Below are 114844 nucleotides of genomic sequence, written 5' to 3'. Positions count from 1 at the left end.
CTGGGTGTCGCCCACGCCGCCGCCGGCGACGAACATCACCCGCTGTTCCTGGGCCGGCGGCAGCAGCACCGTTCCCGCGGTCTCGTTGATCTCCGGCTGGGGCAGACCCGGAACTGCCTGGAACGTACCGTCGGTGAGGCTCCAGAATCCGGGCTGGCGGGCTTCCAACGAGGCCGGCCCGTAACCGGCGTTCGCGCCGGAGAAGAACAACCGCCCGTCCCCGGCGAGCAGCAGCGACGGGTACGTCGGGAACTCCTTGACCAGCCCCTCGTTGTGGATCCACGTGCGGTTCGCCTGGTCGAACCACTCCGTGTTGCCCGGGTCGATGTCGCCCTTGTCGTTCAGGCCGGAGACCGCGACCACCTGGCCACTGGCCAGAGTGACCAGCGTCGGGTACCACCTGGCGAAGTTCAGGTCGCCGGTCTTCTCGTACCGCTCCGTCTGCGGATTGAACGTGTAGCTGTCCTTGAGCCCCTGGTACTCCTGCTTCTTGCCGTCCGGCGAGTCCTGGGGGAGGACCTCGTACTTCTTCGTACCGCCGGCGATGAGCAGGTCACCGCTCGGGAGAAACGCCTGGCCGGCGCAGAAGACGTCCCACGGGGTGTAGATCTGCTTGAAGGTGTTGGCGACCGGATCCCACAGGATGGTCTCGAAGCGCTTCGCGTCGAAGTTGGCCTGGTTGTTTCCCGAGCCGGCCAGCAGCAGAATCTTCCCGGTGCGCAGCATAGCCGCGTGGATGGAGCGTGAACCGGGGTCGGCGACGATGTCCCAGCGGCCGTACTCGCTCATGTAGTCCGGCTGGTGCGAGCGCCAGGTGTCGTACTTGTCAGTCGCCCAGGCGTTCAGGAACGGGCCGTTCCCGGCCACGATGACAATGGCGAGGCAGCAGACCTGGACCACTCGCCACCGACGCGGCCCGCTGATTATTTTCATCGTCCCATCAGATTCTCGTCATGGCCATCAGCCGATCTCTTCCAACAGGCCGTCGAGTGACACCCGCCGGCGGCGGGGATGCAGGGTCATCGTGACGTCCTCGGTGTAGTGCGGAACACCGGCGGGGGAGCGGCCCTCCCGGGCGAGCGCGGCCCGCCGGGCGGCGAGGACCTCCTCCGGCGACCCCTGCCGGGAACGGAGAGTCACGATGGTGTCCTGATCGACATCGTCGGGGTTCGCCGAGTCGCGCCGCAGCCCGGCTGCGGCCAGAACGGCGCCGACGACCGGCCGGGAGGTTCGGACCGTGTCCTCAGGCGCGCCCGTGCCGGCACCGGCGCCGGGGCTGTTCGCGTCGGCGGCGGCGACGATGGCCGCGATCCTCGGCTTCGCCGTGCGCACGGTGTCGTCGCTGAACCGGTCCGGGGCCGGTGGCTGCTCGGCATCCCCGGGGTCCCCCGCGGCGCCGCGGGCACCGACGGACTCGAGGCCGGTCAGCGTCGGATCGTCGCGTTCCCACTCCGCCCGACCGGTGCCCGCGTGCTCCGGGGAGTGCGCCGGCCTGGACCGCCGCCGTCCGGGCGCGGCGGGACGTCCCGGCTGCGCCCGGCGCGGCTGGGCGGGCCGGGGCTGGTTCGGGCGCGCCGGTCGGATCGGGTGCGGCTGGGTGAGCGGCGGCGCCGGCGGGGGGACGGGGGGAACCGTCCGCTCGGTGCCGGGCGCCTCCGGGAGCGGCGTGCCGACGGTCGCCGGGTCGACGTCGGCCGGCCTGGTCCCGAAGCCCTTCCCACCGGATCCCGTTCCGCCGGGCCCTCTCCCACCGGCACCGCCGCCGATCGCCCCCATGACGGTCGTGTCCGCCGCGCTCGGGTCGAGGGTGGACGTCTCGATCGTGGCCGGGTCGACGGGCCCGCGGTCGCCGGTGCGTTGCGGCGGGATGTGGGCGGCCGGCAGCGGATTGGGAGCCACCGCCCGCCGCGGGGCCAGGATCGGCTCGATCAGCCACAACCCGATGGGAATCAGGCAGGTGATGATCGACAGTGAGGCCCAGACCATGTTCGCCGGGTACAGATGACCGAAGACGGCGGCGCCGGCCACGGACCCGCCGGAAACCGCCGCCCAGAACAGGTGCTTGCGGAAGGTCACCAGGCGGTCCGGGCTGGCCGCGTTCCCCTTGGGGGTGACGACGAAGCCGAGCTTGCGGCGGGTCAGCGCGCCGACGAGCGCCGTCGAGTAGAACGGCGTGCACAGCACGGACACGAAGATCCCGCTCATGCCCGCGCTGCCCTTCTCCTCGTGCGGGCTGATGTTGAACCGCCGCAGCCAGAAGTAGAGCAGCATCCGGGCCACGAACACGTCGACGTAGAGCGCCAGCCAGGCCGAGACGTGCACGACGACGCCGGTCGAGCCGAGCGCCATGTACAGCACGGTGAGCAGGTTGCCGATGATCCAGGTGATCGCGACGGTGGGGTAGTGCACCATCAGCGTCAGGTAGTGCAGGCGCGGGCCCCAGCTCAGCGCCTTGAGCCGCCGCGGCGCCTCGGTGACCATCACCTCGTTGGCGCCCCGGGCCCACCGCAGCTGCTGGCTGAAGAAGTCCGTCCAGTTCGCCGGGCCCTCGCCGACGGCGACCACGTCCGGGGTGTAGACGGACGTCCAGCGGTGGCCGGTGACCTTGTTGCGGGCGCCGTGCACGGCGAAGGACGTCGCCAGGTCCTCGGTGATGGAGTCCTGGAATCCGCCGATCTGCTCCCAGGTGGCCACCCGGTAGGCGTGGTTGGTGCCGACGAACATGCCGGCCGCGAAACGGTTCGCGGCCCGCTGGATCACCGAGTGGAACATGTAGTTCTGGGCCTCGGCGCCCCGGGTCAGGTAGTGCCGGAAGTTCCCGTAGACCTGCGGGCCGACCACGAAGGCGACGTTAGGGTCGCGGAAGTACCCGAGCATCCGGTCGGCGAAGTTCGGCAGCGGGATGTGGTCCGGGTCGACGGAGAGCACGACGTCGTACTTGTGGCCGTGCGCGTCAAGCCACGAGTTGTGGTTGCCGTGCTTGGTCTTGGCCCGGAACCGTCCTTTCTGCGTGTTCCACTTGTCCACGCCCTTGCGGGAGAAGTGGTGCACACCGGTCTCCCGGCACATCGCCTTCACGGCCGGGTCGTTGCCCTCGTCGAGCAGCCAGACGTCGATCTGCTCGCTGTACTGGATGTTGCGGGCGGCGATCAGGGTGTCCCGGACGATGTCGACCGGTTCCTTGGACGGCACGATCGTCGTGGTGAACGCCACCCGCAGCCCCGGCGGCGGCAGCACCGGCACCGGGTCGCGCATGATCATCGAGGACCAGCACAGGATGATGGAGCTCAGCAGCCGAATACCCTCGGTGACCACGATCAGCCAGAACATGATGTGGTTCCCGATCGCCACGGACGTCGGGAGGTATTTCGTGTTCGGATAGTGGTCCGGCTGGAGAAGCCAGACGAAGAACAATGACGACAGGCCCAGTGTCGCGATGAGCAGCGGCATGACCTGCCAGAGGACACGACCCGCCATAAGGCGCCGGTACTCGACGTGGTGCACAGCACCCTCGGCCGGACGCGTCAACGGCCCGGCGAGCGTCGAGAAGGTCGCGTAGTCGTATGCCACTGCTGTCCCAAACGGTCGTCGCGGAGATGGTGCCGAACGGATCCTGGGTGAACCTGTGGAATTCGGCGCGGGACTCCGCGGTCAGGTCAGGATGTGTCGCGGTCGGGGCTGCGGTCGGGGTCGCCCTCACGTTCCGTGCTCAGATCACGGTCGGAGGTGTGGTCGCCCGCGGGTGAAGCCTCTCCCACGGGCCGGGACATGTCGCCGCCGGGTCGGGTGCCGCGCTCTAACACCAGCCGGGCGCCACCGGCGGCCAGGATGACGACTCCGGCCGCCAGAATCACCCAGAGACCGAACGCGGTTCCGTGGGTCGCCGTCGGATTCACGGTCTGGAAGGTTCCGATTCGGAGCCGTTCGAGCTTGCGGGCCACCGGTTCAGCGGTCTGCAGCGCGGTGAGCGGAATGATGACCATCACCAGTCCGGCGACCGGGATCAGGCGGCGCAGCCAGGTGTTCTCCTCGGCCGGTGGGATCAGGAGGAGCAGCGCGACGGCCACCCCCAGCGCGAAGACGAGCTGCCCCGCCGGCGCGAGCCCCCAACCCGTCTGGTTCACGACGAGAAGATCGGCGCCCCGGTCTGAGAGGGTCGCGTGCGTCCAGGGGCGGAACGACGCGAGGGCGGCGATCACACCGGCGAGTGAGCACACCGGTCCGGTTACGGTGACGAGTCGGAAGCGGAGAGTTCTCGCCTCTGCCCCGCTCGGCCGCGGCCTTGCCGGTGAATCCGCCTCCATTGATGTATCCCGCCCTCGAGGAACACGAAGTGCTTGCCGCCAATCGGCCGTCATCGTACATACCGTCGCTGAGGGCCCTGGCTCGCGGTGCTTTACGGGCCATGATTACGTGCCTCTCACGTAACGGTTCGCCGTGCCGTGCGCGTCAGCACCTCATTACAGTGACGTGAGTGTCGGGCGGGCGAGTTTTCGCTGCTACGAAGGCCCGAAGGTGGCGGACGGTCGCCCATCGGCCACACTTCCCACTCACGCCGGAGCGTCAATTATCCGGCCGGTGTTGTCGGCGCGCGTATCACCTGGGCCGCCTGGAGTGTGACGGCGTCTGTGCGTGACCATGGCACCCCTGCCGCACATCGCGCGGGATCAACGCGCGGCTCCCGGTGAATCTCGACACCAACGAGGGTGCCCATGCGGGGGTGACCACCTGCCCGCCGCCGCTGCCGCCACCGACGCGCACAGCCGACGCGCACAGCGGAGCCCCGGCGTCTGCTCTTGTGCCACTCGTCACGGTGGTCCCCGGAACGCGTCGGGCGGCAGGGACGTCAAGGCACGAACTGTGGCACCGTTGGGCGCAGGGACGAGAGAAGAGGGACTGCCGTGCGAGAAGCAGTGATCGTGGAGGCGGTGCGCACGCCGATCGGGAAGCGCAACGGCTCCCTGGCGGGCGTGCACCCGGTGGAGCTGGGCGCGCTGGTGCTCAACGAGCTCGTCAACCGGACCGGGATCGACCCCGCGCTCGTCGACGATGTCCAGTGGGGCTGCGTGACCCAGCTCGGTGACCAGTCGAGCAACGTCGGCCGGTACACCGTCCTCGCCGCCGGCTGGCCCGAGAGCGTCCCCGCGGTCACCGTGAACCGGGCGTGCGGATCGAGCCAGCAGGCGCTCGACCACGCCGCGTTCGCCGTCATGTCCGGCCAGCAGGATCTCGTCGTGGCCGGCGGTGTCGAGTCGATGAGCCGCATCCCGATGGGCGCCACCCGGCAGATGGGCGAGCCCTACGGGCCGAGCGCCAAGGCACGCTACGACGGCTCCGACTTCAACCAGATCGTCGGCGCCGAGCGGATCGCGCGCCGCTGGGGCTTCTCCCGCCGGCAGCTGGACGAGTTCTCCTCGCTGAGCCACGAGCGCGCCGCCGCCGCGGTCGACGCCGGTGCCTTCGAGCAGCAGATCGTCGCCGTCCCGACCGAGTCCGGCCCGTTCACCGTCGACGAGGGCCTGCGGCGCGGCACGACACCGGAGAAGCTCGCCGGGCTCAAGCCCATCACCGGCGAGGACGGTCTACTGCACGCCGGGAGCTCCTCGCAGATCTCCGACGGCGCCGCCGCGCTGCTCGTGACCACCCCCGAGAAGGCGCGCGAGCTGGGCCTGCGGCCGATCGTGCGCTACCACAGCGGCGCGGTAGTCGGCTCCGACCCGCTGCTCATCCTGAGCGGGCCGATCCCCGCCACGGAGAAGGTCCTCGCCCGGGCCGGGCTCTCCATCGGTGACATCGGCGCGTTCGAGGTCAACGAGGCCTTCGCCTCCGTCCCGCTGGCCTGGCTGGCGGACACCGGCGCCGACCCGAAGGTCCTCAACCCGCTGGGCGGCGCCATCGCGGTCGGGCATCCCCTCGGCGCCTCGGGCGCGATCCTGATGACCCGCCTCGCCCACCACATGCGCGACAACGGCATCCGGTACGGGCTGCAGACCATGTGCGAGGGCGGCGGCACCGCCAACGCCGCGATCGTGGAACTCGTCGCTGACTGACCAGCCGCTCCCGGATCCCCGGCCTCGATCCACCGGAGTGAATCCCGTCGCCGAGGCGCTCTACCAGACCATCCGGCGGCGACGGGACGTCCGCGGGCAGTTCACCGGGGAGCCGCTCGGGCCCGACGTGCTGCGCCGGGTGCTGGCCGCCGCGCACGCGGCGCCCAGCGTCGGCCTCAGCCAGCCGTGGGACTTCATCGTCGTGACGGGCGCCGCGACGAAGGCGGCGCTGCACGCCCACGTCCAGCACGAACGGCAGGTGTTCGCCGCCACGCTCAGCGGTGAGCGGGCCGAGCGTTTCGCGGCGATCAAGATCGACGGCGTGCTGGAGTCGACGCTCTCGCTGGCCGTCACCTATGACGCGGCCCGCGGCGCACCGGCCGTCCTCGGCCGGCACGCCATCGCCGACGCCGGCCTGTACTCGGTGTGCCTGGCGATCGAGAACCTGTGGCTGGCGGCGACGGCCGAGGGGCTCGGCGTCGGCTGGGTGTCCTTCTACCGGGAGGATTTCGTCCGCGAGCTGCTCGGCCTGCCGGCGGGCCTGCGCCCGGTGGCCTGGCTGTGTCTCGGACCGGTGAGCCACCTCGAGTCCACCCCCGACCTCGAACGCCACGGCTGGGCCCAGCGCCGTCCCCTCGAAGCCGCCGTCCACCACGAACGGTGGACGTCCGTCCCCTCCCCCGTCTCCGCCCTCGTTCCGGACCCACCCACCCACCAGACCGCTCCGGGCGGGTAGGGCCAGTGGGCGGGCCGGCCGGCGGGACTAGCCGGTGATCTCGGCCGGGGCCGTGCTGGGCCCGGGAACCGGCGGGTACGGGGGACGGTAGGCGGGGTCGATCTGCGTGGTCAGGTCGACGCCGGCCGCCCGGTTCGCCCAGGCACGGGCGTTACGGCGGTGGATCTCGTGCATCTGGGCCACGAATCGTCCGGGATCGCGCACGGTGCCGTCGACCAGGTCCTGCAATGTGGCCAGGGCGGACCTCGTCGCCGGGTCGAGGTCGTCGAGGTGGAACGGCCGGCCCTGCTCCAGCGCGCGGACGGGCGGACAGTGCCGGAAGCAGGCACGCAGGTCCGCGCCGAGGTGCTCACGCAGGAACGCGACATCGGAGTCGTCGGAGATCTTGTTGCCCACGGCCGACACGGTGATCTCGTACTGTGCCGCGTACTCCCGGTACTGGTCGTGGACGGCGATCGCCTTCCGCGTCGGCTCGCAGACCAGGAAGGTGTGGTCGAAGCGGGTGAACAGTCCGGACGCGAACGCGTCGGCCCCCGCCGTCATGTCGACGACGACGTAGTCGCCGGCGCCGTCCACCAGATGGTTCAGCAGCAGCTCGACCGCGCCGAGCTTCGAGTGGAAGCAGGCGACGCCGAGATCGTCCTCGGTGAACGCGCCGGTCGCGAGCAGCCGGACACCGCCGACGTCCACACCGAAACGCGCCCACAGCGGGTTGGCGTCATCCGTTCGCAGCAGCCGCGACCCGGGGCCGGGCGGTGTCGTCTTGACCATCAGCACGGCCGACGGGATGCGCGGGTTGCTGCCGCGCAGGTAGTCCTTGATCACGTCGAGGTGCTCACCCATCGGCGGTGCCGTGGCCCCGGTGCCGTCCGCTCCGCCGAGAGCCGCACCCAGGTGCTGGTTGATGTCGGCGTCGATGGCGAGGACAGGATGGCCGAGGGCGGCGAGGTGACGGCACAGCAGGGCGGAGAGCGTCGTCTTCCCGCTCCCGCCCTTGCCGACGAAGGCGATCTTCATGGTGGCTGTCTCCGAGGTCGTGGCGGCGTTGCCGCGATCAGAGCGGCATCATAACCGTTATCGTTTTCGATAGTCTGGAGGTGGGTCGCCGGGTCGCCGGGTCGCGCCGGTCCGAGGGCGGCCGCGCGGCGGGGGCGCGGCGGCCGCGCGGCGGGTGCCCGTCGGGTGTGGCCGCCCCGGCGGGACGGGCCGCCCGGGGTGGGGTGGGGGGCGGGCTGGCCCGCCGGGTGCGGGATACCGCGGAAGAAAGAGTCATCCTCGGGAATATCCCGCGATCTTTCGGCGCCTCGCACCTGTTCGATTTCTTTTTCGGTAAACGGAAAGATTTCTTCGTTACCTGTCGTTTACCGGGCGAAGCGTCGCTGTGACATGCGCCCGCCAATAATCTATGCGGGTTCGCCGGAATTCGGCCTACTCCGGTCGGCGCGCGGCCGAGAAAAGCGGGCCGTCGACGCGGGTGTACCGCGGTCGGCGGCCGCCGTCCTGTTCGGCTGATTGGAGAGGATATCATCATGCCATTCGTGATCACCTCCGCGTGCATCGATGTCAAGGACGGCGCGTGCCTGGGTGGCGGATGCCCGGCCGACTGCATCTACGAGGGAAACCGCAAGATGTACATCAACCCCGACGAATGCACCGAGTGCGGGGCGTGCGCGGTCGCCTGCCCGGTCGGGGCGGCGATGATCGACGAGATGGTCCCGGACGAGGAACAGGAATTCATCAAGAGCGAGGAGCTCTTCTTCTCCGAGGTCCTGCCCGGCCGGGAGGAGGCGCTCGGCGAGCCGGGCGGCGCGGCCGGTGTCGGTAAGATCAACGCCGACTCGGAATTCGTCGCCGCGTTCAAGAAGTAGGCGTATCGGCGAGCCCGGGCTGCCCCATCTCCCGAACGTCCACCACGTCGCGGACGCCGAGCGCCGGCCGCTCCGCGTCCCGAACGTCCACCACGTCGCGGACGCCGAGCGCCGGCCGCTCCGCGTCCCGAACGTCCACCACGTCGCGGACGCCGGACATCGGACGCCGGCTGCTCCGCTTCTCGACGACGGGCGCCCGGGCCAAGGGCCGAGACCTGCTCCGCGACCCCCGAGCCGGGCCGCACGCGCCCGGCGGGGATTTCTTCGACTCCACCGTCACGGAGGGCGCGGTTACGCTGGCCATCCCGAACGCACTGGCTGACGAGGCCACGGACGAGCCGCACACCGCGCACTCGACCGGCGGCGGGTCGGGGAGGCGCGGGGAAGTGGAGGAACGTCGGTGGACGACTTCGCGGTGAACAGGGACGTCGAGGCCATCAAGCAGCTGAAGGCCCGCTACTTCCGTCTGCTCGACACGAAGGACTGGGCCGGCCTGCGCGGCCTGTTCACCGACGACCTGGTGGTCGACACCACCGGGTCGGGTGGCGGTGTGGTCGCCGGTGCCGACGCGTTCGTCGGATTCGTCAGCTCCCACCTCGCGGAGGCGGTCACCGTCCACCACGGTCACACCCCGGAGATCACGCTGACCTCGCCGTCGGAGGCCACCGGAATCTGGGCCATGGAGGACCGGATCTGGTTCGCGAACGGCACCGCGGTAACCGGGTTCGGTCATTACCACGAGACCTATGTGAAGATCGACGACGCCTGGCGGATCTCCTCCTCGACCCTGACCCGCCTCCGCGTCGAACTGACCGGATCCACCACCACCTGACGGGAAATCGAGACGCCCGTGAATGCGGTTCCTGGTATTGCCGTAGGCGAGGCCGGGAATATAGTGGGGCCGGGAACACGGCGGGGTCGGGGATATGGCGGGGTCGGGGATATAGAGAGAAGGGCGCCTGCGGCGCCGGCCGCTGAGCCGCCTCGGACCAGCCCCGGTCGCGCAACGTCTCGGGCCGCTCCTCGGCCCGGGGTTATCATTGGCCCGGGGTGATCTTCGGGCGGTGGTCGCGATGACTCTCGACCTCTGTGGCCGCGGGGATCTTCGATCTCGGCGGGCGGAGCGGATCGCCATTCATCGGATAAAAAGCCCGAAGCTTCGGGTGGCCTGCTCGCCGTTTCGTTTCCTTCTTGCCCTTTCGGGAAGAAATACGCCCAGATCGACCTCTAAAACGGCGAGAAAGAAACCAAACGGCGAGCGGGCCAGAGCTGGACGGGCACCTGAACGGAGCGAGCCGTGCCCGCTCGGGATCACCGTGCCCGAGGCGCACCAGGTGGGAGGGCCGCCAATGCGTGTTGCCTCAGCCGGTCCATGCGCTGCTGACACAACTCGTTTCCGCTCGGTGCCGGCGGGCTGCCGCCCCGGCCTGCCCCGGCCTGCCCCGCCCCGGCCCGGCCCGGCCAGGTTGGGTCGAGGTCGGGTCAGGTCGGGTTGGTGTGGCGGGTGAGGAGGGCGCGGGCCTCGCGAGCTACGCCGATCATGCCCCGGCGGGCGGCGCGGTCGGCGACGTCGCGCAGGTCGTCGAGGTCCACCGGATCGCCGGCGAGCGTGGCGAGCTCCGCGGCGAACAGACGGCAGCGCAGCAGCGCACCGACGCCCCGCGCGCGGGTGGCGACGTCCACCGCGGTGCGAAGGTGTTCCCGCGCGCCTGGGAGGTCGTCGTCCAGAGCGGCCAGTCGGGCGAGGGCCAGCGCGACCGTGCCGACGTAGCCGCACTGGCCGATGTTCGCGACGCAGTGCGCGACCGGCGTCAGCCGTGCGGTCAACGTGGCGACCTGCGAGCGCAGGCCGAGGTCGGCGGCCGCGTGGGCGAGCATCGTCAGCCGCGCGTGGGTGGTCCAGGTGATCGGCTCGACCTGCGCGATCTCCGCGGCCAGCAGCTTGTCGGCGCCGGGGTCGCGGCGGGCGACCGCGGTCAGCGCCGGCGCCCACGGGACGAACGGGCTGCTCGGCACCGGCTCGTCCGGCTCGTCCGGCTCGTCCGGCTCGTCCAGCCGGCCCTGCTCCCAGGACAGCGCGAGCAGCGCGAGGTGGTACGCGCCGCTCTCGTAGAGCTCGGTCTCCCGGTGCAGGGCGAAGGCGTGGTGGTAGATCTCCGCCGCCGTGGCCAGGTCGTCGTCCCGCCACAGCGCCAGTGAGCCCTGCGCCCAGCGGAACTGCACCCGGCTGGCCGGCAGTCGCAGCAGGTCGCTGCCGAGCGCGCCGAGCCGGACGTGCTCGGCGGACCCCGGATCGCCCAGCGCCGTCTTCGCCAGGTAGAGCAGCCCGTGTGCGATCACCTCGTCGATCTGCGCGCTGGCGTGCGGGACGGCGGCCAGCCGGCTGAGCAGCTCGACGGACTCCACGGCCCGTTCGGCGATCCCGGAGAACGCCACCGCCCGGGCGAGCAGCGCGTCGGCCAGCGCCTCGTCGTCACCGATGCGTTCGGCCAGCTCGATCGCCCGATGACTGAGCAGGTCGGGAACCGAGCCGTCCGGGTCGTAGGCGCTGCCGACGGCGAGCGCGGCCAGTACCCGCACATGCGCGGCGGGGTCGGCGGCGACGAGGGTCTCCAGACCGGCGAGGCGCGCCAACAGCGGGGCCGGGTCGTCGCCGTAGACGGCCCAGGGCCAGGATCCGCTGGTCCGCAGCAGGGTGGCGGCGAGCCGGCCGGCCGAGTCGAGCCGCCCGCGGCGTACCGCGTCGAGCAGTCCGGCGTCGACGACGTCGAGCACCGTCTGGCCGCGCCCGGCGCGGGCGAGCGCGCTGACCCGCGCGACGAGCACCTCGTCCCGGTCGATGTCGAGATCGCCGGCGCTCCGGTCGAGGACGTCCAGGGCCTGGCCCCACCAGTGCGCGGCGGCTTCCGACTGCCAGCGGCGCTCCGCGTCGAGGGCGGCGGCGCGGCAGGCGTCGAACACGTCGGCGGACTCGGCCAGCGGCCAGGCGGCGGCGAGATGCGCGGCCCGGCGGGAGAGCGCCTCGCCCCCGCCGGGGCCGCCCCCGGCGGGGCCGCCACTGCCGGGGCCGCCGTTGACCGGGCCGCCGTCCACTGGGCCGATGGCCTCGGCGACCCGCAGGTGCAGCCGCTGGCGGCGCAGGCTGGAGATCCCGGCGACGACCTCGTCGCGCAGCAGCGCGTGCGCGAACATGTACCGCCCGGTGCCGGCGGCCTGGATGATCACGTGCTCGTCGGAGGCCTCGTCCAGCAGGTCGGCGAGCTCGTCGCGGTCGAGCCGGGTCACCTTGCCGAGCAGGTCGATGTCCAGGACGTCACCGATGACGGCGGCGGCCCGCAGCACCTGCAACACCGCCGGGTCGAGGACGGCGAGCCGCTGCCCGAGCACCGAGCGCACGGCGACGGGTACCTTTCCGCCGGCGCGGTCCTCGGCGGGCAGCCGGGCGTACTCGCAGACGAAGAACGGGTTCCCACTGGTCCGGTCGGCCAGCTCGGCGGCCTCGGCGGCGTCGATGGCCTGACCGCTGATCCGGTTGACCAGCTCCGACACCTCGCCCTCGGTCAGCGGTGGGACGGCCAGCCGCCGTGATCCGTGCCGGCGGGCCGCGGCGGCGAGCAGCCGGTCCAGCTCGGGGCGGCCGGTGACATCCCGGGCGGTGACGACGAGGGCCAGCCCGGGGCACGCCCCGGCGTCGGCGAGGTGGGTGAGCAGCCGCAGGCTCGCGGTGTCCGCCCAGTGGACGTCCTCGGCCACCACCAGTAGCGGGCGGGACCGCGCGGCCTCGGTGAGTGCGTCGAGCACCCGGCCGTAGACGACGAAGCGGGCCGCGTCCGCGTCGGCGCCGCTCGGCGGGGTCAGCAGGTCGTCGGGGTCGGCGCCGAGGTCACGCAGCAGTTGACGCACCGGCCACCAGGGCGGGACGGCGTCGTCGTCAGGGCACCCCGTCCGTGAGACCGCCCCACCGGCCCGGTGCCAGCCGGCGGCGGCCTCCTCGGCGAGCCGGCTCTTGCCGATGCCCGCGGGGCCGGTGAGAACCACCCAGCGGACGGGGCCGGCCATCGCCTCGGACAGCACCGAGTCGAGCACGGCGATCTCGCGCACCCGGCCGACGAGCTCCCCGTACCGGACTTCCGGCGTTCCCTCGCCTTCGGACGTCCTGCCGCCGGCCATGGTGGTCGGGGCGGCGGGGCGGGCCGCGCCGGCGGTGATCGGGTTGGCGGTGATCGGATCGGCGGCGTGGGCCGCGGCGGCACTGGTGGCTGGGCCGGTGGAGGCGTTGGCCGGACGAGTGGAAGCGTCGGCCGGATCGGTGGGAGCCGTCGAGCCGGTGGGAGTGGCTCGGCCGGTGGTGCGGGGGGAGGCCGGCCAGGACTCCAGCGCCGGGTCCTGGCGCAGGATGGCGCCCTGCAGGTCGCGCAGCGCCGGGCTGGCCTCCAGACCGAGCTCGTCGGCCAGCCGCCGGGCGTGGTCGCGGAAGGCGTCGAGCGCCTCGGCCGCGCGCCCGGCCCGGTAGAGAGCGATCATGTGCAGGTGGCAGGCGCGTTCCGCGAGCGGGGCGTCGTGCACCAGCTGCCGGGAGCGCAGCACCGCGGCGGTGATCCGCCCGGAGCCGAGCAGGCCGACGACCGCGCTCCGCTCGCACTGCGCCCACCGCTCGTCGACCGCGTTCGCCACGCCGCGTACCCACGGTTCGTCGCCGAACTCGGCGAGCAGCGGGCCCTGGCGCAGCGCCGCCGCCCGGTCGGCGGCCGCGACCGCGCCCGGCCAGTCCGCGGCGTCGGCGGCGGTCTGCGCCCGGTCGCACTCCCGCTCGAACAGCCGCAGGTCCAGGTCGTCCGGGGGGACGTCCGCCAGATAGCCCGGGGTGCGACGGACGATCGGCGAGGTGGCCCGCTCGTCGTCGCGCAGCAGCCGCCGCAGGTTGGAGATGTGCGCGTGCAGGCTGGAGAGCATGCTCGGCGGATGCTCGTCGCCCCACACGGCGCCGGCCAGGCGGTCGACGGAGACGACCCGGCCGGCGTCGAGGAGCAGGGCGGCCAGCACCGCCCGCTGTTTGGGGCCGCCGAGCTGGATCGGCCGGCCGTCCCGGACGACCTCGATCGACCCGAACAGGCGGTAGTACGGCACGCCCTCATGATGCCGTCTTTACGGCACCGTCTCGCGGGACGCGGGATCAGAACCGCACCCGCGACCGCGACGGTGACTGCGACTGCATCAGACCGGCGGCGGCCCGCACCGGGTGCGAGGCGGCCATCCGTGCGTTCGGGTCGTAGCTGGCGGTGAGTGTGGCGAGACGGGTGAGCGCGGCCATGTCGTACTTGAGCGCGACGATCGCCGGGTCCGTGGTCGTGCCGAAGTTCGGCCCCGAGATACCACCGGACCACGGCCGCAGCGCCTCCAGCACCGCGGCGGCGTGCCCGGCGGTGGCCTCGACGATCGGCGGGGCGGCGATGCCGATGGTCAGCAGGGAGTAGGTCGCCTCCCGGTGGCAGACGGCGCTCGACTCGCGCGGCTCGCGGGCCAGCGCGCCACCGAGCAGCCGCAGTTCGACGATCACCTGCGGGCAGTCGGCGGCGGGCCCGGTCAGGGCGAGCAGGGCGCGTACCGCGCTGTCCGGCAGCTCCCGCAGCAGCAGCGACCGCTCGTGGACGGGCATCGGGTCGACCGGGTCGGCGTGGATCATCCCGAGCGCGGTGAACGGCAGGACACCGAGCCCGCCGAAGATCGCCGGCGCGAGGCCGCGGATCGGGTCGATCACCCGCTCGCCGTCGGCCGGGTCGCCGACCCAGGCGAAGCGGACCGCGACGGTGCATCGGTCCGCCAGCGGCGGGGGCACCGCCGGCATCGCCGGCAGCCGCAGGATCGCGATGGACGTCGACGCCTGCTCCGGCAGCGTCGCCGACCACGTCTTCCACGCCGACAGGACCCGGTCGGCGTCCGCGCCGTCGAAGTAGAGGCAGCCGCCGTAGACGTGGTCGAGGTCCAGCAGCTCGAACTCGACGGCGGTGACCACGCCGAGCGCGCCCTTGCCGCCGCGCAGCGCCCAGAACAGCCCCGCGTTCTCGGTGGCGGTGGCCCGGCGCAGCTCGCCGTCGCCGGTGACGACGTCGAAGGCGGTGACGAGATCGCTGCCGTAGCCGTAGGTCCGCGAGACCGGCGACAGGCCGCCGCCGGTCAGGTAGCCGACGACGCCCACGTGCGGCGCGGAGCCGGCGAGCGCGCCGAGGCCGTGCTCGGCGGCGGCGTCGAGCACCCGCTGCCAGCGCACCCCGGCGCCGACGCGGGCCCGGCGGGCGGCCGGGTCGATGGTGACCTCGTCGAGGCGACCGGTGTGGACGAGCAGGCTCGGCCGGGTGTGGGCGAGGGCGCCGTGGCCGGTGGCCTGCACGGTGACGTCCAGGTCGTGGGTGTCGGCGAAGCGCACGGCGGTGACGACGTCGGCCGCGTCGGCGACCGCGACGACGGCCACCGGGGTGACGGCGACGGCGACGTTCCACGGGGTGGCGGCCGCGGCGTAGGCGGCGGTTCCGGGCAGCAGCACCTCGCCGCTGATCTTGCCGGCCAGGTCGGCCAGCGGCAGCCGCAGGGCCGCGGCGTCGGGCGTGGTCGCGGCGTCAGGAGTGGCCGCGGAGTCAGGAGTGGTCGGGGCGTCGAGCGTGGCCGGGGCATCGGGCGTGAAGGACATGACGGCTCCGTCTGGTCGAGCGGTGTCGAACGGGACGGGATGAGCGTGCGATCCGCCACTTGGACCTCACTTGTGGTTCCCTGCCACCCGCTTGCGCCCCGCCTCCTTCCCGCTTGGCCCCGATCCCCGGGCCTACGATGGGCCGGTGAGCCCGACCGCCGCGCGAGATGTCGTCGTCGACCGTGCCGCCCTGCTGGACTTCGTCCGTCCCCGTCACCACGGCATCCTCATGACCACCCGCCGGGGCGGCCGACCGCAGGCGTCGCCGGTGACCATGGGCGTGTCCGGCTCCGGGGACATCGTGGTCGCCACCTACCCGGAGCGGGCCAAGACCCGCAACGCCCGCCGCGACCAGCGGGCCTCCGTGCTCGTGCTGTCCGACGAGTTCAACGGGGAGTGGGCGCAGGTGGACGGCACGATCACGGTTGTCGACCAGCCGGCGGCCGTCGAGGAACTCGTCGACTACTACCGCTGCATCAGCGGCGAGCATCCCGACTGGGACGAGTACCGCCAGGCGATGGTCCGCCAGGGCAAGGTGCTGCTGCGGCTGCGCGTCGACGGCTGGAGCCCGATCAGCCGCGGCGGTTTCCCGGCCCACCTGCTCTAGGGCGCCGACCAGTCGAGCCCCGCGAGCCCTTCGGGTACCTCTGGTTCCTGTGATCCGTCGAATGGTCCGTCGGGCCCGAGCGGAACCCGACCACGACCGCGCGTCCCGGCGATTCCCGCCGCTGGGACTTCTCGCCCGGCCCCGCTGGCCGCGCGCTCTTGGAACGCTCCGGCCCGGTCCCCGGCCGACCACGGCCCGTGCCACCGGCGCGTCGTCGTTCCCGGCTGCCCACGGGCGGTCACGTTCCGGCTGCCCGCTGAGATGCCGATCGTCTTCGGGTCGCCATCCAGGCAATATTGACGTCGATATCAATAAGTGGTAATTTCCCCTCAGGTCAGTGATGACGTAAGGGGGTAGTCGCGCGTCCCGGCCCCATGCCGTGTCGGGGTAGTCGCGCGGCTGTCTCGTGGCATTCGGCTGGAGTGGTTCGGCCAGCCAGTACGGAGGAATACGTGCCCGCGACCAAAGTCGACTTTCCCGTCTTCGACGCCGACAACCACATGTACGAGACACCCGACGCGTTCACGAAGTTCCTCCCCGAGGAATACGCCGGCCTGATCAAGTATGTGCAGGTCAACGGGCGTGACAAGATCGCGGTCAGGGGTGTGATCTCCGAGTACATCCCGAACCCGACGTTCAGCGTCGTCGCGCGGCCGGGTGCCTGGGAGGACTACTTCAAGAACGGCAACCCGGACGGGAAGTCGACCCGGGAGCTGATGGGCAAGCCGATCCGCTCCCCGGAGGCGTTCTTCGCCCCGGAGCCCCGCCTCGCCCTCATGAACGAGCTGAACATCGACCGCGCGCTCATGTGGCCGACGCTGGCCAGCCTGCTCGAGGACCGGCTCCGCATGGACCCGAAGGCCACGCACATCGTCGTCCACGCGCTGAACCAGTGGATGCACGAGCACTGGAGCTTCAACTACGAGGACCGCATCTTCGCCACGCCGGTGATCACGCTGCCGATCGTGAGCGAGGCCATCAAGGAACTCGAGTGGGTTCTCGAGCGCGGCGCGAAGATCATCCTCATCCGGCCGGCGCCCGTGCCCGGCTACGAGGGCTTCCGGTCGTTCGCGCTGCCCGAGTTCGACCCGTTCTGGCAGAAGGTCGTCGAGGCGGACGTCACCGTCGGCCTGCACTCCTCCGACGACGGCCTGACCCGCTACTACAACATGTGGGAGGGCCGGCAGGACGGTGAGCACCTGCCGTTCGCCTCGCCGTCGGCGTTCCTCGACATCATGCACCTGCAGGGCCGTGGCATCTTCGACACCGTCGCCTCGCTGATCGGGCACGGGCTGCTCACGCGGTTCCCGAGCCTGCGGATCCTGCCCGTCGAGAACGGCTCCGGGTGGGTGCGCCCCTTCGTCGAGGCCATCGGCACCTCGTACGCGCACAGCCCGAAGCTGTACGACGAGGACCCGCTGAAGGTGCTCAAGCGCAACGTCTGGATCCACCCGTTCCACGAGGAGAGCCCGCGCGGCCTCATCGATCTGCTGGGCGTCGACCGGGTCGTGTTCGGCTCCGACTACCCGCACGCCGAGGGGATGTCCGACCCGGTGTCCTACGTGCACGAGCTCGAGGGCCTGCCCAAGGAGGACATCGCCCGCGTGATGGGCGGCAACCTCGCCGAGGCGCTGAAGCTGCCCCTCACGGTCTGAGTTCGTCCGCCTTTCGCGGGACGCGGATCGCGCCCCGAAAAACCGGCCTGGCCGGCACCGCACGGACCATTCCGCGGTGCCGGCCAGGCCGTTTTCGCCAAGCGGGCGGTGAGCGTCGACCGGGCCGGCGGCGGGCGGCTCACTCTCGGCGGCGCGGCGACGGGATGCTGCCCGAGCTGCCTGAGCAGGCCGAGCTGCCCGTCGGCTGGTCTAGGCCGCGGATCGGGGGCCGTCTGTCGTCCAGCCCAGGCGGTTTAGCACCGTCTGGGCGGTGGCCGTGACCGGCGGCTGGACGGTGAACTCGCCGTAGAGCGCGACGAATCTCGGCCAGTAGAAGTCGATCACCTGTTTCCCCCGCTCGAACGGGTGGACGTACATCCACCTCAGCTCCCACACCCCGTCCATGAGCTTGAAGGCCACGGCGCCGGCGGCCACGAAGCTGACCGCGTTCACCCGGGGGGCGGAGAGCAGCCACACCCGCTGTTCCCCGAAGTTCAACGCCCGGGCGAGCGGAAAATCGTAACCGCATTCCCGCTTGGCCGCGTTGCCGAACATCTCAGCGGCCTGCCGAAGGTCGAGCGGTGAATCCCGTGAAACCTCGATACAGTCCGGACCTTCACTCGCACGACGCTGGTAGGGAAGGATCGGCATGTCGATCCGGTAGCGGGGTGAAAGCCGTTCCTCCTCGCTGCGCCATGTTTCTTGGTCAACCGGCGTGAGGTCGGTCATCGGTCCCCTTAACTGCGTGGCTCGGTCGTTCGCCGCTGAATCGGATCCGGGTGGATGACGTCCGTGGGGTCGTTCCGGGTGGTGCCCGGGGCGGCGAACGACGTCGGTCACCCGACGGGGATGCCACCAAGCCTGACCGGCCCGCCCGCTCCACGAAAGATGCTGGATGGCCCCAGAACCCCCGGGTGGCACCTCCGTGCGGGCCTCGCCCGTCCACAGCCCGGTCGATCGCCACCCGGTCGTCCACAGCCCGGGGCCGTGCCGTCCTCGGGCGGCCTGATCCGAGGACACTGGGCGCATGTTGCCCGACCTCGCGGTCGCCGGGGCGGATCTGCCCGTTCGCGCCGCCCTGCCAGCGCTCGCCGCCGCGCTGACCAGCGGCGGCGAGCGTGAACCGGGCGGCGGCGGTGGGGCCGCGGTGCTGGTGGCCCCGCCTGGCACCGGCAAGACGACGCTCGTCCCGCTCGCCCTCGCCGACCGTGTCCCCGGCCGGGTACTGGTCGTCGAGCCGCGGCGGATCGCCGTGCGCGCCGCGGCACGCCGGATGGCCACCCTCGCCGCCGGTGCCGGTGGCGGTGGCACGGTGGGTGGCGCGGTCGGCTACACGATCCGCGGCGAGCGCCGGGTGGGGCCGTCCACCAGGGTCGAGGTGGTCACGACGGGAGTCCTCGTCCGGCGCCTGCAACGCGACCCGGAGCTGCCCGGCACCGACGCGGTGATCCTCGACGAGTGCCACGAGCGCCACCTCGACGCCGACCTGGCGCTCGCCTTCCTGCTCGACGTCCGGGCGGCGCTGCGCCCCGACCTGCTCCTGCTCGCCGCCTCCGCGACAGCCGACACCCGGCGGCTGGCCGAGATGCTCGGCGCGCCCGGCCGGCCGGCGCCGGTCGTCGGGACGGACGCCGCGATGTTCGACGTCGAGGTGGTCTGGGCGCCCCCGCCCGGGGTGATCACCCCGGCGCGCGGCCTGCGAGTCGACCCGAAGCTGCTCGACCACGTCGCGGCGACCGTCGGGCGCGCGCTGCGGGAGACGTCCGGGGACGTCCTCGTCTTCCTGCCCGGGGCCGGTGAGATCACCGCGATCGTCGGCCGGCTCGCCGGGCACCGGGATTCGGTCGACGTGCTCACCCTGCACGGCCGGCAGACCGGCGGGGCGCAGGACGCGGTGCTGCGGCCCGGCCCGCGCCGTCGGGTCGTCCTGGCGACCGCGGTCGCGGAGAGCAGCCTCACCGTGCCCGGCGTGCGGGTCGTCGTCGACGCCGGCCTGGCCCGCTCCCCGCGGATGGACCACGCCCGTGGGCTGGGCTCACTGGTCACGGTGCGGGTCTCGAAATCCTCCGCCGGGCAGCGCGCGGGCCGGGCCGGCCGGGAGGCGGTGGGCCGGGTGTACCGCTGCTGGTCCGCCGCCGAGCACGACCGGCTGCCCGCCCAGCCGGAACCGGAGATCGCCGTCGCCGACCTGACCGGCTTCGCGCTGGAGCTGGCGGTCTGGGGCAATCCCGGCGGAGCCGGCCTGCCACTGCCCAGCGAGCCTCCCGCTGGCGCGATGGAGGCGGCCGGGGCCTCGCTGCGGGCCCTCGGCGCCGTCGACGAGACCGGCCGGGTCACCCCACGGGGGCGTTCGATCGCCCAGGTCGGGGCGCATCCGCGGCTCGCGCGGGCACTGCTGGACGGCACCCGGGCCGTCGGCGCCCGCCGGGCGGCGGAGGTCGTGGCGATGCTCTCCGCGGACGGCCCGGTGGGCGGCCCCTCCGACGACCTCGTCGCCGCGTGGCGCCGGCTGCGCGACGGCGTCGACCGGGCCGCGTCCGCCCGCTGGCGGGAGGAGTCCCGCCGGCTGCGCTCGGCCGTGGACGCCGCCCCCGCCGGGCCTGCCGGGCCTGCCGCCCCCGCCGGGGCCGCCGGACCGCCCGCGGCGGGGGGGACGGATGGGATGACCGACGATCTCGCGGCGGGGCTGGTGGTCGGTCTCGCCTTCCCCGAGCGGCTCGCGCGGGCCCGCGACCCGGGTGGGGCGAGCTACCTGATGGCCGGCGGGACAGGCGCCGAGCTCGCCGCCGGCTCGGCGCTGACCGGGGCGCGCTGGCTCGCCGTCGCGGTCGCCGACCGCGGGCCCGGCCGGACGTCCGCCCGCGTGCGCCTGGCCGTCACCCTGGACGCGGCCACCGCGCGGGAGGCGGGCGCGGCGCTGCTGCGCACCGAGGACGAGGTCGCCTGGTCCGGCGGCGACATCGTCGCCCGCGGGCTGGAGCGCCTCGGCGCGATCACCCTGACCGAGCGCCCGGTGACCAGGCCCGACCCGTCCCGGCTGCGGGCCGCCGTGCTCGACGGGCTGCGCGACGCCGGGCTCCCCGTGCTGCGCTGGAACGCCGACGCGCTCGCCCTGCGGGACCGGCTCGCGTTCTGCCACCGGGTGCTCGGCGCCCCCTGGCCCGACGTCACCGACACCGCCCTGCTGGCCCGCGCCCCCGACTGGCTCGGCCCGGACCTCGACGGTGTGCGGCGCCGCGCCGACCTCGAGCGGATCGACGCCGGCCATGNGCTGCGCCGCCTGCTGCCCTGGCCGCAGGCCGCCCGACTGGACGAACTGGCACCCGAACGGGTGGCGGTGCCGAGCGGCTCCCGAGTGCGCCTCGACTACAGCGGCACCAGCGGCGCGGTCGGCCCCGTGCTGGCCGTGAGGATCGCCGAGGTGTTCGGCTGGGAACGGCTGCCGGTCATCGCCGACGGCCGCGCCGCGCCGGTGCTGCACCTGCTGTCACCGGCGGGGCGCCCGGTGGCGGTGACCAGCGACCTCGCGTCGTTCTGGCGGACGGGCTACCCGCGGGTCCGCTCGGAGCTGCGCGGCCGTTACCCCCGCCACCCCTGGCCGGACGACCCGACCACCGCCCCGCCGACCCGCCGCGTGGCGCCCCGCGACCAGAGTCAGCGCAGGTAGGGCACCGGTCAGAGCTTGCGGACGCGGGTCACGCGGTAGCTGTAGCCGTCCTGTTCGCCCTGTTCGTAGTCGAACTCGACGCGGTCGCCGGCCTCCAGCGCGCGGTATCCGTCCATCTCGATCGAGCTGAAGTGAACCCAAGCGTCGAGACCCGGTGGCAGGTCGGGGGAGGAGACCACTCCCCAGCCCTGTTCGGCGTCGAAGAACTTCACGGTTCCGGTGGCCATTGCGGAAGGATGACCTGATCCGTCCCGCGTGGCGATCGAGTTTCGGGGGGCCGGTCGTTGCGGCGTGCCGCCGCTCCCGTCCGGGGTACCGGATGTGACCTGACCGGTCGGGGGCCACAGGTCCGCGCAGCCGGACTCGCCCGGCAGCAGCGGGCGGAAACCGACGTTCCAATGCCTGCCGTTGGACGTCCACCGCGTGTTGGTCACCGCCGTACGCGCCGCCGCCAGCAGTTTCGTCGCGTCGTCGCCGCTGGCCGTCACGCAGCTCAGATCGACGCCTCCGCCGACCGGCTCGCCCGGCAGCGCCGGTCCGGGCCAGGCACGCTCCACCTCCGCCGGACCGCCGCCGCACGGGCCGTCCACAACGACGCCGTCGGTCGGAGCGATGCGAGCGGTGCCGTCGGCGGGGGCGATGCTGTCGGCAGGGGCGGGACAGTCGCCGGCCCAGGGAGCGACGATCGCGGCCACCGCGGCCGGGGTGTACGGCTCAGCCCCGCTGACCGCACCCGAGCCCAGCGCGGCGGGCAGGTCGGTGAGCGCGGTGAACAACTCCTGGGCGGCCCGCCGCGCGGACTGCTGCCGCGCTGTCAGCCCGTGGCCGTCCGCCTCGAAAAGCGCTTCCACCTGCATCGTCTCGACGCCGTCCGCGGTTCGGACGGTGAATCGGGTCGAGGGGACGTCCGCGACCGGTGGCTGGCCGAAGTCCGGTTCGGCGCCGACGCCGGCCGCGACCGCGCGGTCGACGAGCTCGCGTACGTCGGCGGCCGAGATCCGCCGCAGCTGCAGGTTGGGCAGCGCCGGCCCGGGATAGATCGCCGCTTGCGGGCCCTCGCCCAGCACCCGGCCGTCGGGGTAGACGGCCACCGTCGGCAGCCGGGTGGCCAGCATCTTCGGTGTCACGAAGCCACCGACCAGGTCCACCCGCAGAGCGGCGGTGTCAGCGCTGTCACCCACGGGGCCGCCGCCGACGATGCTGTCCCGCGCGTCGGTGGCAGCTCCGGCGCAGGCCGCGGCCGTGAGAACCAGGGGTACGACGGCGGCCACCAGGCGGGCGCCGCGGAGCATCATCATCGCCATGGCCCTTGGACGCAGCGGGCCCCGGTCCGGTTCCCCTCAGGAAGGGATGAACCCGCAGTCCGCTGTCATGCCTTCCTGATGGCCTTCAGTGCGTACAGCAGCGGCACACGTGGATCCGTCTCCGGCAGCCGCCACCAGCCGTCCTCCCCGCGGACCATACGTTTCCACCGTGGCCACGGCAGCGCGTCGGTCTCCCTCAGCCCGGTCACGGTCAGGTCCACCCCGACCAGCGCGTCGATCACCTCGCCGAGACCGTGCGTCCATTCATAGGCGACCGTCGCGCTCCCCAGCGCGGGGCCGTCGGTGTACGTGTAGGTCGCGTCGCGCTCGATCGGGCCCCGACCCGCCAGGTAGTCATGGCGCAGCAGCAGTTCCTCGCCGACGCCCGGCGGGGGCTTGGGACCCAGCGCATTGAACAGCGGATGAAACTCCACCAGATACAGCCGGCCACCGGGACGCAGCAGACACGCGACCTCGGCGGCCCACCGGGGCAGATTGGGTAGATAACACAGCGCACCCTTGCCGGTGTAGACGACATCGAAACAACCTTGGCCCAGCACGCCCGCGTCGTATACGTCAGACCGCACGTACCGTAGGTCGGCGCCGGCCCGCGACGCGATCTCCCGCGCCCGTGCGACGGATTCTCCGGAAAAATCCAGTCCCACCGCGCGGGCGCCTCGGCGTGCGAACGCAATGGTTTCCGTGCCGAGATGACACTGCAGATGGACGACATCCCGGCCCGCCAGGTCGCCGAGGTCCTCCCATTCGAACGGCGCAAACCAGTCGAATGGTTTCCTGCTGCCGTCGAGGCCGTAGAACGCGCTCGCCACGTGCACCGGGGTGCGGGCGTCCCAGTTCGCCTCGTTCGCCCGCATCATCCGCCGGACCTCGGCATCGAACTCCTGCGCCATGAGCCACAGAATAGGCGAGGCGCGCTCCGCGGTCTGTCGAGCGCGGAACGAGTCTCAGTGGCCTTGGCGGGCCAGCCACGCCAGGGTGTCGTTGGTGAGTTGGCGCCGACCACGGTCGAACGGGGCGGTGTGGGATATCGGGAGATCCCTGGCCTCGAGGGCGTGGTCACCGACGCCGGACTGACATGCTGGAGGCCCCTGTCTGTCAGCATGATGTGAGACGGTGACAGCAGACATCGAGAATTCTCTCGTTGCGGCCAGCCGTCTGGGACACTGCTGAGGTGAGTACCGGCTCGGCGCCGCCACCCCTGAATATTCGATGCCTCACCGAGACGCCGAAGGACTACGGCGACTACGGAAAATTACTTTCTCCGCATCCCGTCGACGGCGAGATTGCCGCGTTGCTGCGTGAGGTTGAGGCGTTTGATCGGTTCCCCGAGCTGATTGGTGCCCTGACGCCGCGGGTGGGCTGGGAGGCGCTGTGGGTCTTCGCGCGGCGCGCGGCCACGTTCGCGGTCCGGCGGCTTGACCCGGAGCTGCTCCGTGCCGGCCTGGTAGCGATCGGCGTGGCCAGCCGCAACAGCCTCGACTACCGGGACGAGCCGGTAGCGCTGGCGATGTTGTGGAACAGCGCTGGACTTCTCGGCCTGGACGCGGAGGAGGAGGTCCGCGCGGCCGCGGCCAAGCTCCCGCTCTTCGTCGGCACGGCGAGGCACGCTCCGCCGTCGGAAGCCGAGGCAGACCGGCTGACGTGCTGGCTCGAACGGTCGCCACGCAATCAGTCGTTGGCCGTGATGGGGCTGCGTGAAGGAAAAGCCAAAAATGGCTTTCGCTATGTTCGGCATCTTTGACCGCGGCGCTCCGCCGACGACCGGCAGCTCGAGCTGCGCAAGCTGCCGTCGGTCCGGACTCATCGGCCGATGTCATGGTCGCCGGCTTCGACCAGTCCACTTTCGTACGCGAAGACCACAACCTGGGTACGGTCGCGCAATCCGAGCTTGGTGAGGATGCTCGACACGTGCGACTTGACGGTCGCGGGTCCGATGAAGAGTTCCTGGGCGATCTCCGAGTTGCTGGACCCCCGGGCGACGGCGACCACCACATCACGCTCCCGGTCGGTGAGGCGCTCCACGCGGCGGGAGGGGGCGGAGCCGACAGCCCGGCGCTCGGTGAACCGCCCGATGAGACGCCGGGTGATCGACGGTGCCAGCAGCGCGCCGCCGTCTGCCACCGTGCGGACGGCGCCGGCGAGCTGGTCGGCGGGGATGTCCTTGAGCACGAAGGCGCTGGCGCCGGCGCGTAGTGCCTGGTAGACGTACTCGTCCGGATCGAACGTGGTCAGGATGAGCACCCGCACGTCCCAGTCGGCCTCGGCGAGGATTCTCGAGGTCGCTTCGAGTCCGTCCATCGCCGGCATCCGGATGTCCATGAGGATCACATCAGGACGATGCTGTCGCGCCGCCTCGATCGCCTCGAGCCCGGTCCCGGCCTCGGCCACGACCTCGATGTCGCCGTGTACCCGCAGGACCATGGCCAGGCCTCCGCGGACCAGCGCCTGGTCGTCGACGATGAGGACGCGGATGCTCATGCGGGACTCCCTCCGATCGGCAGGCGGGCGACCACCCGGAACCCGCCGCCCGCGCACGGTCCCGCGTCGAGGCTCCCGCCCAGCAGCAGCGCTCGCTCCCGCATGCCGATGATGCCGTGGCCGCCCGGGCCCTCGCGGACGGCACCCGGCTCGAGCACGGCGGCGCCGCGCCCGTCGTCACGGACCTCGATGACGAGGCCGTTCTGTTCGGTGCCCAGGCTGACCGTGGCGGGTGCGCCGGGACCGGCGTGCTTGAGCACGTTGGTGAGCGCCTCCTGGATGATGCGGTAGGCGAACAGGTCCAGGCGGGCCGGAAGCCCGGCCGGCAGTCCGTCCGTGGTCAGTGTGACGTCCGCGCCCGCCCGGCGGATCTGCTCGATGAGCCGGGGCAGCTCCGCGAGGCTGGGCTGGGGCCCGAGGTCGTCAAGGCTGCTCTCCGGCCGCAGCACACCGAGCAGATGGCGCAGCTCGTCAAGCGCCTGACGCCCCGCCTCCTCCACCGCTTCCATCGCCCGCAGGGCGGCCGGCAGGTCCTCGGCCGCGACGGCCCTGGCCCCGCTGGCCTGCACCGTCATGAGGCTCACCCGGTGGGCGACGACGTCGTGCAGCTCCCGCGCGATACGGGTCCGCTCGTCGGTGACGATCCGGCGGGTCTCGGCGGCCTGTTCCCGCCGGAACTGGGCGGCGCGCTCCTGACGGAGCTGGAGACGGCGTCCGACATACCAGGCCCCGAACATCACGAGGCTGCCGAAGACAGGCACCTGCCACCAGGGGCCCGGATCGTCGAGACCGTCGACGCTGGCCAGTGTGGTGGCCACGGCGGCTCCCGCGGGCCCCCGCCAGTCCACAGCGGCGTAGCGGCCCGCCGCGTACAGGCTGATGATCGTCGGCCAGCCGAGGTGGGTGGTGCCGCTGCCGAGCAGCACGGCCCAGTCGGTCAGCGCCACACCCAGCACGAGCAGGGGCGCTCGTCGGCGCCAGTACAGCGCTGGGTTGACCACGGCGCAGACCACGAGGACGAGGATCGGGACGTCCTCGATCGGACGAAACAACAGCGTGTCGCCGGGGCCGTCCACCACGAACACCGTCATGACGAAGGACGCGAGGGCGAGGACGGAGTCCGCGGCACGCGGCCAGCGGGCGAAAGGACCTCGAAACCGCCCCGGAGCGTTTTCTGGCGGCGTCCGGAAGGGCGACGCCGTGCGGTTCGTCACCACTTCTCAGCGCGGTTCACGGCGGCCGGCCGCGGTTTCGTCAATGGGCACCGCCTCACGGTAGGCGAGGCCGGAAGAGTAGTCGCCAGCCTCCAGGCGTAATGCGGCCTCCCCCGTGAGGCGGAGAGGAACCCCGAATCCGCGCCGTGCGACCCGCCTTCCGGCGGGGCACCGAACCCCTCCGTGGGCGGGCGACGACCCGGGACACCGACAAGCACAGTGGAGCGGCGCAGGAACGGAACGCGACGCCGCTCTCAGGAGAACCAGCCATGAAACAGTTCACCCGCCGCGTCGGGGACGCGGCCGCGCGCAGGCCAAAGCTCACGATCGCCGTCTGGGGGGTCGTCGCCGCTCTTCTGTTGGCTCTGGCCGGTACGGTCGGCGGCCCTTTCGCCGACGACCTCGTCGCTCCGGGAAGCCAGAGCGAGAACGCGATGGAGCTGCTCGAGGAACGTTTTCCCGAGGCGGCCGGCGGCAGCGCCCTGGCGGTGTTCGCCGTGGCGGAAGGACAGCGACTCGAGCGTCACCGCGACGCCGTCTCCGCGGCGGTCGCCCGCATCGAGGGCGTGGAGCACGTCGCCACCGTGACCGATCCGTTCACCGCCGGCACCGTGTCGCCCGGGGGACGCATCGGCTTCGCCGAGATCACCTTCGACGTGCCGGCGACGGAGGTCGGCCCGGAAGCCCTCGCCGCGATCACCGACCAGCTGCGGCCGGCGCGGGACGCCGGTCTCGTGGCGGAGCTCGGCGGCGACGCCGCGTTCATCAACGCCGAGGCGGCGACTTCGGGCACGGAAATGGTGGGCCTGCTGGCGGCGCTGGTCGTGCTGGTCGTCGCGTTCGGCACGATCGTGGCCGCACTCGTCCCGATCGTGCTCGCCCTGGTGACCGTCGCCGCCGGGGTGGGTGGCGTCGTGCTGCTGGCCAACGCCATGGACGTGTCCTCGGCGGCTCCCACGATCGGGGCGATGATCGGTCTGGGTGTGGGCATCGACTACGCCATGTTCGTCGTGGCCCGCTACCGCGAGAACCGCGCGGTCGGCCAGGACGATCCCACCGCGCTCTCGAACGCGATGGGATCGTCGGGCACCGCGGTCCTGCTCGCCGGGGGCACCGTCGTCGTCGCGATGCTCGCCCTCGTGCTGACCGGCCTGGGCTTCCTGGCCTCGATCGGTCTCAGTACGTCCCTGGTAGTGCTGTTCGCCGTGGCGAGCGCCCTGACACTTCTGCCGGCGCTGCTCACGCTGCTCGGCGGCCGCATCGACGCGGGGCGGGTCCTGGGGCGCAGGCGCGCCGCCCGGCCTCCCCGGGACACGGCCTGGTGGCGCCTCGCCCACCGCGTCTCCGGCCGGCCGTGGCCGTACCTGCTCGTCGCCGCGGCGGTGCTGCTCGTGCTGGCCGCGCCGGCGCTGTGGATGCGCACGGGCTTCCCGGACGCCGGCGACGACTCGACCAGCACCACGCACCGCCGTGCCTACGACCTGCTGGCGGAGGGCTTCGGCCCCGGGGTGAACGCTCCCCTGCTGCTCGTCGCCGACCTGCGCCGGCCGGGCGCGGACCTCGACACCGTCCGCGCGCTGGCCGGGCGCGTCGCCGCGGACACCGGCATCGCCACGGTCGGCGACCCACAGATATCCCCCGCGGGGGACACAGCCGTACTGCACGCGCTTCCCACCACGGCCCCCGCGGACACCGCGACGTCGGAGACCCTCGCGCGCATCCGTGACCTCGTCCCCGGCAACGTCGCGGTGTCGGGGACGACCGCGCTGACCGACGATCTCACCAGACAGCTCAGCGACACCCTGCCGATCTTCATCGCCGCCATCCTGGCCGCGTCGTTCCTGCTGCTGATGGTGGTGTTCCGGTCCGTCGTGCTGCCGTTGAAGGCCGCCCTGCTGAACCTGTTGTCGATTGGCGGCGCGTACGGCGTCGTCGTCGCCGTGTTCCAGTGGGGGTGGCTCGGGAGCCTGTTCCGTCTGGACGGGACCTACCTGATCGCGTCGCCGCTGCCGACGATCTTCTTCGCGGTCCTCTTCGGCCTGTCCATCGACTACGAGGTGTTCCTGCTCTCACGGATCCGTGAGGAGTACGACGCCACCGGGGACAACGCCGAATCGGTGGCCCGCGGCATGGCGGGAACGGGTCGCGTGATCACTTCCGCGGCGCTGATCATGACGGTGGTGTTCCTCAGCTTCGTCGCCAACCCCTCTCCGCTGGTCAGGATGATGGGTCTCGGGCTGGCGGCGGCGATTGTGCTCGACGCGACGATCGTCCGCATGGTGCTGGTTCCCGCCACGATGGCGCTGCTGGGCCGGGCGAACTGGTGGCTACCCCGCTGGCTTGACCGCCGGCTGCCCCGGCTGGGCTCAGGCGGTGCCGGCCTCCCACGGCAGTGCGAGCAGCCCGTGCTCGCCGTGCCTGTCGACCTGGCGAAGTGCGACTGACCACGGCATCGAGCCCGGACAGAGTCCGCTGAGCCAGCTCCACCCGTGGGGCGAGGCCGGTCAGGACTCCGACAGCGACCATGATTGTTGTCCGGCGAGTGGCGCTTGGCCGCGGACACAGTCGTCAGCCGGCCACCGTCGCCGGTCAATGAAAGGGATATCCGCAGGGCGACTCCTGGGCGTGCCGCTGGCAAGCAAGCCGCGGGAGGATCTGCCGTATGATATCAGACAGGCAGCTTTTTCTGGATGTCGCGGCCTCGGCTGCCGTGCTGCTGCGCGATCCGGCGGTCGCCGCGTCGTGGGAGACCGACAGCGCGTTGACCGAACTCCGCGTCGGCGTGCTGGCCGCGCACGCGGTGCACCGGCACGGGCCCACGGCCGTCCTGCGCGCGTTCAGCCGGGCCGAGCGCGCCCCCGCCACGATCACGGCGATCTGAGGCNGGACCGGTGGCCCGAGCGAATATCGTCATGCGCCATGCGGAACTCGTTCTGTTCGTCCTGCGGCACGAGGTATCAGCCCGACGCGGCGTGGCCGCGGGTGTGCGCCGGCTGCGGCGAGACGACGTGGCTCAATCCGCTTCCGGTGGCGGTGGCGTTGCTGCCTGTCGTGGAACCTGACGGCGGACGCGGTCTGGTGGTGGTGCGCCGTGACATCGACCCGGGCCGTGGCGAGCTGGGGCTGCCCGGCGGTTTCATGGAGCTCGACGAGGCCTGGCGCGACGCTGTCGTGCGGGAGCTGCGCGAGGAGACGGGAATCGTCGAGCAGGCGGCGGACGTCCACCTGTTCGACGTGCACAGCGGGAACGAGGGCCGGTTCCTGCTGGTGTTCGGCCTGCTGCCGCAACGACGCCGGGCCGAGCTGCCACCGGTGATCGCGACGGACGAGACGACCGAGTGGCTGGTCGTCACCGAGCCTCGGCAGCTTGTGTTCCCGACCCACACCGACGCGATGGCTTCCTACTTCGCCCGGATCCAGGGGCAGGTACCGGCCACCGCCTCCTGAAGCTCGTTCAGGGCCGTCCTGGCGGGGTCCCGGGCCAGGGATCATTCTGGGACGAGCTGTGCGGCCGGGGGTGTGGTGCTGGCGGTCAGTGTCCGGGCGGTGCGGGCGACACGCCGGCTGATGCGCCAGCCCTCCGTGGTTCGGATGAAGATGTCCTCGTAGCTACCGATCACATCGACCCAGTTCGCCGGATCGTCGGGAGTTACCAGGAGGACGCCGTGGACGTAGGACCGGACGGTCGCCCGGTCCCCGTCGATCCTGATGGCGATGTTCGATATGCGGTGGAACGTCGGGCCCATGTTCTCGTGGGTTCGCGCCATGACCTCGGTGAGCGCGTCGGCGCCGGTGAACTGTCCGAAGGAGCCGTAGTCGGCCTGGACGTCGGGCGTCCAGCAGGTTCGTAACAGTTCCCAGTCTCGTTGGTCGATTCCCGTGGCGTAGCGGATGACCACGTCGCTGATCTGCGCGTGGTCTTCCTGGAAGTTGGACACGGCTACCTTCCTGTCTTTCCCGGAGCGGCAGGCTGTCCCCGGCCGGCGGTGCCGTGGTTGGTCTGCGTCTGGGTGTACGGGCTGGCCTGGTCGGCGGCGTGGCCGGTTCGGGGCTGCAGCAATCTGATGATCATTTCGACGGTGCGTTCCACGGGACGGCTCCGTGCCGTGGCCGCGGACAGGAGGGTACGGGCCAGGATGGCGCCGAGCAGCATGTCGAAGACGTCGTCGGGATCGACGTCCGGGTCGATGCTGCCGGGCGGTGCGGCGCGGAGGATGTCCTGGAACTGTGGCCGCGCGGAGACCCGTAGGTAGAGATCCGGCGGGCGAGGCCGGCTGGACGCCTGGTGGTGGGCGAGGAGACCGGCCGCGGCCGCGCGGGACGCGGGGGCGCTGAAAGCTGCCAGGTAGGCGCGGACGAACCGGCGGATGTCTCGACGGAGGTCTCCGGTCGGCTGCACGCTCGGCGGGCTGAGCCCGGGGAAGGTCGCTTCTTCGATCAGCTCGATCCGTGACCCCCAGCGACGGTAGATGGCCGAGGCGTGCACGCCGGAGTGTGCCGCGACGGCCTGGATCGTGGTCGCGTCGAAGCCGCGTTCCACGAGGAGCTCGCGGGTCGCCGCCAGCGCGCGCTCGTCGATGCTCGCGTCACGTGGGCGTCCTGGGCGGCGAGCAGGCTCTGCCATGCCCGCGATCGTATGGTCCCGGCGCTACAGCCGGCACCGCTCCCGCGACTTCCAGGACATGATCTCCCGGAAAATTTCAGGACGATGTCTTCTATAACTGGCTGGATGTCACTACAGTCCCGTGACGGGATCGTGTCCTGGTCGCTGACGAGGGAGAGCCGATGAGAGCAGCCGTACTGCGAGAGGGAGCCGTCGAGGCCCGGGTCATCGACGACCCGGTTCCGGGTCCGGGCCAGTTGCTGGCGCGGTCGCTCGCGTGCGGCATCTGCGCGTCCGACATCCACTTCATGGATCACCTGGAAGCGGGCGTCGACGACGACAGCGGGATGTCGACCTACGACCGCGATGTCGACATCGTCATGGGCCACGAGTACTGCGCGGAGGTCGTCGACTACGGCCCCGGAACCGAGCGGCGGATCCCCGTCGGCGCCCGGGTGAGCTCGCTGCCGGTGCTGTCCACGCCCACCGGGCGGAAGATCATCGGCCAGAATCCGGAGTCACCCGGCGGGTTCGGCGAGTATCTCCTGCTCGACGAGGCCATGACCCGGGTCGCGGTCTCCGAGCTGCCGAACGAGATCGTCTGCATCGCCGACGCGGTCTCGGTCGGCCTGTCGGCCGCGTCCCGAGCGCAGGTGACGACGAAGGAGGTGCCGCTGGTCATCGGCTGCGGGGCGATCGCCCTGTCCGTGATCGCGCAGCTGAAGCGGCTGGGGGTCGGGCCGATCCTGGCGGTGGACTTCGTCGCCTCGCGTCGCGAGATCGCGCTGGCCATGGGAGCGGACGTGGTCATCGACCCCGCCGAGGTGTCCCCGTACCAGGCCTGGCGTGACGTGGCCTACGGGACGCCCGAGGCGATGCGGGAACTGATGGCGGTCGCCGGCCTGCCGGGATGCGTCGTGTTCGAGTGCGTCGGCATTCCCGGCGTTCTGGATTCGATCATCAAGGGCTGTGAGCGCAACACCCGGATCTTCTCGGTGGGAGGGCCGCCGGAAGGCGATCACCTGCACACCCTCACCGCCAAGCGGAAAGGCATCAACATCCAGTTCGGGGGCGGCCCGTCGATGCAGCACTGGGACGAGGCATTCGCGGCGGTCGGCTCGGGCGACCTCGACGTCACACCGATGCTCGGCCGGACCGTCGGGCTCGACGACGTCGCCGAGGCGCTCAACGCCTCCCGCGACGCCAACGGACCCGTCCGCATCGTCGTCGTCCCCTGAACCAGAGCCGTGCGCTGAGCCGCCCCCGCTCGGCCGGCACCCGCGTCCGGCGTCCGACGTCCGACGTCCGACGTCCGACGCACGCAGATAGCGCACCCCTTCGGAAGGGCTGTCATGGATGAGTGAGATTGAGGAGCTGCGCGCCGCTGTCGAGATGCTGGCGGCGAGGGTCCGGCTGCTGGAGGACCAGGTCGAGATCATGCAGCTCGTCGCCCAGTACGGGCCCGCCGTCGACAGCGGGTCGGCGACCGCCACGGCGGAGCTGTGGACCGAAGAAGGCACCTTCGACGCCGTTCCCCACCTGCGGATGCGCGGCCGGGACGCCATTGTCGACATGGTCAACGGCGGCCACCAGCGCCTGATCCAGGGCGGCTGCGGTCACGTCCTGACCGTCCCGCACATCGTGATCGACGGGGACCAGGCGACCGGCCGCAGCTACGCGCTCAACATCCGCTGGGATGCCGACGCCGACCGGTTCTGGGTCGCCCGCGTCTCCGCGAACACCTGGCGCTGGACGCGCACACCGCATGGCTGGCGTATCAGTGAGCGGGTCAATGCCAACCTCGACGGCACCCCCGAACACCGCGCCATGCTTGCCCCACGCCCGCCTGCCGGCGGCGACTGACCCGCCCTCGGTGACCGGCCTGTCGGCGGCGACCCGCCGGCCGAGCGCCAGTACGCACGCCGTCTGGAGGATCAATGAAGATCGGATTTGTCGGGCCGGGCCGGATGGGCCGGCCGATAATCGACAGGCTGACAGCCGCCGGCCACGACGTCACGGTGCTGGTGCGCCGCCCGGAGGCCAGGCCAGCGGCCGAGGCCGACGGGCTGCGCTGGGCGGCGACCGTGGCGGAGACCGTCCATGACGCGGATGCGGTGTTCATCGTCGTGCTCCGGGACGACCAGGTCAGGCAGGTGTGCCTCGGCCCCGACGGGGCCATCGCCGCCATGAGGCCGGGAGCGACGCTCGTCCAGCACACAACCTCGGACCCCGCGACCGCGCACCTGCTCGCCGACCAGGGAGCGGACCGGGGAATACGAGTCCTTGACGCCGCGCTCTCGGGCGGCCCGCACGACGTCGCCGCCGGCCGCCTCACCCTGTGGGTGGGCGGCGACGAGGCACTGCTGGACGAGCTGCGACCGGTCCTCGGGGCGTACGCGTCGCCGATCATGTTCGTGGGGGAGCTGGGCAACGGTCAGCGGGTCAAGCTCGTCAACAACGCGCTGTTCGTCGCGCAGGTCGGCCTCGCGGTCGATGCGGTGCGCCTGGCGGCTTCGCTGGGCATCGAGGAGAAGGCGATCCTGGCGGCCGTCCAGCACGGCAGCGGCGCCAGCCGCGCCCTCACGATCGTCGCCAGCGGCGGGTCGGTCGATGCGGTCCCCGGGCGCATCGGGGACCTCATGCTCAAGGACGTCACCGTGGTCCGCGAGGTCGCACGCAGCACAGGCGCGGACCTCGGGGTCATCGGGACAGTACTGGCCTCCGACGCCGTCGAGACGAAGGTGCTCCGCCAGACCGGTGCACCGGCCCGGACACCATGACCACCAGTACGCCGAGAGCTACCACGACGAGGACACCGTGAAGACTGGATTCATCGGGCTCGGCAGCATGGGGCTGCCGATGGCGCAACGGCTTCAGGCGCGAGGTCACGACCTCACCCTCTACGCCCGGCGGCCGGAGTCGCTGGAACCGTTCGCCGGCACCAGCGCCGCCATCGCGGCCACCCCGGCGGAGATGGGCGCGTTGGTCGACGCAGTCGGCATCTGTGTCTTTGACGCGGCAGGTGTGGAAGAGGTCATGTTCGGACCGGACGGCTTGGCCGGCACCCTCAATCCCGGCGCGGTCGTGCTCGTCCACAGCACGGTGGCACCCGCACAGATCCGTAAGATCGCCGGGCGGGCGGCGACGCACGGCCTACGTGTCCTGGACGCGCCGGTGAGTGGCGGGCAACCACGGGCCCTCACCGGCGAACTGACGATCATGATCGGCGGGGATGCCGACACGCTCGCCGATGTCACCGAGCTGCTCTCGGCGCTGTCCAACCATGTCGTACACCTCGGCGCCGTCGGGGCGGGGTCGTACGCGAAGCTCATCAACAACACGATGTTCTCCGCGCAGATCGCGCTCGCGGACGACGCGATGAAAGCCGGGGAATCGCTCGGCGTCGACCCCGCGGGCCTCGCCGCGGTCCTAACGACCAGCAGCTCGGCCTGCGTAGCCTCCGGAGTGCGGTTGCGTGCCCATTCCCTCGCCGGTCTCGCGGACTCGCCCGCGAATCTGACGCTCACCAAAGACGTCACGCTGATGGCCGAGATTCTCGGTGACGCCCCCGGCAGCGGGCTGGTCGAGGTCGCACAGCGTTTCGTCGCCGCCATGCGGTCCAGTTGAATCCGGACGAATACTCGAATGTCGATCACTACGGGACGGTTGGGCATCGAGCACCAGACCGTCTTCGGGCTGCCGCCGGTGGAGTTCGTGCATCTTGCCGCGGATCTCGGTTGCAGATACATAGCCGCCGTGCTTTCCGGCAACCCGATCAACCCACATGGCTATGCGCCGTTCTCGCTGCGCGACGACGCCGCGCTGCGGCAGCGGACGATCGCGGCGATGCGCGAACGCGAGGTGTCGATCTCCCTTGCCGAAGGGTTCGTCGTCCGTCCCGGGAGCGACATGCGCGGCTACGCCGCGGACCTGGACGTGATGGCCGAACTCGGCGTCGCAATGGTCAACACCGTCACCATGGACCCGGACCTCGACCGCAGCCACGACGAGTTCGGGACGCTCGCCGAGATGGCCAGCGAACGCGGGATGCAGACGACGGTCGAGTTCGCGCCCTCGTTGACCATCAAGGATCTTGACTCCGCGCTGGCGGCGGTCCGTCACGTCGCGTGCCCGGACTTCCGGCTACTCATCGACACCATGCACCTGGCGCGGTCCGGGCACACCCCGGCAGACCTGGCCGCGGTCGATCCCGCCCTGCTTGCCTACGCGCAGCTCAGCGACAACACGCTCCAGCAGCGCGGCATGGTTTACCGCGAGGACTCGATCAACAGGATGGTGCCAGGCGAGGGTGAGCTCCCCCTACGGGACATCCTCGCCGTACTCCCCCCGGACATCGTGATCGGGCTCGAAGTTCCGATGCTTTCCGCGGCCCAGGCAGGCGAGCCGACCGAAGAACGTGCCCGCCGCTGCGTGCAGGCAGCACGCGACCTCCTGACCGCTGAGGCCGCCGGGGGCGCTGAGGGCGCCGGGGCGCCGCCGACCGCCCGCCCACCCACCATCGAAAGGTGACGACAGTTATGACAGACAAATACGGACCGTGGGGCATCATCGCTGGCGGGTCCGACGGAGTCGGCGCCGCGTTCGCGCACGAGATGGCAGCCCGGGGCCTGAACGTCGTCCTGGTCGCCCGGCGGGTTCCCGTCCTGGAGGCGTTCGCCGAGGAAATACGGGCCCGGCACGGCGTCGAGGTCCGCACGGTCGCGCTGGACCTCAGGGTGCCAGGCGCCGTCGCATCGCTCGCGGACGCGACCTCCGACCTCGAAATCGGACTGTTCGTCTACAACGCCGGCGGCGACGACACCAGCACCCTCTTCCTTGACAAGGACCTCGACACCCATCTGAAGTTGATCCACCGCAACTGCGACAGCGTCCTCGAAGCCGCCTACCGCTTCGGTGGCCCGATGGTTGCCCGGCGGCGCGGTGGCCTGGTTCTGGTGACCTCCGGCGCGGCCTGGGCCGGTGGCGCGACGCTCGCCACCTACGGTGCCACCAAGGCCTTCGATCTCCTCCTCGCCGAGGCGCTCTGGGCCGAATGGCACACCAGCGGCGTCGACGTCCTCGCTCTCGTGCTCGGCAGGACCGACACCCCGTCCATGCGCCGCGTGTTCGACGCGAAAGGTGAGCCCTACGGCGACGCCGCGGACCCGGCCGACGTCGCGAAGCAGGCACTCGACCACCTCGCAGACGGGCCCACCTGGATCTTCGGCAGCCCGAACCCCACCGGCGGCTCACCGTTCGGCGCGACGAGCCGCCGCGACGCCGTCCTCGCGATGAGCCGCGGGGCAGGCTCGGGCAGCGCCGGCCCGGAGGGCTCGTCCGCGCCCTGACCCTGACCGGCTTCGGCTGACCCGGCACGCCCAGAGGCTCCGGCCGACGCCCCTGAGCGCGCCGCTCGCGAGCGAGTCGCGGGAGGATCTGCCGTATGACATCAGACAGGCAGCTTTTTCTGGATGTCGCGGCCTCGGCCGCCGTGCTGCTGCGTGATCCGGCGGTCGCCGCGTCGTGGGAGACCGACAGCGCGTTGGCCGAACTCCGCGTCGGTGGGCTGGCCGCGCACCTGGCCTGGCAGATCACCGTCGTTCCGCGGCTGCTCGCCGAGCCGCCACCGGACGAGCGGCCCGTGACGCTGTTCGACCACTACACCACCCAGGCGGTCTGGATCGGCGCGCCCCTGGACGACGACCTCAACGTGCTCATCCGCCGCGCCAGCGGGGAGATGGCCGTGGCCGGTCCGGGCGCGCTGGCGGCCCAGGCCGCCGCCGCCATCGGTGAGCTGCGCGACCTGCTGCCGGCCGAGCCGGCCGGGCGGCTCGTGAGCCTGGCGTCGATGGTGCTGTCCCTCGACGACTTCCTGGCCACCCGCATCCTGGAGATCGCCGTGCACTCGGACGACCTGGCGGTGAGTGTGGGTGTGCCGACACCGGAGCTGCCGACGCGGGCCACCGACGCGGTGCTCGCCCTGCTGACGCGTCTCGCGGTGCACCGGCACGGGCCCACGGCCGTCCTGCGCGCGTTCAGCCGGGCCGAGCGCGCCCCCGCCACGATCACGGCGATCTGAGGCGGGACCGGTGGCCCGAGCGAATATCGTCATGCGCCATGCGGAACTCGTTCTGTTCGTCCTGCGGCACGAGGTATCAGCCCGACGCGGCGTGGCCGCGGGTGTGCGCCGGCTGCGGCGAGACGACGTGGCTCAATCCGCTTCCGGTGGCGGTGGCGTTCCCGCGGTGGACCTGTCCGTGGTCGGTCTTCTGTTCGGGATCCGTCATCTGGCGATGACCGGCCCCGGAGACAGGGCCGCTCATCGCGGGGCCGGCTGTCGCGGCAGGCGGTTGACCGCGGCGATGACGGCGTTGACCGAGGCGGTCAGTACGGAGGTGTCCTGGCCGGCGCCCCAGCTGTCCGTTCCGTTCCGGCTGACCTGGATGTAGGCCGTCGCGAGGCTGGTCCCGCCACGCTCCATGGCGTGTTCACTGTAAGAGACGATCTCCGCCTCGACACCGACCCCGGCGAGCAGGGCTGTCAGTGCCGCGAGTGGACCGTTTCCGGTCGCCCTGGCACTCGTCTTCGTCCCGGAGACCGACAGCTCGGCCACGAACTCGTGCCCGCCCGCAGCCGTCTCGGCGGTCCGCCAGGTGTGCAGCACGACCGGCCCGTCGTGCACGGGAGCCAGGTAGCGGGCCTGGAACATCTCCCACAGCTCCTTGGGCGCGAGCTCCCGGCCGTCGCGGTCGGCGGTCCGCTGTGCGGCCCGGGCGAAGTCGACCTGCAGACTCCTGGGGAGTTTCAGGCCCTGGTGCAGGTTCAGCAGGTGCGCGATGCCGCCTTTGCCGGACTGGCTGTTCACCCGGATCAGTGCCTCGTAGGTGCGCCCGACGTCCGCCGGGTCGATCGGCAGGTACGGCACGGCCCACGGAGTCAGGCCCACCGGCACTGAGAGCTCGGCGGCGCGGGCCGCGTGGTGCGCGAGGCCCTTGCTGATCGCGTCCTGGTGGGTTCCGGAGAAGGCCGTGTACGCCAGCTCGCCGCCGTAGGGGTGCCGGGGATGAACCGGCATCCGGTTGCAGTGCTCGACCGTGTCCCGGATGACGTCGATGTCCGAGAAGTCGATCATCGGGTTGACGCCCTGGGAGTAGAGGTTGAGGGCGAGGGTGACCAGGTCGACGTTGCCGGTGCGCTCACCGTTGCCGAACAGGCAGCCCTCGACCCGCTGCGCGCCGGCGAGCAGCGCCAGCTCCGCGCACGCGACCCCGGTGCCGCGGTCGTTGTGCGGGTGGACGGAGAGGATCACCGAGTCCCGCCGGTCCAGGTTGCGGTGCATGTACTCGATCTGGTCGGCGTAGATGTTCGGTGTGGAGATCTCGACCGTCGCCGGCAGATTGTGGATGACCGGCCGTTGCGGACAGGCGTCCCACAGCTCGGTGAAGGTGTTGCAGATCTCCAGCGCGAAGTCGGGTTCGGTCGCGTTGAAGACCTCGGGGGAGAACTGGAAGCGGACGTCCGGGCAGTGCGGTGCCTCGGCGAGCCGGGCCATGTGCCCGGCGGCGTCACGGGCCAGCGCCAGCAGGTCCGCGCGGTCGCGGCCGAGGACGACCTGCCGCCAGACCGGGGCCGTCGCGACGTAGAGGTGGACCACGACCCGTGGCATCCCGCCGGTGCTCGGTATCCCGGCGATCGACTCGAAGGTCCGTTCGATGAGGTCGCGCCGTGCCGGCGTGAACACCACCACGGTGACGTCCGGTGGGACGGCGTCGTCCTCGACCAGGTGCCGGACGAAATCGAAGTCGGTCTGGCTGGCCGAGGGGTAACCGATCTCGATCTCCTTGAAGCCCATGGCGACGAAGAGGTCGAACATGGTTCGCTTGCGTGGCGTGTCCATGGGCTCGCGCAGGGCCTGGTTGCCGTCCCGCAGGTCCACCGGAACCCATAGCGGCGCGGTGTCGACGCGGCGCGTCGGCCAGCTCCGGGCGGGCGGGTCGATGCCGGGCAGGTTCACCCGCTCGTGGACGGGCTCGTACCGCTGGTGGGGCATGGAACTGGGGCGCTGCGGATTCCAGGCGGGCGCGTGGGCCGGCCTGGTGCCCCGGGGTCGGATCAGCGTGGGAAAACTGCCCGCGGTGGCGGGGGAGGCGGGGCCTGCCCCGGCGGGGGCCGACGAGGTGTCGGCGGGCGCCGCCGCGGCAGGCAGCCCGGAGGAATGAACGGACATGGGAGCGGTCGGCCTTTCCGGCTCGGTCGTACCTGGTCGACCGGCGGCACGACGCTCCACCGCGGCGGGGTGCCGGTCGTGTCAGGCCCCGCCGCGGCGGAGAAGAAGCAGCCACACGCCCAGCGTCACGGGCGTACCATACTCCAGATCTCAGCTTCTCCGACAACTTGTGGGGTCCGATGGCACTCGGCGCACTGCATCCGACGTCTCTGGTCGACCAGGCGACCCAGCGTCTGCGGGAGCAGATCACCGGCGGCGAGTGGCCGGTCGGCACTCGTCTGCCCGGGGAGACGTCGCTCGCTGCGGCGCTCGGAGTGGGGCGATCCACTGTGCGGGAGGCGTTGCGCGCGCTTGCCGGGGCGGGGCTGGTGCAGTCCAGGCAGGGCTCCGGCGTGTTCGTCATCGCCCTGGAATCGGCGCAGGACTGGCGGGAGGTGTTGCGCCGAGCCGCGGTCGTGGACGTCTACGAGGTGCGGATGCTGATGGAGGTGCAGGCGGTACGCCTCGCCGCGCAGCGCCGCACCGACGTGGAGATGAGTGCTTTGCGGGCAGCCCTCGACCGGCGGCGGGAGGCGGCGGCCGGTGGCGACGACGAGGCCTTTGTAGACGCCGACATCCGCTTGCACGCCGCCGTGGTCGCGGCCGCGCGCAACCCCGTGCTCGACGGGCTGTTCACCGAGTTTCTTCCCACTCTGCGCCGAGGGCTCATCGAGCTGGTCGAGCTTCTGGACCTTCGCGCCGCCGAGGTCAACCACGGCGACGCCGCGCACGCCGCCCTCGTCGAGGCCGTGGCTGCCGGCGACGGCGAGCGCGCCAGCGAGATCCTGCGAGCCGAGCTGGACCAGACGCTGGCCCTGCTCCGAGCGCCGACAACCTAAGCGGGCAGCCGTGGTGATCGCCTGACACTTCGTGCGGTAGCCGCTGGCAGGTGAGCGTGAGCACCCGAGCGGCGTGCCGGGCCGGATCCCGGGCCGGCGCTGCCGGTTCGACGATCCGGGCTGTGGCGGAAATTGCACCGTTGGTCGCTCCCGCGGTGGACCTGTCCGTGGTCGGCCTTCTTCTCGGCATCCGCCGTCCGGCGCTCGGCGGAGCGAGCACCCGGCAGATGCGGCCGGCGTGGAAGCTGCTCGTCTTCGCTGGTTTCGCCACGTTGGCGCTGAACGTCGCCGCACCTCTCATCGAGCGGAACTACGGCAGGGCGGCCTTCGACGCTGTTGGTCCGCTGCTCCTGATCGGCTGGGCCGAGGTGAGGCCAAATCTGCTCCAGGCGATGAAGGCCATCGAGACCAAGACGGCCCAACCCACGTCCGTTGATGGCCTGCCCGCAACGGGCAGGGTATCCGTGCAGTCGGAAGCTCCCACTGGACCAGTGCTGCCCCACGCAAGGCAGCCACAGTTCGACGTAGACCCCGTTCGGCACATTCGGGCAGCCGAACTCGATGCTGTGTCGTCATCAGTATCGACGATGAATGGGGTCATCTCTGAGCTGGAACGAGGAACGCTGGAGGATCCGTCCTCGACAGGCGGGGCCGGAGAAGAGGAGGTGGGCCGGTGCTGGGTTGATAGGAAAGCACGTGAGCAAGATCTTCCCCACCGGGCTCGCGCCGAGGATGTGCTGCACTGGCAGCATTACCGGCGTCCGATCTCGGTGGACACCTTGCCGACAACACCGGATCGGTCACCGTCGTAAGCGGTGAACACGCAGAGGGACCCGCCCAGGATCCCGGGCGGTAACTCTTGATTTTCATGGCCGGTCAGGCGCTGCGGCGATCGAGCAGCACCGGACGACACCGCCGCGGATCATGGGAAGCCTGAGAGCGCCGCGACGAGGCCATAAGAAGCTGGTCGGACGGCTCATGGAGAAGGCGGGCCGGCTGAAAGCTCGACAACTGGCTGTTTCCCACCGCGCCTGAGGTAACGAGCCAGCCGCTCCCGCTCTTGCCCGTGGAAGCGACAGCCCGTCCGGTCCGGTTGACAACCGAACCGGAGAACTGGCCCGTGGGCTCAGCGCAGCCAGCGGCGGTGGCGCTGGCGGGCGACCCGCGGCCAGCGCTCGGTGAAGGTGTCCCGGGTCAGGTGGGCCTGTTCCCGCTCACCGGCGAGGAGGAGGCCGTAGGTGAACGAGGATTCGCCGGCCTGGTTGGCGGCGATCGCGAACTCGCGCAGGACGCCTTGGGCGATCACACAGTCCTGGTGCTCACCGAGGCTGTTCTGGATCTTCTTGGCACGCCGGGCGTGTTGCCTGGCGTGCTTCCCGTAGATCGGCGTGGCGGTCTCGGCCGCGTAGCGTAGTTGTTTCGCGGCCTTCCGTGCGGCGTGCAGGGCGGCGTCCTGACCGGCGCCTGCGGGGGTGTGCAGGGCTCGGTCGACCCGGCGGCGCAGCTTGCGGTCGGCTTTGCGGATCGGCGCGCGCAGGGCCCGTGCGGCCGGGTGGTGAGCACGCGGGGAATACGGCGGCTTCGCGACGAAGGCGATCAGATCGTCGAGGAAGGTCAGGTACTGGGCGTCGCGCATCCAGGTCAGGGCCTTTTCCCGGCCGTGCAGGTGCTGCGAGCGCAGGTGGCCCTGTACCCGGGCGGCGACGGGGCCCAGCAGGTCAGGATCTTCGAGTGCGTCGATCGCGGCGGTGAACCGTTCGAGCTGAACCTCGCCGTCGCGGGCGGGGTTGAGTAGGAGGTTCAGCTCTCGCAGCCGCTCCTGCAGCGCGCGGGTGGGGGTCGGGTCGAACAGCCCCTGGTAGGTGCGCAGGACGCTGCGAAGCCGACGGGCGGCGACCCGCAGATCGTGTACGGACTCGGGGTCGCCGAGGCGCACGCGGGCGTCGGCGGCCAGCAGGGCTCGGGTGTGGGTCGCCAGATAGCCGCGGACGGTCTCGCCCGCGGTCGCCTCGGCCTTGGCTCCGGTGGGCGGTCTGCGGAGCTCGGGGAGTTCCGGCCGGCTCACCTGGGATCCGAGTGCGCGGGCGAGCTTGGAGGGCCCGGCGGCCGGCCGTGCCCCGGCATCGCGCAGGACCACGCCGGTCGCCGGAAGGACACGGGGGTCGTCGCTGAGGGCCTCGACCTCGATCTCGCGCCAGTGGGACACCGTCGTCGATGTGCCGAGTGTCTGGGCGTGGACCTCGTCGTCGGCGAGTTCCGCCAGGTCCTGTCCGTCGGGGGCGCGCAGCGCGGTGGCGCGGCGGATGGTCTGTACCCGTGCGACGGGGGCCAGCGGCCGGCCCCGGGTGGTGGCGGCGACGATGTCGGCGAACTCGCCCGGGACAGTGCCCTCGCTGGAGGGATCCCGTTCGACCACGTCCAGGGGACGGCGGATCTCGTCCCGGGCGGCACCGGAAAGCGGCAGCTTGAGATGCCATCCCGCGTCCTGGCCGCCCTGCCTGCGGCGCAGCGTGATGCGGTGGCGAGCCAGTCGGAGATCGTCGGTGTCGTAGTAGACGGCGTCGAGACGCGCCTCGGTCACCGGGCCGACCGAGGCGATCCCGGCGTGACCGGTCAGCGGCGGGACGACGAAGGTCAGGTCGACGTCGAACTTGGCCTCTACCTCCCGGTGCGCAGATGTCGGTGCACCCATAACGCCCTCCGTATCTACCTTCACTGTCCTTTTCGGGCGTACCCGCTCCGATCGCAGTAACCCGCGAGCGCCTCACACGCCTGCGCTTACGCCTGGGCAGGTCTTGTCACGTGGAGCAGCCGTCCCGACACGCAGATTCGCCACGTCACCTGGCCGCTGATGACGGTTCCGGCGGAATCATCGCCGGCCGGCGAGGACGCGGTCGGGTGCCGGGCCGGCGGGGTTGGCGCGCAGCGCCCGGATTTCGCAGCGGCGGATCTCGACCCGTCCGGCGGTCTCGCGGACCTCGTACACGGGCTGCGGGCGGGTCGCCGGGCCCTGACGGACGTCACCCGTGGCGAGGTCGAAGCGGCTCGCGTGCCAGGGGCAGACGACGCAGTCGCCGTCGCGCTCGCCGTCGGCCAGGGGACCGCCGCGGTGGGTGCACCGGTTGTCGATCGCGACGATCCGGCCCTCGACCCTGGTCAGCAGCACTGACACCTCGCCGATGTCGACCTGCCGCAACGCCGTGGTGACCTCGTCGGCGGCGAGCACGTCCGTCCAGTCGGCCGGGCCGTGGTGGAACGCGGTGGTGTCGACGCCGACCCCGAGCGCGTAGGCGAGGTGGCCGCCGAGCCAGCCGCCGAGGCCGAGCGCGGCCGCGCCGACGAGGCCGGCGGCCAGGCCGCTGCCGCCGCGGTGGCGTTGCCACCAGGACGCCCCGTAGCTCACGAGGCCGGCGGCGTTCGACGCCGCGTGCACGATCCCCACCCGGCGCTCGGCGCCCTCGGTGTCCAGCCAGTCCGACCACCCGGCGAGGGCGGTGGGTCCGGCGGAGAGCAGGCCGAGCCCGATGAGCCGGCGCGCGGCCGGACGTAGGCCCGGATCGCCGGTGAGGTCGAGCGCGGTCGCGCTGAGCAGCGTCCCCGCAGGCACGAGGACGGCGGCGGGGTGCAGCGGATGCCCGAGCTGCCGGCCGCTGAGAAGATCACGTAGCCGCTGCGATCGGAGAGCCGTCGACCAGAACGCGTTCACACGCCCGGCGACCGGGTCCAGGGCCTGCGCCCGCTCCAGTCTGTCGACGACCTGTTCAGACGCGCGCATGTCGCCCCCTTCGTGAGGTGTCGGCCGTCGTCGGGATCAGCCGCCGCGGTGGGGCAGGAGTTCCTGCACCTTGGTGCGCAGGCCGGCGGAGAGGACGCCCCAGCGGTTCTCGTCGCCCTTGAGCAACGCTTCGGCCGCGTCCTTGGCCTGCTCGAACGTCGCGTGGGGCGGGATGGGCGGGAAGTCGGGGTCGGTGCGGACGTCCAGCACGACGGGCCGGTCGGCGCCGAGCGCGGCGTCCCAGGCCGGCCCGACCTGCCCAGGCTCGTCGACGGTGATGGCCAGCAGACCGATCGAGTCGGCGAAGGCCGCGTAGTCCACCTCGGGCAGGCTCTGCGACGGGACGAACTTGGGCGCGCCCTGCATCGCCCGCATCTCCCAGGTGACCTGGTTGAGGTCGTTGTTGTGCAGCACCGCGACGACCAGGCGGGGGTCGGCCCATTCCCGCCAGTACCGGGCGATGGTGATGAGCTCGGTGAGCCCGTTCATCTGCATGGCACCGTCGCCCTCGAACACCACCACGGGCCGGTCCGGGTGGGCGAACTTCGCGCCGATGCCGTAGGGCACGGCCGGTCCCATGGTGGCCAGCGTGCCGGACAGGGAGCCGCGCATGTCGCTGTGGAAGCGCAGGTCGCGGGCATACCAGTTGGCGGCCGAGCCGGAGTCGGCGGCGACGATGGCGTTCGCGGGCAGTCGGGCGGACGCCTCCCAGAACAACGACATCGGGTTGATCGGCTTCCCGCCGACGCCGGCCTCACGTTCGACCGTCTCCCACCAGCGGGCGACCTCGCGCTCGAGGGTCTCCCGCCAGGAGCGGTCCTCCTTGCGACGCAGAAGTGGGATCAGCGCGCGCAGGGTCGCGGCCGCGTCCCCCACCAGGTTGATCTCGTACGGGTAGCGCATGCCGATGTAGCGGGCGTCGACGTCGATCTGCACGGCGCGCGCCTGGCCCAGATCGGGCAGGAACTGCGTGTAGGGGAAGTTCGAGCCGACGGTCAGCAACGTGTCGCAGCCGCGCATCAGCTCGTAGCTGGGTCGGGTGCCGAGCAGCCCGATCGCGCCGGTGACGAACGGAAGGTCGTCGGGCAGCACGTCCTTGCCGAGCAGTGCCTTCGCGACGCCGGCCCCGAGCAGGTCCGCCACCTCGACGAGCTCGCCGCGGGCGCCGCGGGCGCCCTGGCCGGCGAGGATCGCGACCTTCTTCCCTTCGTTGAGCAGGTCGGCCGCCGCCCGCACGCCGGCGTCGTCCGGCGAGACGGCCGGCCAGTGGGTACCGAGGCTGGAGGGCACCATCTTGAAGTCGTGTGTCGGGGCCGCGTAGTCCAGCTCCTGGACGTCGGCGGGAATGATCACGCAGGTGGGGGCGCGCTCGGCGAGCGCGACCCGGATCGCCCGGTCCAGCACGTTCGGCAGCTGTTCGGGGACGGTCACCATCTGGACGTACTCGCTGGCGACGTCCTTGAACAGGCTCAGCAGGTCGACCTCCTGCTGGTAGGACCCGCCCATCGCGCTACGGTTCGTCTGGCCGACGAGCGCGACGACCGGCACGTGGTCGAGCTTCGCGTCGTACAGACCGTTGAGCAGGTGGATCGCACCGGGGCCGGACGTCGCCGCGCACACGCCGACCTTCCCGGAGAACTTCGCGTAGCCGACCGCGGCGAACGCGGCCATCTCCTCGTGCCGAGCCTGGATGAACCGCGGGCTGTCGTCGGCGCGGCCCCACGCGGCCAACAGCCCGTTGATCCCGTCACCGGGATACCCGAAAACGTACTCGACGCCCCACTCGCGAAGCCGGGAAAGAATCTCGTCGCCGACCGTCCGCCTCATGGCTCTCCCCATCCTGATGAACGCGGCCCGCGTCGCACCTACCCCGCCGCGCCGCGCGAAACCGGATGGCCGCCCGTCGGCTCCGTCGCGTCGCCGCGGCTCCGGGTTTGCCGCGGCCGTGGCGGCCGCGGCCCGCGGCCGTGGACACCCCCTGTAGTTGTCCGGCGGCCTCGTGCAGGGCGCAGAACCTCGGCCGGCCGTCAGCGCGGAAATGATCCCGCCGTGGTGACCGTCGGGGGACTGGGGATGTCCGTGGGCCCCGCGCCCTGAAGCAGGCCGTCGCCCGCGGCGGCGATGATGTTCGACGGGCGCGTTTGCCCGGGAACAGCGACGGAACGAGCTAGGTGTAGGGCGGAAAGTCATCCCCGGAGTGATCGCCTGCCGGCTTCCCTGCCCCAGGGAGCCTCGAGCCGCAGGACGGACGCTCGACCCGAGGGCCGGGCGCTGGGCGGCCGGCGTACAGCGACCCCTCCGCCGAGGCGCCCGAGGCGCGTTCCGATGTCATGGAACGTGCGTGACGGCGCGTGGACCGGAGGCCGTTTCGATGAGTTTCAATCCGCTGCAGGAGAAGGGCATCGCCCTGGGCGATCAGGTGCGTAACTGGTCGGAGCTGAACGTCACGCCCTACAACCGGGTGGACGTCGATCCCTACACCCGCTGCAGGGTGATCGCGCTGAACGGGATCGAGGTGGAGAGCATCCTGTTCAGCCACCAGTTCAACCGGCACACCGACATCCCGGAGGTGAAGGAGGTCCTGGCCGAGACCCGGGCCGTCGAACAGCAGCAGCAAAAGGCCGTGAACTGGCTGATTCCCGGCGACGAGTCCACGCTGGAGGTCACTCTCGGATACGAGCAGGTGGCCGTGGACCTGACCGCCTGGCTTGCCCGCAGCGAGCCGGACCCCTACCTGAGGCAGACCTACGACTTCGGCCTGGTGGAGGACTTCGACCACCTCTACCGCTACGCCAACCTGTACGAGCTGCTGGAGGGCAGGACCGCCGAAGGGATCGTGCGGCAGCTCACCGAGGTGATGCCCGGCCGGCCCACCGCCAACGAGCATCGGCACCCGCGGGACAACATCCGCCGGCACTACGACAAGCACACGGTCGACCCGCTCAGCCGCCTGCACGCCCTCACCATCACGGCGGCGGAGCAGCAGACCATGAACTTTTACATGAACATCGGCAACAGGTACATGGAGCCGCTGGCGCGGTCGCTCTACGCCGAGATCGCGATGGTCGAGGAGGAGCACGTCACTCAGTACGAGTCCATGCTCGACCCGGCGGAGAGCTGGTTCGAACAGCTTGTACAGCACGAGTACAACGAGTGCTACATGTACTACTCCTTCGCGGCGCAGGAACCCGACCGGCGTATCCGGGACCTGTGGGAGCTGCATCTGGCGATGGAGATCGGGCATCTGCACGCGGCGGCCGAGCTGCTGCAGCGGTTCGACGGCCGGGATCCCGAGGAGGTCCTCCCCGCGGTGCTGCCGGAGCCCGTCCGGTTCGAGCCCAACAAGGAGTACGTGCGCGACATTCTGGCCAACCAGGTAGACCTCACCAGCCTGGGTACCGGCTATGTCATGGATTCGCACCGTCGCTTCCAGGAACGCCAGGCGAAGGTCAACGCCGGGGGAGTGCCGAGCGAGCAGGTCATCGACGCCCACCGGCAGCGGTTCGGGACGGACTACCGGCTGGAGACCGAGGGGCCGCATCCGGTGCCGCGGCTGCGGACCGACTCCTACGCTCGTTCGAAGTGACCACACCGGGAGGGAACATCATGGCCGTCACCGCGGTACGCCCCGAGACCGGAGCCGTTATCCGGCCCGGTCCGATGATCACGGTCGCGCCCTCGCGTGAGGTCGCCGAGGACGATTACGGCGACCTGGCCCGGGACACGGGCCTGAACGGCCCGTTCCTGGCCGATCAGCTCTCCGCCTTCGTCGCGCAGGAGCGAATTGGGATCAACCTGCTGCGCACACTGCGGGCCCGCACCGACGACCCGGCCCTGCGTTCCCGCTACGGCGAGCTGGAGGGCGAGACTCGCCGAGCGGTGGAGGCCTGGGAACGGCTGATCGAGAACCTCGGCGGGAATCCGCAGTACGTCAGCCCCGCCGGTCGGGCCGTCGAGGCCTTGGGTGACAGGACCGCGCAGGCGCTGATGCTGTCCGGATCCGTGGATCCGGAGACCTTCGACCAGGCGGGGCTGCGCGCCTTCGCCTCGACGGTCACCCAGAGAGGACTGAACGTGCGGCTGCTCGCCGCCCTCGCCCGGGAAGCCGAGGGGGGAGCCTCGCGGGACCTGCTCTCCGCGGCGATGGGGGATCTGGAGCCAGCGACGCGCGATCACGCCGACTGGGTGGCCAAGCAGCTGGAGCAGGTCACCGTCTCCCGTGCCAAGCATCCGTTCGTCCGGAAAGTCGCGCAGGCCACCCAGCATGCGGCGGCCAAGGCACGATCAGTTCTGGGCGGATGAGCCCGGTGGCGCCAGCGCCGCCAAGGAAGGCGCTGACGTCGCCATCTCGTATCTGTCCGAGCAGGCAGATGCTTGAGCACACCGCGAGGCTGATCGCGCGGGCCGGTCGGCGCGTGCCGCTGCTGCCGGGGGATGTCGGCTCGGAGGCCTGGTGCGTCGAGCTGGTCCGCCCGGCGCCCACGACGTGCCCGGCGCCCACGACGTGTGGGTGCCAGGCGGCACCCCGGTCCTTTCCGGCCAGCGTCTTCGGCGGTTGCTGGACTTTCAGCGGTTGCTGGGCATCGCGCTGACCTGGCCGAGCACGGATTCCTCGTCCCGTGTGATCGCGAGGTCGCCGAGGCTGATGATGCCGACGGGCTCCGAGCCCTCCACCACGGGCAGGCGCCGGACCGCGCGCAGTCGCATCAGTTCGGCGGCGTCGTCGATCAGGGTGTCCGGGGTGACAGTCTCCAGTTCCGCGCTGAAGGCCTCGCGAACCTTCGCGGCGGATGTGTCCCTGTTCTCGGCGACGATTCTGATCACGATGTCGCGGTCGGTCAGGATACCGACGAGCTTACCGTCGTCGACGACGAGAACATCGCCGGCGTCGGTCTCGCGCATCGTCCGCGCGGCCTCGGCGAGGGACTGGTCCGGCTGGACGATGGCTGGTTCTCGGGTCATCACCTCAGCCACGGTGGTAGCCATTCTGATCCCCTTTCCATCTCCCACGATTTATCCGGCCTTCCCGGCTTTACTTTCAAGGGTCTGCCCGGCCGGCCGGGCAGACGAACCGCGTTCCTCGGCTGCCGGCGGCCGCGTTTTGGTACCCGCGGTCCGGGGACGGCCCACGGAGGCGGGCAGGACCCATCCGGGCGCACGCGTGCTTGCACGCGTCCCGCCCGCCGACGGAAGCCGACGGAATCGGAGAGGGGATGATCGATCATGAAGGCGGTTGTGTGGCATGGCCGGCGGGACGTGCGGGTGGACGAGGTGCCCGACCCGCGGATCGAGCACCCGGGTGACGCGGTCATTCGAGTGACCAGCACGAATATCTGCGGATCAGATCTGCATCTCTACGAGTCGTTGGCCGCCTTCATGACCGAGGGGGACATTCTCGGCCACGAGGCGATGGGCGTCGTGGAGGCGGTCGGGAGTGAGGCCGGTGATCTTCGGGTGGGTGATCGGGTCGTCGTGCCGTTCCAGATCTCCTGCGGCTCCTGCTTCATGTGTGACGAGCAGCTGTACTCGCAGTGTGAGACGACCCAGGTCCGTGAGCAGGGGATGGGCGCGGCCCTGTTCGGTTACTCGAAGCTGTATGGGCAGGTGCCCGGCGGTCAGGCCCAGTATCTGCGGGTTCCGCATGCGAGCTCGACCCATATCAAGGTGCCGGCGGGTCTGCCCGACGAGCGGTTCGTCTATCTGTCGGATGTGCTGCCGACCGCGTGGCAGGCGGTGCGGTACGCGGCCGTGCCCAAGGGCGGGACGGTCGCGATCCTCGGTCTGGGCCCGATCGGGGACATGGCCGCGCGGGTGGCGGCGCACGAGGGGAGCAGGGTGATCGCCGTCGACCTCGTCCCCGAGCGGCTCGCGCGGGCCAGGGACCGCGGCGTCGAGGTGCTTGATCTGCGTGAGCACGGCCGTGGCCTCGGCGATGTCATCCGGGACCTGACCGCTGGCCGGGGGCCGGACTCCGTCATCGACGCGGTCGGGATGGAGGCTCACGGCTCGCCGGTGGCACGGTCGATTGTCCAGCTGGCCGCTCGCCTGCCGGCGGCGGTCGCGGCGCCGCTGGCCCGGAGCGTGGGCATCGATCAGCTTGGCGCCCTTCGGTCGGCGATCGACATCGTCCGCCGCGGCGGCACCCTCTCGCTGAGCGGTGTCTACGGCGGGATGGCTGACCCGCTGCCCATGATGACCTTGTTCGACAAGCAGGTCCAGCTGCGGATGGGGCAGGCCAACGTCCGCCGGTGGGCGCCGGAGATCCTGCCGTTGCTGACCGACGACGACCCGCTCGGAGTGGACGGGTTCGCCACGCACACCCTGCCGTTGGACCAGGCGCCGCGGGCCTACGAGATGTTCCAGCGCAAGCAGGACGGCGCGGTGAAGGTCATCCTGCGTCCGTGACCGACGGCGCGGCCCAGCGACAGTGTCAGCCAGCCGTGTCGGCCAGGCTCATGAGCGCTGCCCGACGCCGGTGAGGACCTCGCGCACCCGGCCGGCGGGCGTGGTCGGCGCCAGGGCGGCAGTGTCCCCGCCGACGCCCGTACGCAGGCCCCGCAGGAGGCTGCCCAGCGCGGCGCGCGAGTCGTGCCTGGGGGTCCAGCCGAGCTCCTCGCGGGCGCGGGTGGTGTCCATGAGGGGCAGGTGCAGTACCGCGTCGAGGAGCCCGGGGGCGGTGGGCACCAGGTGCAGGTGCCAGGCCGCGGCGAGGGCGGCCCGTGCCGCCCGTGCCGGTACCCGCACGGTCCGGGCGTTCAGGGCCTCGGCGAGCAGCTGGCTGTCGACCACGGGCTCGGCCGCGATGTTGAAGGCGCCGCGCACGGCCCGTTCGGCGGCGAGCCGGTAGGCCTCGCCCACGTCCTCGGAGTGGACGACCTGGAATCTCAGCCCGGGAAGGTCGGGAACCACGGGCACCATGCCCGGCCGGACCAGGGAGCCGGGTAGGAGCGGCCCGGCGAACAGACGGCGCTGCTGGCTGGCTGCCATCCGCTGGAAGATGAACCCCGGCCGCAGCCGGACCACCCGCATGTCCGGGTGGTCGCGTTCGAAGGTGTCGAGAAGGCGTTCGAGGTAGGCCTTCTCCCGGGTGTAGGCCGCGCCCGGCCAGCCGTGGGTCGGCCAGCTCTCGTCCACGGTGTGGTCCTTCGGGCCGGGGGAGTAGGCACCGACCGACGAGGCGCAGACGAGAGCCGGCACACCCGCTCGGGCGGCGGCGTCGAAGACGCGGATGCCGCCGAGGACGTTGGTCCGCCAGGTGGTCCTCGGGTCGTGCGTGGGCTGGAACAGCCACGCGAGGTGGATGACCACGTCCGCGCCGTCGAACACCCGGACCAGATCCTCCCGGGCCACATCGGCTGACACCCAGCTGGTCTTCTCCGCCGCGGCGGCCGGTGGCCGGCGGGCCACGCACGTGACCTGGGAGATTCCAGCCGAGCGGGTCAGGGCGGCCACGACACTCGTGCCGACGTTGCCGGAAGCGCCCACCACGACGACCCGTCGCGCGGCCGGGACGGCTGCGTCGTCGGATGTGGAGGTGAATGTGGATGAGCTCATGAGTGGCCTCCCGTCGGCTCGGCGCGTGCTTCGAATCGCTCTGGCGCTTCTCGCTCAGCTGGTCACGATGTCGCTCAACAGCTCGTCCCAGTCCCCTAGGAAGCGCTCCAGCCCATAGCGCGCGAGCGCGACCTCACGCGCGCGGCGGCCGTGGTCGGCAGCGAGCGTCGGGTCCTCGACGTACGCGTGCACGGCGTCGACGAGTACCGCCGGGTCAGTGGAGAGCACCCCGGCACCGGGCGGGACCGCCGCCATGGCCTCGGTGGTGGCCAGCGCGACCACCGGCATCGCCAGGTGCATCGCCTCCAGCAGGGACAGGCCCAGTGACGTCCAGCGGGGCAGGTGCGCGTACACCCGTCGGCGGGCCATCCGGGCATGCAGCTCGGCCTGCGGGGGGTCGTCGAGCACCGTGAGCCGATCGGGCGGCAGGCCGGTGGCCTCCGGCAGCCCGCGCACGCCCAGGCCGTACACGTCGACGGGCGCGGCGGCGGCGAAAGCTGGGAGCAGGTCGGTGCCGGTGATCCGCCCGCGCCGGACCGGCTCGTTGACGGCCACGGCGATCCGGGGCAGCTCGCCGGTGTAGCGGGGCCCGGGATCGACGATCCCATGTTCGATGACGCGGGTCCGGGCGGTTCCGTTGTCCCAGAACAGGCGGTTGAAGTGGGTCACGTGCACCAGAACGACGTCTTCGTGGTCGGCGACCGGGTGTCGGGACAGCGGAACGTCGCCGCGAGGGGTGTTGTGTTCGACGTACATGGCGGGCACGTCCCGCCCGACTCGTCGGCGCAGCCAGCGGGAGGCGAGTTCGATCTCGTGCGGGCGTTGCAGGAGCACGGCGTCGACCGGCCTGTCGGCGAGCTCGGCGGGCGGCACCTCCTCGACCGAGGGCGGCCACGGGTATGTCCGGGCCCTGCCCAGGCCGTCCGGGCCGCGTTCCGGTGTCACCGGCACCAGGTAGTGGTGGCCGCCCTGGACGAAGGAGGTCGTCCAGGAGCCGTGCACGTGCCAGAGCAGGATGTTCATGGCCGCCTCCGCACGAGGGCGGGGGTCTGACCGCCGCGGATCCGGTCGAGAAGCCCACTGGTGGAGTGGTCGGGTACGTAGTCGACGAAACGCACCTGCCCGCCCTGGGCGCGGACGAGCGCTGCCTCCGGCAGCATCGACTCCGTGTAGTCGCCGCCTTTGACGTACACGTCCGGCCGCAGCGCGGTGATCAGATCGGTCGCGGTGTCCTCGTCGAAGACGACGAGATGGTCGATGTCGGTGAGGGCGGTGAGTACCGCCAGCCGGTCCTCCAAGGTGTTCACCGGACGCTCGGGGCCCTTGAGTCGCCGCACGCCGGCGTCGCTGTTGACTCCCACGATCAGGACGTCCCCGAGCGCCCGGGCGGCGGCGAGGTAGGCGATGTGGCCGCGGTGCAGGACGTCGAAGCACCCGTTGGTGAGGACGATCCGGCTGCCGCGGCGGTGTTCGGCGTGTACCTGCTCGGCGAGCGCGGGCAGGTCGATCGCTCCCGGGGGCTTCGGGGCCAGGCAGGCGCGGAGATCGGCGGCGGTGCACACGCTCGTACCGGGCCTGCGGACGACGACGCTCGCGGCGGCGGCGGCGAGGATGACGGCCGGCTCCAGCGCCGCCCCGCCACCCACCGCGGTCGCGAGCGTGGCGGCGAGGGTGTCGCCGGCGCCGGCGGTGTGGCCGTCCGGGGCGGGCTCGGCCGGCAGGTGCAGCGGCGGACGCTCGCCGTCGAGCACGACGAGCCCGTCGCGGTCGAGCGTGACGACGACGACACGGGCTCCGGCCGCGGCGAGGATCGCCTCCGCGTGGGCCGCCACGGTGCGCGGCCGGTCAGCCAGGAACGGACCGGCCGCATCGGGGGGCAGCAGGCTGGCCGTCTCCGCCGCGTTCGGTGTCACGATGTCCGGCCGCGCGGGGGCCCAGCGGCGGGGGTCGTGGGCGTCCACGACCAGCGGCCGACCCGCGCTCCGGGCGGCCGAGCCCAGCCGGCGCACCAGCTCCGGGGAGAACAGACCGGTGCCGTAGTCGCAGGCGAGCACGGCGGCGCAGGAGCCGACGAGGCCAAGGGCTCCCGCCGCGGCGTCGAACAGCCGGCTCCTGACCCCGGCGCCGGCCGCCGGCCCGGGCGGCGCCTCGTCACCGCTGTCTACACGGAGGTGAAGATGCTCGCCGGAGCAGATCCGCTGTTTGTGGACGGTTCGCCGGCCCTGGTCATCGAGGACCGCGGCGGTGTCCACACCGGCATCGTTCAGCAGCTCCCGCAGCCGGGCGCCGTCCTGGTCGTCGCCCACGGTGGCGACCAGTCGCACGCGGGCACCGAGCCCGGCCGCCGCGGCCGCCGCGTTGCCGGCACCGCCCGGGGCCTCGGACCTCCCGGCGACCGCGACCACCGGCACCGGGCCCTCCCGGGACAGGCCTCGAGACGGGCCCCAGACCCAGCTGTCGAGCATGACGTCACCGACAACCAGGAGGTCAAGGGCGTAGAGGGAAGCGAGCGCGTCGAGCGCGTCCCGCCTGGCGAACGGATCCCGCGTCGCGGGCAAGGCCGACACGGCGTTCATGGGCCCTCTCCTCCGGATCGGCGACCGCGCCGGGCCTTGCGGCCGGCGTCGTCGGCCTCGATGATCTCCGCGTAGGCGTCCACCCGGCGATCCGTCAGCGTGGTGGGCAGTTCCAGATGGACGGTGCCGGGAGGCAGGATGCCCACTCCGCCTGACCGTTCGAGAACGCGGAGCTGAGCCACGACGTCCTCACCACGGTGCCCCGGGGGCAGGCGCGTCCAGAAACCGAAGCCGCCGGCCTCCTGGAGCCTGACGCGGTCGTAGAGGACGCATCCGGCGATCCAGGCGACCCGGTACGCGGTCCACTCCCGCCGCCGGGCGGTAGCGCCGGCTATCTGGGCGAGATGGGTGAGATGGGTGAGGTTCGCCGCGTTGTGCAGACGCCACCGCTGCCAGGACGGCATCCCCTTGCGTACCCGTTCCGGGCCGGGTGGACCGGTGACCGGCTCGAACGCGGCCCACTCGGCGGGCCGCACGTCGTCGAGGAAGCTGAGTCCCTGCGGCGCCGCTCCCACGAAGCCGCAGCGCAGCGTGCCGAGAGCCGCCAGCATCCGGGAGAGGGCGCCGGGCTCGCACAGAATGTCGTCATCGAGGAAGAGCACCCGGGTCGCTCGCGCCCGGGACAGCAGGAAATCCCGCTGCTCGGCCATGCCACGCCACGGCCGCCCGCGGTGCAGTTCCACCTCGCTTCCGCGCAGCCGCAGGACGCGCGTTACCGCGCGGCACGCCGGGCGGTCCACGGACAGCTCGTCCGGCGCCGGGGTCTGGTCGGACACGACCACCCGGAAACCGCGCACCGTCTGTGCCGCCAGACCGCCCAGAGTGACCGCCAGGGCGTCCGGTCGGCCGCAGGTGGGCACCAGGACATCGAGATCGCGGGCGGCGTCCGCCTCCCGGGTGCTTCCGCCTTCACCCGCGGCGTTCACGTGGCGCTCCGGGCGCGCAGTGCCAGCGCCGCGTCCGCGACCCGCGCCGCTGTGATGTCGAGGCACTCGTGGTGGCCCAGCGGGCAGTCGAACGCCCGGCAGGGCGCGCAGGGGGTGGGGCGGTGCAGCACGCGGGAGCGCGTGGACCGCGGGCGGTACTCGGACTCCCGCTCCGTCCCGGCGAACAGTGCGAGCAGGGGCGCGTCGACCGCGTCGGCGAGATGCATGCCGCCGGAGTTGTTGGTCACCGCGATCTCGGCGCGGCGCAGGAGCGCGGCGAGGGTCCCCAGGTCCAGCGCCCCGGCAAGATCGACACCGGCTGGGCCGGCGCCGGCACAGACCTGTCGCACCAGGTCGCGCTCCCGGCTGGTGCCGGCGACGAGGACGCGAAGGCCGGCGGATCCGAGGCGGCCGGCCAGCTCCGCGAACCGGCGCGGCGGCCAGCGCCGAGACGCGCAGGACGCGCCGGGCAGCAGCACGGCATAGGGGCGCGGCCCGGCGATGGCCTGGGCGTCCTGCTCGGCCTGCCGGGGGATCTTCACTCGCAGTGCGCGTTCGGGCACTGGCACGCCGAGCCGGGTCAGCAGCTCCGCGGCCCGGTCGACCTGGTGCGCCTCGTCGGGAAGGTCGTCGATCCAGTGCGTGAGCAGCGCTCCACCGAACTCGCGGGACGCCCCCGCCCGGACCGGGATCTCCGCCAGCGCACAAGCGTACGCGGCCGGCCACGGTGACTGCGAGAACGAGGTGAACACCACCGCGGCCTGGTAGGACCTCGCAGTGAGCCGGGCGACGAGGCGGTGCAGGGATTCGGGCGTCGCCGAGCCCCCGGACGCGTCCTGCCACGGCACCGATTCGGCGAGGCAGGCGTCGAGCCCGTCCAGCAGCGGTGCGGCGGCCGCCCCCGAAGGGGACGCGAGCAGCTCCAGCCGCGCGCGGGGTGCCGCCGCCCTCAGCGCACGCAACGCGGGCCCCATCATCAGGACGTCGCCGAGATTGTCAGGCCGGACAAGCAAAATTCGCTCCAGCCCGGCCCACTGAATCGGCGCGCCCCGCAGGGCGGCCGGGTGGGTAGGCGGGTGAGGACGCATCGTGAGCGGGCTGCCCGGGTGGTCGCGAGCCAAACCGGCGTGCCGATACCTCGGTAATCGGCACGTCGCCAGCTCGGTCAGCGCGCCCAGGCCGCTCCCGGCGGGTTGCTTGAACGGCTCGGACGAGGGCACACGGTGCCCGTGACCCGAGCCGCGCCCACGTCGCAGCGGACGGACCGGCCGAGGATCGCGCTCATCTGCGGCAACCTGGAGCCGGCGCGGGACGGAGTGGCCGACTACACGCTGCACCTGCGCGAGGCTCTCGGGCACCGGGCGGACGTCTGGCTGGCCACGGCCGGCCCGGCCGGTGCCGCCGAACCGGCCGCCGGCCCACGGCTGATAAAGGTGGCGGACGGATGGAACGCACGTGGCGTCGCGGCACTGGCGGGCGCGCTGCGCCGGCTTGCGCCGGATGTCGTCCACGTCCAGTTCGCGCCGTCCGCGTTCGGCTACTCACCGGCCGTCGGCCTGCTTCCCCTCCTGCTCCCCGCGAGCACGCGACTCGTCACGACCCTGCACGAATACGACTGGTGGAGCTGGCCGGCGCACGTACCGGACCGGCTGTGGCGGCTGGTCGAGCGGCGTCGCTGGTGGGACCGCGAGACCCTCGCCCTGGCGCCGCGAAGCAGCCGCGTCATCGTCACGAACGGCGCGCATGCGAGGGCGGTCCGAGGCAGGCTGGGAATCAGCCCGCGATCCGTTCCGGTGGGCGCGAATGTCATTCCGGATTCGCACGCGGACCGCCCCGCGGTGCGGCGGGTGGCGCGGTCGCGGCTCGGGCTGCCACCGGAGGCGCCCGTGTTGGCGTTCTTCGGCTTCGCCCATCCAGCGAAGGGCCTGCGATATCTCATCGAGGCGCTCGCGATGCTGGCTCCCGAGCACCCCGGCGTCCGCCTTGTGATCGCGGGCGGATTCGTCTCCCTGGCGCTGCGTGAGCCCGAGGCCAACGCCTTCCGACGCGAGCTCGAGGACGGAGCCCGCGAGGCGGGTGTGGCCGGCCGGGTGCTGATGACCGGTCACCTGCCGGCCGCGGAAGCCTCCGAGGTGCTGACCGCGGCGGACATCGCCGTGCTGCCCTTCACCGCCGGCGTGACGGCGAAAAGCGGCGCGCTGGCCGCGGTCGCGGCGCACGGCCTGCCGGTCGTGGTGACCGCGGCGGATCCCCCCGATCCGGCGTTGGTCGACGCCCGGACCGCGGTCGTCGTGCCCCGGGTCCGCGATGCCGGGGCGCTGGCCGTGGGCATCCGACGACTGCTGGTCGACGCGGACCTCGGCGCCCGGGTCCGGGCCGGTCTGGCGACACTGCTGGCCGACCGCGGCTGGCCGCGGATAGCCGACGCTCATCTGGAGCTCTACCGGGAATGCCGGGACGGAGGCACGGGCCGGGGGCGGCCAGCGCGGTTCCACGCCCGGTCTCCTGCCGGCGCGGCGCCTCCGGGCGGCCATGACAGTCCTGGTCACGGTGACTGAGCGGCCGGCCCGCGGGTCGCGGGCCGCGCTTCCCGCGCCTGGCGCCGCCCGCGACATCCTGGTCATCGAGCTGCTCGGTGGCTTCGGCGACCTGCTGCTGGCGCTACCGGCCCTGGAAGCCCTCCTGGCGGCGCATCCGCGGGCCCGGACGCGGGTCGTGACCTTCCTGCCCGGAGCCGACCTGCTGGCAGCCGATGATCGGCTGGACCGCGTGGTCGGAGTGACCGACCACAGCGGTGGCGGCGTCCGGGCCGCCGTGCGCGCCGAGATCACCCGGCGCCGCCCCGATCTCGCCGTCACGACCACCCGGCACAGTGGCATCCCGCGCCTGCTGTCCGATCTCGGGGTGGCCGCCGTCGACGATCTGTGGCGCGTGCCGCCGCCGGACGAGGCGGTCGACGCCCGCTTCGTCCGGCTGCTCGCCGTCGACGGTGTGATCGACGCGGCCTCCGCCGAACTCGACCGTGCGCGGTCAGGGCCTCTTTGGCTCACCGCCGCCGAACGGGCGCGGGGCAGGGAAACACTCGCCCAGGCGCTCACCCGGCGCGGGACGCTCCGCGGCACCGGCCCTCGCGGCCTGGACGCGGCGAGACGGTCAGCCGGCCTGGCCACGCAGGACTGTCCACCCGGCGGGCACCCACCGGTTGTCCTGGTTCCAGGGGCAGGCATGGCGATCAAGCGGTGGCCCGTCCACCGCTGGCGGCAGCTGGCCGACCGGCTGCTCACCGCTGGCTGGCCGGTGGCACGGCTGCCGTCGCCGGAGCCTCCGTCGGCGGAGCCCACGGTGCAGCGGGGGGAGCCGCAGGCCGAGCCCTGGCCTCCGGTGGCGGTGCTGCCGGCCATGGGCCTGCGGGAGGCGGCCGGGATGTTCGCGGCGCTCGCGGAACGCGGCGGCCTCGTGGTGGGCGGCGACACCGGGCCGTGCCGTCTCGCCGCCGTGATGGGCGCGAGAACCGTGGCTCTGTATGGACCGACGCTGGCGACCAGGTACGGACTTCACCGCGGCTGGACGGTCGATCTGCAGGGCCTGCCGGGCTGCTCCGTGCGCCGACCGACCGCGATCACCGACCAGGAATGCTGGTGGTCCGGGCGTTGCCCGCTGGACACCAGCGAGCCAGCCTGCCTGGCTGGTATCACGGTGCGGGATGTCCTGGATTCCGTCCGCGACCTAGTTGACTCTCGGTGATAGGGCCGCTTCTCCGTGTAGAGCCGTTTTCCCTGGTTGAGGTCGGGCACCACGGGGTGCGTGAGTCTCGACGTGATGGAGGCACCCCGGCCGGCACGAAGGGCGGCGGCCGTTCCGGCCCGGCCGGAGGCCGTGCTCTTCGACCGGGACGGGACGCTCTGCCGTGACGTCCCCTACAACGGCGATCCTCAGCGGGTCGTCCCCATGCCCGCCGCCGCGGCCGCGCTGCGCCAGCTGCGACAGCGCGGGATTCCCACGGCGGTCGTGTCGAACCAGAGCGGCATCGGGCGCGGCCTGCTGACCTGGGAGGCCGTCCACGCGGTCAACGCCCGGCTCGCGGCGGTGCTCGGCGGCGCGGTGGCCTTCCACGTCTGTCCGCACGTCCCGGCGGACGGGTGCGGCTGCCGCAAGCCCGCGCCCGGCCTGCTGGTGACGGCCTGCCACACCCTCGGCGTGCGACCGCCGCGCGTGGTCATGATCGGTGATATCGGCGCGGACATGGCCGCCGCGGCCGCCGTGGGCGCCCGCGGAGTGCTGGTGCCGACCCCGGCCACCAGGCGGGAGGAGATCGCCGCCGCGCCTGAGGTCGCCCCCGACCTGCTGGCCGCGCTCGCCCAGGCGTTCTCAGCTCCCCGCGGTCCCGCATGAGTACGCGGGTGCTGGTCGCGCGGCTCGACAGCGACGGTGACGTCCTGCTGTCCGGACCGGCGGTGCGCGCGGTGCGGGCGGGCGCGGGACAGGTGACCATGCTCGTCGGGCCGCGCGGCCGCGCGGCGGCGGGTCTGCTGCCCGGCGTCGACGACCTCATCGTCTGGCGCTGCCCCTGGATCGACCCCGAGCCGCCGCCCGTCGGACGAGCCGACATCGACGGGCTCGTCCGGCGACTGAGCGCGGGTGCGTTCGACGAGGCGCTGATCCTCACGTCGTCCCATCAGAGTCCGCTGCCCCTGGCGCTGCTGCTGCGCCTGGCCGGGATCCGGCGAGTCGCGGCGGCGAGTGAGGACTATCCGGGCTCCCTGCTCGACGTCCGCCACCGGCTGCCGGACAGTGGCCTGCACGAGGTCGAGCGTGCGCTGTCGACCGCGGCCGCGGCCGGATACCCGCTGCCCGCGGGGGATGACGGACGCCCCCGCGTCCGCGGGCCGATTCCGGACACCCAGCGGCTGACCGGCTCCCAGCCCTACCTTGTGCTGCATCCCGGAGCGTCGGTTCCCGCCCGGCGGTGGCAGCCCAGCCGCTTCACCGCTCTCGCCGCGGCGCTGGCCGGGAACGGCCATCGGGTGGTCGTCACCGGAGCTGCCGACGAGACCGCTCTGACGGCGTATGTCGCAGGTGCCGTTGGACGCGACCTGGGCGGGGCGACCGACCTGGTGACGCTCGCCGGGGTGCTGGCGGGCGCTCGCGCCACCGTCGTCGGCAACACCGGGCCGGCGCACCTGGCCGCGGCCGTCGGGACGCCGGTCATCTCGCTGTTCGCGCCCACAGTGCCGGCCGAACGCTGGGCGGCCTACTCCGACCGCGGGGTCGTCCTCGGCGATCTCGACATCGACTGCGCCGGGTGCAGAGCGCGTCTGTGCCCGGTGCCCGGCCACCCCTGCCTGTCGACCGTCACCGTCAGCGACGTGCTTGCCGCGGTCGAGGCGGTAACCCGCGACGCCGCCGGTGGGAACCGGCCCCTGGAGGCGACAGCATGAAGATCTGCATGGTCTCCGAGCACGCCAGCCCCCTCGCGCTCCTGGGCGGAGTCGACGCCGGCGGCCAGAACGTCCACGTCGCGGCCCTGTCCAGCGCCTTGGCGCGGCGCGGGGCACAGGTCGTCGTACACACCCGGCGCGACTCGCCCGGGCCGCCGCGCCGGGTTCCGCTGACGGACGGCGTCGAGGTCGACCATGTCCCGGCGGGGCCGACTCGTCCCGTTCCCAAGGACGACCTCCCGCCCTACATGGGCGGCTTCGCCGCGGACCTGCGCGACCAGTGGACGCGTGAACGGCCCGACGTCGTGCACGCCCACTTCTGGATGTCGGGAACGGCTGCACTGGCCGCCGCGCGGCCCCTGGGGATCCCCGTGGTGTTCACCAGCCACGCGCTGGGCGTGGTCAAGCGCCGGCACCAGGGCTCCAGGGACACTTCGCCCCCGGACCGGGTGCAGACCGAGGCAAGCCTGGTCAGGGAGGTCGACGCGATCGTCGCCACCTGCACCGACGAGCTGTTCGAGCTGGTCCGTCTCGGCGCGCCCGGCAACCGCGTCAGCGTCGTGCCATCCGGGGTGGACCTGGCTGCGTTCACGCCGCACGGACCAGCCGCCGCACGCGCTCCCGGCCGGTTTCGGGTCCTGTTCGTCGGCCGCCTCGTCGAGCGCAAAGGCATCGGGAACCTGATCGAGGCGGTCGCCGCGCTGCCGGGGACCGAGCTGCTGATCGCCGGCGGCTCGGACCGCTCCGAACTGGACCACGACGCCGAGGCCGGCCGGCTGCGCCGACTGGCCCGGCTTTCCGGCGCCGGTGACCGGGTAACGCTGCTCGGCCGGGTGGGGCGGGCCGAGCTGCCGGCGCTCTACCGGTCGGCCGACGTGGTCGCCTGCGTCCCGTGGTACGAGCCCTTCGGGATCGTCCCAGTCGAGGCGATGGCCTGCGGGGTGCCGGTGGTGGCCAGTGCCGTGGGCGGTCTCATCGACACCGTCGTCGACGGCGGGACCGGGCTGCACGTGCCACCCCGTTGCCCGGAACGGATCGTGGAGGCGCTCTCCGAACTCGCCGCCGACCCGGACGAGCGAGCGCGGCTGGGGGCCGCCGGAGCGCGACGGGCCCAGGCGCTGTTCTCCTGGGATCGCGTCAGTGCCCTGACGATGAACGTCTACCGGCGGCTGCGCGAGGCGCACGGCCAGGGTGGGAAGCGCGCCGGGATCCGGACCGGTGCACGTCGACCCGTCGGAACGCGGCCATGAGCCGGGGCCCCGTCGACAGCGACCGCTCCCGCCGCGACGACTCTCCTGGTTACCGCCCCGGCGACGCTGATCGCCACGTCCGGGAGCTGGCGGCGACGCTGCCCACGCTCGACGTCACCCGCCTGGAGCGGTGGGGCGCTCGGCTGGCCGGCCTGCTGCCCAACGGCGGACGTCTCCTGGTGGCCGGCAACGGCGGCTCGGCGGCCCAGGCACAACACCTGACAGCCGAGTTCGTCGGCCGCTTCCAGGACGAGCGACCGGCGATGTCGGCCATCGCCCTGCACGCTGACACCTCGTCGCTCACCGCGATCGGCAACGACTACGGCTACGACGAGGTCTTCGCCCGCCAGGTACGCGCGCACGGCCGACCCGGCGATGTGCTGATGCTGCTGTCGACCTCCGGGCGCAGCGCCAACCTGCTGCGGGCCGCCACGACCGCCGACAGGCTGGGACTGACCGTCTGGGCCCTGCTGGGCCCGCCGGGCAGCCCTCTGGCCGGACTGTGCCACGAGACTGTCGGCGTCGGCGAGACCGCCGAAGCCGGCATCGCCGGATCACGCCCGACTCCCTCCGTCCCCACCTCCACCGTGCAGGAGGTGCATCTGGTGGCCGTGCACCTGCTGTGCGCGGCGTTCGACGGCGCACTGGGCGCGGTGCGAGGCGCCGACCGAGCCGTAGCGGAGGATGGCCGTACCGCCGCCGAAGACGGCTTTCCGGGACGTGGTGGGAAGCGTCCCTCGGGCCAGCGGACATCTGGTGTCCGGCGACCGGGGCAAACACTCCGGACGGAGGGTGATCCGTCGACGGCACCGGGTAAGGGCAGGTCCGGGAGTCGGGGCGCCGGGCGACCCATCGTGGTGGTGGGCGACACCCTGCTCGACCGCGACATCAGCGGCCACGCCGCCCGGCTCGCTCCCGACGCGCCGGTGCCCGTGCTCGACGCCCTCGACGTGACCGAACGCCCCGGCGGCGCCGGCCTCGCCGCGATCCTGCTCGCAGGTGACGGCGCGCCGGTGACGCTGATCACCGCACTGGCCCGGGACAGCGCCGGACATCGGCTGGCGGCGATGCTCACCGAGGCGGGGGTGGAACTCGTCGACCTCGGCCTCACCGGAAACACCCCGAGCAAGATCTGGATCCGGGCCAGGGAACGGTCGCTGGTCCGGTTGGACGAGGGCGGGGAAGGCCAGGTGGAAGGTACCCTTCCCCTCGCGGTGCGCACCGCGCTCGACCGGGCCGCCGCAGTGCTCGTGTCGGACTACGGTCGCGGAGTCGCCGCCTCGCCGCCGCTGCGTTCCGCGCTCGCGCGGCGGGGCGGAGTCCCACTGGTGTGGGACCCACATCCGCGCGGTGCCGCGCCCCTGGCCGGCGCCACCCTGGCGACGCCGAACGCAGCGGAGGCGGCCGGCGCGGCCCCCGGCATCGACGGAGCGTCGCTGTCCGCCGTCTGCGCACGGGGACGGGCACTGACGGCTCACTGGGACGTCGGTGCTGTGGCGATCACCCTCGCCGAACGCGGCGCGATGCTGGTGACCGGGGGCAGCGCGCCCCCGCTTCTCACTCCGGCCCTTCCGGTCAGCGGCGGCGACGCCTGCGGTGCCGGGGACCGGTTTGCCGCGAGCGCGGCCGAGGCGTTCGCCGCCGGGCGGCTTCCCTCCGAAGCGGTGGCGGCCGCGACCCGGCAGGCCGGCGAGTTCGTCGCCGCCGGGGGCTCCGCGTCCGTCCATCCGCCCGGCGGTGGGCCCGCGGACCGCTGGCGGCCATCGCCCCGGCGGACAGACGGCGGTCCGCCGCGGGGGAGGAGCGACGGGCGCGCCGTGGCGGCCGCGGTACGGGCGCGGGGCGGCACCGTCGTCGCGACAGGCGGCTGCTTCGACCTCCTGCACGCCGGTCACGTAGAAGTCCTGCGTGCCGCCCGTTCACTGGGCGACTGCCTGGTGGTCTGCCTGAACAGTGACGACTCGGTGCGCAGGCTCAAGGGCCCGGGCCGCCCGCTCGTCGGTGCGGCGGACCGCGCGGCAGTGCTCCGGGGGCTGGACAGCGTCGACGCTGTGATGATCTTCGACGAGGAGACGCCCGCGCGGCTGCTCGCCGACCTGCGCCCGGACATCTTCGCCAAGGGCGGTGACTACGCGGTGACCCACCTCCCGGAAGCCGGAATCGTCGCGTCCTGGGGTGGCCAGGCGGTCGTCCTGCCGTACCTGGCCGGCCGTTCCACCTCGACCCTCATCAGAGAGGCGGTGCGCCGTGGCAGCAGCTGACGGTGACCAGCAGATCCCGGAGACACCGGGAGCAGCCGGAACACGGGTGGGATCGGACCCCGCTGGGCCGGGCACAGTCCTGATCACCGGCGGGGCGTCCGGGCTCGGCGCGGCGACGGTCGCCGCGGTCCGCGCGGCCGGCGGGCGCCCCCTGGTCCTGGACCGGATCCCGACACCGGGCGTGCCGGAAACCGATCACGAAGTCGTCGACCTCGCCGCCACCCGTGACGCCGAGGCGGCGGTACGCGCCCTCGTCGACCGCACAGGCGGACAGCTGGACGGCGTCTTCACCGCCGCGGGAATTGACACGCCCGCACCACTGGATGAACTGGACGGTGCCGCCTGGGAACGCATCGTGGCGGTGAACCTGCTGGGAACCGCCGCCGTGGTACGCGCGGCGCTCCCCTATCTGCGCCCCGGCCGCGACCAACGGGCCGGCGACGGCACGAGCGGCAACGGCGCGACCGGCCGGATCGTGACCTGCGCGTCGACCCTTGGTCTCCGCGTCGCGGGGGACGCCTCCGCGTACTGCGCCTCGAAGTTCGGCGTGGTCGGCCTCACCCGGGCCCTCGCCGAGGAGCTCAAGGGCCAGGTCGGGGTCACCCTCCTGGTACCGGGCGGCATGTCGACCGCCTTCTTCGACGACCGCGACGAGCAGTACAAGCCCGGGCCCGACGCGAAGCTGAACCGTCCCGAGGACGTGGCCGCCGCCGTCGTGTTCGCGCTGGGGCAGCCACCGGGATGTGAGATCAGAGAGATCGTGATCACGTCGTCGTGGGAGACGTCCTACCCGTGAGCCGAAAGCGTCAGGCACCGCGGCCGGCGGGGCGCGGCCGGCGGTTGGCCGAGCGCCGCGCCCGGCCGCCCCGGGCTCCCGGCGCGCTGTCCTCGGTCTCGGCAGCCTGCGAACCGGCAGCCTGCGAACCGGCCGCGGGCACCGTCGTCGCCCTGCGCGCCCTGGGACTGGGGGACCTTCTCACCGCCCTTCCCACGCTCCGCGGCCTGCGCCGCCACCTGGTTTCCGAACTGCCCGGGCACCGGCTCCTGCTCGCCGGACCGGCCTGGCTCGAACCCGTGGCCATGCTCTCCGAAGCTGTCGACGGCCTGGTGCCGGCAGACCCACTCGGACCGGTGGCGGTAACGGCACCCACGCTGGCGGTGAACCTGCACGGGCGAGGGCCTGAGTCCACGGAGACGTTGAGGCAGACCGGTCCATCCTCCTTGTGGGCCTTCGACCTGCCAGGCGGGTGCCCCTGGGAGCCACCGACGCTCGCGCGGGCCGGCAGCGCGGACGAGCATGAGGTGTCTCGATGGTGCCGGCTGCTGGCGGCATACGGGGTGAGTTGTGATCCCACGGAACTCGGGCTACAGGTGCCGCCTGGCCTGCCGCCGGTTCGCGGCGGGTGGGCGCGAGACCCGACCGCCACCCGCGCCGCTCGACGCAGAGAAACCACTGGTCGCGGAGAAGGGAGCGCGCCTTGTCCGACTGTCATCCATCCAGGCGGTGCGGCTCCCGCCCGGCGGTGGCCCGGGCGCCGATGGGCGGCCGTGGCCCGGCAGCTCGCCCGTGACGGCCACCAGATCGCTCTCACGGGCTCCGCGGCGGAACATGGCCTCGCCCTGCGGGTGGCCACGGCCGCCGGACTTCCCCATCCACGGTGCTGGCCGGAAGGCTGGACCTCGTCGCGCTCTGTGCCCTCGTCGCGCGTTCCCACCTGGTGCTGAGTGCCGACACCGGAGTCGCGCACCTCGCTACCGCCTACCGGAAACCTTCAGTAGTGCTGTTCGGGCCCGTCTCGCCAGCCGAGTGGGGACCGCCCCCCGAACGGCAGGAGCACCGCGCCCTGTGGGCCGGGCACCACAGTGATCCCCGGAGCGGGACACCCGCCCCGGGGTTGCTCGCGCTCACCGTCGATCAGGTCCTGCGTGAGGTCACCAGCCTGGAGCAGGCCGCATGGCCTCGTACGACGAGCGGTACGGGCCCGTGATCCGGCAGCGTCACGGAGGAGATCACGAAGTGTGGCTGACTTCCTGAGACACGACGTTCGGGAGTCCGTCCTTGATTATGACGCCTACGTCCAGCCGTCCAGCCGTCCAGCCGTCCAGCCGTCCAGCCAGCTCGGCCGCGGCGGTGAACTCGCGGTCGTCCGGCTCATCACCAGGGTGGTCGGGCGTTCGACCCTCGGCGAGCTCAGCACCTTCCAGCTCCTGATCTATGTGACCATGGGTGACCTGGTGCGGCAGGCCATCACTCAGCAGGACTATTCGGTCACCTCCGGAGTGCTCGCGGTCAGCGTCTTCGCAGTTCTCGCGATCGCTCTCTCCGCCGCGAACGCGCGCTGGCCGGCGGTGCGGACCGTCACGCATGGGATCCCGGTCGTCGTCATCGGGCAGGGGATCGTGGTTGTGCGGATCAGCCGCGCGACCCGCTGGCCCCCTGGGGACGAACCCGTGCCGGATGAAGGCCGCATACCGGGCATTTCAAAGGCGCGCAGTCGATGACTTGAGGTGAATGCTTAGCTGACCTACCGTCATCGTCGCCGGTAGAAAGGTAGTTCAACCAACCATGTAAGGTAGTTGATTAATCACTCTGTGTGCCCCCAACGGGATTCGAACCCGTGCTACCGCCTTGAAAGGGCGACGTCCTGGGCCGCTAGACGATGGGGGCAGCGGACCGGAGATGCGGCGGCGGATGATCCACCACAGCGCCGGGCTTCAGAACAGGGCAAGCATAGGGGATCGTCCGCTCCGCCGACAAACGCGTGCCGCCGGTGGGTGGCCGGAGGCCGCGCCGCCGGTCACGCGGGCGGAGACTGTGATGGGGCGACCGCGCGTCCCGGGGGCGGACCGAGCGCGGGGCGTGGGTCGGCCCGGCGGTAACGCGACCGGAAGAAGGCCCGCACCGGACGTCCGCCGATCGAGATCGTGTGTTCGATGGGCCCCGGGGCCGCCGGGCGTCGGGAGGCGACCTCCAGCGACGGCGTGACGTCGAACGACAGCGTGACGTCGTCGGAGCTCGCTCGGGATGTGTTCGGGTCGTAGACCCGCAGCCTGACCCGGTTTCCGCGCTGCTCGTAGGCGTAGGCGAGGACCTGGTGGTTCAGGCCGAGGCGCAGCGGGTCCGCCGAGCGGGTGGTGATGACGCCGAGCGGGCTGAGCAGTCCGCGCTCCAGGTCGAGGCGGATCCGTGGCCACTCCCGCTCGACGCTGATCCGCCCGACGCCGGGGCGGGTCAGTGGGCCGCGGGTCAGATCGGTGTCGGCCGCGCTCGTCAGGCGGTAGTAGCGGTAGACCCCGCGCGGGATGTCGAAGCTGTCGAAGAGCCTGCGCACGATGTAGCGGTAGAGGGGGGTCCCGGCGGCCGGTGGGCTGGTGATCTCCGGGGGCTCGACGCCGAACTCGAACAGGTCGCGGACGGCGTAGACCATCCCGCCGCACAGACCACGGCTGGCGTCCCCGATCGGCACCGCGCCGAGGCCCGCGACCGGGATCCGCAGGACGGGCTGGCGGGGGAAGGAGTTGGTGAAGCCGAGGGCGTGGGTGCTCGGGAGGAAGCCCGGCACGGCCGCGCCCCGCTCGCCGGACCGCTCCCGCGCCGCCTCGTCCCGGGTGGTGCCGTCGCCTGTCTTCCCGTCGGTCACGGTTCCATTTTCGTCGTCCGGGTTCGCTTCCAGCGGGGTCTCCGGGGTGGAGGTCGTCAGGAACCTCGGCGCGGCCGGCGTTCGCGGTGCCGGCCCGCGGGTGCCCCGGTCACCTGTGGGGGTGCGGGCGGGACGGCGGGGAGCCGTACCGATCCGGTGGGAGCGAGGATGGCGGGACGGCGGGTGGCGAGCGCGGCGCGGACGGTCTCGGTCAGGCTCGTGGGGGTGAACGGCTTGGGCAGGTAGGCCACGCCGAGGTCACCACCGCCGTCGGAGAGCATCCCGCGGCTGTAGGCGGAGGTGAAGACGACGGGCAGGTCCGGGAACATCCGGGTCAGTTCCTCGGCGAGCTGACGGCCGTTGCGGCCGGGGAGGATCACGTCGGTGACGAGCAGGTCGATGGAGGTCAGCCGGCGGGCGAGCGTCCGCGCGGCCCGACCGTCGGCCGCGCAGATCACCCGGTAGCCGGCGCCGCGCAGGACCCGTTCGGCCAGGCGGCGGACGGCGTCGTCGTCCTCGGCGAGCAGGATGGTCGCGCAGCCCCAGGCCGGCCGGGCGGTGTCCGGCCGGTGCCGGCCGTCCGGGACGTCCGGTCGCCCCGCCAGACCCGCCAGGCTCGCCGGCGCCACCGGGGCGGGGCGGTTGGTCCGCGCCGCGTCGCGTGGCCGGCCGCTCAGGTCGGCGCCGGTGTCGCCTCGGGCGTGGTCCTCGACCGTGCCGCCGGCCGGCCTGACCGCAGGGCCGGGCGCGGTGAACGTGGTCTCGATGTGCGTGGCTTCGGTGTGTGCCGCTCCGATGAGCGCGGGCTCGGCGCGGCTCGGCGCGGCGCGGGTCGGCTCAGCACGGACGGGCTCGGTCAGGACGGGCGGCTCGGTCAGGGCGGGTTCGACGAGTGCGGGTTCGACGAACGCGGGGAGGTCGACCCGGAACGTGGCGCCGAGCCCCGGGACGGAGTCGACCTCGACGGTGCCCTCGGCCTGGCGCACGATCCCGTACACGGTCGCGAGCCCGAGGCCGGTTCCCTTGCCGGGGTCCTTGGTGGTGAAGAACGGCTCGAAGATGCGGGCCCGGACGTGCTCGGGCATGCCCTGCCCGGTGTCGGCGACCGTCAGCCGCACGCGCCGCCGCGCCGCGGCGTCGGGCCGGCCCGCGGCGGGGATGTCGTCGACGACGACCACCCGGATGAACAGCCGTCCGCCGTCGGGCATCGCGTCTCGGCTGTTGACGACCAGGTTGACCAGTACCTGTTCGAGCTTCCCGCGGTCGACGCGGACGGTCGCGGGCCGTACCGAGGGCATCACGACCAGTTCGATGTCCTCGCGGATGAGGCGGCGCAGCATCTCCTCCAGCCCGCGCACCAGGTCGTTGAGGTCGACCGGCCCCGGGGAGACGTCGACGGTGCGGGAGAAGGCGAGGAGCTGGGTCGTCAGGCCGGTGGCGCGCGCGGCCGCGTCGCGCACCGCGGTCAGGTCCCGCTGGACACCGTCGTCGAGGTCGCCGCGTGCCAGCACGAGCGTGGCGTAGCCGTCGATGACGGTGAGCAGGTTGTTGAAGTCGTGCGCGATGCCGCCGGCGAGCTGGCCGAGGGCGTCCAGTCGTTGGGCCTGGCGCAGCTGCGCCTCGATGTTCTTCTGCTCGGTGATGTCGGTGACGATCGCGAGCGTCCCGTCGGCGGCGCCGGCCGGCCCGAGCCGGGCGGTGAGCGCGACCTGGGCGCAGACCTTGCGGGAGTCGGAGTGCCGCAGCGCGATCTCGAGGCGGCGGACGGCGCCGGCGCGCACCGCGTCCAGTGCGGCCGTGATCTCGGCGCGGTCGGTGTCGGACACCAGGTCCGTGAACCGGGTGCCCAGCGGTGTACCGCCGACGATCGCGGCGAACCGCGCGTTGCGGTAGGTGATGTGCCCGTCCGGGCCGAGCAGGACGACGCCGTCGGCCGTCGTCTCGACGATGCCGCGGTAGCGCTCCTCGCTCTCCCGCAGGGTCCGCTGGGTGGCCTCCCGCAGGCGAAGATCCTCGAAGAGCGCGGTACCGCGGACGAGCGCCGGAAACCGGCTCCGCAGCGTCCAGTACCAGACACCGACGGTCGCGGTGACGACGTCCCAGGCGGTGGTGAGGAACTGGACGTCGATCAGTCTGCGGTCGGCCGGCCCAACGGGGGCCTCGCCATACCCACCGCCGCCCAGCCCGCCGGCCGGTCCGCCGCCGTGGCCGCCGCCGTGCGTGGCCGGGCCGGTGGCGTGCGGGAGCTGGAAGATGTGCGAGCCGTGCCCGATCGCGCAGGTGAAGAAGATGGCGGCGGTGGCCAGGCCGAGCGGGTTGTTGCGCCACTGGCCCGACCGCCACAGGCCGCGCGCGATCGACAGGCAGATCGCGAGGTAGGCGGCCGTCGTCGCGGCGTTGGCCAGGGTCGCCGTCGCCGAGCCGTTCACGGACTGTGGTCCTGGAACGTCGGCCACCGGGCCGGGCCGGATTCCCGGTTCTCGGGTACGCGGACGGCGGCTCTCGGGACGTGAATCGTTGACATGAGGTCACATCGGGTTGCATTGCATGCTGTTTGAGTACTTGAATAGGTACTTCTGGTGATGGACTCCCCCACGGCACCTCATCCTGCTCTGTTCCGGGGCAGGGTTGAAGGAGAGCCACCGTGGTCCGAGTCGTGCCTTTTTCCCTGGGGGACAGCCGGATTTCCCTGGGAGACAGTCGGATTTAGCTGGGAGACGGTCAGAAGCGCGGGAGATACGCGGAGGGCACGGCGGTTATCCGATGCCGGCCTGGCTGCGCGATGTAGAGCGTCCCGTCGGGGCCGACGGCGACCTGCTTCGGGTCAAGGACGGGCACCTCGCCCGACCGCGCCGCGGCGACGGCGACCCTGCCGTCCGGGCCGACCGCCAGGCCGAACGGGCTCTCCACCCGCAGGTGCACGACAGCGCGGGCCGTCGGGGCGGGCCGGGCGCTCCGCCCCGACGGCCCCGGCGCGGGCCGGTCGGCACGGGGCGGGCGCCGTCCCGCCCACCGGCGCAGCAGGCCCTCGCGCCGGGTGGCCGGCGAGTCCGCGGTGCCGCTTCGCCGATCCGCCGCGGCGCCCCGCCCCTTGGGCAGGATGGCCGGACCCTCGGTGGGGGAGGCGGCGTCGTCGGCGAGTGCGGCGGTGGGCGCGACGGTGCCGGCAGCGCCGGTGGGGACGGCGGAGCCGGCGGGTGTGGCGGTGGCGGTGCTGGTGGGGATGGCGGTGTCGGGTCCGGCCCGCGGTGACGTGGTCGCGGCGACGCGGACGACGTCCGGCAGATGGACCGGTACGGGGCAGGCCGACAGCCAGGCGGGGCCGAAATCCCGCGCGGCCGCGGCGGCGAGGTCGAGCGCGAAGTCGAGCGCGCTCTGCTGGCGCCGCGCAGGGTCGGGGTCGAGCGCCCGCACCACGACCCCGCCGACGGCCGGCGGTGTCGACCCGGGCGGCGGCGGCCGGAACCCACGCAGGTGCTGCTCGGCGAGCTCGACGGGGGAGAGCCGGCGGGAGAACGGTGTCCGCCCCGACAGCAGCTCGTAGAGCACCGTCCCGAGCGCGTAGAGGTCGGTCGCCGGCCGCAGCGGGGCTCCGGTGAACTGCTCCGGCGCCATGTAGACGGGGGTGCCGACGATCGTGTTGCCGCGGCCGGTCGTCGTCTCCACGATCTTCGCGATGCCGAAGTCGGTGATCTTCAGGGTGTGGTCGGCGGTGAAGAGCACGTTGTCGGGCTTGATGTCACGGTGGATCACCTGGCTGCGGTGCGCCTCGTCCAGCGCGGTGGCCATCGCCAGGCCGAGCGCGACCACCTCCGCCATCGCCAGCCCGCGCGCGGCCCGAGCCCGCAGCATCCCACCGTCGCAGAGCTCCATGACGATCATGCAGAGGTCGCGCCGCTCGACGTAGTCGAAGACCCGGATGATGTGCGGATGGGTGAGCCGGGCGAGCAGGCGTGCCTCCGCCGCGAAGACCTCCCGGCCCACCCCGAGCCCGGAGGCGGTGTCGGCCAGCTCCGGTACCAGGATCTTGATCGCGGCCGGCCGTTCGAGCCGGACGTGCCGGGCGGCGAACACCAGGCCGAACCCGCCCGTCCCGATCAGGTCGCCGACCTCGTAGCCGGGCAGCGCGGCCTCGATGTGCGCGCGGTCGACGATCACACCCGACTGGCCGCCGGGGCCGTCGCCGCTGAGACTGCCGCCGTCGAGACTGTCGTCGCCGCCGAGGCGGCTGACGGCACCGCGGCGGTCGCGGTCACAGCGGTGGCGGAACAATCACCCACAGACCGGATCGTAGGGCAGATCAGGTAGGAAACGTCGCCACTCCTCGGCCGTGATGCCCACCCCCGCCCGCTCGCAGATCCTGGCCCGCACCCGGTCGACGTCGAGGTCCCACACCACCGCGGGCACGGTGAAGGTCACGCCGACCAGCCGCTCGCCGTCCAGGGTGTAGATGATCTCCCCGACGCCGGCCTCGCTGCCCGCGGACCGGGTGAGCTTCTCGACCAGCTTCGGGGAGTCGCGGTCCGTCACGTCCCACACCCGCACGGTGTTGTCGTTGCTGCCAGTGGCGAGCTGCGAGCCGTCCCGGCTGAACGCGACGCTGGTCACGGACGTCGAATGGCCCGGCAGGTCCGCGATCTGGCGTGGTGCGCGCAGGTCGGTGACGTCCCAGAGCATCGCGAACGGGTTCGCGCCGCCGGCGGCGAGGGTCCTGCCGTCGGGGGAGAAGCGGACATCCCAGACCCCGGCCGGGAACTCGGGCAGTTCCGAGATCAGCCGGAGCCGCCGCGGGTCCGACACGTCCCAGAGCTTGACGGAGCGTTCCGCCGCGGTCAGGAGGGTCCGCCCGTCCGGAGAGAAGTTCAGGTCACGGACACTGGACCGGTGGGCGACCACCGAGGCGAGCCGCCGTGGGTGGGCGAGGTCGGTCACGTCCCAGGTCTCGACCCTGGCCTGGAAGGCGGGTTCCGGCGGGGCGTTGAGGCCGCCGGTCGCGAGAGTCCCGCCGTCCGGGCTGAACCAGACCTTCGCCGTGCCGCCGGGTAGTCCGGGCACGTCCGAGATCCGGGACGGCTTCGCCGGGTCGCGGATGTCGTAGAAAACGATGTTCTTGCCCGTGCCCACGGCGAGGACGTTCCCGTCCGGGCTGAAGGCCGACGAGCCCGTCGGGTCGTTCTCGCCCTTCGTCACGTCGGTGAGAACGTGCAGCTTGCGCGGGGCGTAGGGATCCTGGACGTCCCAGAGCTCGACCGCCTTGTCGGTGGTGATCGCGACAATGCCGGTGACCGGGTTCAGCACGACGTCCTCCTGGGCGCCGTCGCGCCCGATCAGCGCCGGGCCGGGTATCTCCCAGATCCGCAGCGAACCGTCCACCGACACCGAGGCGAGCCGGTGGCCGTCCGGGCTGAAGGCCACATCCCAGACCGTGGCGCCCTCGTCCAGGAAGGTCAGGCTGTACTGATCGACGTCGACGTCGAAGATCGGAACTCCCACGTACCGGAACCCGCCCACGGCGACCAGACCACTCACCGGGTCCACGCCGAGACCCGTCATCGGCGCGTTCCCCGCCCCGGCCCGGCCGGCGTACGCCAGGTGCGTCAGGTCCGGCCCGGTGAACTCGCGGATGTAGCCGCCGTCCCCGGCGGTGTAGACGGTGTGGCCGTCACCGCCGAACGAGACCGCCCGGATCGGGCCCGCGCCGTCCGTGCTGGGCCCACCGTCCTCGACGAGAACCTTCAGCGGCCGCGGACTGCTCGGATCACTGATCGACCACAGCAGGGCCGAGCCACCCTCGTCCCCGGCGACCAGGAACGCGCCGTCCGGGCTGAACTCCAGCGCCACCACCTGCGCCAGGTGCAGGAAAAGCTGTCCCTCCTTCGCCGGATGGGCCGGGTCGGACACGTCGTAGAGGTACGCTGACTTCCCGTAGCCACCGACGGCGAGACGATCAGACGACGGATCGAACGCCAGGCCGTAGACCTCCGAATCCGCCTTCGGCAGCGTCGCCAGCAGGCGTGGCCTCGCCCGGTCGGTGATGTCCCACAGCTTCGCCAGCCCGTCGGTGCCACCGGTCGCCAGCACCGTCCCGTTCCGGTTGAAAGCCACCGCCTTCACCGCCCGACCATGCCCGCCACCACGCTCGTTCGGGATGCGTGCGAGGGGCGTGAGCCGCCGCGGATCGGTCGCGTCCCACAGCGCGGCCGTCCAGTCGTCGCTGCCCGTCGCGAGTAGCCGACCGTCCCGGCTGTAGGCCACCGTCCCGACCGACTTGGAATGCGCCTGGTACCGCGTCGGCACCCCGCCCCCGCCGTTGAATGACCACAGGACGGCCCCGCGTGCCTCCGGTGTGTCCGCCGTGCGCAACGCGACCAGGCTGAGCTGGGCGGCCAGCGCCGGATTGTCCCGCCGGGCGGACTCCGCCTGGGTCGCGATCCGCTGCGAGAGCGCCCGGTCCCGAGCCCGTCCCGACGCGTTGCTCTGCTGGAACGTCAGACCCGCCAGCGACGCGGCGACGAGCAGCAGGACGGCCAGCGCCGCCGCGAGCTGGCGCAGCCGCCGGGTCCGGCGTGCCGCCGCCCGCTGCTGCTCCGCCTCGGCGCGGACGCTCGCGTCGAAGAACCGCCTGGTCGTCGCGTCGACGTCCTGCTTACGATCCTGATCGCGGTTCGGGTCGCCATCCCGGCGGTCGTTGGGGTCGCCGTTCGGGTCGTCGTCCATCCACTCGCGGGCCGCGGCGAGCCGCGAACCGGTGAACAGATAGGACGGATCCCGCCCGCCCCGCTCCCACACCTCGGCGGCGTCGCGGAGCTGCTGCAACGCCACAGCGCCGGCCCGGTCCAGGTCCATCCACTCGCGCAGGCGCGGCCAGGAACGCGGCAACGCCTCGTGCGCGATCTGCAGAGTGTCCCGGTCCCCCTCGGCGTCGGCCTCGACGAGACGCGCGGCGACCAGCGCGTCCAGGACCGTCGCCGACTCCGGCCCCGGCACCTCCGCGAGCAGCGCGGCCCGCCGCATCCTGCGACGGGTGTCCGCACCGTTCTCCCCGAGCCGGATCATGCGCATCAGCAGCGGCCGGACGGCCTGCTGGGCGGCCACGTCCAGACTCGTGTAGGCCGCCTCGGCGGTCTGGGCGATGGCTCCGGTCAGCCCGCCGACACGCAGATAATCGGCGACGGTCAGTGCCTCGCCCGCCCGGGCGAACCAGGTCGCGCGCAGCGCGTGGGCCAGCAACGGCAGCGAACCCGGATCGGCCACGAACCCGGAACCGAACCCGAGGCTGTGACTGGTGCCGGTGCCGGTGCCGGTGCTGTGACTGGTGCCGTGGCCGGGACCCTGGTCGCTCCCGGCGATCCCCGTGCCGGCGGCGGCGCCGAGATCGCGCAGCACGAGCTCGACCAGCCCGGGCTCGACGTCCCCACCCGCGGCCCGAGCCGGATTCACCACGATCTCGCGGATGTCGGCAGCCGCCATCGGCCCGACCACGACCTGGTTGACCTGCAGGACCTCGACGAGTTCGGGGAAGGACGCACACGTCCCGTAGAAGTCCGCCCGCAGGCCGATCACGACGACCGCCCCGCCCGCCGCGGTCGCGCACAGGGCCCGGACGAACGCCTCCCGCTCGCCCTGGTCGACGCAGAGCGTGAAAACCTCCTCGAACTGGTCGACCGCGATCATCATCCGCGGTTCGTGCCGTCCGTATTGCTTCGTGGTCTCGTCACCGTCAGGGGCGGACCGAGGCTTGGCGTCCGCGGCGCGCGTGCCGCGCGCGGCGCCGGCGGCGAGCAGCTCACGGACGATCTCGCTGAGCCGCTCCGGCTCCCGGCGCAGGCTGTCACCCAGCATCCGCGCCATCGTCGGCATCCCGGTCGCCTCGACAACCCGCTGGACGAGCGCCTCGAGCGGATGCTCGCCCGGTGTCATCACCAGCCGCGGCCAGCTCCGCGAGCCGGGAAGCGCCTCGCGCGCGAGGGCGGGCAGGAGCCCGGCGCGCAGCAGCGATGACTTCCCCGACCCCGAAGCGCCGACGAGCACCAACGGCCCTACCCGCGAGGCCCCCGAGGCGACCCGCGCCACCAGGTCCGCGACCATCCGCTCACGCCCGAAGAACCACCGCTCACTCGACTCGTCGAAGCCGCGCAGCCCCGGGTACGGGCAGGCCGCCGAGTACGCACTGGTCGGTGGCCTCGCCGGGTACCCGTCGATGATCTGCGTGGGCGCCGCCTGGGACTCGACCAGCGGCGGCGTGCGCAGCTCCGCCGCGTTCCCGGCCACCGTGTGAGGGGTCCGCTGGTCCGGCCGGGCCGCGGCGCCCGGTGTGTGCTCACCGGAACCGTGCGGTCCGCCACGCTCCGGGCGCTCGGATGTCATGACCTCACCCGTCTCAGGGGCAATGGGTCGATCGGACAACGTCACCGATTGTGGTCTATCGCCGACTTTGACCGCACATCAGTCACCTACGCGACAGACGGCCCTCCCTGACTCCGGGCCTCCCTGACTCGGACAGCGACCGTCGACAGTCGACCCGGCGCTCGTGCGCCCGCGCGAGGGCCTGGCCCGGAGCTCGACGGTCCAGGGGATCTTGGCTCGCGGATTGATCATGTGTTGGGAAAACTTCCTGTCCCCCACAGCCCGGATGGGTCGCATCGTCCTGTAGCATGACCTCCAGTTCCTGAGCAGCCGAGCGGCCTCACCACAGGTGGCGCGACCGCTCGGGATGATCGCAGTGACAACTGAAGATTGACACATGGTCCCGTGGTGAAGTCTGGAGTTCACGCCGCCCTGTCAAGGCGGAGGTCGCGGGTTCGAATCCCGTCGGGACCGCGTTAGTTGGTAGCGCAGCACCAGCAACACAGCACAAGACATGGGCAGGTAGCTCAGTCGGTACGAGCGTCCGCCTGAAAAGCGGAAGGTCGGCGGTTCGACCCCGCCCCTGCCCACCACCTCTGACCAGCGATTTTACCTCGCAACAGAGATCATCTAGAGTGTTTTGTAGATCGTTATGTAGCAACGGGTGTAGCAACGCCGACCGTAGGCAGGCGGCGGACGGTCACCCGTACACCCCCGCTGACCTGCACAGATGCTTCCCGCAGACCGTCCGCTTCGGGGCAACACGGTCAAGCCGGCTCTCGCCCGTCGCGGTGCCGCTCCGATCGCGTCCGACGTTGCGCAAGTGTCCTGGTCAGGCGTCCGCTTCCGGACCCAGACTCGGCGCCGCTCCGCGTTGGACGCGCTGCTGAAGGCGTGGGACCTGCGCGTCCACACTCGCGGTCCAGCTCGCCTCGTGGCTCTCGGGACGGACGCCGGCTGTTGCTACATCGGTAGCTACACATGCGCCGCATAACCTAACGGAGCTAGCTGATGCAGCCGTGTGACCTGCGTCGACGTGCGCAGCGGAGCGGCCGGACCGTCCGTTTCAGCGGCGGGCGGTCTTGGGACGTCTGGGAGACGTGAACCGATCAGCGGAGCGCGGTGACGTACCCAAGGGCTGCGAAACGGCCGTCTATGACTGCGGCCGTCGAGGACGTCAGGGGTTGCCGAGGCCGGCCGCGCGTGCCTTGACGATGGCCTGGGAGCGTTCGGAGACCTGCAGCTTGGTGAAGATGTTGGACACGTGGTTCCGCACGGTCTTGAGACTGATCATCAGTTCGTGGGCGATGGTCGCGTTGCCCTTTCCGGCGGCGACCATCTCCAGCACCTCACGTTCGCGCTCGGTGAGCGACGGGAAGGCGACGGCCGGCGATCCGGCACCCTGGGCGAAGTGCGCGATGACGCGCTGCGCGATCTGCGCGCCGAAGATCGCCTCGCCCGCCGCGGCCGCCCGGACCGCCCGCTCGATCTCGTCCTGGTCGGCGCCCTTGAGCAGGTAGCCCCGGGCACCGGCCCGCATCGCGGCGAAGACCGAGTCGTCGTCCTCGAACATCGTCAGGACGACGACCGCGGCGGCGCAGCCGGCGTGGCGCAGCCTGCGGGTGGCCTCGATGCCGTCGAGATCGGGCATCCGCAGATCCATGAGGATCACGTCGGGCGACAGCGCCAAGCCCTGCTCGACGGCCTGCACGCCGGTGGCGGCCGCGCCCGCGATCTCCATGTCCGCGATGGGGCCGAGCATGAGCTCCAGGCCGCGGCGGTAGGCCGGGTGGTCGTCCGCGATGAGCAGCCGGATCACGCGTCGATCTCCACGGGCTCATCCTGGCCCAGCGGTAGCACGGCGCGCACGATCAGGCCGCCCCCGGGCCTGCTGGTGATCGTGCAGCTTCCACCGAGCTCGGCAGCCCGCTCCCGCATCGACGCCCAGCCCACCCCCGGGTGGGCGTCGGGCGTGGCGCCGCGGCCGTTGTCGCTGACCGTCAGCTCGAAGGTGCCCGTCAGCTCGACACCGACGAGGCACCGGCTCGCGCCCGAATGCCGGGCGGCGTTCGTCATCGCCTCGGACGCGATCCGGAACGCGGCGACCTCGACGGCGGCCGGGAGCGGCGGGGCGGGCGGCCCCGTCACCTCGAACGCGACGGCACCGGACAGCGCGACGGCGCGCTGCCGGATCGCCTCCAGCAGGCCGACCTCGTCGATCGCCGGTGGGCGCAGGTCGTCCACCAGCCGGCGCACCTCGGCGATCGCCGCCCTGACCTCCTCGCGTGTCTCGACGATCAGCGCGTCCCGTTCCACCGGCTCGGTCCGCGACTGGATGGCGCCCAGCCTCAGCACGAGCGAGGCCAGGGACGGCCCGAGCCCGTCATGCAGGTCCCGGCGCAGCCGCCGCCGCTCCTCCTCCCGGCCGGAGACGATGCGGCTGCGGGACTCGCGCAGCCGCTCGCTCAGCTGCTCGGAGCGGACCAGGATCGCGGCGTAGCGGGCCAGGTCCGCGAGCAGGTCCTCGTCGTCGCGCGAGAAGTCGCGCCTGTGGGGCTCCAGAATCCGGGTTTCGGCCGGTGAGCTGGCCTTTTGCGGTTGAGGATCTTCCGCGGGAGGTGTCAGGCGGCGTTACGGTACTCGTTGATCAATCCGCCGAGGATGCGGGTGCGCCGGACGGTGGAATTCGACGTCGGGGTGACCACGGGTGGCGAGTCGGGTGGGTGCTGGCTGAGGGAGCGGTGAGGCCGATGGGTGTTGAAATGCTCGGCGTAGCTGTCGAGGACCGATGTTAGGTGCCGTTCGGAGACGATCAACAGCCTGTCGGTGCATTCACGGCGGGCGGTGCCGACCCAGCGTTCCGCGATCGCGTTCGCCTGTGGGGCTTGCGGGGGTGTGCGTACCACGTCGATGCCGGCCCCGGTGAAGACAGCGTCGAACGAGGCCGTGAATTTCGTGTCGCGGTCACGGAGAAGGAGCCGGAGCCGGTGGCTGCGCTCCTCGAGATTCATCAGCAGGTTCCGTGCCTGCTGGGTGACCCAGGCCGTGGTCGGATGCTTCGTGACCCCGAGGACATGAACACGGCGGGTGGCGTGTTCGACGACGAAGAACACGTAGATCCGCTGCAGGAACACGGTGTCCACCGTGAAGAAATCGCAGGCCAGCAGGCCGGACGCCTGGGCGCGCAGAAACGTCCGCCAGGAGGCGTCGGCCCGCCGGGGTGCGGGATCGACACCGGCGCGGTGCAGGATCCGCCAGACGGTGGCGACTCCGACCGGGTAGCCCAGCCCGATCAGTTCGCCCTGGATCCTGCGGTGGCCCCAAGTCGGGTTCTCCTGCGCGAGGCGCAGGACCAGTTCGCGGATCTCTCTGCGGACCGGCGGCCGTCCGGGCGACTTCCGTGGATAGGTCCATTTGCGTGCGAGGAGGTCGCGGTGCCAGCGCAGCACGGTGGCGGGGGTGACGAAGAACGAACCCCAGCGGGCTCGGGGGAGCAGCCGGGACAGGGCTGCGAGGATCACCCGATCCGCTGGTTCCAGCGTCGGACGGTTCACTTGCCGTCGTAACACTGCCACTTGGTGTCGCAGGATGAGGAGCTCCACGTCCTTCGCGGTGTCGCCGCGCACGCGGAGCAGCATCAGTCCGAGAGTGTTGCGTGTCAGGGCGTAGAGCAGCGACCACACCATGACTATCCAGCCTGCCCGACGCAGGCCCAGTCCGCCGGGCAAACGCGCAGGTCACCGCCCAAATCGGGGTTGTGGAGCCCCACAGTCTCGAACCGCGCCCAGGGAGTGGGGATTGGTACCTCGAGCGGGCTGGCGTCCTCGTGCCACGCCTGATTCAGGCCCGGATCGACCGGCCCGCCGTCGCGGAGTAGGTCTGGCTTCGTAAGCGGCAAGGGGGACCAGATGTACCCGGTCTCGGAAATCATTCGAACCCACTGGGGGCTGGAGCGTGAGCAGCCTGGCCACCTGTGATGACGGGCTCGCGGTTGCGGCCAAGGGATGCCGGAGTCACAGCGATTGACAGCTCCCGCCGCCGGTTGTCGGAATGCGCGTCACGTAGGTGGTAAGCCCTGTGCTGTCGACGGGCGCGGGCGGTCGCGAGCAGACTGTCGTGGCGGCGGGCGGGCCACGGACCCGGTCATACCTTCATGCAGGCAGGGCGAGAGCCGGCGAGGATTGTCCGCCCATCGCCGTTGGTAGGCTGCCGACCATGGCGGAGCTGAGTGACGTCGAGCTGGATGTGCTGGTCGAGCGTGCCGTCGTCGATGCCTATGGTGAGGACGAACAGCTCACGGCGTTTCATGCCGTGATCGGGGACAGTCTCGCTGTTCCCTTCCGGACCGCCGTCCTGGGCGTGGAAGTGACGGTGATGGGGATCGATCTGCTGTCTGGGAGCGGTATCGTCGCGGTCTGCGCCCGTGGGAGGTACCGCCAGGCAATCGGGATTCTGGATCTGCCGCTGCCCGACCCTCCTCCGGGTGGGGCGGAATGGATCGAGGCCTACCGGCGCTGGGCGCTCTGACGGCGACGTGACAAAAATCAGGTAGAGGATGTCCACGTACCAGTACTACGAGTTCCTGGCCGTCGACCGGCCTCTGGACGCACGGCAGCAGGACGAGGTCCGTGCGCTGTCCACCCGGGCCAGGATCACCGCCACCAGTTTCACCAATGAATACCACTGGGGTGACTTCCGTGGTGATCCTCGGAAGATGGTGGAGCGATTCTATGACGCCCATCTCTATCTTGCCAGCTGGGGCACCCACCGGGTGATGCTCCGCCTGCCCCGTGCCCTTCTCGGCCTCAAGGTCGCCGAGCAGTACTGTGTCGATCCGCAGGTGACCGCCTGGACCACCAGAGAGCATCTCGTCCTCGATCTGAGTAGCGAGGACGAGGGCGGGGACTGGGTGGAGGGCGCCGAGGACTCGTTGTCGGCGATCGTCGGTGTCCGTGCCGAACTCGCCGCCGGTGATCTGCGGCCTCTTTACCTGGCCTGGCTGGCGGGCTACGGGGTGTGGGAACGCGACGAGGAGGCCTTCGACGACGAGGCCGAGGACGATCTCGAGCCACCGTTGCCCGCCGGGCTGGGTTCCCTGACCGCGCCGCAGCGGGCCCTGGCGGACTTCCTCCGTCTCGACGCCGATCTGCTTGCCAGCGCGGCCCAGGCGAGTCCGCCTGCGGCCCAGGCCAGGGACGATCCCCGCGCACTGGCCAGGTGGATCAAGGATCTTCCCGCCGGCGACAAGGAGAAGCTCCTGCTCCAGGTCACGCAGGGCCACGGGGCCCGGGTCCAGAGGGAAGTGTTGCGACGCTTTCGTGGCGAGCCCGATCCCCGCCGGGATGGCCGTCCCCGCCGTACGGTCGCCCACCTGTTGGACGCCGCCGCGGACATCCGCCAGGAACACCGGCGGAACGCCGAGGCTGCTCGTGCCGAGCAGGATGCTCGCGATGCCCGGGAGCGTGGGCTGGCCCGGGAGAAACGGCTGGACGCTCTGGCCCGCGATGAGGACATGGCCTGGGGGCGCGTCGACGTGCTGATCGACGCCCGCAGGCAGAGCGACTACGACGCGGCCATCGACCTCCTCGGGGATCTGCGGGCGCTGGCCTCACGTGCCGGCACCACGGCGGAGTTCGCCCGGCGGTGCACGCGCCTGCGCCAGGAGCATCTCCGGAAGCCCAGCCTGATCGCCCGTTTCGACCGCGCCGGCCTCGGGGCGGCCGGCAGCCCGCTTTGTCTCGACGAGGGCGGGTAGATGACGCGAGAGCGGACGGAGATGCGGGCGAGTCGGGGGGCGGAGGTGACGGCTTGGCCGGAGGTCACCGGTGGAGGCCGGCGACATGATCAGCGGCGTACTGTAGTGACGTGGACTCGTTGCGCGCGTTCCGGACGGTTGACGACGCCGCGGCCGTCGCGGCTGGCATGGTCGCGGCCGAGTCCCGCCTGCAGGACGTCTGGCGCCACGCCGTGATTCAGATGCTCGACGACTACACCAGCGTGCTGCGCCATCAGGGCCTCGAGGCCGCGAGCGCGATGTGGGCCGACCGCCCACGGCTGTCCGGCGACCGTCGAGTGGACGCGGCACTCGCCGCGCTCGGAGAACACCTCGCCCGTAGAGACGGCTGGCAGCCCCCCCCGTGGGTGCGCGATCCGGCGCTGGAGGCAGTGCCTTGGTGGTTCGTCACCACGTTGAAGGGTCTGCATCCTCGGGCGTTGGTCGAGTCCCCGCTGTCGTTCCGTAAGCGGGGTGTGTTCATCACCGGTGGCGCGCTCCAGCGGGCGTGACATGGCCAGCCCGGGTCTCGGCCGTGAGTCGATCACCAGCCTGCTCCAGGAACTCAACGACGAACTGGGCCTGCGCGGCGCGAAGGCGGACCTTTTCCTGGTCGGCGGCGCCGCGCTCGCCCTTGTCTACGATGCGACCCGATCAACCCGCGATCTTGACGCCGTTTTCCTGCCCACCGACGTCGTCCGTGCCGCGGCCTCCGCGCTCGCCGAGCGCCATGGCCTCTCGGCCGACTGGCTCAACGATGCGGTGAAAGGCTTCCTGCCTGGCCCGGACCTGGCCGCGACCAGGTACTTCGAAGCCGACCACCTCACCGTTGACGTCGCCTCCGCCGAGTACCTGCTCGCGATGAAGCTGTTCGCGGCCCGCGTCGAAGCCGACGCCGAGGACATCGTGTTCCTGTACCGCACGCTCGGCTACACCACCGTGGACGAAGGCCTCGACCTCGTCCAGTCCGTGTACCGCGGCCGCCCGATCGACGCGAAGGTCCAGTTCCTCCTCGAAGAGATCGTCGATGCGCTCCAGGACGGCACCGACGGCACAGCTCACGGGGGGGCTCTGCCTGACCTGACCTGACTTGGCCCAGGCGTGGGGCGCCCTACCCCTGGGCTGTGCCCGCGACCCGGCCCTGCAAGTTAATCCGGCAGCCGTCGTCGATGGGTCGGTGGCGGACGCACGGCGGCGTCGCCGTGTGTCTCCGCCGGTAGGCGGCCTGTTCGTGTGATCGGGGATGCTGATCGTGGGCCCGGGGATCGTGGGCTGGTGGTTCGGGTTGTCCCCGCCCCTGCCCACTGGTCACTGTGACTATTGGTGTGACCTGGCATTTTGTCGTACTTCTTGCTTGGTGCAAAGCTCGCACAATCCGAACCGCTGCCTGGTTCGCTCGGGCAGGTCCTGGGGGGCTCCAGAGCTCGGTCACCGGTGTTGAGTCGGGCCTCTTCGCGAGTCATGCTGCGCAGGTCCCGCTCGTATTAGCGCAGACGTCCGTTCGCGCGCAGCATTTGTACGGCTTTCAGGGTCACCAGGCCGCGCCATTCGGCTGCCTGCGCGGGCGACCAGGCGGCCCAGTCGAACGTCCAGCCTGTGGGGCTCCAGAACCCCGATTTGGGCGGTGACCTGCGCGTTTACCCGCCGGACGGGGCCCATGTCGGGCAGGCTGGATGGTCATGGTGTGGTCGCTGCTCTACGCCCTGACACGCAACGCTCTCGGCCCGATGTTGCTCCGGATGCGTGGGGACACCGCGAAGGACGTCGAGCTCCTTGTCCTGCGACACCAGGTGGCGGTGCTGCGACGACAGGTCCACCGCCCAGCGCTGGAACCGGCGGATCGGGTGATCCCCGCAGCCCTGTCCCGGCTGCTACCCCGGGCCCGCCGGGGTTCGTCCTTCGTCACCCCCGCCACCGTGCTGCGCTGGCACCGCGACCTCCCCGCACGACGATGGACCCACCCACGCAAGACACCCGGACGGCCGCCGGTCCGCCGGGAGATCCGCGAGCTGGTCCTGCGCCTCGCGCAGGAGAACCCGACCTGGGGCCACCGCAGGATTTAAGAGGGTGTCTCATGTGGGGTGCGGGAGTTTCTTCCAGCAGGTGAGCGCGGCGGCCAGGCAGAGGAAGCCAAGGAAGTTCCGGCCGTGGTGTTCGTAGCGCAGGGTCAGCCGGCGGTATCCACCCAGCCAGGCCAGGGTTCTACCGGTGCCGGCCGAGACGTTCGGTGCTCTCCACGCCGCGTCGGGCGGTCCGCGTTCTGATCCGCTGGCGACGCAGGAAACGACGTAGGTCCGGCTGGTCGTAGGCCTTGTCCGCCCGCAGCGTGTCCGGGTGGCGCCGGCGCGGCCCGTGCCGGGAGCGGACCGCGGGGATGCTGGCCACCAGCGGGATCAGGACCTGGCTGTCGTGCAGGTTCGCGGTGGAGACCGCCACGACCAGGGGCAACCCGGCCCCGTCGGTCAGGACATGGATTTTCGAGCCCGCCTTGCCGCGATCGACCGGGTTCGGACCGGTCAGAGACCCCCTTTTCTCGCCCGCAGGCTGGCGGCGTCCACGATCACCGAAGACCAGTCGAGATCACCAGCGGCGCCATGGACGTCGAGCACCGCCTGGTGCAACCGGGCCCACAGACCGGCCCGGGTCCACGCCTGGAACCGGCGATGCGCGGTAGGCACCGACACTCCGAACTCGGCCGGTAGATGCCGCCAGGAACATCCCGCGGTCAGCACGTACACCACCGCGGTGAACACCGCCCGATCGGCGATCGGCGCGGTCCCACCGCCCTGGCGGCGCGTGTCGAACCGTGGCACCAGCGGTTCCACCAGCTCCCACAGATCGTCCGGGACCAGCCGCACCGCCAGGCTGTTCTCCATCACATCCATGATCAAAGATGTACCCGGAGAGCCACACGAGACACCCTCTTACAGTAACCTGCGGGCCGTGCCCGCGCCGAGCGCGCCGAACTGCGCAAACGGTCCGATGCTGGCGACTGGTCCGCCGCTCGCCGGGGTCGATGCCGACAAGGCCGCGCCCGAGGTCGTCGCCGCGCGCGTCCTCGACGGCGTCGCCGACGGCGGCAGCGTCGCGTGGCCCGACGACGCCTCGGCCGGCGCCGGTTCGGTGTACCTGGCCGACCCGGTCCGGCTGGAGGAGATGCCGGCTGGTTGACCTGGGCGCCGCCCTCGGAAGAGGGTGCAAACGCCGCGGGAACCGCCCGGCTGGCTCGACCTGGCCGGCCGGCCAGGTCGAGCCGGGCGGTTCAGCCAGCCGCCTCGGAGACGCGGTGGCGGATGCGGAACGACGCGCTCTTGGCGCGGTTCCCGCACGCGGCCATGTCGCACCAGCGCCGCGAGGTGTTGCGGGAACTGTCGATGAAGACCCATCGGCAGTCCGCCCCCCGGCACGCCTTGAGCCGGGGCCAGCCGGGTCGCGCCGTGGCACGCAGAAGGGCCGTGACGGTGGCCGCGCAGACGTCGCGAACGAGCCCGTCAGGGCCGACCGCGCGCAGGGACGGGCTACCTCGCAGATCCGGACGCAGGGTGAGACGGTCGAGCCCGGCCGGGTCGACCCGGATGTCGATGCCGTTGTTACGCAGGGCGAGGCCGCGGACCACGGCGCGCAGAGCGCGAAGCGTCGCCAGGTCCTCAGGGGTGTCGAGCCGCACGGGTCCCAGGTCGGTCGGCGCGTCCAGGCCTGCCCACCAGGCCCGCATCGCGGGCGGATCGGCGAGTTCGTCGTGCTCGCCGTGCCCGGTGTTGGCCACCGCTACGAGGAGTTCCTCGTCCGAAAGGCCTGGCCAATCCGGCTCCCGCGTCACCTGACCACCGTACGAGATTAATCGGTTGACCATCTGGATAACCGGTGTAATCGTTACGGCGGTTACATCACCGGTGGGGTGGTGTCAGGACGGGAGGCTTCGGTGGCACCGCACGACGGCACCATGACCGGCATCCAGGCCCGAGCCGGCGAGTTGTCGATCATCGTCGCCGCCGCCGTCGACGGGGTGGGCACCACCGTCTCGGTGGCCGCCCTGCATGCCGTGCGCCCGGCCGACCTGCTGGCGGTCGAACTCGGCGGGGCCGCCGCGGTACTGCTCGGGACGGCGGCGGCGACCGGGCGGCTGCACCGGCGCGGGGCGGGGCGGCACCTGCTGCTCGGCGCGCTGGTGCCTGGCCTGGCGTTTCTGCTGGGCGACCTGGGGCTGGCCCGCACCAGCGCCTCGAACGGCAGCCTGCTGCTGGCGGCCGAACCCCTGCTGTCGGTGCTGCTGGCTGTTGCCGTCCTGAGGGAACGGCTGCCCGGCCGGGGGGTGGTCGCGCTCGTCGTCGGTCTCGCGGGCGGCGCGCTCGTGGCGTTGGAGCCTGGCGTCGACCGACCCGGAGGGAACATGACGGCCGGCAATCTCCTCGTCCTCGGCGCGGTCGTCGCGGCTGCGGTGTTCCTCGTCGCCACCCGCCGTTACGGCGATGTCGGTGACGGCGTCAACGCCAGCGCCTGGCAGACGACCGGCGGAGCGTTGAGCATGGCACCGTTTGCCGCCGTCGCCTGGATCGAGGGAGGCAGCCGGCTGGGTACTGCCGGCATCACGGCCTGGGCCGCGTGTGCCGCCGTCGCGCTCTGCGGCGTAGTGAGCGGGGTCGCGTTCAACCGGGGCATCGGCCGGGTGCCCGCCGCCCGTGCCGGTCAGCTGCTGAATCTGACACCGGTGGTCGGCACGGTCACGTCCGTCGCCTTCCTCGGGGAGCGCCCGACGACACTGCAGTTGGTGGGCGGCACAGCCGTCCTCGCTGGTCTGGCACTGCTCCTGCTCAGGGGCTCGGCTCACGCCCGGCAACATCCGCTCGACGACCTGACGGGTCGCACCACCGGCGAACCCCCGGCCATGGTCGAGGTCCACGCCGGTGCGCGTGGACATCACGAAAAGGAGTCATGATCATGTTCTCCTGCGACCTGGGTGTCATGCCGCCGCTGGCGTACCCGGTCGTGCTCGCTTCTCCAACCACCTGCGAACCGCAGGCCTCAGCTCTGGGAGTCCCCGTGCCACACCGCCTTGACGGGCGGCCGCTGTTCTGCGACATGGCCCTCGCCGAACGCATCGAGCGGGTCGAAGCCCAGCTCATCACCGAAGGCAGCGAGGCGGCCCGCCGCCGTCGCCCGGGTGCGACCGGCTTCGCCGCGCCCCTTGCCGGCGGCGTGGCGAGCTTCGCCGACGAGGGCTCACCGCTGAACAAAATCGCCGGACTCGGCTTCGCCGGAGCGCCCGAGGCAGCCGACCTCGACGAGGTCGAGCGGGCGTTCGCGGCCTGTGGCGCCCCGGTCCAGGTCGAGCTGGCCCATCTCGCCGACCCGGCGGTCGGCGAGCTGCTGACCGGTCGCGGTTACCGGCTCGTGTCGTTCGAGAACGTGCTCGGCCGTGTCCTGGACGGCTGCCCGGAGCAGGCGAGGCCACCAGGCATCGAGGTCCGGCCGAGCGGCGACGACGAGTTCGAGCTGTGGCTCGACGTCGTCTTCGACGGCGTCGCCCACCCCGACACGCAGGGGGTGCCCTCGCACGAGGACTTCCCGCGCGAGGTGTTCGTGGACGCCGTGCGCGACATGGCGGCGTCCGGTGTCCGGCGTTACCTCGCTTTGTGTGACGGATCTGTCGCCGGTGGCGCCAGCATGCGTACGGCCGACGGGGTCGCGCAGCTCACCGGCGCGGCGACGGCGCCCGCGCACCGGCGCCGCGGCGTGCAGTCGGCGCTGCTGGCCGCCCGGCTCGCCGACGCGGTCACCGCCGGCTGCGACATCGCGGTCGTCACCACCCAACCCGGCTCCAAGTCCCAGCAGAACGCGCAGCGCCAGGGGTTCGACCTGCTCTACACCCGGGCCGTGCTCGTGAAACACACCTGAACAGCCCACTGCCGGGAAGGCGAGTTCGCCGATGAGTAGGGAGACGGCCGGGCGTCGCCGAGCACGCCGACGACGCTGTCCACCGCCGCCGCCCGCCGCGGGTCGTCGGACGCGGCCCTCTCACCGGAGGTTCTCCAACGCCCGCGCGTGGAGTTCGGCGCAACAGGGCGCCGGGTGGACGAAGCAGGACCAGCCATCGGCCGGGTCGCCCCTGCCGGACGACGACGACCCCCGCCAGACCGGCGGTTACCGCCTCCGTCGCCGGCTGGGGCAGGGTGGCATGGGAGCGGTCTTTTCTCGTTGCGGACCGCGAGCATCGCATGCAGGCCGGAACATGTTCGTCACGATCGTCGGAGAATCCGACCGGTATACACGTTCCTCACATGATCTCGTCGAAGACTGGCCGCGATGGCGTCGCCGACGACGGGAGCGCGGATGTCGAAGCCGAACAGGGTCGTGTCGGGGGGACGGAGAAGAACACCGGGCGCCGGGGGAGCCCGCCGTCGCGCGGCCCGTGCCGCCGCCGTCGCGCTGGTGACGACCGGCGCGCTGACGACGGCGGTGGCCGTGGCACCGGCGCGGGCGGCCACGACGGCCGTGCCCGCGACGACGTCGACGCCCGCCGGTTCGCCCGAGGATGCGGCCACGGACGGTTACGTCTACGGCTACAGCCCGGTCGCGATGGCCCGGACCAGGGCGAACTTCGTGTGCGCGAGAGGCACCGACGCGCTGGCCAACGCCCCCACCCTGTCGACACCGCTGAGCCGAAGCGTGGTGGCGCCGAACGTCGACACCCTGTACTCGTCGGCCTGGCTGGACCTGCGCGGGGGCCCGGTGCGCCTCACCCTGCCGGACACGACCGACCGTTACGTCGTGTTCCAGCTGCTCGACATCTACTCGAACACCTTCGCCGACCTCGGCACCAGGCAGAACGGCTCACAGCCCGGCACCTACCTGATCACCCCGCCGGGCTGGACCGGGACGGCGCCCGCGGGCACCACCGTGGTCGCGGCGCCGAGCTGGGACGTCTGGGCGCTCGGCCGGACGCTGGTGCGCGGCGACGGCGACCTGGCCGCGGCCCGTGCCGTGCAGGCGGGGTACACGCTGACGGTCACCGACCTCGGCGAGTCCGGGACCGTGCCACCAACACTGCCCGCGGTGGACTGCGCGAACCCGCCCGATCCACAGACCCCGGACGACGCGGGGGCGGCGTTCTTCGACGAGCTGGCCGCGGTGCTCGCCGCCGACCCGCCGCCGGCCGCGGACGCCCCGGCGCTCACCTCCCTCGCGAGCGTCGGGGTCGTCCCGGGCTCCACCCCGTCGACGGGTGACCCGGCGACGGTGGCCGCGCTCCAGGCCGGGGTCACCGCGGGCGAGGCGAAGGTGCGGGACGCGGCCGAGGACGTCCTCACGCCGTCCGGGACCTGGCTGGGGAGCTTCGAGGGCGGCACCTACGGCACCGAGTACCTGCCGCGCTCGGCGGTCGCGGTGGTCGGGCTCGGCGCGAACGTCCCCGAGGAGTCGCTGTACTACTGGTCCGGCCCGGATCTGGGCGGCGAGGCGCTGAACGGTGCCAACACCTACCGCATGCATTTCGCCGCCGGTCAGCTGCCGCCGGTCGGGTCCGCCGGATTCTGGTCGGTGACGATGTACGACGACGAGATGTTCCTGGTGCCGAACGCGCTGCGCCGCTACGCGCTGGGGGACCGCAGCGACCTCGCGGTGAACCCGGACGGGTCGATCGACATCTACCTGTCGAAGACCGCGCCGGCCGGACACCGGCAGAACTGGCTGCCGGCCCCGGACGGCCCGTTCAGTCTCATGATCCGGGCCTACATCCCGACCGACGCCGCCCTGCGCGACTCCTGGCACCCACCCGCCATCGAGCGGCTCTCCTGAGGCCCGGCGGCCCGCGGCTCTCGGCCTGGACCGCTACCGGCGCGACGGCCGTACCCACACCCTTCACGACCCGACGCGATGAAGGTGCAGCACGTCGGCCGCTGGCTGTTGTCGGGTACCCGTCCGCCGCGGCACGGACAGCTCTGAGTGCTGCTCGGTGCCGCCGCACGATGGGCCGGCGCTGAGGGGCAGCCGACGGTCAGGAGCGCAGTGGCGCGCCGGCGAAGTCGACCATCCCTTTGTCGAAGGTGACCGCCGCGTGGTAGCCGAGGGTTTCCCCGGCCCGGGCGGAGGACGCGAACACGTGTCGGACGTCGCCCGGACGGTAGCGGCCGGTGGTTGTCGGTTCTGGACCGCCGTGCGCACGCGCGAGGGCGTCCGCCATGTCGCCGATCGTGTGCGCCCGGCCGCTTCCGATGTTGAACGCGTTCAACCGGCCAGGTTCGGCATCGGGCCATTTCAGGGCGAGCCCGTTGGCCCGGGCGATGTCGGTGACGTGCACGAAGTCGCGAAGTTGGCCGCCGTCCTCGAACACCGCGGGGCTTTCGCCGCGTTCCAGGGCGCTGCGGAAGATGGACGCGACGCCCGCGTAGGGGGTGTTTTTCGGCATTCGAGGCCCGTAGGCATTGTGATAACGCAGGGCGATGACGCTGCCGCCGCTGGCCGCGGCCCACGCGGCGGAGAGGTTCTCCTGGGCTAGTTTGGTAGCCGCGTAGACGCTGCGCGGGTCGAGCGGGGCGTCCTCCGTGACGGGGCACGGTTCGAGTGGCCGCCGGCATGCCGGGCAGCGCGGTTCGAACAGGCCCGCGGCCAGGTCGGCCTCCAGCCGGCGAGCCGGGCGCACCGGGCCGTCCACGGCGCACCGGTACGCGCCTTCACCGTAGACGACCATCGAGCTCGCCAGGACCAGGCGCGGCGTTCCGGCGCGGGCCATCTCCGCCAGGAGCACGGCCGTGCCGAGGTCGTTGTGGGACACGTAGGCCGGGAGGTCGGTGAGGTCGACGCCCATGCCCACCATCGCCGCCTGGTGGCAGACGGCGTCCACACCGGCCAGGGCGGCGCGGACCTGGTCCGCGTCGCGTACGTCGCCGATCAGGAGATGTGCGCGGTCGTCGATCTCAGGCTGTCGCCGGTGCGCGTCGGGCAGCAGCGCGTCCAGGACGCGTACCTCCTCGCCGGCCGCGAGCAGGAGGTCGACGATGTGGGAGCCGATGAACCCGGCCCCGCCGGTGATGAGTACGCGCACGTCGGCGACGGTATCGCCGGGCCCACGCGCTGGACCTTACGATCCGCTGACGGCGTCGTGGCGGTCTGGTCAGGAAGCGGCGGGGAGACCGACGACGAACCGGCATCCCCCGGTGATGTTGTGGACGCTCACCTCGCCGCCGTGGGCCTCGACCACGGCGCGGACGATGGCCAGGCCGATGCCGGCGCCGGCCCCCGTGCCACTGCCGGAACCGGCGTGCTGGCCGGTCTTCGGGGGGGTCCGCGCGCTCTCGCCGCGGTAGCCGGTGTCGAAGAGCCGGTCGAGGTCGGAGGCGGGTATGCCGCCGCAGGCGTCGGAGACGGAGAGCTCCGCGCGTCCGTCCGCCACCGTCGCGGCGACGGCGACGGCGCCGTCGCTGGGGGTGTGCCGGATCGCGTTGGCCACCAGGTTGGTCAGTACTCGTCCGACCTCGACGACGTCCACCTCGAACCGGTCGGTCTCATCGACCTGGCCGGTGAGCCGGACGCCCTTGGCACGGGCGATCGGATCGGCGGTGGAGATCACTTCGGAGACGACGTCGGCGACCCGGACGTTTTCCAGGGTCAGTTCCAGGGCTCCGGAATGCAGCCTGGACAGCTCGAACAGTTCGTCGATCAGTGTGGTCAGCCGCTCGGCGTTCGACACCATCGTCCGGTGGTAGGCGGCGACGGTCTCCGGGTCGTCGACGACACCGTCGTCGAGGGCCTCGGCGACGGCCCGGATTCCCGCGATGGGGGTGCGCAGGTCGTGGCTGACCCAGGAGACCAGTTCCCGGCGGCTCGCTTCGAGGGCCCGTTCGCGTTCCAGCGCGGCCAGCAGCCGCGCGTGCGTCTCGTCGAGGGCGTGGGCGATCGCCGCGAGTTCGGCGCTGGGCGGCGGTGTGGCCAGCGGGTGGTAATCGGTGCCGCCGAGCCGGCCCGCGGCGTCGGTGAGTGCTCTGGAGGCACGCGCGACTGGCAACCCGAGCCACAGCATCATCAGGGCGGTCACCGTCCCGGAGACGGCGACCACGAGGAGTACGACGTCGAGGTCGTGGTCGGAGAGGAACATCGCCTGGGCGGTGACGGCGACCGCGGCGGCCATGCCGCTCACCCCGATGGCGATGACCGCGGCCCCCCAGACGCCCAGCGAGGCACGGCGGAACCGGCGCAGCGCCGGTGCGGCGAGGACCGGGGCCGTGATCGAGCAGGCGAGCGCGATCGCGGCGATCTGCAGTTTCGGTCCCACCGCTCAGCCGCCCCCCGTCGACCCGCCGGTGGGGACGGCGCTGACGGTCAGGTCGCACCGGTAGCCGACGCCCCACACGGTGGTGAGCACGGTGGGGGAGGTCGGATCTGTCTCGATCTTCTCCCGGAGCCGGCGGATGTGCACGGTGACGGTCGAGGTGTCGCCGTAGGTCCAGCCCCAGACCCGTTCCAGCAGCGCCGCCCGGGAGAACGCCTCGCCGGGATGCCGCAGCAGGAAGGCGAGCAGGTCGAACTCGCGGACCGTGAGCGCCAGCGTGCGCCCGTCCCGGGTGGCGGTCCGGGCGGCGACGTCGACGACGAGGCCGCCGCCACGCAGGACCGGCCGGCCGGCGACCCCCGGCGGTGGTTCCCGGGTGCGCCGCAGCACGGACTGGACCCGCAGGACGAGCTCACGGGGCGAGAACGGCTTGGTCACGTAGTCGTCGGCACCGGTCTCCAGGCCGGTGATCCGATCTGACTCCGCGCCCAGCGCGGTGAGCATCACCACCGGAACGTGACCGTGGCCACGCAGCCGGCGGCAGACCTCCAGGCCGGGCAGGCCCGGCAACATCAGGTCGAGCACGACCAGGTCCGGTGGATTCCGTTCGGCGGCCGCGAGCGCGGCCCAGCCGTCGGCCGCGGTGTCCACCTCGAAGCCGGCGTTGGACAGGTACCGGCTGACGACGTCGGCCACCGTGGTGTCGTCATCGACCAGCAGGACCCGTGCCACGCCGCCCACGGTAGACGGGGGGATACGCCCCGGACGCGCGGCACGGTCGGACGTTCGTGATTCGTAACCTCTGCCGGCGGTGTCGCCGCGGGCGGCCCCGCTACCCGCTTCGTTCCTCGTTCCGTAAGAACTGTGAGCACGTTCGGTGACTAGCGTGCGGCCCATGGTCGCTGAACGCGGTTCGCCGGGCATCGCCCACCGGCCCCCGGCCGGACATGTCGAAGGGGACGGATCCGCGGGTCCGCGAGCATCCGCCGTCTCCCGGGAGTCGGAGGGTTCGGCACCGTCAGCCGATCCCCCCGGCCTCGCCGACGCGGTTCCCCCCGGCCTCGCCGACACGGTGGATGTGATCTTCCCGTGCCTGGACGAGGCTGCCGCGTTGCCCTGGGTGCTCTCGCGCCTGCCAGCCGGCTACCGGGCGATCGTCGCCGACAACGGGTCCAGGGACGGCTCGGCGCGCCTGGCTCGGGAACTCGGCGCCGAGGTGGTCTCGGTGCCCCAGCGTGGCTATGGAGCCGCTGTCCACGCCGGCCTGCTCGCGTCCACCGCCACCGTCGTCTGCTGCTGCGACGCCGACGCGTCCCTCGACCCGGCCGAGCTCCCGCGGCTCGTCCGGTCGGTGACCGACGGCCGGGCGGATCTGGTCCTCGGTCGGCGGCGACCGGCCGCCGCCGGAGCCTGGCCCGTGCACGCCAGGGTCGGAAACGCCGTGGTCGTAGCCGCCGTGCGGCGGCGGTGCGGGGTGCCGATCCGTGACCTGGGTCCGATGCGGGTGGCCCGCCGGACCGATCTGCTCAGGCTGGGGATCACCGACCGACGGTTCGGCTATCCACTGGAGCTCGTCGCCCGCGCGGCCGCCGCCGGCTGGCACATCGCCGAGTCCGACGTCCGGTACCTGCCCCGCAGCGGCAGGTCCAAGGTCACCGGAACGGCCACCGGAACCGCCCGCGCGGTCCGGGACATGTCGGCGATCCTGCGCCGGCTGCCATGACCGACCGCGGTCAAGAGAACCACGAACAGCCGGCCGCCGTGTCCGGGCGGCCGGAGTCCGCCGCCGGGCTGTACCTGCTCGTCATCGCCAAGGAACCGGTGCCCGGGCGGGTCAAGACCCGTCTGACGCCTCCTTACAGCCCGGCCGAGGCCGCCCGGCTGGCGGCTGCCGCGCTCGCGGACACCCTCGACGCGGTCGCTGCCGCGAGCCGGACGCTGAGGGCCCGGCCGATGGTCGTCCTCGACGGTCAGCCGGGTCCCTGGCTGCCGCCGGAGTTCACCGTGGTCGGTCAGACCGACGGACCGTTCGACGTCCGTCTCGCCGCGGCCTTCGACGCCGTGCACGGACAGCCCGCCCTGCTGATCGGGATGGACACCCCGCAGCTCGACCAGGACGATCTGGTCGCCGCGGCGCGGCGGATGCGCGCCGGCTCCGACGCCGTCCTCGGGCGGGCGCTCGACGGCGGCTGGTGGGCGCTGGGACTGCGCTCGTCGGACGGCAGCCTGGTGCGGGGCGTGCGGACGTCGACAGCCGAGACCGGCGCGCACCAGCGTGCCCGGCTGCGCGCGGCGGGCCTGCGGGTGGGGGAACTGGCCGTGCTCCGTGACGTCGACACCGTCGCGGACGTGGCGCCGGTGGCCGCCCTCGCACCCGGCAGCCGGTTCGCCGCGGTCGTCGACGACCTCCGACCGCGACTCGCGGTGCCGGTCGGAGCGGCGGGGGAGTGGGGATGACCACCCAGGCGGCGTGGGTCCGGCCACGTGACGTTCGCCCCCGGCCTCATCCGAGCGAGCTCTACGAGGTCGCGCTGCGCACTCCGGCCGTCGGCCTGTGGGCGGTGCATCCCGCGGGACGCGGGTTACTTCCGGTGGATCAGTGGCTGGGCGGCCTCGTCCCGGGCGACGAGGCGATGGTCGAGGCCTGCGCCGGGCCCACCCTGGACGTCGGATGCGGTCCCGGGCGCATCGCCGCGGCTCTCGTCCGCCGCGGCGTGCCGGCGCTCGGCATCGACGTCGCGGCGGGTGCGGTCCTGCTGGCCCGGCGCGCCGGGGCGGTGGCGCTGCACCGGGACGTGTTCGGGCCCGTCCCGGGTGCCGGGGACTGGCGCGAGATCCTGCTGGCGGACGGCAACATCGGCATCGGCGGTGATCCGGTCCGGCTGCTGAGCCGCGTGGCGACGCTGCTGGCCCGCGACGGCCGTGCCCTGGTGGAGCTCGACGCTCCCGGCCGGCCGACGCGGAGCTACCTGGCGACGCTGGAAGCGGCGGGTGTCACCAGCGCTCCGTTCCGGTGGGCCGCGGTGGGGGTGGACGGGATCGGCCCGGTCGCCGAGGCCGCCGGGCTGGCCGTCACCGGTGTGTCCGAACGAGCCGGTCGGTACTTCGCCGGGCTCGGTCCAGCTGGTCGGCCCAGGCCCGGCACCGCCGAGTGAACGGTGGCGGTCGGTCTCAGCCCGGGAGGCGCGACCGCCACCATCGGTAGGCCATGAGCATCGAGGCGACCGCCCAGACACCGCCCAGCACGATCAGCAGGTTGCGCCCGTAGGGCAGCGCGTCGACCGACGGGTTGCCCGGGCTGCCGCCGTAGCCGCGCCACAGCGGAAGGCTGGCCAGGGCGACCGATCCGGAGACGATCAGGGCCCCCTGGACCACCGCGCGGTACGGCCCGGGAACGAGCCGGCTCAGCACGAGGCCGATCAGCGCGACGACCGGCACCACGACCACGTCGTGGGCGACGATCCCTGTCAGCAGCCAGGCCAGCGAGTTCGCCGGGTGGGTGGCCCGGGTGTGCGTCATCAGCCCGGCGATGCCGTAGCCGGCCACCGCCAAACCCGTGAGCGCGGCGAGCCCGCGCGCGGCGAACCCGCGCGCGAGCCGGCGCAGGATCCGGCCACGGTCGGTGCCGTTCACACCATCACCACCCGGTGCACCCATTTCGTCTGCAGGACCCCCGGCCGGTTGGGCGCGATCAGCCGCGCCGGGTAGCCGTGGTCGAGGTGGAGAACCTCGCCGCCGAGCCGGGTGGCCAGCAGCGTCGCCGGATCCCGGGCGTGCGTCGGCCCGACCTCACTGGTCCGGTAGCCCCCCCGGGATTCCAGGGACTCCACCCGCACGCCGGCGTCCGCCGGGATGCCGGCCCGGTCGAGCAGGTCGGTCAGGCGCACACCGGTCCACGTCGCGTCCGCCGCCCAGCCCTCCACGCAGGTGATCGGAAGCCGCACGGTGGTGCGGCTCCACGCGTTCAGCTCGGCCAGCGACAGGGAGAACGGCCGGGGCCCGACGACGGTGAGCCGGTAGCCGGGGTCCCGGGCGACGACGAGCACGCGGGCCGCGGCCGCCGTCCGGTTGACCGGTAGCCGTTGCGGCCCCACACCGGGTTTGCGGGGCGCCAGCAGGACGGTGTCACCGAGCCCGGGAACGAACTGCCCGGCCGTCGTCGCCGTGATCACACCGGCGGCGGTGCCCACCGCCAGGCCGAACCCGCGTCTGGACAGTCCGTCGCCGGCGGGCTCGGGGCGGCTGACCCGGTCGGTCAACTGTGCCCGCGCCGCCCGGCCGCGGCCGACGTTGGCCCGGACGACGGCGAACTTCGCCGCGATGTGCACGACCAGCGCGCCGATCGTGATCCAGGCGACCCAGTAGTGCGTGACGGTGAAGAAGAACCGGAACGGATACCACTGGGCGATGTTCGCGACGCCGGTCGCGAGCTGGAAGACCGCACCGGCGATCAGCGGCACGATCGAGATCCGTTCCAGCGCGTGCGCGACGGTCCGCACCGGCGGCCACTCCCACAGCCGCGGATAGACCGTCCACAGCTTCGCCAGCAGCAGCGGCACACTCGCCAGCCCGGTCGTGACGTGCAGCCCCTGGGTCAGCCGGTAGAACCAGACCGGCCGTGACCACCAGTGCAGCCAGCTCGGCGGATGCTGCATGAAGTGCGAGACGAGCCCGGTGGCGAACGCCGTCCCGAACGTGACACCGAGCCAGATCCCGAGCAGCGACGCCATCCGCGGATCGTGCAGGCGGCTGCTGAAGGCTCCGGGGCGGAACGGTCCGCGGCGCAACCGCTCGGGCGAAGTGGGCGACGTCCTGACGCGTGGTTCCACGCACGGACAGTAAGGGGACGGATCCCGCGAGATCCCTGATCGTCTCCTTACGATTCGCGGATGTCCCGGGCGGCACCGTCTCTGGACGGTCCTGAGGCGGCAGGCTCGCCCCATGGTCGCCAGTTCCCGCGTCACCCGCCGTGACACCACGCGCGACGAGCTCTCGGCGCGCGCCCACGCGCGCGGGCCGCGATCCAGCCGCCTGCGGTTGTCCGGGGCGGGTGTTCTGCTGGCCGGCGTCCTGGGCCTCGAAGTCGCGGTGATGACGCGGCCGGGGCCGCTGCCCGGCGGGCCGGCTGTTCTCTACCTCGTCCTCGGCTGGTGGGCGGTGGCCCTGGCCGCGGTCGCCGTGCTGGCGCGGATGGCGCCGGGGCGCGCCCTGACCGTGTTGCTGCTGGTCGGTGCCGTGGCGGTGCACGCCCTGGCGCTCACGTCCGGCCCGCGCATGAGCGACGACCTCTACCGCTACGCCTGGGACGGAAAAGTGTCCAGCGCGGGCATCGACCCGTATCGCCACGCCACCGACTCCAGGGAACTGGCACCGCTGCGGGACCGCTGGCTGTGGCCCGATCCAGCGGGCTGCGCCGACCTCGGACGCCGCCCCGGGTGCACGAGGATCAACTATCCGACGGCCCACACGATCTACCCGCCGGTCGCCCAGGCCTACTTCGCGGCCGTGCACTACCTGCCCGGTCCACCCCGGGAGAACAAGATCCAGATGTACGCCGCCGTGCTGTCGCTGCTGCTGACCCTCCTGCTGATCCGGGTGCTTCCCCTGTTCGGCCACCCCCCGGGCCTGGCCGCCGTCTACGCCTGGGGGCCGGCGGCCGGACTCGACGTCGGCATGGACGCCCATGTCGACGTGCTCGCCGTACTCGCCGTCGTCGCCGGGCTGGCGCTGCTCGCCCGAGCGCGGGCCGGGCCGATCGACGGGGGAGGAGCCCCAGCCGGGACCGGTCCCCCGGCGGGCGGCGGCGCGGGCGACCGGGAGCGAGACGACGCGCGGACGTTCCGGTCGCGTCCGTCGCGGCGGGTCGCGGTCGCGGCCGGGGCACTGCTGGGAGCCGCCGTGGCGGTCAAGCTCTACCCCGCGCTCCTGCTGCCCGCCGCCGCGCGGCGCCGCCCCGTCGTCATCGGTGCGGCCGCCGCGGTCGTCGGTCTGTCCTACCTGCCGCATGTCGCCGTGGTCGGCACCGACGTGCTGGGATTCCTGCCCCAGTACCTGTCGGTCGAGGGCTACGCGGAAGGACACCGTTTCCTGCTGCTCGGCCTGGTGGGCCTGACCGGGACGGCGACGAAGACGGCCGCCGCGCTGATGATCGCCGCGACGGCCCTCGCGGTGTGGCGCACCGACCCGACCCGGATACCCGTGGAACGCGCGGCCCTGTGGCTGGTCGGGACGGCCTTTCTCGTCGCCACGCCGGCCCAGCCCTGGTACGCGGTGCTGCTCGCCGTGCTGGCCGTGCTCGCCGGCCGCCTCGAATGGATCGCGGTCGCCATCGGGCCGTACGTGCTGTACATGGCTCTCTTCCGGAACCTGGTCATCTCCGACACCTACGCCCGACCCGGTGGATATGTCCTGGGCGCCGCCGCCGTCGCGCTCACCGCGGGGGTTCGCTGGGCCAGAGGGCGTTGGAGAACCTCTGCGCGAGCCGGAACGTAATCGCCATCGCGCCCCGACCGCCGACTCTGCCGACCCTGGGCCGGATCGTCGTCCTCGACGGCGATCACATCGTTTGACAGGGCACACACGAGGACCTGCTTGCGCTGGGCGGGCGACCAGCACCTGTGGTGCCGGTAGAGCGGCGGCCTGATCGGCTCCATCGACCCGGTCAGTTCCGGGCTGCCCACCGAGACCGCTCCGAACCCGAAAAACAACACACAAAAAACTTCTCCCCGGAAACCGCGGTTTCCGGGGAGAAGTGATTTCTAGTAGCGGGGACAGGATTTGAACCTGTGACCTCTGGGTTATGAGCCCAGCGAGCTACCGAGCTGCTCCACCCCGCGTCGTATCTTTTACTATACAGGGGCACTGAGGTCAGATGTCAAACGAGTGGGCCGACTGGTTTTTCGGCCACCGCGGTCGGCCCGGTACCTCGTGCTCCCCTGTCCTGCCGCGCCTGGGTGCATCGCCACCTCGGCGTCCCCTGCCTATCGGCACCCGGCCTGCCCGCCGGCTGGTGGGACCTCTGGCGCTACATCGACAACGATCCCATCGTGCTGGTCACGCCCGAGCCCTGCTCGCCAGCTCACAGGGAGGACAGACGTCCTACCTCGACGCCGACTTCTCCGACCCGGAGGCGATCCGGCCCTCCCTGGAGCTGCGTCCGAAGAACGGGTCTCACCTCACTCCCGGGTTTCGCGGGGTTCGGATCGGTCCTCGTCCGGGGAGTGAACGACCTCTCCGTCCCGGATCTCGCCCCGCCAGGAGCCGGTGGCCTCCCCACTGAACATGACGAAGCGGCGGAAGTGCTTCAGATCCAGCCGGGCCCGTCGCCCACCGGCGCGCCAGAGGTTGCCGGTCTTCTCCATGAATCCGCTGGGGTAGTACTCCATCGCCAGCAGCACGCGCGTCAGGTCGTCGGCGAGCGGGTGGAAGGTGACGGCGCCCTTGACCGAGCCCTTCGCTCCCTCGGATGTCCAGACGATCCGGCGGTCGGGGATCTGCTCGGTGACCTTCGCCTGCCAGCTGCGCCGGGACTTGAAAACCTTGACCCGCCAGTTCTGCTCGGTCTCGCTCTTGGCCTCGACCGCCTCGACGCCTTTCATGAACTTGGCGAACTCGGGGTACTGCGTCCACTGGTCGTAGGCGACCGACACCGGTACGCCGATGTCCACCGACTCCTCGATGTTCATCGCCTTGGGCGGCCCGCTCTTCCCACCGGCCTTTCCCTTGGCCGCGCCGAAGACCCCCTTCACCTTGTCCTTGACGTTCGACATGATCGTCCCGGCCGCCGCCTTCAGCGGAGACTGGCCCTCGACCAGTCTCCCGGCGCCCTCGGCGAGCGACGAGATCCGCCCGCCGGAGTCGCTGAGACCGTTGAGTTTGTCCGTGCTGGAGGTGAGTCGCTCACTGACCCGCCCGACCAGCCGGCTGCCGCCCGCCTTCGCCAGGTCTCCCGCCTGGTCGGCGAGCTTCTTGCTCGCCGGACTGCGCAGGAGGGTGCCGATCAGGCTGCGCGGTTGCTCCGTCGTCCGGGTCATCGCGCACCTCCACCGGTGGATCCCCGCGCCGCCCGCTCGAGTGGTTCGCGGCCGGTGTCCCGGCGCGGTCCGGCGGACCTGTCCGGGACCCGCCGCTCGGCGGCGGGCTCCGTCCCGCCCTCGTCGCTGTCGTCCTGATCGGCCGCGCGGCCCGCTTCCGTCCTGTCGTGGCCGGTGGCGTTCTGTGTTTCAGCGTGGTCCTCGTCTACCGGGCCGTCGCCGCCCGGGCCACGTTCGTCGGCGCGTTCCGAGGACGGCCGACCGCCGCCTTCGCGATCACGGGGCTTGCCGGGCGTCACAGCACCGACGAGGCCTTCGACGCCTTCGGTGGCGGCCTCGGCTCCCTCCCGGACGACCTTCTCCGAGTCCCGGACGACCTTCTCTGAGTCCCGGACGACCTTCTCCGAGTCGCCCAGCGTCGCCGTCAGCCGTTCCGTGCGCTTGGTCAGCGCATCGGAGAGTCGACCGATCTGGGCCTCGTACACCGCCACCGCGGCGCGCCGGCCGGCTTCCGTGGCCGGCCCCCTGATCTGGTTGATCAGCTGTTCGCCGTCCGCGGAGCGCAACAGCCGGACCACCTGGTCGCGCACGACGTCCTTCGCGTGATAGTTGCGACCGGAGATCCACAGCCCCAGGCCGATGGCTGCCTTGGCCTTTTTCGTCCGGCCGAGGACATAACCTCCCGCGAGCGCCAGGGCACATTTGATGTTGATCATCGAGGCTCCTCTCTCTCCCGGGCCTTGCTCGGTCAGCCGGCCCCGGTTCTGTCCTCGCCCCAGCCCCATCGGCCCGACCCGCCGAAGGAGCCACCGTCCGCGGCGGCCTCGCGGGCTTCGGTGAGTACTCGGGCGGGGAACTCGACGAAGTCGACCGCGGGCAGCGGCCCGACGTACTCGACGGTCAGGTGCGGACGGGTCACCCGGATCCGCTCCACAGCGGCGTCGAAGTCGGCCAGTGCGTCGGCGGGGACGAGGAACGCCCAGCTGAGAGCGGGATCCTCCGGCCCCCCGTGGTGCCTGCGTGGCCGGTCCGCGTGTGCCAGCGGGCGCAGCTCGTCCAGAATCGCCCGTGCCTGTTCCGTGCGGCGCGCGACGACGAGTTCCGCGATCTGTTGCCCCAGCTGGATCCGGCCGTCCAGGTCCTTCGGGGGCGGGGCGTGGGCCAGCGAGGTGGCGGCCACCACCTCCGCGAGCTCGGTCTGTTCCGTCTCTTCGACGTCGACATGCAGCTCGACCAGACCGTCGATCGCGTCCAGCTGCTCGGGAAGGCTGTCACGGACCGGTTCGAGTACCTCCGTCCGGACGGCGCCGTCGTCCGGCGCTACCGTTCCCAGCCGTACCGGCAGCACCGGGCCGTCGACGAGCAGCCGCTGGAGGATCTCCAGGTGTCGGACGGCCTCCTGTTCTCCGAGCTCGCCGATGTCCGCCGTCCCGCTGACGACCGCGGCGAGGGGGCCTGAACGCACCAGCCGCAGTGGCGCGCGCGGATGGCCGATGCCGAGCGCCGCGTCCGGGTCCGCGTCCGGGTCCGGGAGGGGATGGTCTGCCCGGACGATTCCGTACAGCACGACAGGCATGCCTCACCCCTCCCGGCCCCCGCGGCGCTCGGCGGGCGCGAACCGCTCGGCAGGCATCCCGCGCCTGTCCTGGCCGGAGGAGGACGATCCGCGCAGCGCCTCGGCGACGTCCTCGGCGGTTTCCTTGATCCCGCCCAGGGCTCCCTTGACGCGGTGCCGGGACGAGCTGTCGGTGACCTCGCGCATGAGCCCCGGCAGCCCTGCCACCTGTTCTTTGGGCTGGATGTCCAACCGGTTCACGGCTTCGGCGAACCGGAGGTAGGTGTCGACGCTGGCGATCACGATGCGCGCGTCGATGGTGAGGATCTCGATGCCCACCAGGGCGACGCGCACGTAGGCGTCGATGACGATGCCCTTGTCGAGTACGACGTCGAGGACGTCGGCGAGTCCACTCGGCCTGGGCGCCCGTCCCATGGGATAGCTGGCGACGGTCATGGCGCTGTCCTCGCCTTCTCCTGGAGGTCCGGCCTTCGGACGGTTGCCCTGGGCCCACCCGTCTCCGGGACGGCTGATCTGGTTCTGGTGTTGTCCCGCTCGTCGTCCGCGGCCAGGAGCCGGCCGGCACGCGCGAAGGCGGCTTCGGTCTCCTGCGCCGACAGGCCCAGCGACTCACGGACCTGTACCAGGCTGGCGCGAATCTCCAGCAGCGCGTGGCCGAGGTCGTCGATCTGCGCGGCGGTCAGCCCCCCGCCCTCCATCCGGCGGATGGCCTGTCGTTCCAGCACCTCGCGTAGCAGTTCCAGGACGACCACCACGAGCTGGCCAAGCCCGCGCCCCACGTCCTGCGGGTCCGCGTCGAGCCGCAGGCGCCGGTCGTCATCGCGCCCGACGGTCGTCATGGCCAGACCTCGCCGGTTCCCTCGAGCGCGGTCTGGACGCCTACCAGAAGCAGGCGAAGATCGATCCTCAGGAGGTCCACGCCGGCGAGGGCGACGACCACGTCGCCGCTGACGACCGCGCCGGTGTCGACCAGCCTGTCCAGCAGGTCCGCGAGCGGCTGAGCCGAGTCGCGGGCGGGCCGCCCTCCCGGGCGGTCCCCCGGCCGCCGCCGGGTACCGTCGACGCCACCGCCCCGGTACCGCGGTGTCGGGACGAATCTTTGATCAGTCACGCTCCTCACCCGGTTCGAACTCTGGATCGTCACCCGGCCGATCCCCGGTCGGGACGGAGAACCGGACGGGCGCCGCTTCCGCCGCGACGCGGGTCGTCCCCGCGCGGGTCGCTGTCGCGGGGGTCGCTGTCGCGCGGGGCGCTTCCGTCGGGCCCGCCTCGGCGGAACCCGACCCGCGGTCGGAGCCGCTCCCGCCGTCCCCGCCCAGTGTCAGCTGGACGAAGGAGTAGGGCGGCCACGGCCCGGTCACCGCGGCGACGTACCCGGCCTCCTCCAGCGGCGGACCCAGCCGCTCCGCCGTGTCGAGAAATCCCTCCTCTTCGTCGCGGTCGACGAGGTAAGCGCAGTCGAAGACCCTGTCCGGCCGGCCAGGACGGCGGGCCACGTCACGCGCGTGGACGAGCAGCTCCCGGTGCGTCCACTCGACCAGCCGGGCTGTCTCCTCGCGTCGTCGCTCCTCCTCGCGCAGCTCGTCCCGGCGGGCCGAGAGGTACGCGGTGCCCGCACCCGGACGAGCGGTTTTCCCCGCCTGCGCGGCGCCCGCCGCGCGGGGCGGGCGCCGCGCAGGCGTGGCCCTGGTCGACTCGCCCGCGCCTGTGGACCGCGGGACGTCGCTCGTGGGGGATTCGGCCGGTCCCGCGGCGTCGATCCGGAATCCCCACTCGCGCGCGTCGCGGAGCGCGTCGAGGGCGCGCGGCAGCTCGGTGTGGGGATCGTCGAGGACGACGGCTGCCTGGCTCTCGCCGGGGAGGACGGTTCCGAACCGAAGCGGCAGCACGGGCGCGAGATCCTGCAGTTCCCGCAGGACCTGATCGTGGCCGCGGGCCAGGGTGGCGAGACGTCCCGTCTCCGACAGGTCCTCCTCGACGTCTCGCAGCAGCCCCGGGTCGATGGTCGAGACCACGAGCGCGGCCTGGCCGCGAGTGACGGCACGGACAGTAGTCCCCTCGGTGAGGCCTGGCAGTCCCGAAACGTCGGTACCGGCGGGGACGATCCCATAGGCGTAGAGCACCTGGGCGCGCTCGACGCCCCCGGGCGACCGCCCCTCGCGGCCGCCCGGCCCGGGGCCGTCGTGGCCGGCTGGCACCGGGCCGTCGCGGTGGGCCCGGCGGTGCTCACCGCGCTCCCGCCGGCCCGCTCCCGCCGGCCCGCTCCCGCCGGCGAGGAGCCCGCCGGCGAGGAGCCCGTCGCGCTCGCCACCCCCCGCTCGCGGGCGGCTCTGGTGATCTCCCGCGCCAGGAGTCGGGCGAGTCGCCCACGCACGGCTTCGCGGGCCTCAGCCACAGCATCGTCCAGGACGCCCGGCGCGAGCTGGACCGCCAGTTCGTCGAGGCTGCCGAAGTCAGCGTCTTCCGGGGCCACCGTCATGCCTCCGTTCCGCGTCCTGTGCCCAGAACGGCCGTGCCTCGTCGCGGCGGGCGGCAACGTCCACCGGGGCTCCGGTGGACGGCTCTGCCCCGGATTCGACCGCGGCCGCCTCCCGTCCCGGAAGGCGCTCCCGCACCGAGCTCTCGAGAACGGCGAGTCTGGAGCGCAGTTCCTCGTTCTCCGCATGGAGCGCCCGCATGGTGTCGTCGCGTAGTTCCCGCTCCTTCTCCTGCTGCAGCGATCGCGCCTCACGGCTGTAGAAGGGGTCGGTGGTCCACCAGTCCAGACCCATTTCGCGCGCGGTGTCGGCTGATGCGATGAAAAGCCGCAGTTTGAGCGTGAGTAGCTCGACGTCGAGAACGCTGATGACGATGTCGCCGACGATCACGACTCCCTTGTCGAGAACTCTCTCCAGCACATCGGCGAGAGAGTCCGAGCGCGGCCCGCTCAACGCGCGTAACCGAGGGGGACCGGCAAGAGAACCGCGATCGACCGTCATGGCTCACGTTCTTCCGAATTCCGCCGTGCCGAGTCTCCGGCTTATCGACCCGTCTCGGACGTGCTACGTGCCACGTGCTCAGTCGGTGGCGCCGCGCACGAACCTCCGCAGCCGCTCATAACCCACCAGGCAGCCCCTCTCGTCGACGTCGAGCCGGTAGGTGGCGAGCACGCTGGTCGTCGACGGGATGCGCTCCAGCTCGGTGATATCGACCAGTAACGACCATCCGGAGTCCGTCCGGCGTGCCCCGGTGACCCGCTCGGGATCCTGCCCCACGAGAGTTCCGAACTCCGCCAGTGAACGGCTGACGACAGCGGCGAGTCCGTCATTTCCGGCCATCTGCCGCGTTCGTCCTTCGTCATCGGCCGAATCGTCGTGTGGCATGACACCTACATGTGGTCTGTCGGCCGCTTCTCGGGTTCATGGTGGCGGCCGACGAGAATTCCTCCGTGTGGCCGCAATGCCCAGCGGAAGCCGCCGCAAACCGGCGGCCCGTGAGGGATTCCTCCTCCGGATACTGGCCGGATTATCCTTGGATGGCGGTTCGGGCGTTTCCCGAGGTTCGGGTGTTTCCTGCCCCCGTGCCGCGAGTGCGGCCCGCGGCTCTGGCCCCCTTCGGGGCGGTGCCGGCCCGGATCGGTGAACGGGGACGCGGCTACCTCATGCCCACTTTCGGTGAGATCTCGGAGGAGGCCGGACGGGCGGCGACGTCGCTCTGCTCCGGCAGGGCCGGCCGCCGCCCCGCGCGACCACACTTCCGCCGACCCGGGTCAGGAGCACCGATATGCCGTCGATTATGCCGTCGATCAACGGTGAGGGTCTGCGCACGGCATCACGGCATCAGGTGCGCCTCGGCCGCCGGGGCCGAAACCCGGCCAGCCGGGCCGGATGAGGGGCCCGATGCCGGGTAGGGCATCGACGGTTGGGGACGACCACACCGGGATGAGGGACATCTCATGCGTGCACTGGTGTATCAGGGGCCGTGGCAGGTAACCGTCGAACAGGTGCCGGACGCCCGGATCGGGGGCCGACGGACGTGCTCGCGCGGATCACCCTCATCGCCGCCGGAAAGGCCACCCGTCGTTCCTGGTCTCCCACAACCTGGGACTCGCGGACGCGCCCGATGCCTACCGCCACCTCGACGACCGCGAGGACGGCTGGACCAAGGTCGTTCTCAATCCGACCCGCGGCTGACGGACCGACGGAAAGGAACGGACCGACGGAAAGGAACGGACTGAGGGAAAGGAACGGACTGACGGAAAGGAGAAAAAGATGCGGGTCGGCTACAAGCTGGCGACCGAGGCTTTCGGTCCCAGGGAGATCATTCGTCAGGCGGTCGCGGCTGAGGAGGCCGGCTTCGACTTCGTGGAGCTGAGCGACCACTTCCACCCGTGGTTGGACAACCAGGGGCATTCGGCGTTCACGTGGACGATGCTCGGTTCGATCGCCGAGCGCACCGACCGGGTCGGGCTGGTGACCGGCGTGACGTGCCCGACGATCCGGTACCACCCGGCGGTGGTCGCGCAGGCGGCGGCGACCGTCGCCCTCGTGTCCGACGGTCGTTTCACACTGGGGCTGGGGTCGGGGGAACGCCTCAACGAACATGTCGTCGGGCGTGGGTTCCCCGCCGTGGCCAGGCGGCACGCGATGCTGCGGGAAGCCGTCGAGATCATCCGGCTGCTGTGGCGGGGTGGGTACCAGTCCTATGACGGGCGTTACCTCCAGTTGGAGGACGCGCGGGTGTTCGATCTGCCTGACCCGCTGCCGGAGATCGCCGTAGCCGCCAGCGGCGGGCCGTCGGTTCGGTTGGCCGCCGAGTGCGGCGGTGCCCTGTTCGCCACCGAGCCGAAGTCCGGGATCGTCGACGGCTATGTGGCCGCGGGCGGGAGGGGGGCGCGCTACGCCGAGGTTCCGCTGGCCTACGCGGTGGACGAGGCGACGGCGGCCAAGGCGGTACACGCGACCAACCGATGGGCGCTGACCGGCTGGAAGGTCATGAGCGAGCTGCCCAACCCGGTCAACTTCGCCGCCGCGACGACGACGGTCACCGAGGAGGACGTGCGAGGCCGGTTCGCCTGCGGCCCCGACCCGGCACGGCATCTGGCAGCCGCCCGCGAGTTCACCGACTCCGGCTTCGACCACCTGGTCCTGATGAACGCCGGCCCCGACCCGGACGGCTTCTTCGACTTCTTCCGCTCGACGTTGGCGTCGCCGCTGCGGGCCCTGGCCACGACCGCCTAACGGCCGTCGTCCCGGCGGCCGCGCAGCCGGAGGGCCGCCGGGACGACGGCCCACAGGATCACCAGCAGCGCGAGAGCCGCGGTACCGGCGGCGATCGCGGCCGTACGTCCTTCGACGACGTCGAAGATCAGTGCCACGACGCCGGCGAGGGCCAGCGCGAGCAGGGCGAGACCCACCTGGGCGACCCGGCTCGCGACGCGGACCAGAGTCCCCTTCTCCCGGCGGCCGAACACGGCTCGGTGAATGCTGACCGGCATCACGAGCAGTCCGGTGGCACCAGCCGACAGCAGGACGATGACCAGGTACAGCGAACGCTGCTCGTGGTTCAGCGTCGTGAACCGCTGCTGGAACGGCAGTGAAAGGAGGAACGCGGTCAGCAGCTGCACACCGGTCTGCGCTACGCGCAACTCCTGAAGCAGCTCGCCCCAGTTACGGTCGGTCCGTTCGGCCGGGGTCTCGTCGCGGGCTCGCTCGGCGGCGGCCCCGTCAGGTGCCCCGTCCTCCGTCATCGCCGCACAGTACCTCCCTCTTCGGGTACCTGACGGCGATCCACGTCAGTTTTTCGCGCCGGGGCGAAGCTGGGTGAACTTGTCCTTCGCGCCCTGGCGGACGAAGCCCCGGACGTTCTCGTCACCGTGCAGGACGGCCTTGGCGGTGCTGACCGGCTGGTCGAACGTGGCATGCGGGGGGATCGGGAGAACGTCGGGGTCACGGCGGATGTCGAGGACGGCCGGTCGGTCGGCGGTCAGCGCCTCGTCCCAGGCCGGTCCGATCGCGTCCGGCACGCCCGGGCCCATGGCCGCCGGCGTGCCCGACAACGACCCGCGCATGTCGCCGCGGAACCGCAGGTGGCGGGCGTACCGGTTGTCGGCGCTGCCCGAGACAGGCGTCGAGGGCAAAACGCGCGCCTGATCGACGGTGCCTCTCGCGGATCTCCGAAGGTCGGACCTGCCCGCCGCTGCCGTCCGTGCCGCGATCCCGTGCCCTGAACGGCCGCGGAGAGACACCGCGGAGAGACACCGCGGTGAGCCGACGTCTGAGCGCGAGACGGCAGAAGCCGGCACGGAAGAGGATTTGTAGGCTCCGAGCTGGCAAAAACCAGATTATGGTTGCGAGCTGGAAACGGCGTCGGCGTCGGCGTGGCGCGGAGCCGATGCTGGGCACCGGCCCGGACGAGGCGGTCCGGGCGGCGGAGCCGGACCGGCTCACCGAGCTGCGGCCCCGCTCCTGGTTCATGGCGCTGCGGCGCACGGCCAAGGAGTTCCAGGTCGACGAGCTGCCGGACCGCGCGGCCGCACTGACCTACTACGGCGTTCTGGCGATCTTCCCCGCGCTGCTGGTTCTGGTGTCGCTGCTCGGCGTGGTCGGGAGGTCCGCGACCGACAGCATCCTGAGCAACATGGAGCAGCTCACCCCCGGTTCCGCCCGGGACATTCTGCGCAACGCGGTGAACGGAATCCGTGACACCGCCGGTGCCGGCGGCGTCCTGGCCGTTGTCGGTCTGGCCGGGGCGCTGTGGTCCGCGTCCGGTTACATCGCCGCGTTCATCCGTGCCGCCAATGTCGTTTACGACATTCCCGAGGGACGTCCGGTGTGGAAGGTCCTGCCGCTGCGACTGGCGGTGACGGTGATGCTCATGGTGCTGCTCGCGGCGAGCGCGGTCATCGTCGTCTTCTCCGGCGGTCTCGCGGATCAGGCGGGCAAGGCGCTCGGCCTCGGCGGGGCGGCGTTGACCGCCTGGTCATACGCGAAGTGGCCGGTGCTGGTCCTGCTGGTGATCATCATGATCGCTCTGCTGTACTGGTCGGCGCCCAACGTGCGGGTGCGTGGCTTTCGCTGGCTGACTCCAGGCAGCGTCCTCGCCGTCGTCATCTGGCTCGCGGCGTCCGCTGGTTTCGCGTTGTACGTGGCGAATTCCGGGTCGTACAACAAGACCTACGGGACTCTCGCCGGAGTCATCATCTTCCTGGTCTGGCTGTGGCTGTCCAATCTGGCGATCCTGCTCGGTCTGGAGTTCGACGCCGAGATCGCCCGGGAACGTGCCGTCGCCGGTGGCCTGCCGGCGGACGAGGAGCCCTACGCGGAGCCCCGCGACACCCGCACCTGGCCACACTCCCCAACCGGCACGGAAGATCGGCCTGACACCCGGGAGCCGGCCTGACACCCGGGAGTGGGCCTCATGGGCGGAAACAGTCCTGAAACCGGCCCGCCGGGCAGGAGTCAGCGACCGAGGATCTCCCGCAGCCGACGGGCGTTGTCGACGGCGTGCCCACCGCCGTCGTTGTTGAAGTAGACGTAGGTCTCGTGGCCGGCTTCCAGCCATTCACCCACCCGGTCCGCCCACCAGCGGAGGTCGTGCTCGCTGTAGGAGCCGCCGTACAGATTCCGCCGGTCGGGGCCGTGCAGCCGGACGTAGACGAACGGGGCCGTCGCCCGCAGAACGCAGGGCAGGTCGGCCCCGCTCATCACGCAGTACGCCGCCTGACGCCGACCCAGGATCTCGAACACCGGCTCGTCATGCCAGCTGGGGTGCCGGAACTCCACGGCCACCCGCATCCACCGGGGGAGCCGGCCGAGGAAGTACTCCAGCCGCGCGTCGTCACGGGCCTGGCCGGGGGCCAGCTGCACCAGGAGTACGGCCCGCCGGTCAGCCAGCTCGTGCCAGCCGGCGGCGATCCGGTCGACCCAGATCTCCGGTTCCCGCAGGCGTTTCCCGTGGGTGAGCCCGCGTGCCGCCTTCACGGAGAGCCGGAATCCTTCGGGGAGCCGTGAGCGCAGCCGCTGGAAGGCGGCGTTCGACGGCCAGCGGTAGAAGCTGGCGTTGAGCTCCACGGTCTCGAAGGCCCGGGTGTAGATCTCCAGGCGTCGACGCGCCGGTGTGCCGGGCGGGTACAGCACGCCGGTCCAGTGGTCGTAACTCCAGCCAGACGTACCGATGTGCGCCCGCGCACCCATACCGCTTCCTTTCTTCTCCTCGGCTCTCAGCGCGGTCGGTCTCCGGCGGCGGCGGTGGCCCATGGCCGCGTAGCCGGCCGCGGACCAGGTCGCCGGCCTGGTGACGCCCGGTCGATCAGCTCGCGGATGCGGGCGCTGACCGCGTTGGGGCGTTCCAGGATCACCGCGTGGCCGGCTCCCGCCTCGACGGACAGCTCCGCGGCCGGCACGGCCTCGGCCAGCGCCTGGCTGTGCTCCAGGGGGGTCATGAGGTCGGCGTCGCCGACGAGAAGCAGCGTGGGGACGTCTCGCAGCACACCCGCCGCCGCCAGCCGGTCGTGGTCGAGCAGCGTGCGCAGGAACGCGCCGACCACGGGCATCGGCGTGTCCGCGATCATCTTCTCGAGGCGGTCGACCACGTCGTCCGGGACGCGCGTCGTGCCGAAACCGAGTCGTCGGGTGAGCGCCCTCGACAGGCGGCTGCCACGCCAGCGGGACCGTTCCAGCACGGACGGGGAGTGCCGCATCGCGGCGGCCACACCGGGCAGCGCCCGGCGCGCCGCGGTGGCGACCAGGGCCGGCAGCCCGAGCAGTGACCGGGCCAGCCCACCCGCGCTCGTGGACAGCAGGGCCACGGCGACGATCCGGTCACCGAACAGCTCCGGGTGCGTTTCGGCCAGCCCGAGGATGGTCATCCCGCCCATCGAATGACCGACCAGGGCGATCGGGCCGGTCGGCACCCGGTCGTCGAGGACCCGGAGCAGGTCGTCGGCGAGCTGCGCGAGGGTGCAGTGCCCGGCGTCCGACGGGCCCGACCGGCCGTGCGCGCGCTGGTCATAGCAGACCGTGCGCCCCAGGTCGGCGAGGTTCTGGCGCGGGGCGGACCAGGCGTCCGCGGTCATGCAGAAGCCGTGCACGAACACGAGGGTCAGCGCCGCGTCGGGCGGCCCGTTCTCGGTGACATGTAGGGGCACCCCGTCGGAGGCGATCACCGTGGTCACCCGCGGGCTGGACGGAGCGACCCGGGATGGTCCGACCGCCGGGCGTCGCGCCCGCCCTGGACACCGTGCCCCGCGGGCAGCGGAGAGCCGCACGTCGGACAGGACGGCGGCCCTGCGCGCGTCTCGGGTGACGAGGCCCACGGTCCCCCCTTTTCGTCTGCCGACAAAGCCCCTTGTGCCCCTTATGACGGCTGATAAGCGATCAGGTCTGGTGACGGAACGACCGGAGGGCGCGGCGAAATTCAGGCGAGAACCCTCCGGCGCGCCTACGCCGGTCCCCACGGGTGCACGTCTCGTCGCGCGGCGCTGCTGTGCCACGGCCCTGTTGTGCTGGTGAGGTCACATGTTCCACGGACATGTCTTGATCGGGCGACAGTCTCGTTTCGGACGGTGTCGCTGTGCGACGATGGTCCCCGCGCGCGGGGGACTGGATGTGCGCACGGGATGTTGTGGAGATACCTGCCTGATGGCTGCCGCCGCGCCGAGTCGTCCCTACGATGTCCTCCTCGCCGAGGACGATCCCGGTGACGCGATGCTCGTGGCCGAGGCGTTCCTCGCCCGGGGGCTCGGGCAGACCCTGCATACCGTCGGTGACGGTGTTGAGGCGCTGAAATACCTCCGTGATCCGGCCCACCGGCGGCCCGATCTGATCATCCTGGATCTGAACATGCCGCGGATGGACGGCCGGGAGGCCCTCGCCGCGATCAAGGCCGATCCGGCGCTGCGGGGCATCCCCGTGGTGGTGCTCACGACCTCGGACGCGCCGAGTGACGTGGCGAGCAGTTACGACCTGCACGCCAACGCCTACGTCTGCAAACCCCAGGATCTCGACGCCTTCCTGCGCGCGGTCCAGTCCATCGACGACTTCTACCTTGATCTGGTCCGGCTCGCCGGGCATTGACCGTGCCGGCCCGCCGTCCGTAACGCCTGTGTTGTCCCGTAGCGTCGGCGGTGCGGTCCGAGGCGAGGATGACGCGGTGGAGGTAGCGGTGTCGGGGCAGGCCGTATCCGGTGAGGCGGGCAGGACGGAAACTCGGGCACCGACGAACCGTGCCGGTCTGACGAAGACATCCAAATGGACGACCGGCCGGTGGTTGTCGGCCGGGGTGGGCGCCACGCTGGTCGTTCTGATCGCGCTCGGGGTGCTGGGGACGTGGTTGCTGACGCACGCGACCTCGGTGAACAGCCGGCTGGTCGACCGCAGCACGCCGGCGTTGATCGCGGGGGTGCGGCTGGACGCGGCGTTGGTGAGTCAGGAGACCGGAGTCCGTGGTTACGGGATGACCGGGCGCACCGAGTTTCTCGAGCCGTACCGTCTCGGGATCCGTGCGCAGGACGACGCGGTGCGCGAACTGCGCCGGCTGCTGGCGGCCGACGGTGACCCGACGCCCACCCTCGACACGCTCCTGGAACGCGCCGGTACGTGGCGCCGTACGTATGCCGACACGGTCGTCGCCACGCCGCCGGGGGCGCCGGTGGCGTTCGCGACGGAGCGGGCCGGCGTCGGCAAGTCGGCGTTCGACGCGTTGCGCGCGGCGAGCGGCGCGTTGCAGGACCACCTGACCACCTCCCGTCTGCAGGCACGTTCTGATCTGATCCGCGTGCGGACCCAGCGGAACTGGACCTTCGGCGCGATCGCGGCCGTGATCCTCGCGGTCGCGCTCCTGATGTTCGTCGGACTGCGGCGGGCGGTGTCGAGCCCGCTCGGGCGGCTCGCCGACGACGCCGAGCGGGTCGCGGCGGGGGATTTCGACCATGCGATCCGCAGCAGTGGCCCGGCGGACATCCAGGCGCTGGCGGCGACGGTGGAGCTGATGCGCAGCCGGCTCGTCGACGCCCTGGACGCCTCCGAACAGGCGCGCCGCCGCATCGACGCCCAGGCCGAGGACCTGCGCAGGTCCAACACCGACCTGGAGCAGTTCGCCTACGTCGCCTCCCATGACCTGCAGGAACCACTACGCAAGGTCGTCAGCTTCTGTCAGCTTCTCCAGCGTCGCTACACCGGTCAGCTCGACGACCGCGCCGACCAGTACATCGGCTTCGTGATCGACGGCGCGACCCGGATGCAGAAACTGATCCAGGACCTGCTCGCCTTCTCCCGGGTCGGCCGCGGGGACGAGCCCATGCGGGCCGTGGAGCTCGACCGGGTCTACGGCGGCGCGGCGGACAGCCTCGACCTCGCCGCCCGTGAGGCCGGGGCACGGTTGACCCGCGACCCGTTGCCCGCGGTGACCGGAAATGCCGCACAGCTGGAAATGCTGCTGACGAACCTGCTCGGCAACGCCATCAAGTTCCGCCACCCCGACCGGGCTCCGACCGTGCACGTCGGTGCTGATCGTGACGGTGATCTCTGGCGGATCACCGTGACCGACAACGGAATAGGAATCGAACCACAGTACGCTGACCGCGTTTTTGTCATTTTCCAGCGCCTGCACGCCCGGGACGAGTATCCCGGCACCGGTATCGGCCTCGCCATGTGCAAGAAGATCGTCGAGTACCACGGTGGACGGATAGGGATCGACGACCAGTACTCCGACGGCACCCGAATGTGGTTCACGCTCCCGGCGACCTGAAAAGGCCGCCGAGGGAGTGGCCCACGACGACAGGCGTATCGAGGCCGGCCTCCGTCACGGCCGTGTGCAGGCCCTGGCTGTCTCGTCCAGGTGGTAGGACTCCCACCGCGGCGAGCGCCCGTGCCCGGGCAGATCGAAGCGGGCGACACGCCTGCCGGGGCCGCTGGCCGTCAGTTCGCGAGGTGGCGGAGCCGCTGGTGCCGGTCATAGCTCAGGCCGTGCGGGAGAACCAGCGGCGGCCGGTCGGCGGCGGTGCCGTGGCTGTCACCGGCCGGACCGCCGAAGTACTCCTGGCCTACGTCGTCCATGTTCGTTTCCCATCCCGAGGCCTGACCTCGGCGGGCACCTTGTGTTCCCCGGCCGGGCCGATCGTGGCGATCGCTCCGGCCGGGAGCCGGCCGTCCGATGCGGACTCAGACGAGGGCGATGTCGTGGAGGTCGATGGCGATGGCGCAGCCGTCCGGGCCGGGAAGGGACCGATCCGGGTGCGGTCGGGCCTGCGGGGGTAGACCCGGCGGCGGGTGGGGAAGACGAGCCCCTCGAAGGTCCTGTGGCCGTCGGTGTAGTGCGCCACGGTGGCGTTCGCGTTGACGTCGACCGTGTAGTCGAGGCGGCGCAGCAGGCCGTCGGCGTCGAAGTAGAACACCTGCTCGGCGGTGTGGGTGGGAACGGTGGCGGGGAAGGTGACCTGCAGCCTGCGCCAGTGCTGGCCGTTCTCGTCCCACGGCTGGATCTCGCGGGACACCATGCCCGGGTGGGTCAGCAGATGCGGCGTGGTGAGGTAGTTCCACATCGCGTAGCCCAGGAAGTAGCCGACCTGAAGTCGGTCCCAGGGAGAGTAGAGGTCGTACCCGGCATAGGACGGGCGCGGGGTGTCCCGTTTCTCGACGAGGGAACCGTCCGCGCCGCGCAGCGTGACCCGGTCGTGGGTGAGGTCCGCGACCAGGGTGTGGTCGGGTGCCGTCCACGGCGTGAGAGCGGCGTTCCGGGTGGCGATGGCGATGGTCAGCGTTTCGTCGAGGAATGCGTCGGGAAAACCGCGTATCCCCCAGAACGGGCCGCCCACCGCCAGCCGTGCCGTCAGGGTGGAGATCTCTGCCCAGCGTTGCCGGCCGCCGTGTGCTTCAAGGACAGATTCGAGCAGCGGGTCCATGCCGCTTTTCCTTCCTCTTGGACGGTTCGCGTGCGCGCCTGGGCCCGGCGGGAGTGGGGACCTCAGCTGAAGGGCTGGTCGGCGTCGAGGAACCGGGCCGCCTGGCTGACGAACAGGTCGGGGTACTGGAAGATCGACCCGTGGCCGGAGTCGGGGTAGACGATGAGCTGGGCGTTCGGGAGGTGCTGGGCCAGGAGGTAGGAGTTGATCGTCGGGATCATGATGTCGCGGCGGCCGTTGACCACCAGGGTCGGCGCGGTGATCCGAGCTAGTGCCGCATCCGTGAAGGTTTGCCCGTTGTGAGGGCGCGCCGGGTCGGGTCCCGCAGAGGCCTGGCTGTCCGGCTGATGATCTGTGGTGTGGCGGAACGGGTGGGGGTCCGGGAGATCGATCCGGACGAGGGGCAGCGGCTGTTGCGGATCGTGCGCCGTTCGTCGGGGTCGGTGGTGACGTGGCGGCGGGCGCAGATGATCCTGCTCTCCGCGCAGGCCATGACCCCAGGCAAGATCGCGGAGGTGACGTTCACGTCCGAGGACCGGGTCCGCGACGTGATCCACA

The 114844-nt window shown here is 71.9% G+C and carries 100 protein-coding genes, 4 tRNA genes and 6 pseudogenes (1 of these 110 cut by a window edge); 54 read left to right on the top strand and 56 right to left on the bottom strand.

The genetic code is table 11. The annotated features are described in order from the left end of the window. The 3 genes from B056_RS0121660 to B056_RS0121650 all read right to left on the bottom strand — a co-directional run. Nucleotides 1-933, bottom strand: partial view of a galactose oxidase-like domain-containing protein gene (locus B056_RS0121660; protein ID WP_026239973.1) — the 5' portion only. The gene continues 654 nt to the left of window position 1, outside the view; only the first 933 of its 1587 coding nucleotides appear in the window; it begins with the start codon at nt 931-933; its stop codon lies off the left edge, out of view. Between the two features lie 27 nt (nt 934-960). Further along, nucleotides 961-3570: a glycosyltransferase family 2 protein gene (locus B056_RS0121655; protein WP_018503958.1), complete on the bottom strand. Its 2610-nt coding sequence runs from the start codon at nt 3568-3570 to the stop codon at nt 961-963. Nucleotides 3571-3656: 86 nt separating this feature from the next. Then, nucleotides 3657-4217, bottom strand: a complete 561-nt coding sequence (locus tag B056_RS0121650; protein ID WP_020572628.1) for a hypothetical protein — start codon at nt 4215-4217, stop codon at nt 3657-3659. 684 nt (nt 4218-4901) lie between these two features. Between B056_RS0121650 and B056_RS0121645 the strand changes: the two genes are divergently transcribed. Beyond that, the gene (locus B056_RS0121645; protein ID WP_026239971.1) at nt 4902-6050 is read left to right on the top strand and encodes a thiolase family protein; all 1149 of its coding nucleotides are present in this window, start codon (nt 4902-4904) and stop codon (nt 6048-6050) included. Between the two features lie 37 nt (nt 6051-6087). Further along, the gene (gene bluB / locus B056_RS0121640) at nt 6088-6786 is read left to right on the top strand and encodes a 5,6-dimethylbenzimidazole synthase (RefSeq protein WP_018503955.1); all 699 of its coding nucleotides are present in this window, start codon (nt 6088-6090) and stop codon (nt 6784-6786) included. 27 nt (nt 6787-6813) lie between these two features. Here bluB and B056_RS0121635 read toward each other — a convergent pair whose 3' ends face one another. After that, entirely contained in the window at nt 6814-7803 is a 990-nt protein-coding gene (locus tag B056_RS0121635; protein ID WP_018503954.1) for an ATP-binding protein, read from the bottom strand. A 512-nt stretch (nt 7804-8315) separates the two neighbouring features. Between B056_RS0121635 and B056_RS0121630 the strand changes: the two genes are divergently transcribed. Next, nucleotides 8316-8654, top strand: coding sequence for a DUF362 domain-containing protein (locus B056_RS0121630; RefSeq protein WP_018503953.1), 339 nt, complete (start codon nt 8316-8318; stop codon nt 8652-8654). Here the strand turns inward: B056_RS0121630 and B056_RS42985 are convergent. Beyond that, the gene (locus B056_RS42985) at nt 8644-8859 is read right to left on the bottom strand and encodes a hypothetical protein (RefSeq protein WP_154677162.1); all 216 of its coding nucleotides are present in this window, start codon (nt 8857-8859) and stop codon (nt 8644-8646) included. The two genes, B056_RS0121630 and B056_RS42985, sit on opposite strands and share 11 nt — an antisense overlap. Nucleotides 8860-9054: 195 nt before the next feature. Here B056_RS42985 and B056_RS0121620 point away from each other — a divergent pair, with 195 nt between their 5' ends. Beyond that, nucleotides 9055-9486 (top strand): nuclear transport factor 2 family protein, encoded by a 432-nt coding sequence (locus tag B056_RS0121620; RefSeq protein WP_018503951.1) that lies wholly within the window; start codon nt 9055-9057, stop codon nt 9484-9486. Nucleotides 9487-10136: 650 nt separating this feature from the next. Here the strand turns inward: B056_RS0121620 and B056_RS0121615 are convergent. Then, entirely contained in the window at nt 10137-13781 is a 3645-nt protein-coding gene (locus B056_RS0121615; protein WP_018503950.1) for a BTAD domain-containing putative transcriptional regulator, read from the bottom strand. Nucleotides 13782-13827: 46 nt separating this feature from the next. Beyond that, complete coding sequence (locus B056_RS0121610; protein ID WP_018503949.1) at nt 13828-15339, bottom strand: FAD-binding oxidoreductase; 1512 nt, start codon at nt 15337-15339, stop codon at nt 13828-13830. A 145-nt stretch (nt 15340-15484) separates the two neighbouring features. Here B056_RS0121610 and B056_RS0121605 point away from each other — a divergent pair, with 145 nt between their 5' ends. Together B056_RS0121605 and B056_RS0121600 are read left to right on the top strand one after the other, a co-directional pair. Next, nucleotides 15485-15946 (top strand): PPOX class F420-dependent oxidoreductase, encoded by a 462-nt coding sequence (locus tag B056_RS0121605; RefSeq protein WP_018503948.1) that lies wholly within the window; start codon nt 15485-15487, stop codon nt 15944-15946. A gap of 452 nt (nt 15947-16398) precedes the next feature. Continuing rightward, nucleotides 16399-17601 carry an amidohydrolase family protein gene (locus tag B056_RS0121600; protein ID WP_018503947.1) on the top strand — a complete coding sequence of 401 codons (1203 nt, stop codon included), beginning with the start codon at nt 16399-16401 and terminating at the stop codon, nt 17599-17601. Between the two features lie 210 nt (nt 17602-17811). On the opposite strand, the gene B056_RS0121595 is transcribed toward B056_RS0121600, so the two are convergent. After that, nucleotides 17812-18156 (bottom strand): hypothetical protein, encoded by a 345-nt coding sequence (locus tag B056_RS0121595; RefSeq protein WP_020572627.1) that lies wholly within the window; start codon nt 18154-18156, stop codon nt 17812-17814. Between the two features lie 472 nt (nt 18157-18628). Between B056_RS0121595 and hrpB the strand changes: the two genes are divergently transcribed. Then, nucleotides 18629-21268 (top strand): ATP-dependent helicase HrpB, encoded by a 2640-nt coding sequence (hrpB, locus tag B056_RS0121590; protein WP_018503945.1) that lies wholly within the window; start codon nt 18629-18631, stop codon nt 21266-21268. A gap of 8 nt (nt 21269-21276) precedes the next feature. On the opposite strand, the gene B056_RS46120 is transcribed toward hrpB, so the two are convergent. Next, nucleotides 21277-22566 (bottom strand): cold-shock protein, encoded by a 1290-nt coding sequence (locus tag B056_RS46120; protein WP_407672403.1) that lies wholly within the window; start codon nt 22564-22566, stop codon nt 21277-21279. 71 nt (nt 22567-22637) lie between these two features. After that, complete coding sequence (locus B056_RS0121580; RefSeq protein WP_018503943.1) at nt 22638-23483, bottom strand: class I SAM-dependent methyltransferase; 846 nt, start codon at nt 23481-23483, stop codon at nt 22638-22640. A 281-nt stretch (nt 23484-23764) separates the two neighbouring features. On the opposite strand from B056_RS0121580, the gene B056_RS37495 reads away from it, so the two are divergent. Then, entirely contained in the window at nt 23765-24334 is a 570-nt protein-coding gene (locus tag B056_RS37495) for a hypothetical protein (protein WP_026239970.1), read from the top strand. Nucleotides 24335-24393: 59 nt separating this feature from the next. Here the strand turns inward: B056_RS37495 and B056_RS0121570 are convergent, their stop codons facing one another. Further along, complete coding sequence (locus B056_RS0121570) at nt 24394-25071, bottom strand: response regulator (RefSeq protein ID WP_018503940.1); 678 nt, start codon at nt 25069-25071, stop codon at nt 24394-24396. Then, nucleotides 25068-26162 carry a sensor histidine kinase gene (locus B056_RS0121565; protein WP_018503939.1) on the bottom strand — a complete coding sequence of 365 codons (1095 nt, stop codon included), beginning with the start codon at nt 26160-26162 and terminating at the stop codon, nt 25068-25070. The genes B056_RS0121570 and B056_RS0121565 overlap by 4 nt, the downstream gene beginning before the upstream one ends. Before the next feature lie 392 nt (nt 26163-26554). Here B056_RS0121565 and B056_RS0121560 point away from each other — a divergent pair, with 392 nt between their 5' ends. The 3 genes and pseudogenes from B056_RS0121560 (at nt 26555) to B056_RS0121550 (ending at nt 29732) form a co-directional block, all read left to right on the top strand. Further along, nucleotides 26555-28729 carry an MMPL family transporter gene (locus tag B056_RS0121560; RefSeq protein WP_018503938.1) on the top strand — a complete coding sequence of 725 codons (2175 nt, stop codon included), beginning with the start codon at nt 26555-26557 and terminating at the stop codon, nt 28727-28729. A gap of 347 nt (nt 28730-29076) precedes the next feature. Next, nucleotides 29077-29166: pseudogene (locus B056_RS46380) on the top strand (maleylpyruvate isomerase N-terminal domain-containing protein); the annotation flags it as partial. 38 nt (nt 29167-29204) lie between these two features. Next, nucleotides 29205-29732: an NUDIX domain-containing protein gene (locus tag B056_RS0121550; protein WP_018503936.1), complete on the top strand. Its 528-nt coding sequence runs from the start codon at nt 29205-29207 to the stop codon at nt 29730-29732. Between the two features lie 41 nt (nt 29733-29773). On the opposite strand, the gene B056_RS0121545 is transcribed toward B056_RS0121550, so the two are convergent. Both B056_RS0121545 and B056_RS37490 read right to left on the bottom strand, forming a co-directional pair. Next, nucleotides 29774-30223: a nuclear transport factor 2 family protein gene (locus B056_RS0121545; protein ID WP_018503935.1), complete on the bottom strand. Its 450-nt coding sequence runs from the start codon at nt 30221-30223 to the stop codon at nt 29774-29776. Between the two features lie 2 nt (nt 30224-30225). Continuing rightward, nucleotides 30226-30909 (bottom strand): helix-turn-helix domain-containing protein, encoded by a 684-nt coding sequence (locus B056_RS37490; protein ID WP_084647220.1) that lies wholly within the window; start codon nt 30907-30909, stop codon nt 30226-30228. Between the two features lie 161 nt (nt 30910-31070). Here B056_RS37490 and B056_RS0121535 point away from each other — a divergent pair, with 161 nt between their 5' ends. From B056_RS0121535 to B056_RS0121505, 7 genes are all read left to right on the top strand, one after another. Continuing rightward, entirely contained in the window at nt 31071-32126 is a 1056-nt protein-coding gene (locus B056_RS0121535) for a zinc-binding dehydrogenase (protein WP_018503933.1), read from the top strand. A gap of 118 nt (nt 32127-32244) precedes the next feature. Then, nucleotides 32245-32751 carry a nuclear transport factor 2 family protein gene (locus B056_RS0121530; protein ID WP_018503932.1) on the top strand — a complete coding sequence of 169 codons (507 nt, stop codon included), beginning with the start codon at nt 32245-32247 and terminating at the stop codon, nt 32749-32751. Between the two features lie 74 nt (nt 32752-32825). After that, entirely contained in the window at nt 32826-33668 is an 843-nt protein-coding gene (locus B056_RS0121525) for an NAD(P)-dependent oxidoreductase (RefSeq protein ID WP_026239968.1), read from the top strand. A gap of 37 nt (nt 33669-33705) precedes the next feature. Continuing rightward, complete coding sequence (locus B056_RS0121520) at nt 33706-34515, top strand: NAD(P)-dependent oxidoreductase (RefSeq protein WP_026239967.1); 810 nt, start codon at nt 33706-33708, stop codon at nt 34513-34515. Nucleotides 34516-34533: 18 nt separating this feature from the next. Then, entirely contained in the window at nt 34534-35418 is an 885-nt protein-coding gene (locus B056_RS0121515; protein ID WP_051105701.1) for a sugar phosphate isomerase/epimerase family protein, read from the top strand. An 8-nt stretch (nt 35419-35426) separates the two neighbouring features. Next, nucleotides 35427-36236 carry an SDR family NAD(P)-dependent oxidoreductase gene (locus B056_RS0121510; protein WP_018503928.1) on the top strand — a complete coding sequence of 270 codons (810 nt, stop codon included), beginning with the start codon at nt 35427-35429 and terminating at the stop codon, nt 36234-36236. Nucleotides 36237-36331: 95 nt separating this feature from the next. Beyond that, entirely contained in the window at nt 36332-36967 is a 636-nt protein-coding gene (locus B056_RS0121505; RefSeq protein ID WP_026239966.1) for a maleylpyruvate isomerase N-terminal domain-containing protein, read from the top strand. Between the two features lie 240 nt (nt 36968-37207). Here B056_RS0121505 and B056_RS0121495 read toward each other — a convergent pair whose 3' ends face one another. After that, nucleotides 37208-39115 (bottom strand): 2-isopropylmalate synthase, encoded by a 1908-nt coding sequence (locus B056_RS0121495; RefSeq protein ID WP_084647219.1) that lies wholly within the window; start codon nt 39113-39115, stop codon nt 37208-37210. A 179-nt stretch (nt 39116-39294) separates the two neighbouring features. On the opposite strand from B056_RS0121495, the gene B056_RS0121490 reads away from it, so the two are divergent. Together B056_RS0121490 and B056_RS40900 are read left to right on the top strand one after the other, a co-directional pair. Beyond that, nucleotides 39295-39993 (top strand): FadR/GntR family transcriptional regulator, encoded by a 699-nt coding sequence (locus B056_RS0121490; protein WP_018503923.1) that lies wholly within the window; start codon nt 39295-39297, stop codon nt 39991-39993. Nucleotides 39994-40115: 122 nt separating this feature from the next. Further along, complete coding sequence (locus tag B056_RS40900) at nt 40116-40805, top strand: hypothetical protein (RefSeq protein ID WP_018503922.1); 690 nt, start codon at nt 40116-40118, stop codon at nt 40803-40805. 314 nt (nt 40806-41119) lie between these two features. On the opposite strand, the gene B056_RS0121480 is transcribed toward B056_RS40900, so the two are convergent. The 3 genes from B056_RS0121480 to B056_RS0121470 all read right to left on the bottom strand — a co-directional run bounded on the left by B056_RS0121480 (nt 41120) and on the right by B056_RS0121470 (nt 45595). Next, complete coding sequence (locus B056_RS0121480; protein WP_018503921.1) at nt 41120-42685, bottom strand: CYTH and CHAD domain-containing protein; 1566 nt, start codon at nt 42683-42685, stop codon at nt 41120-41122. Nucleotides 42686-42862: 177 nt separating this feature from the next. After that, nucleotides 42863-43768: a Rieske (2Fe-2S) protein gene (locus tag B056_RS0121475; protein ID WP_018503920.1), complete on the bottom strand. Its 906-nt coding sequence runs from the start codon at nt 43766-43768 to the stop codon at nt 42863-42865. Between the two features lie 36 nt (nt 43769-43804). Further along, a complete protein-coding gene (locus B056_RS0121470; protein ID WP_018503919.1) occupies nt 43805-45595 on the bottom strand; it encodes a thiamine pyrophosphate-requiring protein in 1791 nt (596 codons plus the stop codon). Nucleotides 45596-46139: 544 nt separating this feature from the next. On the opposite strand from B056_RS0121470, the gene B056_RS0121465 reads away from it, so the two are divergent. Together B056_RS0121465 and B056_RS0121460 are read left to right on the top strand one after the other, a co-directional pair. Beyond that, nucleotides 46140-47354: a hypothetical protein gene (locus B056_RS0121465; RefSeq protein WP_018503918.1), complete on the top strand. Its 1215-nt coding sequence runs from the start codon at nt 46140-46142 to the stop codon at nt 47352-47354. After that, nucleotides 47351-48070 carry a ferritin-like domain-containing protein gene (locus tag B056_RS0121460; RefSeq protein ID WP_230203106.1) on the top strand — a complete coding sequence of 240 codons (720 nt, stop codon included), beginning with the start codon at nt 47351-47353 and terminating at the stop codon, nt 48068-48070. Before B056_RS0121465 ends, B056_RS0121460 begins: the two co-directional genes overlap by 4 nt. Nucleotides 48071-48334: 264 nt before the next feature. On the opposite strand, the gene B056_RS0121455 is transcribed toward B056_RS0121460, so the two are convergent. Beyond that, nucleotides 48335-48754: a CBS domain-containing protein gene (locus B056_RS0121455; protein WP_026239964.1), complete on the bottom strand. Its 420-nt coding sequence runs from the start codon at nt 48752-48754 to the stop codon at nt 48335-48337. A gap of 237 nt (nt 48755-48991) precedes the next feature. Here B056_RS0121455 and B056_RS0121450 point away from each other — a divergent pair, with 237 nt between their 5' ends. Beyond that, on the top strand, nt 48992-50173 hold the full coding sequence (locus B056_RS0121450; RefSeq protein WP_018503915.1) for a zinc-dependent alcohol dehydrogenase: 1182 nt from the start codon (nt 48992-48994) through the stop codon (nt 50171-50173). 48 nt (nt 50174-50221) lie between these two features. On the opposite strand, the gene B056_RS0121445 is transcribed toward B056_RS0121450, so the two are convergent. Genes B056_RS0121445 through B056_RS0121425 form a run of 5 tightly spaced genes read right to left on the bottom strand, consistent with a single transcriptional unit; the run spans nt 50222 to nt 55837 of the window. Continuing rightward, nucleotides 50222-51322: an NAD-dependent epimerase/dehydratase family protein gene (locus tag B056_RS0121445; RefSeq protein ID WP_018503914.1), complete on the bottom strand. Its 1101-nt coding sequence runs from the start codon at nt 51320-51322 to the stop codon at nt 50222-50224. Between the two features lie 54 nt (nt 51323-51376). Further along, complete coding sequence (locus B056_RS0121440) at nt 51377-52345, bottom strand: glycosyltransferase (RefSeq protein ID WP_018503913.1); 969 nt, start codon at nt 52343-52345, stop codon at nt 51377-51379. After that, entirely contained in the window at nt 52342-53898 is a 1557-nt protein-coding gene (gene rfaE2, locus B056_RS0121435) for a D-glycero-beta-D-manno-heptose 1-phosphate adenylyltransferase (protein ID WP_018503912.1), read from the bottom strand. The genes B056_RS0121440 and rfaE2 overlap by 4 nt, the downstream gene beginning before the upstream one ends. Next, nucleotides 53895-54824, bottom strand: a complete 930-nt coding sequence (locus tag B056_RS0121430) for a glycosyltransferase family 2 protein (RefSeq protein WP_018503911.1) — start codon at nt 54822-54824, stop codon at nt 53895-53897. The genes rfaE2 and B056_RS0121430 overlap by 4 nt, the downstream gene beginning before the upstream one ends. Then, on the bottom strand, nt 54821-55837 hold the full coding sequence (locus B056_RS0121425; protein ID WP_230203105.1) for a glycosyltransferase family 9 protein: 1017 nt from the start codon (nt 55835-55837) through the stop codon (nt 54821-54823). The genes B056_RS0121430 and B056_RS0121425 overlap by 4 nt, the downstream gene beginning before the upstream one ends. A gap of 210 nt (nt 55838-56047) precedes the next feature. On the opposite strand from B056_RS0121425, the gene B056_RS0121420 reads away from it, so the two are divergent. From B056_RS0121420 to B056_RS44595, 10 genes are all read left to right on the top strand, one after another. Then, on the top strand, nt 56048-57382 hold the full coding sequence (locus B056_RS0121420) for a glycosyltransferase (protein WP_035752293.1): 1335 nt from the start codon (nt 56048-56050) through the stop codon (nt 57380-57382). Further along, entirely contained in the window at nt 57375-58568 is a 1194-nt protein-coding gene (locus B056_RS0121415) for a glycosyltransferase family 9 protein (protein WP_018503908.1), read from the top strand. The genes B056_RS0121420 and B056_RS0121415 overlap by 8 nt, the downstream gene beginning before the upstream one ends. 60 nt (nt 58569-58628) lie before the next feature. Further along, nucleotides 58629-59216 carry an HAD family hydrolase gene (locus tag B056_RS0121410; protein WP_018503907.1) on the top strand — a complete coding sequence of 196 codons (588 nt, stop codon included), beginning with the start codon at nt 58629-58631 and terminating at the stop codon, nt 59214-59216. After that, nucleotides 59213-60262 carry a glycosyltransferase family 9 protein gene (locus B056_RS0121405; RefSeq protein ID WP_195905937.1) on the top strand — a complete coding sequence of 350 codons (1050 nt, stop codon included), beginning with the start codon at nt 59213-59215 and terminating at the stop codon, nt 60260-60262. Before B056_RS0121410 ends, B056_RS0121405 begins: the two co-directional genes overlap by 4 nt. Further along, nucleotides 60259-61512, top strand: a complete 1254-nt coding sequence (locus tag B056_RS0121400) for a glycosyltransferase (protein ID WP_018503905.1) — start codon at nt 60259-60261, stop codon at nt 61510-61512. Before B056_RS0121405 ends, B056_RS0121400 begins: the two co-directional genes overlap by 4 nt. Continuing rightward, the gene (locus tag B056_RS40895) at nt 61509-63773 is read left to right on the top strand and encodes a PfkB family carbohydrate kinase (RefSeq protein ID WP_018503904.1); all 2265 of its coding nucleotides are present in this window, start codon (nt 61509-61511) and stop codon (nt 63771-63773) included. Before B056_RS0121400 ends, B056_RS40895 begins: the two co-directional genes overlap by 4 nt. Nucleotides 63774-63819: 46 nt before the next feature. After that, the gene (locus B056_RS0121390) at nt 63820-64569 is read left to right on the top strand and encodes an SDR family oxidoreductase (protein WP_018503903.1); all 750 of its coding nucleotides are present in this window, start codon (nt 63820-63822) and stop codon (nt 64567-64569) included. Nucleotides 64570-64853: 284 nt separating this feature from the next. Beyond that, on the top strand, nt 64854-65498 hold the full coding sequence (locus tag B056_RS40890; protein WP_268258385.1) for a glycosyltransferase family 9 protein: 645 nt from the start codon (nt 64854-64856) through the stop codon (nt 65496-65498). Beyond that, a complete protein-coding gene (locus B056_RS45440; RefSeq protein WP_018503902.1) occupies nt 65432-65761 on the top strand; it encodes a glycosyltransferase family 9 protein in 330 nt (109 codons plus the stop codon). Before B056_RS40890 ends, B056_RS45440 begins: the two co-directional genes overlap by 67 nt. A gap of 166 nt (nt 65762-65927) precedes the next feature. Then, nucleotides 65928-66275, top strand: a complete 348-nt coding sequence (locus tag B056_RS44595; RefSeq protein WP_407672409.1) for a hypothetical protein — start codon at nt 65928-65930, stop codon at nt 66273-66275. Between the two features lie 93 nt (nt 66276-66368). Here the strand turns inward: B056_RS44595 and B056_RS0121370 are convergent. The 5 genes from B056_RS0121370 to B056_RS0121350 all read right to left on the bottom strand — a co-directional run bounded on the left by B056_RS0121370 (nt 66369) and on the right by B056_RS0121350 (nt 75781). Further along, nucleotides 66369-66441, bottom strand: a tRNA-Glu gene (locus B056_RS0121370). A gap of 130 nt (nt 66442-66571) precedes the next feature. Continuing rightward, nucleotides 66572-67414: a hypothetical protein gene (locus B056_RS0121365; RefSeq protein WP_018503900.1), complete on the bottom strand. Its 843-nt coding sequence runs from the start codon at nt 67412-67414 to the stop codon at nt 66572-66574. Nucleotides 67415-67470: 56 nt separating this feature from the next. Then, on the bottom strand, nt 67471-69843 hold the full coding sequence (locus B056_RS0121360; protein WP_018503899.1) for a hybrid sensor histidine kinase/response regulator: 2373 nt from the start codon (nt 69841-69843) through the stop codon (nt 67471-67473). A gap of 292 nt (nt 69844-70135) precedes the next feature. Next, nucleotides 70136-71686 carry a serine/threonine-protein kinase gene (locus B056_RS37475; RefSeq protein WP_076784746.1) on the bottom strand — a complete coding sequence of 517 codons (1551 nt, stop codon included), beginning with the start codon at nt 71684-71686 and terminating at the stop codon, nt 70136-70138. After that, on the bottom strand, nt 71687-75781 hold the full coding sequence (locus tag B056_RS0121350; protein WP_018503898.1) for an NACHT and WD repeat domain-containing protein: 4095 nt from the start codon (nt 75779-75781) through the stop codon (nt 71687-71689). Between the two features lie 378 nt (nt 75782-76159). On the opposite strand from B056_RS0121350, the gene B056_RS0121345 reads away from it, so the two are divergent. After that, nucleotides 76160-76234: transfer RNA gene (locus B056_RS0121345), tRNA-Asp, on the top strand. A 42-nt stretch (nt 76235-76276) separates the two neighbouring features. Then, a tRNA-Phe gene (locus tag B056_RS0121340) sits at nt 76277-76353 on the top strand. Nucleotides 76354-76937: 584 nt separating this feature from the next. On the opposite strand, the gene B056_RS0121335 is transcribed toward B056_RS0121340, so the two are convergent. The 3 genes from B056_RS0121335 to B056_RS0121320 form a co-directional block, all read right to left on the bottom strand. Next, nucleotides 76938-77579, bottom strand: coding sequence for a response regulator (locus B056_RS0121335; RefSeq protein WP_018503897.1), 642 nt, complete (start codon nt 77577-77579; stop codon nt 76938-76940). Further along, nucleotides 77576-78163, bottom strand: coding sequence for a sensor histidine kinase (locus tag B056_RS0121330; protein WP_268258384.1), 588 nt, complete (start codon nt 78161-78163; stop codon nt 77576-77578). The genes B056_RS0121335 and B056_RS0121330 overlap by 4 nt, the downstream gene beginning before the upstream one ends. Nucleotides 78164-78381: 218 nt before the next feature. Next, the gene (locus tag B056_RS0121320; protein ID WP_018503894.1) at nt 78382-79446 is read right to left on the bottom strand and encodes an integrase core domain-containing protein; all 1065 of its coding nucleotides are present in this window, start codon (nt 79444-79446) and stop codon (nt 78382-78384) included. 529 nt (nt 79447-79975) lie between these two features. On the opposite strand from B056_RS0121320, the gene B056_RS0121315 reads away from it, so the two are divergent. The 5 genes and pseudogenes from B056_RS0121315 to B056_RS0121295 all read left to right on the top strand — a co-directional run. After that, nucleotides 79976-80287: a hypothetical protein gene (locus B056_RS0121315; protein WP_018503892.1), complete on the top strand. Its 312-nt coding sequence runs from the start codon at nt 79976-79978 to the stop codon at nt 80285-80287. Between the two features lie 28 nt (nt 80288-80315). Beyond that, the gene (locus tag B056_RS0121310; RefSeq protein ID WP_018503891.1) at nt 80316-81515 is read left to right on the top strand and encodes a hypothetical protein; all 1200 of its coding nucleotides are present in this window, start codon (nt 80316-80318) and stop codon (nt 81513-81515) included. Between the two features lie 110 nt (nt 81516-81625). Next, nucleotides 81626-82045, top strand: coding sequence for a hypothetical protein (locus tag B056_RS0121305; RefSeq protein WP_018503890.1), 420 nt, complete (start codon nt 81626-81628; stop codon nt 82043-82045). Further along, nucleotides 82023-82622, top strand: a complete 600-nt coding sequence (locus tag B056_RS0121300; RefSeq protein ID WP_018503889.1) for a DUF6036 family nucleotidyltransferase — start codon at nt 82023-82025, stop codon at nt 82620-82622. The genes B056_RS0121305 and B056_RS0121300 overlap by 23 nt, the downstream gene beginning before the upstream one ends. Before the next feature lie 584 nt (nt 82623-83206). Further along, a pseudogene (locus tag B056_RS0121295) lies at nt 83207-83593 on the top strand (integrase); the annotation flags it as partial. A 12-nt stretch (nt 83594-83605) separates the two neighbouring features. Here B056_RS0121295 and B056_RS42970 read toward each other — a convergent pair. Continuing rightward, nucleotides 83606-84409 (bottom strand): annotated as a pseudogene (locus B056_RS42970) (IS5 family transposase). A 106-nt stretch (nt 84410-84515) separates the two neighbouring features. Between B056_RS42970 and B056_RS0121280 the strand changes: the two are divergent. Then, complete coding sequence (locus B056_RS0121280; protein ID WP_018503885.1) at nt 84516-84704, top strand: Rossmann-fold NAD(P)-binding domain-containing protein; 189 nt, start codon at nt 84516-84518, stop codon at nt 84702-84704. 91 nt (nt 84705-84795) lie between these two features. Here B056_RS0121280 and B056_RS0121275 read toward each other — a convergent pair whose 3' ends face one another. Then, entirely contained in the window at nt 84796-85299 is a 504-nt protein-coding gene (locus tag B056_RS0121275; protein WP_018503884.1) for a CGNR zinc finger domain-containing protein, read from the bottom strand. A 156-nt stretch (nt 85300-85455) separates the two neighbouring features. On the opposite strand from B056_RS0121275, the gene B056_RS45435 reads away from it, so the two are divergent. The 4 genes and pseudogenes from B056_RS45435 to B056_RS46115 form a co-directional block, all read left to right on the top strand. Next, entirely contained in the window at nt 85456-86469 is a 1014-nt protein-coding gene (locus B056_RS45435) for a DMT family transporter (RefSeq protein ID WP_018503883.1), read from the top strand. Next, the gene (locus tag B056_RS0121265) at nt 86466-87428 is read left to right on the top strand and encodes a GNAT family N-acetyltransferase (RefSeq protein ID WP_018503882.1); all 963 of its coding nucleotides are present in this window, start codon (nt 86466-86468) and stop codon (nt 87426-87428) included. The genes B056_RS45435 and B056_RS0121265 overlap by 4 nt, the downstream gene beginning before the upstream one ends. A gap of 435 nt (nt 87429-87863) precedes the next feature. Then, nucleotides 87864-89327 (top strand): DUF1254 domain-containing protein, encoded by a 1464-nt coding sequence (locus tag B056_RS0121260; protein ID WP_084647217.1) that lies wholly within the window; start codon nt 87864-87866, stop codon nt 89325-89327. A gap of 25 nt (nt 89328-89352) precedes the next feature. Beyond that, nucleotides 89353-89474 (top strand): annotated as a pseudogene (locus tag B056_RS46115) (SfnB family sulfur acquisition oxidoreductase); the annotation flags it as partial. Between the two features lie 52 nt (nt 89475-89526). Here the strand turns inward: B056_RS46115 and B056_RS0121255 are convergent. The 3 genes from B056_RS0121255 to B056_RS0121245 form a co-directional block, all read right to left on the bottom strand. Continuing rightward, on the bottom strand, nt 89527-90573 hold the full coding sequence (locus B056_RS0121255; RefSeq protein ID WP_018503879.1) for an NAD-dependent epimerase/dehydratase family protein: 1047 nt from the start codon (nt 90571-90573) through the stop codon (nt 89527-89529). A 69-nt stretch (nt 90574-90642) separates the two neighbouring features. Further along, nucleotides 90643-91800, bottom strand: coding sequence for a sensor histidine kinase (locus B056_RS0121250; protein WP_018503878.1), 1158 nt, complete (start codon nt 91798-91800; stop codon nt 90643-90645). A 3-nt stretch (nt 91801-91803) separates the two neighbouring features. Further along, complete coding sequence (locus B056_RS0121245) at nt 91804-92529, bottom strand: response regulator transcription factor (RefSeq protein WP_051105707.1); 726 nt, start codon at nt 92527-92529, stop codon at nt 91804-91806. A gap of 163 nt (nt 92530-92692) precedes the next feature. Here B056_RS0121245 and B056_RS0121240 point away from each other — a divergent pair, with 163 nt between their 5' ends. From B056_RS0121240 to B056_RS0121230, 3 genes are read left to right on the top strand one after another with little or no spacing between them, the layout of a single operon-like run. Further along, nucleotides 92693-93520, top strand: coding sequence for a glycosyltransferase family 2 protein (locus B056_RS0121240; protein WP_018503876.1), 828 nt, complete (start codon nt 92693-92695; stop codon nt 93518-93520). Continuing rightward, complete coding sequence (locus B056_RS37460) at nt 93517-94254, top strand: TIGR04282 family arsenosugar biosynthesis glycosyltransferase (protein ID WP_018503875.1); 738 nt, start codon at nt 93517-93519, stop codon at nt 94252-94254. Before B056_RS0121240 ends, B056_RS37460 begins: the two co-directional genes overlap by 4 nt. Next, nucleotides 94251-94952 (top strand): class I SAM-dependent methyltransferase, encoded by a 702-nt coding sequence (locus B056_RS0121230; RefSeq protein WP_154677159.1) that lies wholly within the window; start codon nt 94251-94253, stop codon nt 94950-94952. The genes B056_RS37460 and B056_RS0121230 overlap by 4 nt, the downstream gene beginning before the upstream one ends. A 16-nt stretch (nt 94953-94968) precedes the next feature. Here the strand turns inward: B056_RS0121230 and B056_RS0121225 are convergent, their stop codons facing one another. Together B056_RS0121225 and B056_RS0121220 are read right to left on the bottom strand one after the other, a co-directional pair. Next, nucleotides 94969-95430, bottom strand: coding sequence for a hypothetical protein (locus B056_RS0121225; protein WP_018503873.1), 462 nt, complete (start codon nt 95428-95430; stop codon nt 94969-94971). Beyond that, nucleotides 95427-96584 carry a molybdopterin-dependent oxidoreductase gene (locus tag B056_RS0121220; RefSeq protein WP_018503872.1) on the bottom strand — a complete coding sequence of 386 codons (1158 nt, stop codon included), beginning with the start codon at nt 96582-96584 and terminating at the stop codon, nt 95427-95429. The genes B056_RS0121225 and B056_RS0121220 overlap by 4 nt, the downstream gene beginning before the upstream one ends. Nucleotides 96585-96738: 154 nt before the next feature. On the opposite strand from B056_RS0121220, the gene B056_RS39605 reads away from it, so the two are divergent. Then, nucleotides 96739-98289 (top strand): hypothetical protein, encoded by a 1551-nt coding sequence (locus B056_RS39605; RefSeq protein ID WP_018503871.1) that lies wholly within the window; start codon nt 96739-96741, stop codon nt 98287-98289. Nucleotides 98290-98559: 270 nt separating this feature from the next. Here B056_RS39605 and B056_RS0121210 read toward each other — a convergent pair. The 10 genes from B056_RS0121210 to gvpO form a co-directional block, all read right to left on the bottom strand. Next, a tRNA-Met gene (locus tag B056_RS0121210) sits at nt 98560-98633 on the bottom strand. A gap of 339 nt (nt 98634-98972) precedes the next feature. Next, on the bottom strand, nt 98973-99830 hold the full coding sequence (locus B056_RS37450) for an SRPBCC family protein (RefSeq protein WP_018503870.1): 858 nt from the start codon (nt 99828-99830) through the stop codon (nt 98973-98975). Then, on the bottom strand, nt 99827-100546 hold the full coding sequence (locus B056_RS0121200) for a hypothetical protein (protein ID WP_018503869.1): 720 nt from the start codon (nt 100544-100546) through the stop codon (nt 99827-99829). The genes B056_RS37450 and B056_RS0121200 overlap by 4 nt, the downstream gene beginning before the upstream one ends. 32 nt (nt 100547-100578) lie before the next feature. Beyond that, complete coding sequence (locus B056_RS0121195; RefSeq protein ID WP_018503868.1) at nt 100579-101406, bottom strand: GvpL/GvpF family gas vesicle protein; 828 nt, start codon at nt 101404-101406, stop codon at nt 100579-100581. A gap of 3 nt (nt 101407-101409) precedes the next feature. Continuing rightward, complete coding sequence (locus B056_RS0121190; protein ID WP_020572624.1) at nt 101410-101841, bottom strand: gas vesicle structural protein GvpA; 432 nt, start codon at nt 101839-101841, stop codon at nt 101410-101412. Beyond that, nucleotides 101838-102245, bottom strand: a complete 408-nt coding sequence (gene gvpK, locus B056_RS0121185) for a gas vesicle protein GvpK (protein WP_018503866.1) — start codon at nt 102243-102245, stop codon at nt 101838-101840. Before gvpK ends, B056_RS0121190 begins: the two co-directional genes overlap by 4 nt. Further along, nucleotides 102242-102517: a gas vesicle protein gene (locus B056_RS0121180; protein WP_018503865.1), complete on the bottom strand. Its 276-nt coding sequence runs from the start codon at nt 102515-102517 to the stop codon at nt 102242-102244. The genes gvpK and B056_RS0121180 overlap by 4 nt, the downstream gene beginning before the upstream one ends. After that, a complete protein-coding gene (locus B056_RS0121175; protein ID WP_018503864.1) occupies nt 102510-103604 on the bottom strand; it encodes a GvpL/GvpF family gas vesicle protein in 1095 nt (364 codons plus the stop codon). Before B056_RS0121175 ends, B056_RS0121180 begins: the two co-directional genes overlap by 8 nt. 255 nt (nt 103605-103859) lie before the next feature. Then, on the bottom strand, nt 103860-104384 hold the full coding sequence (locus B056_RS0121170; protein ID WP_026239956.1) for a gas vesicle protein: 525 nt from the start codon (nt 104382-104384) through the stop codon (nt 103860-103862). 78 nt (nt 104385-104462) lie between these two features. Further along, the gene (gene gvpO, locus B056_RS37445; RefSeq protein WP_018503862.1) at nt 104463-104723 is read right to left on the bottom strand and encodes a gas vesicle protein GvpO; all 261 of its coding nucleotides are present in this window, start codon (nt 104721-104723) and stop codon (nt 104463-104465) included. A gap of 933 nt (nt 104724-105656) precedes the next feature. Here gvpO and B056_RS0121160 point away from each other — a divergent pair. After that, a complete protein-coding gene (locus B056_RS0121160; protein WP_018503861.1) occupies nt 105657-106625 on the top strand; it encodes a TIGR03557 family F420-dependent LLM class oxidoreductase in 969 nt (322 codons plus the stop codon). Here B056_RS0121160 and B056_RS0121155 read toward each other — a convergent pair. Then, nucleotides 106622-107134: a DUF6328 family protein gene (locus B056_RS0121155; protein ID WP_018503860.1), complete on the bottom strand. Its 513-nt coding sequence runs from the start codon at nt 107132-107134 to the stop codon at nt 106622-106624. The two genes, B056_RS0121160 and B056_RS0121155, sit on opposite strands and share 4 nt — an antisense overlap. Nucleotides 107135-107179: 45 nt before the next feature. After that, nucleotides 107180-107515 (bottom strand): annotated as a pseudogene (locus tag B056_RS0121150) (hypothetical protein); the annotation flags it as partial. A 263-nt stretch (nt 107516-107778) separates the two neighbouring features. Between B056_RS0121150 and B056_RS0121145 the strand changes: the two are divergent. Continuing rightward, nucleotides 107779-108786 (top strand): YihY/virulence factor BrkB family protein, encoded by a 1008-nt coding sequence (locus B056_RS0121145; protein WP_018503858.1) that lies wholly within the window; start codon nt 107779-107781, stop codon nt 108784-108786. 59 nt (nt 108787-108845) lie between these two features. Here B056_RS0121145 and B056_RS0121140 read toward each other — a convergent pair whose 3' ends face one another. Next, nucleotides 108846-109580, bottom strand: a complete 735-nt coding sequence (locus B056_RS0121140) for a DUF72 domain-containing protein (protein ID WP_018503857.1) — start codon at nt 109578-109580, stop codon at nt 108846-108848. Nucleotides 109581-109606: 26 nt separating this feature from the next. Then, complete coding sequence (locus B056_RS37440) at nt 109607-110560, bottom strand: alpha/beta fold hydrolase (protein ID WP_018503856.1); 954 nt, start codon at nt 110558-110560, stop codon at nt 109607-109609. Nucleotides 110561-111026: 466 nt separating this feature from the next. Between B056_RS37440 and B056_RS0121130 the strand changes: the two genes are divergently transcribed. Beyond that, the gene (locus B056_RS0121130; protein WP_018503855.1) at nt 111027-111461 is read left to right on the top strand and encodes a response regulator; all 435 of its coding nucleotides are present in this window, start codon (nt 111027-111029) and stop codon (nt 111459-111461) included. Nucleotides 111462-111666: 205 nt separating this feature from the next. After that, nucleotides 111667-113133 (top strand): HAMP domain-containing histidine kinase, encoded by a 1467-nt coding sequence (locus tag B056_RS0121125; protein ID WP_018503854.1) that lies wholly within the window; start codon nt 111667-111669, stop codon nt 113131-113133. A gap of 170 nt (nt 113134-113303) precedes the next feature. Here B056_RS0121125 and B056_RS42960 read toward each other — a convergent pair whose 3' ends face one another. The 3 genes from B056_RS42960 to B056_RS45430 form a co-directional block, all read right to left on the bottom strand. Then, nucleotides 113304-113441 (bottom strand): hypothetical protein, encoded by a 138-nt coding sequence (locus B056_RS42960; protein ID WP_018503853.1) that lies wholly within the window; start codon nt 113439-113441, stop codon nt 113304-113306. Further along, nucleotides 113429-114286, bottom strand: a complete 858-nt coding sequence (locus B056_RS37435) for a hypothetical protein (protein ID WP_051105700.1) — start codon at nt 114284-114286, stop codon at nt 113429-113431. The genes B056_RS42960 and B056_RS37435 overlap by 13 nt, the downstream gene beginning before the upstream one ends. A 62-nt stretch (nt 114287-114348) precedes the next feature. Further along, entirely contained in the window at nt 114349-114678 is a 330-nt protein-coding gene (locus B056_RS45430) for an alpha/beta fold hydrolase (protein ID WP_268258383.1), read from the bottom strand. Between B056_RS45430 and B056_RS42955 the strand changes: the two are divergent. Continuing rightward, nucleotides 114646-114844: pseudogene (locus B056_RS42955) on the top strand (IS630 family transposase); the annotation flags it as partial. The gene B056_RS45430 and the pseudogene B056_RS42955 sit on opposite strands and share 33 nt — an antisense overlap.

Source organism: Parafrankia discariae (assembly GCF_000373365.1).
GTDB classification, from domain to species: Bacteria; Actinomycetota; Actinomycetes; order Frankiales; family Frankiaceae; genus Parafrankia; species Parafrankia discariae.
The sequence above is the reverse complement of the archived record's forward strand: the minus strand, read 5'-3'. Positions and strand labels throughout refer to the sequence as shown.

Excerpts from the sequence above, each read along its gene's own strand:
- B056_RS0121595 (WP_020572627.1), bottom strand. The coding sequence starts at position 18,156 with ATGTTCGGCAACGCGGCCAAGCGGGAATGCGGTTACGATTTTCCGCTC.
- B056_RS37435 (WP_051105700.1), bottom strand. The coding sequence starts at position 114,286 with ATGGACCCGCTGCTCGAATCTGTCCTTGAAGCACACGGCGGCCGGCAA.
- B056_RS0121400 (WP_018503905.1), top strand. The coding sequence starts at position 60,259 with ATGAAGATCTGCATGGTCTCCGAGCACGCCAGCCCCCTCGCGCTCCTG.
- B056_RS0121525 (WP_026239968.1), top strand. The coding sequence starts at position 32,826 with ATGAAGATCGGATTTGTCGGGCCGGGCCGGATGGGCCGGCCGATAATC.
- B056_RS0121455 (WP_026239964.1), bottom strand. The coding sequence starts at position 48,754 with ATGGCTACCACCGTGGCTGAGGTGATGACCCGAGAACCAGCCATCGTC.
- B056_RS46120 (WP_407672403.1), bottom strand. The coding sequence starts at position 22,566 with ATGATGATGCTCCGCGGCGCCCGCCTGGTGGCCGCCGTCGTACCCCTG.
- B056_RS0121320 (WP_018503894.1), bottom strand. The coding sequence starts at position 79,446 with ATGGTGTGGTCGCTGCTCTACGCCCTGACACGCAACACTCTCGGACTG.
- B056_RS0121490 (WP_018503923.1), top strand. The coding sequence starts at position 39,295 with ATGGCACTCGGCGCACTGCATCCGACGTCTCTGGTCGACCAGGCGACC.
- B056_RS0121310 (WP_018503891.1), top strand. The coding sequence starts at position 80,316 with ATGTCCACGTACCAGTACTACGAGTTCCTGGCCGTCGACCGGCCTCTG.
- B056_RS0121155 (WP_018503860.1), bottom strand. The coding sequence starts at position 107,134 with ATGACGGAGGACGGGGCACCTGACGGGGCCGCCGCCGAGCGAGCCCGC.
- B056_RS0121200 (WP_018503869.1), bottom strand. The coding sequence starts at position 100,546 with ATGATCAACATCAAATGTGCCCTGGCGCTCGCGGGAGGTTATGTCCTC.
- B056_RS0121230 (WP_154677159.1), top strand. The coding sequence starts at position 94,251 with ATGACCACCCAGGCGGCGTGGGTCCGGCCACGTGACGTTCGCCCCCGG.
- B056_RS0121170 (WP_026239956.1), bottom strand. The coding sequence starts at position 104,384 with ATGACGGTCGATCGCGGTTCTCTTGCCGGTCCCCCTCGGTTACGCGCG.
- B056_RS0121580 (WP_018503943.1), bottom strand. The coding sequence starts at position 23,483 with ATGGCGCAGGAGTTCGATGCCGAGGTCCGGCGGATGATGCGGGCGAAC.
- B056_RS37450 (WP_018503870.1), bottom strand. The coding sequence starts at position 99,830 with ATGACCCGGACGACGGAGCAACCGCGCAGCCTGATCGGCACCCTCCTG.
- B056_RS0121350 (WP_018503898.1), bottom strand. The coding sequence starts at position 75,781 with ATGACATCCGAGCGCCCGGAGCGTGGCGGACCGCACGGTTCCGGTGAG.
- B056_RS0121130 (WP_018503855.1), top strand. The coding sequence starts at position 111,027 with ATGGCTGCCGCCGCGCCGAGTCGTCCCTACGATGTCCTCCTCGCCGAG.
- B056_RS0121465 (WP_018503918.1), top strand. The coding sequence starts at position 46,140 with ATGAGTTTCAATCCGCTGCAGGAGAAGGGCATCGCCCTGGGCGATCAG.
- B056_RS0121495 (WP_084647219.1), bottom strand. The coding sequence starts at position 39,115 with ATGTCCGTTCATTCCTCCGGGCTGCCTGCCGCGGCGGCGCCCGCCGAC.
- B056_RS0121635 (WP_018503954.1), bottom strand. The coding sequence starts at position 7,803 with ATGAAGATCGCCTTCGTCGGCAAGGGCGGGAGCGGGAAGACGACGCTC.
- B056_RS0121470 (WP_018503919.1), bottom strand. The coding sequence starts at position 45,595 with ATGAGGCGGACGGTCGGCGACGAGATTCTTTCCCGGCTTCGCGAGTGG.
- B056_RS0121450 (WP_018503915.1), top strand. The coding sequence starts at position 48,992 with ATGAAGGCGGTTGTGTGGCATGGCCGGCGGGACGTGCGGGTGGACGAG.
- B056_RS0121190 (WP_020572624.1), bottom strand. The coding sequence starts at position 101,841 with ATGACCGTCGCCAGCTATCCCATGGGACGGGCGCCCAGGCCGAGTGGA.
- B056_RS0121265 (WP_018503882.1), top strand. The coding sequence starts at position 86,466 with ATGATCATGTTCTCCTGCGACCTGGGTGTCATGCCGCCGCTGGCGTAC.
- B056_RS0121145 (WP_018503858.1), top strand. The coding sequence starts at position 107,779 with ATGCTGGGCACCGGCCCGGACGAGGCGGTCCGGGCGGCGGAGCCGGAC.
- B056_RS0121630 (WP_018503953.1), top strand. The coding sequence starts at position 8,316 with ATGCCATTCGTGATCACCTCCGCGTGCATCGATGTCAAGGACGGCGCG.
- B056_RS40895 (WP_018503904.1), top strand. The coding sequence starts at position 61,509 with ATGAGCCGGGGCCCCGTCGACAGCGACCGCTCCCGCCGCGACGACTCT.
- B056_RS0121140 (WP_018503857.1), bottom strand. The coding sequence starts at position 109,580 with ATGGGTGCGCGGGCGCACATCGGTACGTCTGGCTGGAGTTACGACCAC.
- B056_RS0121510 (WP_018503928.1), top strand. The coding sequence starts at position 35,427 with ATGACAGACAAATACGGACCGTGGGGCATCATCGCTGGCGGGTCCGAC.
- gvpO (WP_018503862.1), bottom strand. The coding sequence starts at position 104,723 with ATGGCCGGAAATGACGGACTCGCCGCTGTCGTCAGCCGTTCACTGGCG.
- rfaE2 (WP_018503912.1), bottom strand. The coding sequence starts at position 53,898 with ATGAACGCCGTGTCGGCCTTGCCCGCGACGCGGGATCCGTTCGCCAGG.
- B056_RS0121445 (WP_018503914.1), bottom strand. The coding sequence starts at position 51,322 with ATGAGCTCATCCACATTCACCTCCACATCCGACGACGCAGCCGTCCCG.
- gvpK (WP_018503866.1), bottom strand. The coding sequence starts at position 102,245 with ATGACGACCGTCGGGCGCGATGACGACCGGCGCCTGCGGCTCGACGCG.
- B056_RS0121535 (WP_018503933.1), top strand. The coding sequence starts at position 31,071 with ATGAGAGCAGCCGTACTGCGAGAGGGAGCCGTCGAGGCCCGGGTCATC.
- B056_RS0121160 (WP_018503861.1), top strand. The coding sequence starts at position 105,657 with ATGCGGGTCGGCTACAAGCTGGCGACCGAGGCTTTCGGTCCCAGGGAG.
- B056_RS0121475 (WP_018503920.1), bottom strand. The coding sequence starts at position 43,768 with ATGCGCGCGTCTGAACAGGTCGTCGACAGACTGGAGCGGGCGCAGGCC.
- B056_RS0121565 (WP_018503939.1), bottom strand. The coding sequence starts at position 26,162 with ATGACGGTGTTCGTGGTGGACGGCCCCGGCGACACGCTGTTGTTTCGT.
- B056_RS0121505 (WP_026239966.1), top strand. The coding sequence starts at position 36,332 with ATGACATCAGACAGGCAGCTTTTTCTGGATGTCGCGGCCTCGGCCGCC.
- B056_RS0121570 (WP_018503940.1), bottom strand. The coding sequence starts at position 25,071 with ATGAGCATCCGCGTCCTCATCGTCGACGACCAGGCGCTGGTCCGCGGA.
- B056_RS37490 (WP_084647220.1), bottom strand. The coding sequence starts at position 30,909 with ATGGCAGAGCCTGCTCGCCGCCCAGGACGCCCACGTGACGCGAGCATC.
- B056_RS0121610 (WP_018503949.1), bottom strand. The coding sequence starts at position 15,339 with ATGTCCTTCACGCCCGATGCCCCGGCCACGCTCGACGCCCCGACCACT.
- B056_RS0121530 (WP_018503932.1), top strand. The coding sequence starts at position 32,245 with ATGAGTGAGATTGAGGAGCTGCGCGCCGCTGTCGAGATGCTGGCGGCG.
- B056_RS37460 (WP_018503875.1), top strand. The coding sequence starts at position 93,517 with ATGACCGACCGCGGTCAAGAGAACCACGAACAGCCGGCCGCCGTGTCC.
- B056_RS0121405 (WP_195905937.1), top strand. The coding sequence starts at position 59,213 with ATGAGTACGCGGGTGCTGGTCGCGCGGCTCGACAGCGACGGTGACGTC.
- B056_RS0121515 (WP_051105701.1), top strand. The coding sequence starts at position 34,534 with ATGTCGATCACTACGGGACGGTTGGGCATCGAGCACCAGACCGTCTTC.
- B056_RS39605 (WP_018503871.1), top strand. The coding sequence starts at position 96,739 with ATGGTCGCCAGTTCCCGCGTCACCCGCCGTGACACCACGCGCGACGAG.
- B056_RS0121480 (WP_018503921.1), bottom strand. The coding sequence starts at position 42,685 with ATGGGTGCACCGACATCTGCGCACCGGGAGGTAGAGGCCAAGTTCGAC.
- B056_RS42960 (WP_018503853.1), bottom strand. The coding sequence starts at position 113,441 with ATGGACGACGTAGGCCAGGAGTACTTCGGCGGTCCGGCCGGTGACAGC.
- B056_RS0121260 (WP_084647217.1), top strand. The coding sequence starts at position 87,864 with ATGTCGAAGCCGAACAGGGTCGTGTCGGGGGGACGGAGAAGAACACCG.
- B056_RS0121195 (WP_018503868.1), bottom strand. The coding sequence starts at position 101,406 with ATGCCTGTCGTGCTGTACGGAATCGTCCGGGCAGACCATCCCCTCCCG.
- B056_RS0121550 (WP_018503936.1), top strand. The coding sequence starts at position 29,205 with ATGCGGAACTCGTTCTGTTCGTCCTGCGGCACGAGGTATCAGCCCGAC.
- B056_RS0121440 (WP_018503913.1), bottom strand. The coding sequence starts at position 52,345 with ATGAACATCCTGCTCTGGCACGTGCACGGCTCCTGGACGACCTCCTTC.
- B056_RS0121240 (WP_018503876.1), top strand. The coding sequence starts at position 92,693 with ATGGTCGCTGAACGCGGTTCGCCGGGCATCGCCCACCGGCCCCCGGCC.
- B056_RS0121560 (WP_018503938.1), top strand. The coding sequence starts at position 26,555 with ATGAAACAGTTCACCCGCCGCGTCGGGGACGCGGCCGCGCGCAGGCCA.
- B056_RS40890 (WP_268258385.1), top strand. The coding sequence starts at position 64,854 with ATGCTCTCCGAAGCTGTCGACGGCCTGGTGCCGGCAGACCCACTCGGA.
- B056_RS0121280 (WP_018503885.1), top strand. The coding sequence starts at position 84,516 with ATGCTGGCGACTGGTCCGCCGCTCGCCGGGGTCGATGCCGACAAGGCC.
- B056_RS0121315 (WP_018503892.1), top strand. The coding sequence starts at position 79,976 with ATGGCGGAGCTGAGTGACGTCGAGCTGGATGTGCTGGTCGAGCGTGCC.